Raw genomic sequence first — 112306 nt, forward strand, 5'->3', positions numbered from 1 at the left:
ACTTCCGGATCGGCAGCAGCACCAAGAGCTTCGTCGCCACCGTGGTCCTGCTGCTGGTCGCGGAGGGCCGCCTCGGCCTGGACGACCCGGTGGCCGGCCGGCTGCCGGAGTTCGGCCTCGACCCGCGGATCACCGTCCGGATGCTGCTCCAGCACACCAGCGGGGTCTTCAACCACACCGGCGAGCTGCTGCCGGACGGGACGGTCGTGCCGGGCGTGCCGTGGCGGGGCGCGGAGTGGGTGGCCAACCGGTTCCGGACGTACCCGCCCGAGGACCTGGTGCGGCTCTCGCTGTCCCGCCCCGCCCGGTTCGCGCCGGGCACCGGCTGGAGCTACTCGAACACCAACTACGTGCTGGCCCGGCTGGTCGCCGAACGCGCCGCCGGCCGCCCGTTCGCCGCGGAACTGCGGCGGCTGGTGCTGGCCCCGCTGGGGCTGACCGGCACCTTCGCACCGGGCACCGACCCGGAGCTGCCCGCACCGCACAACCACGGCTACTACCGGTACGAGGACGGCGGCCGGGAGCACACCCTCGACATCACCCGGCAGAACCCGTCCTGGGTCGGCGCCGGCGGCGACCTGGTCTCCACCACCCGTGACCTGCACCTGTACTTCTCCGCCCTGCTGGGCGGCCGGCTGCTGCCGCCGGAACTGCTGGCCGCGATGCGCACCCCGGAGCCGACCGCCGGGTACGGCCTGGGGCTGTTCGTCCAGGAGACCGCGGGCGGGACGGTCCTCCACCACCACGGCGCGACGATGGGCTCGGCGGCCCTGATGTTCGGCTCCGCCGACGGCACCCGGACGGTGACCGCCGGACTCACCTGGGTGGACGACCCGGACCTGACCATCGCCCCCGCCTTCCAGCGGGCCCAGCAGCACTTCACGGACGCGGTCTCCTGCGGCAGGCTGGGCGGATGAGCGACGGGGTGACGATCGGGCAGGCGGCGGCCTTCGCGGGTGTCACGGTGAAGACGGTGCGGCACTACCACCGGCTCGGCCTGGTCGCCGAACCGCCCCGCGACGCCTCCGGCTACCGGCGGTACGGCTCCGAGGAACTGCTGCGGCTGGTGCAGGTGCGGACACTGGCCGCCGCGGGGGTGCCGCTGGCCGAGGCCGGCGGACTGCTGGACGCCGACACCGAGGACTTCGGCGCCGCGCTGGCCGACGTCGAACGGCGGCTCACCGAACGGATCGAGGAGCTGACGGACCGGCGCGCGACCCTGCACCGGCTCGCCGACGGCGACCGGGCCATGCTCCCCGACCGGGCCTGCGCCGTCCTGCGGCGGATCCGCGACCTGGGCTTCGACCCCGCCTACGTGGCCGCGCAGCGCGAGGCCCTGGTCCTGGCCCGGGCCCTGCTGCCCCGGGGCTTCGACGACTTCCTCGCCCAGCTCGCCGACCGCTTCGACGACCCCGAGTACGTCGAACTGGCCCGGCGCGGCCGGGAGGCGGAGACCTGGGAGCCGGACGACCCGCGGCTGGCGGAACTCGCCGACGCCATGGCCGCCCACCACCTGGCCCGCGCCGCCCGCACCGGCAGCCGGGACGGCCTGCGGGCCTGGACCGGATCCGCCGCCCAGTACGACCTGGTCAACCGCCACCGCACCACCCAGGCCCCCGCCGCGGCCCGCCTGACCGAACTCACCGAAGCCCGCCTGCACGCCGCCGGCGTCCGCGCCCCCCGGCGCTGAGACAGCCACCCCGCACCCACGGGCATGCCCGCCCCGCACCGGCAACCGCCCCTGCCCGCACGCGCCCTGACCCCGCCGACCGCCCTCACCGGCCGTTCCCACCCAGGGCACGGCCCCGACGCCGACAAACCCTCCGCCCCGGTCCCTCCCCGTCCTCATCAGCCGCTCCCACCCCAGCCGTCGCCCCGGCGGTGCCGACGCACCCCCCGACCTCACCCCTCCCCCGCACGCCAACCGCCCCTGCCCGCACGCGCCCTCACCCCGCCGACCGCCCCGCCCTCCCCCGCTCCCACCAGCCGCTCCCACCCCAGCCGTCGCCCCGGCGGTGCCGACGCACCCCCCGACCTCGCCCCTCCCCCGCACGCCAACCGCCCCTGCCCGCACGCGCCCTCACCCCGCCGACCGCCCCGCCCTCCCCCGCTCCCACCAGCCGTTCCCACCCCAGGCGTGGCCCCGGCGGTGCCGACGTACCGTGGGAGGTGGAGAGGTTCCCGCCATGCACTTCACCGACCGGACCGACGCGGGCCGTCGCCTCGCCGCGGCCCTGCTGTCCGAGGCACCCGAACTGCGCGGCGCCGTCGTGGTCGCGCTGCCGCGCGGCGGCGCACCGGTGGCCGCCGAGGTGGCGGCCGCGCTGGGCGCGGAGCTGGACGTGTGCGTGGTGCGCAAGGTGGGGGTGCCGGGGCAGCCCGAGGTGGCGATGGGGGCGGTGGGCGAGGACGGCGCCCGGGTGGTGAACCAGCAGGTGGTGGACGCGGTGGGCGTCCCGCCGGAGGCGTTCGCGGCGGCCGAGGCCCGGGAGCGGTCCGAGCTGGCCCGGCGCGCGGCGCTCTACCGGGGCGGTCGGGCGCCGGTGCCGCTGGCCGGTCGGACGGTGCTGGTGGTGGACGACGGGGTGGCGACCGGCGCGTCCGCACGGGCGGCCTGCCGGATCGTCCGGGCCCGCGGCGCCGCCCGGGTGGTGCTGGCGGTGCCGGTCGCCCCGCCCGGCTGGGCCCGGCAGCTGGGCGACGCGGCGGACGGCTACCTGGCGGTGGACACCCCGGACGGGTTCGCCGCGGTCGGCGCGTCCTACCGGGACTTCCGGCAGACCACGGACGCCGAGGTGCTGGCCGCGCTCGACCGGGCCGGGCCGCCGGAGGCCGCCGGGGCCGCCGGGCGGGAACTCCGGCTCGGCACCGGCCCGGCCGACCTCACCGTGCCCGAACACCCGCGGGGCGTCGTGCTGTTCGCGCACGGCAGCGGCTCGGGGCGGGGCAGCCCGCGCAGCCGCGCGGTCGCCGCGCACCTGCACCGGGAGCGGCTGGCGACCGTGCTGTTCGACCTGCTGGCGCCCGGCGAGGCGGACGAGCGCTGGAAGGTGTTCGACCCGGGCCTGCTGGGCGGGCGGCTGGCCGGGGCGACCCGGGAGGCGCTGCGCCACCCGGCGCTGGCGGGCCTGCCGTACGGCTGGTTCGGGGCGAGCACCGGCGCGGCGGCGGCGCTGTGGGCGGCGGCCGAGCCGGACAGCGCCCCGGCGGCGATCGTGGCCCGCGGCGGCCGGCCGGACCTGGCGGCGGCCCGGCTGCCGCTGGTGACGGTGCCGACGCTGCTGATCGTCGGCGGCGCGGACCAGGAGGTGCTGGAGTGGAACCGGCAGGCCCGGGCCGAGCTGGGCGGCGAGAGCGCCCTGCAGGTCGTCCCGGGCGCCGGCCACCTGTTCGAGGAGCCCGGCGCGCTGGAGGCGGTCGCCGAGCTGGCGGCGGGCTGGTTCGTCCGGCACTTCCCGCCCGGCCGGGGAGGCGATCGGGTGGAGCACTGAGCAATCCGTACAGCCCAGACCCGGTCCGGCTGCTCATCTTGTACACATTGGAGCAGCCGGAATCGGACCTGTTGCCCACCCCACCGAGCAGGAGCAAGCTCTGCGCAACCGACCTCGACGTGGAGGAATGCCCCATGACCGCCGACGCCGCTGTTGAACTGACCCCCGAGGAGCTGCAGGCGGTCTGACGGCCGAGCAGCTGCGCACCCTGGTGGGCCTGGTGGAGTACGACGCCTCGACCGACCCGTTCCCGGTGACCGCGCAGGACGCGGTCGTCTTCGTGGTCGGCAACGCGACCCAGACGGCGCAGTTCTACCAGGCCGTGTTCGGCATGGAGCTGGTCGCCTACTCGGGCCCGGAGACCGGCCGCCGCGACCGCAAGTCGTTCGTGCTGCGCTCGGGCTCCTGCCGCTTCGTGATCGAGGGCGGCGTGACGCCGGACAGCCCGCTGCTGGACCACCACCGCCGGCACGGCGACGGCGTGGTCGACCTGGCGATGGAGGTCCCGGACGTGGACAAGTGCATCGCGCACGCCCGCGCCCAGGGCGCCACCGTCCTGGAGGAGCCCAACGACGTCTCGGACGAGCACGGCACCGTGCGCCGCGCGGCCATCGCCGCGTACGGCGAGACCCGGCACACCCTGGTCGACCGCTCCCGCTACACCGGCCCGTACCTGCCCGGCTACGTCGCCCGCGAGTCGACGGTGGTCCGCCCCGAGGGCGCGCCGAAGCGGCTGTTCCAGGCGCTGGACCACGCGGTGGGCAACGTCGAGCTCGGCAGGATGGACGAGTGGGTGTCGTTCTACAACCGGGTGATGGGCTTCGTGAACATGGCGGAGTTCGTCGGCGACGACATCGCCACCGACTACTCGGCGCTGATGTCGAAGGTCGTGGCGAGCGGCAACCACCGGGTGAAGTTCCCGCTGAACGAGCCGGCGGTCGCGAAGAAGAAGTCGCAGATCGACGAGTACCTGGAGTTCTACACCGGCCCGGGCTGCCAGCACATGGCGCTGGCCACCAACGACATCCTCACCACCGTGGACGTGCTGCGCTCGCGCGGCGTCGAGTTCCTCTCCACCCCGGACTCGTACTACGAGGACCCGGAGCTGCGCGAGCGGATCGGCCACGTCCGGGCCCCGATCGAGGAGCTGCAGTCGCGCGGCATCCTGGTGGACCGCGACGAGGACGGCTACCTGCTGCAGATCTTCACCAAGCCGATCGGCGACCGGCCGACCGTCTTCTACGAGTTCATCGAGCGGCACGGTTCGCTGGGCTTCGGCAAGGGCAACTTCAAGGCGCTCTTCGAGGCCATCGAGCGCGAGCAGGACCGGCGCGGCAACCTCTGACGGAGAGTCACGGACGACAGGGAGAGACAGGGCGATGGCGTACTACCGGCAGCTGGGATCGGTGCCGCCCAAGCGGCACACCCAGCACCGCACCCCGAGGGGGGCCTGTACTACGAGGAGCTGATGGGCGAGGAGGGCTTCTCCTCGGACTCCTCGCTGCTGTACCACCGGTACATCCCCTCGGCGGTGACGGCCGCCGCGGTGTGGGAGCTGCCGGACCAGTCGACCACCGCCAACCTCCCGCTGCTCCCCCGCCACCTCAAGCTGCACGAGCTGTTCCCCGGCGAGGAGTGGAAGTCGGCGGACGCCGTCACCGGCCGCCGGCTCGTCCTCGGCAACGCGGACGTCCGGATCTCCTACGTCGCGGCGGGTGCGCCCAGCGCGCTGTACCGCAACGGGCTCGGCGACGAGTGCGTGTACGTGGAGTCCGGAACGGCCGTGCTGGAGACGGTGTTCGGCACGATCACCGCCGGCCGGGGCGACTACGTGCTGATCCCGCGGGCCACCACCCACCGCTGGGTGCCGACCGGGGACGAGCCGCTGCGCGCCTACTGCATCGAGGCGAACAGCCACATCACCCCGGCCCGGCGCTACCTGTCGAAGTTCGGCCAGCTGCTGGAGCACGCCCCGTTCTGCGAGCGGGACCTGCGCGGCCCCGAGGGCCCGCTGCTGGTCGAGGGCGGCGAGGTGGACGTGCTGGTCAAGCACCGCGGCCCGGGCGGCGTGGTCGGCACCCGCTACACGGTGCCGAACCACCCGTTCGACGTGGTGGGCTGGGACGGCTGCCTGTACCCGTACGCGTTCAACATCGCGGACTACGAGCCGATCACCGGGCGGGTGCACCAGCCGCCGCCGGCACACCAGGTGTTCGAGGGCAACAACTTCGTGATCTGCAACTTCGTGCCGCGCAAGGTGGACTACCACCCGCTGTCGATCCCCGTGCCGTACTACCACGCGAACGTGGACAGCGACGAGGTGATGTTCTACTGCGGCGGCGACTACGAGGCCCGCAAGGGCTCCGGCATCGGACAGGGGTCGATCTCGCTGCACCCCGGCGGCCACACCCACGGGCCGCAGCCGGGCGCCTACGAGCGCTCGATCGGCGTGGAGTTCTTCGACGAGCTGGCGGTGATGGTGGACACCTTCCGCCCGCTGGAGCTCGGCGAGGCCGCCACCGCCAGCGAGGACCCGAACTACGCGTGGACCTGGGCGAGGCGATGAACGTACCCGAGCTGTACCGGGGGCTGTTCGACGACGCGGCGGTCTTCCCGCCCGGCGACCTGCCGCTGGCCGAGGCCGTCCCCGCGCACCGGGCGCACCGCGCCGCCCGGTACGCGGCGGCGGTCGGCCCGCTGCTCGCCCCCGTCGACCTGCTGGCCGAACTTCGGGAGCTGGAGCCGGAGTTCGAGGTCGGCCTGGTGGTCGGCCCGGGTCGGCTGGCCGAGGCGCTGAAGGCCGCGGACGGCCTGCGGGTCGCCACCGTCGAGTACGCGCCGGGCCCGGACGTCCGGGCCGCGGTCGCCGAACTGGACGCGCTGCTGCCCGAGGGCGTCGGGGCGGCCGTCGAACTGCCCCGCTCGGAGCGGCTGGAGGACGGCCTGGACGCCCTGGCAGGCACCCGCTACCGCGCCAAGTACCGTACCGGCGGCCTCGGTTACGCCGCCTTCCCGTCGGTGACCGAGCTGGCCGGCTTCCTGCGGGGCTGCGCCGAGCGCGCCCTGCCGTACAAGTGCACGGCGGGGCTGCACCACGCGGTGCGGCACACCGACCTGGGCACCGGCTACGAGCACCACGGCTTCCTCAACCTGCTGCTGGCGGCCGGGAGTCCGAGCCGGGAGCAGGCCGTCGAGCTGCTCGCCGAACGGGACGGGGCCCGACTGGCCACCGCCGTCGAGTCGCTGACGGAGCGTCAGATCCTCGACATCCGCGCCTCTTTCACCTCGTTCGGCACCTGTAGCATCACCGAGCCGCTGGAAGACCTCGCCCGACTCGGCCTCCTGGAGACCCCTTGAGCACCACCGCCACCTGGCTCGACCTGCCCGCCGACTCCCCGTACGGCGTCCACAACCTCCCCTACGGCGTGTTCACCGCCGCCGACCGGCCCGGCCGGCGGCGGATCGGCGTCCGGATCGGGGACCTGGTGCTGGACGCCGGGGCGGCCGCCCGGGCGGTCGGCGCGCCGTCCGCGCTGCTGGACGCGGAGAGCCTCAACCCGCTGATGGCGTCCGGCCGTTCGACCTGGCGGGCGGTGCGCGCGGCGCTCACCTCCTGGCTCACCGACGAGGCGCACCGGGACGCCGTCGGGCCCTGCCTGCTGCCGCTGGCGGACGTCCGGCTGCACCTGCCGTTCGAGGTCGCCGACTACGTCGACTTCTACGCCTCCGAGCACCACGCCACCAACCTCGGGAAGATCTTCCGCCCGGGCCAGGAACCGCTGACCCCGAACTGGAAGCACCTGCCGATCGGCTACCACGGCCGGGCCGGCACCGTGGTGGTCTCCGGCACCCCGGTGGCCCGCCCGCACGGCCAGCGCAAGGCCCCCGCCGAGGCCGCGCCGAGCTTCGGCCCCTCCCTGCGCCTGGACATCGAGGCCGAGGTCGCCTTCGTGGTCGGCACGCCCAGCGGCCTGGGCCACCCGGTCGCGCTGGACGGCTTCGCCGAGCACGTGTTCGGCGTCTGCCTGCTCAACGACTGGTCCGCGCGCGACCTCCAGGCCTGGGAGTACGTGCCGCTCGGCCCGTTCCTCGGCAAGTCCTTCGCCACCTCGGTCGCCCCCTGGGTGGTGCCGCTGGAGGCGCTGGAGCACGCCCGCGTGGAGCCCCCGGCCCGCGACGTAGAACCGCTGCCCTACCTGGACGACCGCAAGGCCGAGCCCTGGGGCCTGGACCTGGCGATGGAGGTCTCGCTGAACGGCCACCCGGTCTCCCGGCCGCCGTTCGCCGGCATGTACTGGACCGCCGCCCAGCAGCTCGCCCACCTCACCGTCAACGGCGCCAACCTGCGCACCGGCGACCTGTACGGCTCCGGCACGGTCTCCGGCCCCGAGCCGGAGCAGCGCGGCTCCCTGATCGAACTGTCCTGGAACGGCACCCGGCCGCTCGAACTGCCCGACGGCACCAGCCGCACCTTCCTGGAGGACGGCGACGAGGTGTCCATCACCGCCACCGCCCCCGGGCCGGGGGGCCTGCGGGTCGGGTTCGGCGAGGTCACCGGGAGGATCACCGGCTGACCCGCCGACGGGGCGATCGGCTGACCTGACAGCAGGCCGATCGTCCGGCGTGCTGCGGAAGCGTCAACGGCGCGTCCGCAGCACGCCGCCGAACGGGTGAGGTTCCGGGGCTGCAAACCCCTCCGCCACTAGAAGTTGACCCGACGAAAACCCCGCGGCCGCCCCCGAGCCGGGCCTCCCACGCCCGGCGCCGAAGGAGCGGACCGCGACCGTTCGCGGACAACTCTCTTCCCCGGAGGAACCCCCGATGATGAAGCTGCGCACCCTGGTCTGCGGAGCCGCGCTCGCCGCCGCCAACCTGCTGCTGCCCGTCCCCCAGGCCCAGGCCGCCCCGCCGGCCCCGCACCCCGTGATGCTGTGCGGCTTCGCCCCGCGCCCCGCCGCCCCCGCCGCCCCCGTGCTGCTCGCCACCCCGCTGCACCCCTGCTGACCGGCCCCGTCCCCAACGCCGCCGCACCCGGGCCCGCCGACCTGCCCGGCGGGCCCGGTACGGTGCACCGGAGGATCTTCGTACTTTCCGGACGGACGGGAGCGGTGGCGATGGGAGCGGCGGCGATGGGAACCCCACAGGGCGGGCCGGACGTGCTGATCGGGCGGGCCGGCCCGCTCGGCCGGATCACCCTCAACCGGCCGCGCGCCCTCAACTCCCTCACCCGCCCGATGCTGGAGACCGTCCGCGCCGCCCTGGACGCCTGGGCCGCCGACGACACCGTGACGGCCGTCCTGCTCGACGGCGCGGGCGAACGCGGCCTGTGCGCGGGCGCCGACATCCGGGCCATCCACGACGACGCCAAGCGCGGCGGCGCCGGCGGCCGGGCCTTCTTCCGGGTCGAGTACCCGCTCAACGAACTCGTCTCCCGCTACCCCAAGCCGTACGTCGCCCTGATGGACGGCATCACCATGGGCGGCGGCGTCGGCCTCGCCGGACACGCCGGCATCCGGGTCGTCACCGAACGCTCGGCCGTCGCCATGCCCGAGACCCGGATCGGCCTGGTCCCCGACGTCGGCGGCAGCCGGCTGCTCGCCCTCGCCCCCGGCGAACTCGGCACCCACGTCGCCCTCACCGCCGCCACCATGACCGCCGGCGACGCCCTGCACTGCGGCTTCGCCGACCACTACCTGCCCTCCGACGCCCTGCCCGCCCTCACCGACCGCCTCGCCGCCGGCGACACCCCCGCCAAGGCCGTCGCCGAACTCGCCGCCCCCGCCCCGCCCTCCGCGCTCGCCGAGCAGCACGAGTGGATCGACCACTGCTACGCCGCCGACAGCGTCGAGGAGATCCTGGAACGCCTGCACGCCACCGGCCTGCCCGCCGCCGCGGACGCCGCCGTCCAACTGCACGCCAAGTCCCCCACCATGCTCAAGGTGACCCTGGCCGCGCTGCGCCGGGCCCGCACCCTGCCCTCACTGGCCGCCACCCTCGACCAGGAGTACCGGATCTCCTGCGCCGCCCTGGCCCACCACGACCTGGTCGAGGGCATCCGCGCCCAGGTCGTCGACAAGGACCGCGACCCGCACTGGTCCCCCGCCACCCTGGCCGAGGTCACCCCCGCCGACGTGGCCCGCTTCTTCGCCGCCCCCGAGAGCGGCGACCTGCACCTGGCCGGATGACACCGGGGTGACCATCGTCTCGCCTGTCGAGACTGGCATCCGGCGCGGCGTTCGGAGATCGTATCCAGCGGCAGAGGTTCCGCTCAGCGTGGAGAGGAAGAAACGGCGATGACCGAGTACGAGACGATCCTGGTCGACCGCAAGGGCCGGGTCGGCATCATCACCCTCAACCGGCCCAAGGCGCTCAACGCGCTCAGCACCGAACTCATGAACGAGGTGGTGGCTGCCGCCAAGTCCTTCGACCGCGACCCGGAGATCGGCGCCCTGGTGATCACCGGCTCCGCCAAGGCGTTCGCCGCCGGCGCCGACATCAAGGAGATGCAGGACAACCGCTTCCCCGAGGTCTACCTCGACGACTGGCTCGGCCCCTGGGACGAACTCGGCCGCCTGCGCAAGCCGGTCATCGCCGCGGTCGCGGGCTACGCGCTCGGCGGCGGCTGCGAGTTGGCGATGCTCTGCGACATCCTGATCGCCGCCGACACCGCGAAGTTCGGCCAGCCCGAGATCACCCTCGGCGTCATCCCCGGCATCGGCGGCTCCCAGCGCCTGACCCGCGCCGTCGGCAAGGCCAAGGCCATGGACCTGTGCCTGACCGGCCGCACCATGGGCGCCGAAGAGGCCGAACGAGCCGGCCTGGTCTCCCGGATCGTCCCCGCCGACCAACTCCTCCCCGAGGCCCTCGCCACCGCCGAGAAGGTCGCCGCGATGTCCCTCCCCGCCGCCGTCATGATGAAGGAATCCGTCAACCGCGCCTTCGAAACCACCCTCGCCGAGGGCGTCCGCTTCGAACGCCGCCTCTTCCACGCCGCCTTCGCCACCGCCGACCAGAAGGAGGGCATGACCGCCTTCGCCGAGAAGCGCCCGGCCTCCTTCACCAACAAGTAACCCCGCAGGGGAAAGCCCCACAGGGGCACAACCCCGCAGGGCACAACCCCGCAGTGATGAGGATCTCGGAAAACGGCCGGGGCTGCTCGCGGTTCCCCACTCAGTGCAGCGTTGAACTGAGTGGGGAGTTTCAGCGGGCACCGCGGTTGCCGGGGGTATCCGGGGGCCGTTGGGCGCGTACGGTGCAGGGCGCCGGCCGTTGCCCGCGATGGCGGGCGGTGCGCGGTCGAGGCGGCCGGGCTCGGATCGCCGCGGTTTTACGGCAGTTGGTCCAGGAGCCAGGTGGAGAGTTCCTCGGTGACCAGGGTGTGCGTCTCGCTCTGGGAGGCGAACTTGACGGCGTGGAAAGGCGCTTCCTCCAGCTCGTCATCGCCGATCGGGGTGTAGAGGTCGTCGTGGGTGGCCGGCTCCCGCACGGAGACGGCGCTGACGGCCGGGACGAAGCAGTGCTCGCGGATCGGGTTGACGACGCCGAAGCCCGCGACCTCGTTCAGCGCGTCGGCGAGGATGCCGAAACCGGGCAGGGTGCCGCCGGGTGCGCCGTCGATGTCGGGCAGGCCGCTGGTGCGGACCTCGCGGCTGGAAGTGGTGAGGACCCGGAGCTTGGCGACCAGTTGGTCCTCGCCCTCGGACTGGGTGCGCAGTTCGGTGCCGGCGACGGCCAGTCCCTTGCCCGTGACGGCTTCGTTCCCGGGCGCGATGCCGTTGCCCTCGCCGGTGGCGGGAGCGTTGGCGAGGGCCACCAGCCGCAGCTGCCTCGACTGGGGCCAGCTGCCGACTTCCTCCAGCGCGCGCAGGAACGCCAGGCGCCGCTCACTGGTGGCGGGCTTGTCGTCCCAGTTCGCGATGTGCTGGCACAGCAGCTCCTGGGCGGCCGGGCTGTTGATCTGGTCCGAGAAGCCCGGGTGGAGCTTCTTGATGTAGTGCGCGAACGCCTGGAGGGCGATGGGGATCCAGGCGCCGGTGTGCGGGCTGTCCCAGGAGAAGTACAGCTGCGCCTGGTGCTCGACGCCGTCCGTCTCCAACTTGGCGAGGGCGTAGCGGGTGACCAGGCCGCCCATGCTGAAACCGCCGACGACCAGCGGGTGCTCGCCGCTGCGGCGGTCGATCGCCGTGGTGACGGCTTTCATCACCGCCTCGGCGTTCTGCAGGATCGAGGCGCTGCGCTCGTGGTAGCCGATGAGGACGACGTCGCGGCCCCGGCGGCGGAGCTCGCTCAGCAGCGGGAACGGGCCGTACTCAAGCAGTTCCCAGGTGAGGCCGAGGTCGGTGGGGCCGGTGCTGAAGCCGTCCGCGATCAGGACCGGACGGGTGAGCTGGCCGTTGCCCTCGCCGTGGTAGACCCAGGCGGTGCCGTAGGGAAGTTCCCAGACGTCGTTCGGCGGGGGCGGGATGCGGTCGGTCTTGCGCGGCCCGGGGGCCAGGATGATCGGGGGCGCGGACTGGAAGGCTTCGGCGGCCTGCTCTTCGGTGGTGCTCATGGCATTCCTTTCCTGCGGTGGGGCGGGGCCCCTCCTTGCGGATCGCATGCCGGGTCCCGGCTTCGGGGAGTCACGTCCGCCCGGCACGCCAGCGACAGCGCTTTGTCACTCTGCGCACCAAATCGTATGCGGATAGTTACGGCTTTCGGCGTACAGACTCGCCCCGTGGACAGCCACGGAACAGCGCCCCACAGGGTGGGGAACCACGTGAGCAGGTCCGAGGAACACCCGAGCACGGGGTGAGAAGTTTCAGCGAGCCGCATCAGCAGGGGCACAACCCCGCAGGGGAAAGCCCCGCAGGGGCACAACCCCGCAGGGGTGTCGGTGGGGGCTCCTGCGGGGTTCTGGTGGTGGGGGGTCAGCTGTTCCAGGTGGTGAGGGCGGTGGTGATCGCCTTCAGGGTCGGCTTGTGGGTGAGCGTTCCGGCCAGGCGTTCCAGTTCGGTGCGGGCGTCCGCTCCGCCGAGGGTGGTGAGGGCGCGGATGGCGGCCGCGGCGGTCCGGGGGGAGCGCGGGCCGAGGCCGCGGCAGTGGATCAGGGCGGTCCCGGCCAGGGTGGCGAGGGCCCGGGCGGTGTCGGGGTGCGGTGGGGTGAGGGTGAGGAGGGCGGCGAGCCCTTGCAGGACGCGCCAGTTGAACGGGTCGGGGTCGTGCAGGGCCGGGCCGGAGCGGTGGAAGGACGCGGCCGCGTCGCGTCGCGGCTCACCAGTCAGGGCGAACCACTCCGCGGCGGCCGTGCGCAGCCGTTCCGGCCCGACGGCGTCCACCAGCGGCTGTCCGGCCCGCAGCCATTTCGCGGTGGGCCTGGCCCCGGTGGCGGTGGCGGCGTGGGCCAGCAGTTCCCGCCGGCGGGCCCGGGCTCCGGGCCCGCCGGCGGCCAGGTCGGCGAGCGCCCGGTCCGCCCACGGTTCGCCCGGGTTGACCGGCGGTTCGGTGAACTGACGTGCCAGCGAAGGGAGTTCGGCCGGGTCGGAGGCCAGGACGGCCGAGCGCCGGACGGCCGCCACCACCGCGTCGGGCAGGTGCCGCCCGGCGGCCAGTTCGGTCTCCACCAGGGCGGTCAGTCGCCAGCCCTCCCAGAGGGCCAGCCGTCCGGCCGCCTCGGCCAGGAGCGGTTCCCGCCAGGGTGCCAGCTGCTGGGCCGAGAGCCCTTGGGCCAGCAGCACGTTGAGCGCGGCCAGGCCCCGGCACTCCGGCGGGGCGTGCACGGCCGTCTCCTCCAGCGCCTCGCTCAGCCGGACCAGCAGTCGTACCCGGCGTTCGGCCGGCCAGGACCGGAGTTCCCGGACCAGCCCGCCGCCGTCCAACGTCCAGTCGCCGCGGTGTTCGGCGTTGCGCCGGTGGAGGCTGCGGGCGACGGCCTCCAGGTCCCGGGAGTCGGCGAGCCGGTCGGCGGCGGCCGACCGGTCGGCGGGCTGGTGCTGCGGCATGGGGGTGCGGCCCTCCACTGGGTGGTCCTCCGGGTGGTTATCGGGGCGATCACGGGCACCCTACGCGGCGCCGCCGACGGCCCCGGCCGGACCGGGACCGCCCCGCGCCTCCCCGCCCCCGGTCAGTTCGGGAGGCCGAACCGGACCGGCCGGCCGGCCGAGTCGACGTCCAGTGCGGGCGCGCCCGGGCCGGTGCCGTAGGTGAAGCGGTGGCTGCCGTCCTGCCCGCCGCCGGGGGTGACGGCGGGTTCGGTGCCGGGGGCGAGGTCGGGCAGCCAGCGGGCGGCGAAGGCGTCGGCGGCCGGGCGGACGGCCCGCGCGGCCGCGGCGGCCTGTTCGGCCGGGACGGCGGGCGGTTCGGCGCCCGGGCTGGCGCCCGGGTCGGCGGAGACGGTCTCGAAGTCGCGGAGCCGTCCGGAGGGCCAGTCCACCGTGAGGAAGCCTCGGTCGACGGTGACCGACAACTGGTCGACCCCGGGGGACAGGAAGCGCTGGGTGCGGATCACCCGGGCGTCCGGCCCGAACAGCAGCGCGGCGTCCTGCCGGGCCAGCCGCTGCTGTTCCGCGTCGGCCTCGACCGCGCCGGTGGCGACCGTCGGCGACAGCACCGCGGACTGCAGCAGCAGGACGGGGACGCCCACCGCGGCCGCCAGCAGGCCGGTCAGCCGCCACTCCCGCCGGTCCGGGGCGATCCGGCGCCGCCGCGCCAGCAGCACCGCGCAGCCGAGCAGGACGCCGAGCAGGCCGCCGGCCGCGTTGCAGGCGAAGTCGCCGCTGTCGCAGGCCCGGCCGATCGAGGGCAGCATGCCCTGGGCGGTCTCGGTGGCGGCGCCCAGCGCGAGCACACCGCCGGCGGCGGCCAGCGGCCGGCCGAGGGCGGGCACCGCGAACAGGCCGATCGGCAGGTACAGCAGGAAGTTGAGGCGTCCCTGCTCGGTGCGCAGGGCGAGCCACGGGTCGCCGCTCCAGGCGCACACCCGGGCGGCGCCGCCGCCGGTGGCGGTCGGGTAGAGCGTGACGGCGAGTTCCCCGGCCAGCGCGACCGCGAGCAGCAGGACGGCCCAGCGCGGCAGGCCGCGGCGCCGGGCCGCCAGGTGGCCGGCGGTGCCGAGCAGCAGGGCGAGGACCAGGAAGGCCGGGATCATCCCGGTGTTGCCGTGCAGGGCGGCGCGGATCATCGGTGCTCCGTCGGGGTGGGCGCGGCGCGCGCGGCCGGATCGGCGCGGATCCCCCCGCCCGCCCCTGACGGCACGTCACCGATCGGTGGGGAGTGGGGAGTTGCGGCGCGGACGTCCCCCCGTCGGCGCCGTCACGGCCCCCGCTCCGTCGTCGGACGATCCGTCACTGTACACACCGCGCCCGGGCCGCACCGCCGCTTCGGGCGGTCACTGGATCACCGGATCACCGGATCGCCGGATCACCGGATCACCGGATCGCCGGATCACTGGATCACCCGGGCGAGTCCGGACCGGGTGGCGGCGACCACCACCCGGTCGCCGGGGGCGAGCCGCCGGGAGCGGTCGGCGAAGTTCCACTGGTAGTCGTGGGGTCGCCGGTGCAGCCGGACGGCGAGCACCCGGACGCCGCCGGGGCCCTCCAGGTCGCCGGTGTTGCGGCCGTCCAGCGCGGAGCCCTCCTCGACGGCGAGTTCGGCGATCAGCAGGACGTGGCGGAAGACCGAGAGGGTGCCGAGCACTTCGCGCCCCATCAGGGCGGCGGCGAAGGCGGGCGCGGCCAGGTAGGAGACCGAGCGGGAGGCGACGTTGCCCAGTGTGGCGTACACGTGGTGGGCGAAGTCGTCGTCGAACAGCCGCACCACGATCCGGACTTCGGGGCGGACGGCGCGGGCCTCCAGGGCGGCTTCCAGGTTGGCGGCGTCGTCGGAGGTGACGGCGACCACGGCCCGGGCGTGCTTGACCCGGGCCTGCTTGAGCTGGGCCTCCAGCGGGCCCTCGCCGATCAGCACCGGGATGCCCAGGGCGCGGGCGGCCGCGATGCCGCGGGCCTGCGGGTCGCGCTCCAGGCAGACCACGGGCAGGCCGGTGGCGTGCACCAGGGCGGCGACCCGGGTGCCGACGTTGCCGAGGCCGACCACGATGACGTGGTCCCGGGTGCGGGCACCGGGCGGGCGGGGCAGCCCGCGGCGACCGCTGGCCAGCGCCTCGACCACGATGGCGGTGGCGACGGGGACGAAGGTGATGCCGCAGAAGGTGATCAGCACCTGGGCGGCCCGGGCCCAGGAGTCGCCGAGCACCTGCTGGCCGGGGACGTCGGGCTGCACCGCGCCGGCGGCGTCGAGCAGCGTGAAGTACACCGTCCAGCCGATCCCGCCGGAGTGCGTGGTGTGGGTGGCCAGTACCGCGCCGCCGATCACGATCGCCGCGAACGCGGTGATCAGGATCATCCGCAGCCGGGTGTTGGTGAAGTACTTGAGGCTGTCGAGCAGCCACCACTTGAGCCGCTTGCGCAGCGGCTGGCGCAGCGGCGGTTCGGTGTCCAGGCTCTGCAGCGCGGCCAGGCCGCCGGGGCCGTGGTCGAGCGCCGGGTCGGGCCGGGCGACCGGGCCCAACGCTTCGCCGCCGCCCAGGAGTTCGGCGATCCGGATGAAGTCGGCGGCCCGGCCGCCGGTCTCCGGCAGCAGCCGGAGCCGGCCGAGGTCCTGGCGGTCGATCCGGTCGGCGACCAGGCAGATCTGGCTGGGGCGGATGTCGGCGTCGTAGGCGACGTACAGCTGCCGCCCGCCGACGTCGACGGTGTGCGGGCGGCTCAGGGCGCCGTTGGCGAAGGCGGGCGCGGCGGTGGCGGAGCCGGAGAGCGCGGCGCAGTTGGGGAGCAGTTTCTCCAGGTGCTCGCCGAGGCGCTGGTTGAAGATCCGCAGCACGATCCGGACGCCGGGGTTGCGGTTCTCGGCGGCGAGCGCGGCGTGGATGTTCTCCTGGTCGGTGCCGTCCATCAGCGCGATGCCGCGGGCCTGCTCGATCCGGGCCGCGCCGAGCGCCTCCCCGGTCACCGCGGAGTACTCCAGCACGGCCGTCACGCCGGGTATCTGGGCGATCGCCGGCCCGTGCTCCCGGGACCGGTCGGGCACCACGGCGACGACCGGCACCTCGTACTGCTCGGTGAGCTCCAGGATCAGCCGGTGCGCGAGCGAGTTGCCGCCGCACACGATGTAGTGCCCGCCCGGCCCGGCCTCTTCCGTCTCCGGCCCGGCCCCTTCCGTGCCCGGCCCGGCCGTTCCCGCTTCCGGCTCGACCGCTTCCGGCTCCGTTCCCACCTCCGGCCCGGTTTCTTCCGTCCCCGTCCCCGTCCCCGCCCCGTCCTCCGGGCTCCCCCGCCCCTGGTCCGTCATAGCGTCAGATGGTAGACGGCCCGTCAGGACGCGTGGGTGAACGGACGGTATCGGATCCGGGTGCGGGCGGGGCGGTCCGTTCGTCCGTCCGGCGGAGCCTGCCGCGCCCCGGGGGTGGTGGGGCGCGGAGGCTGGTGGGTGTCCCGTCCGTTCCGTCCCGTCCCCTCGGAGGAGCCATGAGTGCCCCGTACCGGATCGACTCCCGCAACGACCTGCCCGGGCCGTTCCAGCAACTGGCCCGGCTGGCCTGGCAGGCGGTGCTGGCGGGCGGGCTGATCTCGCTGGCGCTGGGGATCGTGGTGCTGGTGTGGCCGAAGCAGACGCTGTGGGTGATCGGCGTGCTGTTCGGCCTGTACCTGCTGGTGATCGGCGTGGTGCAGCTGGTCGGCGCGTTCGGCACGCACGCCTCGACGGCGCTGCGGGTGCTGGCGTTCGTCAGCGGGGCGATCTGCGTGCTGCTGGGTCTGCTGTGCTTCCGTTCGGCGGCCCAGTCGGTGCTGCTGCTGGCGCTGTGGATCGGGATCGGCTGGCTGTTCCGCGGCATCACGCACCTGGCGGCGGTGGCCTCGGACCCGATGATGCCGGCCCGCGGCTGGCAGGGTTTCGTCGGCGGTCTGAGCGTGCTGGCGGGCGTCGTGCTGATGGTCTGGCCCGCGCACTCGATCACCGCGCTGGCGATCCTGGCGGCCTGCGGCCTGCTGGTGATCGGCGTCACCGAGGTCGTCGCGGCGCTGCGGATCCGCAGCGGCGCCAAGCTGTACCCGCGCGACCTCTGACGCCCCGTCCGCCCGTCCGTCGAAGGGGCCCCGGGCCGGTGGTGTGACGCACGTCTCGCCGCCGGCCCGGGGCTTCGATGTCACGGATCCGGCCGCCGGTCGCTCTCAGTCCCGGAAAGTGTCCACCGGTTCTGGAGAGAGATCACTGGCATGGAGATCCTGCGGTACGTCCTCCTCGTCTTCCACCTGTTCGGCTTCGCCGCGATCCTGGGCGGGATCTTCTACCAGCTGCGCGGGAAGGACCCGGTGGTCGGCGGCTACGTGCTGACCAGCGCGGTGGTGCAGCTGGTGACCGGCGCCGGGCTGATCGCGGTCCGGCACGCCCTGGACCTGCCGGTGTCGGACCCGAAGATGGCCGTCAAGCTGGCGCTGGACGTGCTGATCGCGGCGGTGGCCGTGGCCGGCGTCCGCAACCGGAGGGCGTGGCCGTTCTTCACGGTGGCCTCGCTCACCGCGGCCGAGGTGGTCGTCGCCGTCGCCTGGACGTGACGACCGCCCCGGCCCGGCGGCTCACCTCCCGGCCGGGGCGGGCCGCTCGGGGGCGAGCGAGTTGCCGGCCGGGATGCGGCCGCAGTCGGACGGGGCGGCCTTCCCGGCGAACCGGTCGTTCAGGTAGAGCACCGCGGTGGGCGCCCACGGGACGGCCGCGCCGAGGTGGCTGAGCAGGTCGTACTGCTGGTACTTGATGCTGCCGTTGCCGGTGGCGCAGTACTGCCGGGCCAGCGCCCGGACGTCGCCGGCCACCATCACGCCGTCGCCGGTGCCGATGCCGGAGATGTTGCTGAAGGTGCCCTCGAGGACGCCGCCGTTGCCCTGGGCGAGGTAGCCGGGGACGGTGGGGGTGGCGGCCGAGCCGAGGTTGACCTTGTTGACGGCGTCCAGGTACTCGGGGATCGAGTTCGGGTCGGCGTAGGCGGGCTTGGCGAGCTTCTGCCAGGTCAGGCCGGGGTACTGGCCGAGCGCGTTGACGATCGAGGCGTCCTGCATCTTGGCGAACACCTGCTTGCCGTAGTCGCTCAGGTAGGGCTGCAGGTCGAAGCCGTAGGCGCGGGCCACGCCGGTGATCGCCATCGGGATGACGCCGGGCCACACCACGCCCCCGGCCACGTACTTGAGGTTGTGCGCGGGGTCGACCAGCAGGCCGCCCTCGGCGAAGCCGACCAGGCGGCGGTTGACGTCGGGGGCGTAGCCGGGGGCGAGGGCGGCGGCCCAGTTGGTGGCGATCGCGCCGCCGGAGTAGCCGAGCAGGCCGAACCGGGTGTCGGCGTCCATCCCGGTGGCGGTGGAGGCGGAGGCGGCCCGGATCGAGTCCAGCGTGGTGGTGCCGTACTCGGGTCCGGCGGCGAAGTCCGCGGTCTGCCCCTCGGTGTCGGGGATGACCACGTCGTAGCCCTGGAGCACGAACGGGACGACGAACAGCGCCTCGGCGTTGGCGATCGCGCCGCCCAGGCTGACGTCGCCGGCCACCGCCCGGGAGGGGGCGTGCTCGGGGTTCAGCGAGTCGTAGAAGGACTGGTAGGAGACCGCCCTGCTGCCGTCGCTGCCCAGCCCGCGCACCACGGTGGTGACGCCCGCGCTGGGGCGGCCCTGCGCGTCGGTGGTGCGGAACAGCAGTTGGACGGCCTGCACGGGGGTGGGCAGGCCGAGCAGGTGGTAGGAGAGGGTGCGAGTCTTGAGCACGGTGCCGGGTGCGATCGAGGACAGCGGGGTGCTGCCGTCGTAGCGGTAGAACGGGTCGGCCGCGGTGGTGGCGGCCGTCGCGGTGGTGGCGGCGACGGGGGCTGCGGTGGCGAGGGCGGCGGCGGCGAGGGCGGTGGCGATCAGCCGGGCGGCTCGGTTCATGGCGGTTCCCGTTTCTGCGTGGGGGCGGTGGCGCGACCTGGACGACGGTGGGGGATCGCGGGAGTTACCTACGGGTAGGTAACCTCCGGGGAACCATGATGACCGCGCCGCCCGGCCCCGTCGCCGGGCCGTCGCCCAGAGATTCGCGAGGTGGATTGTGACCGCGTCCAACGCCGGGCCCTCCGGCGAACTCGCCGTCGGCGGGCCCCGGTTCGGCGGCCGCCCGGTCCACCTGCGGCTGCTCGCGCTGGCGCCCGTGCTGGCCGCCGAGGTGATGGTCCGGCTGCTGGACCGGCTCCCGGCCTACCACGCGCTGCCGCCCGAGCAGTTGCGCGGCGAGATCACCCGTCAGGTCGAGCGCGGCATCCGGGCGTTCGTCGAGGTGATGCGCACCGGCGTGCTGCCCGGCGAGGCCGAACTCGCCCGGATCCGCGAGTCCTCGGCCCGCCGCGCCGACGAGGGCGTGCCGCTGGAGTCCGTGGTCGGCGCCTACCACCTGGGCGCCCAGCTCTGCGCGGCCCGCCTGCTGGCCGAGGCCGACCCCGCCGACCTGCCCGACGTCGCCACCGCCCAGGACCGGCTGCTCGGCTACCTGCGGGTGGTCAGCTGCGCGGTCGCCGCCGGGTACGTGCAGGAGCGGCAGACCGCGCTCGGCGACGAGCAGGTCTCCCGGCAGGCCCTGCTCTCCCGCCTGCTGGAGGGCGGCGACCCGCGGGCCGCCGCCGACCGGGCCGGCATCCGGCTGCCCGCCCGCTACCTGGTGCTCTCGCTGGCGATCGGCCCGCACCCCGACGAGTCCCGCCCCGGCGTCAACCGCTCGGTCGTCGCCCGCCGCAAACTCAGGCGCCTGCGCACCGAGTTGGAGCGCCACACGGACGGGGTGCCGCTGGCCTCGCTGGCCGCCGACGGCGGGCCGGTGCTGCTTCCCGACGACTCCCCCGACCCGGCCCCCGACCGCACCGCGCTGGCCGCCCTGCTCGACCGCCTCGCCCGCGCCTGCGGCGCCGACCTCACCGCCGGGGCCGCCACCGCCGCCCCCGAGGAGGTCGCCGGGGCCGCCCGGCTGGCCGCCGACGTCCGCCAGGTCGCCGAGGCCACCGGCCGCGGCCCCGGCCCGCACCTGCTCGACGACGTCCTGGTCGAGTACCAGCTCAGCCGCCCCGGCCCGGCCCGCGAAGCCCTCGCCGCCCTGCTCGCCCCGCTCGCCGGCCGCCCCGAACTCCTCACCACCCTGCGGGCGTTCCTCGCCTGCGGCCTCGACCGCCGCCGCACCGCCACCCGCCTCCAGATCCACCCCAACACCGTCGACTACCGCCTGCGCCGCACCGCCGACCTCACCGGCCTCGACGCCGTCCGCGGCGCCGACCTGCTCACCCTGCGCGCCGCGATCGCCGCCCACGACACCGCGACGGCCCTGCCCTGACGCCCGCTCAGGACAGTTTCACCGTCACGTCGAACAGCAGGTAGCCGGCGTCCTGCCCGACGACCCCGTCCTGCTGCTCCCCGATCGGCGCCCCCGTCCCGTCCGCGAGCCCGGCCCCGCCGCCGTTCATCGGCACCCCGGCGTCGGGCGTGTGCACCGTCACCAGCCGGGCCGAGCCCGGCACGTAGCGCAGCAGGACCTTGCGGGCGGCGAAGAAGTCGCAGGAGTCCCAGACCTCCTGGGCGTTGTCCGCCGTCAGGTGGCCGGTCAGCCCCGGGTTGTACAGCGGCTCGGCGGGCAGTTCGACGTGCGCCCGGGCGTTCTGCAGCTCCGCCGCCGGATTCCGGTGGGCGTTCTCGGTCGGCGAGGCCATCGAGTCGAGGTTCGCGGCGACGGCGTTGTCGTAGAACAGGTACACCTGGTAGGTGTGACCGTCGACGGCCACCATCTGCTCGCCGAACTTCGCGTCCGACTGCTTGTCCCGGCACTGGACGAAGTTGCGCTCGTCGCCCTGGACCGGGTCGTCGGTGATGGAGTTGAACACCGGGTAGGCGGCCGGGGACGACATCAGGAAGGTGGGCCGGTCCGGGCCCCAGCCCCCGCCGTTGTCGATCCGCTCGCCCGCCGGGGTGGACACCGCGGGCGCCGGGCCGGGCGTGACCACGGCCGCCGGAGCCCGGTGCCCCTTGTCCTGCGCGACGGCGTGCAGGTAGACCCCGACGCCACCGAGCAGGGCCGCCGTCAGTACCGCCGCGATCCACCGCGCCCGGTACCGCCGGGGCGGCGGCGGCTGGGGAGCGAACTGGATGACGGTGGCCTCGCCGGCCTGGACGACCGGCCCGTGGAAGGCGCCGCCCTCGATCCTGTTGCTGTTCTCCATCGCCCCCCGCCCGTCCGGTCCGCTCCCGGCGGACAGTCAGAACGTACACCTGGCACGGCAGTTGGGACATGTGTTCACGCCGTCGCCGTCACCCCCGCGACCGCCAGCAGCAGGACCGCCGAGACCGCCGAGAGGCGGCGGGCCGCGGCCGGGGTGGCGCCGAAGCGGTGGCCGAGGCGGGCCGCGCCCAGGGCCACCGCCGAGTAGACGGCCGCGCAGCACAGCACGTTGACCGCGCCGAGGGCCGCGACCTGGCCGCCGACCGGGAGGGGGCCGTCCGGGGTGACGAACTGCGGGACCAGCGACAGGTAGAGCAGCAGGCCCTTCGGGTTGAGCAGCGCGGTCAGCAGGGACTGCCGCAGCACCGTCCGCACGGGCTGCGGCCGGGCCGCGGCCAGCGCCCGGCCGCCGTCGCCTCGGCGCAGGGCCAGCAGCATGCCCGCGGCGAGCAGCACCAGGTAGCCGGCGCCCGCCAGCCGCAGGACGGGCAGCAGGGCGGGGACGGCCCGCAGCGCGGCGGCCAGTCCGGCGGCGGAGAGCAGGGTGTGCACGGCGTAGCCCGCGCAGACGCCGGTGACGGCGGTGAGCGCGGCGCGCCGCCCCTGGCCGAGGCCGCGGGCGGCGATGTACAGCCAGTCGGGGCCGGGCGTGCAGACCAGCAGCACGTCGACGCCGAGGAAGAGCAGCAGGGCGTGCGGGTCCATGGGCACCTTCGGGACGGCCCCGGGGAGGGGCGGAAATCTCAACCCCTGGACGCTAGCCGTCCACCGTTGGCAGCCGATGTCCCGTTTTCGCTGGTCAACGCCCCGCTCTGGCAGAATGTTGCGCCATGGACCGCCTTGACCGCAGAATCCTCCACGAGCTCCAGCAGGACGGCCGGATCAGCAACGCCGACCTGGCCGACCGGGTCGGCCTGACGCCGTCCCCGTGCCTGCGCCGGGTCCGGCACCTGGAGCAGCAGGGCGTGATCCGCGGCTACCGCGCCCGGCTCGACCCGACCGCCGTCGGCCGCGGCTTCCAGCCCTTCGTCACGGTGGTGATGCGCCACGAGGACCGGGCCACCGTCGCCGAGTTCGAGCGCCGGGTCGCCGAACTGCCGGAGGTGGTCGAGGCGCACCGCCTGTTCGGCGACCCGGACTACCTGCTGCGGGTCGCGGTGGCCGACCTCGCCGCGTACGAGCGCTTCGTCACCGACGTGCTCTCCGGCCTGCCGGGCATCGCGCAGGTGCACTCGCACCTGACGATGAAGCAGGTGAAGGCCGACACCGGCATCCCCGTCGGCTGAGTCCCGGCGCCCGTTCAGGCCGCGGCCGCGGGCTTCCCGGGGACGTGCTCGATCCGGCGCAGCGAGTGGAAGTGCACCACCGTCGGCGGGTGCTCCAGTTCGTTCAGCTCGCCCTCCGACCAGACCGGCCGGAACCGCCACATCGGGCCCGCGTACGCCCGCAGGGCCTCCTCGTCCCGCCAGCGGGTGATCATCTGCACCCGGTGGTCCCCGTCCGCGCAGGCCCGGAGCAGTTCGCCGCCGAGGAAGCCGTCCCACCGGCCGAGGCCGGGCAGCACGGTCGAGGCGAGCCTGGCGCAGAAGTCCTCGGCCCGGTCCGGGGCGACCTGCGCCTCCCAGATTCGGATGATCATCTCGGCCTCCTCGGCTGCACACCGGACCCTGCTGCCCATTATCGGACGGCCCCTCTCCTTTTCCTCCCGCTTCCTCCGCTTTTCTCCGTTCGGACCGCCGCCGATTGCCGCCCGCCCCTCCCGGGCCAAGACTCGGCGGTGAACCCGTTCGACGAGAGGAGCCCCGACATGGCGGTCTGCGTGGTGTGCCAGAACGACTACTGGCTGTCCTTCGAGATCAAGACGATCACCGGCGACACCTACGTCTTCGACAGCTTCGAGTGCGCGATGGAGAAGCTCGCCCCGCGCTGCGAGCAGTGCACCGTCCGCATCGTCGGCCACGGCGTCGAGGTCGCCGGCCGCTTCTTCTGCTGCGCCCACTGCGCCCGCGCCAACAGCGTCCTGGGCGCGGAGGTCCGCGACGCGGTGGGCAGCCACCCGTCCTGACCCCGGCACCGACGGACGAGGGGCGGCCACCGCGGTGTGTGGTGGCCGCCCCTCGTCCGTCGCCGCCGGGGCGTCAGAAGGTGAACCCCAGCCCGGCCCCGGAGGGAGCGGTGGTGGCGCGGATCTCCGGGAGGCGGGTGAGCAGTTCGCGCAGCAGGATCCGCAGGTGCCGGCGGGCCAGGTGGGCGCCGAGGCAGAAGTGCGGGCCGCCGCCGCCGAAGCCGAGGTGGGGGTTGGGCGAGCGGGTGATGTCGAAGGTGTCGGGGGCGGCGAAGACCGCTTCGTCGCGGTTGGCGGAGCCGTGGCAGAGCAGCACCCGGTCGCCCGCGGCGAGGCGGATGCCGGACAGCCGGTGGTCGACGGCGACGGTGCGGTGGGAGCGGGCGAACGGGGCGGCGCAGCGGGCGATCTCCTCCACCGCGCCGCCCAGGTGCGCGTCCGGGTCGGCGAGCAGCAGGGCGCGCTGGGCGGGGTTGGCGGTGAGCAGGTGCAGGCCGCGGGTGAGCGCGTCGCGGGTGGTCCGGGCGCCGTGGGTCAGCAGCAGGGAGCAGAAGGCGGCCAGTTCGCGGGTGCCGGGGCCGCGGCCGTCCGGGGCGGGGGCGGCCAGTGCGGAGAGCAGGTCGCCGGTCGGCCGGCGGCGGCGTTCGCGGACGGTGGCGGAGACCGCCAGCCGGAGGGCCAGCCGGGCCCGCGGGCCGTCGCCCCCGGTGGGCGCCGCGGTCCGGTGCAGGCGTTCGGGCGGCAGGCCGAGCAGGGCGCAGAGCGCCCGGTGCGGGAACTCGGCGGCGACGGCGGCCACGAAGTCGGTCGGGCGCTCCCGTTCCACCCGGTCGACCAGTTCGGCGGCGAGGGCCCAAAGGTCCCGCTCGGCGTCGGCGGCGGGCCGGGGCGGGAACGCCCGGCCGACCGTCCGGCGCAGTTCGGCGTGCCGCGGGTCGTCCAGGTCGAGCAGCGAGTCGCCAAACAGCGCCCGCGTCACCCAGCGGGACGGCCCCTGCCCCGCCAGGTACACCTCCGGCGCCCGGCTGGCCGCCGCCACGTCGGCGTGCCGGACCAGCGCCCAGCAGCGCCGCCCCGTCGCCCGGTCGGTGAACCCGACCGGGCCGGGGCGCTCGCGCAGGCGGGCGAACGCCACCGCCCGCGCCTCCTCGGGGAGCCGCCAGAACGCGGGGTCGCCGAGATCGATGCCGCGCGGGGCGGCGTCCACGGATACGGCCATGGGGACGTTATCGCGCAGGCCGTGACGCTACGTCAAATCGCCGTCACCGTAGGCGACCGGTCCGGACGCCGGACGTCACACCTGCGGGTCAGTGGCGTACGGGTTCCGGCCGTCGGGCTGCTGGTCGTAGGGGTTCTGGCCGTACGGGTTCTGGCCGTACGGGTTCTGGCCGTAGGGGTGCTGCCCGCCCGACGGCTGCCCATACGGCGGCTGCCCGTACGGCGGCCGGTCGTCGTGGGCCGGCTCCGGGTCGTCGTCCGCGGGCTCCGGGTCCGGCGCGTCCTCGGGCTCGTACGGGGCGAGTTCGCGGGCCAGCAGGGTCGCGCCGGCCACCGCGCCGGGCATCGCCAGCACCGTCACGACCGGGACCAGGAACAGCAGGGCCAGGCCGGCGCCGAAGCCGAGCGTCATCGGCAGCCGGGAGCGCAGCAGCCGCAGCCGCTGCTTCTGGGTCAGGCCGCGCTTCTGCAGCGGCGTGCCGGTCAGTTCGGCGGCCAGGTAGAAGCCGGAGACGCAGAGCGCCACCACCGGGACGACGGTCTGCCCGAGCACCGGGACGAACCCGCACAGGAACAGCACGATCCCGAACGCGGCCGCCCGCAGCAGCACCGCGAGGCTGTCCCGGGCGGCGGTCCACAGCTGCCGCCAGAGCGGGACGTCCGGTTCCGGCGGGCCGCCGCCCTCGGTCTCCTCGACCTTCGCCGACAGCGACTCGTAGAACGGTTCGCCGATCAGCAGCGTCACCGCCGTGAAGGTCAGCATCGCCAGCAGTCCGCCCGCGCCGACCGCCACCACGGCGAGGACCGTGCGCACGACGTCGCGCCACGGTTCGCTCCAGCCGTCCGCGAACGGCGTCGCCCAGGCGGCCAGGTCGCCCGCGTAGACGATCAGCACCGCCAGCACGGCCACGTAGCCGACCAGGGCGATCAGCGCCGGGATCATCCCGAAGCCCCACCAGCGGCCGTGCCGCGCCACCCACCGCTGCCCGTTGAACAGGAACCGCAGTCCCGCCCCGAAATCTCGCATTCCCGAACCTTAAAGGAACCGTCAAACCGGCCGGGCGCCCACCCGTCGCCACCCCGCCGGCCGTTCCGGCCCGTGCGGCCCCGGCCCGGGCCGCACGGGCGGTCTCAGGGGGTGCCGCCGCCCGCCGGGGCGGGGACCCGGTCGGTGGTGGCGGCGGGCCGGGCGGCGCCGCGCAGGATCCCGGCGGACGCGGCGGCGGTCGCGCACAGCAGGGTGAGCAGCAGGAAGGCGTGGTTCAGGGCGGTCAGGTGGGTGAGCCAGCCGATGACGGCGGGGCCGGCCAGCATGCCGAGGTAGCCGAGCCCGGCGACCCGGGAGACGTTGGCGCCCGCGGCGGCGGGGTCGGCGTGCCCGGCGGCGCTGAACAGCTGCGGGACGCACCCGGACAGGCCGAGGCCGAACAGCGCCCAACCGAGGAACGCCGCCCACACCCAGGGCGTCAGCGCGGCGACGGTGATGCCGAGCGCGGCCGTCGCCGCCCCGTACCGCAGCACCGCGGTCGCCCCGTGGCGGGCCGCGAACCGGTCGGCGAGCAGGCGGCCGACGGTCATCGCGGCCGCGTAGGTGCCGTAGGCGAACGCGGCGGTGCTCGCGGGCGCGCCGAGCACGTCCTTGAGGTGCAGGGCGCTCCAGTCGTTGGCGGCGCCCTCGCTGAGCATCACCATCAGCGCCAGCACGGCGAGCACCCGGATCCGGCGGCGGGCGTCGCGGTCGGTGGTGGCGCGGCTGTCGGCAGGGACGGCGCTGTCGGCAGGGGTGGCGCTGTCGGCAGGGGCGGCGGGGGCTCCGGTCGGCTTCCCGTCCACGGCCTCGCCGTCGGCGGGCGCCGCGGTGCCGGGCAGCAGGCTGCGGGCGGTCAGCAGGGCGACGGCGAGGCCGGCCGCGCCGAGCAGGGCGAGGGTGGCGGCCGGGCCCAGGCCGGTGGCGGCGGCCGCGGCGGCGGCGCCGGCGGCGATCACCCCGCCGACCGAGAAGGTGGCGTGGAAGCCGGACATCACGGGGCGCCCGTACGCCTGCTCCACGTGCACGGCGTGGGCGTTCATGCTGACGTCCAGGCAGCCGTTGGCAAAGCCGAAGACCAGCAGCGCACCGGCCAGCGTCCACGGGTTCGGGGCCAGGCCGGGCAGCACCAGTGACGCGGCGCACAGCGCGCCGGAGGCCGGGACGACGGTGCGCGCGCCGAGGCGGTCGGTCAGGCTCCCGGCCGCCCGCATGCCCGCGAAGGCGCCCAGGCCCAGCAGCACCAGCAGGCCGCCGAGCGCGGCGTGGCCGATGCCGACCCGGGACTCGATCGCGGGGATGTGCACCACCCAGGCGCCCATCAGGGTGCCGCACAGGACGAAGTAGACGTAGGTCGCCACGCGGGCGGCTCGGAGCCGTTGTTCCATGCCGACGACCATAACGAACATTCCATCTGTTCGAAAGTGGGCTCAACGAACAGATTGCCTGTGCGTTGCGGGGTGCGGTTCAATCTCGGTATGAACAACTCGGAGCGGCACGCCCTGATCGCCCAGACCGTCCGGGACGCGGGCAGCGCCACCGTCCCGGAGCTCGCCGCCCTCACCGGCGCCTCCGAGATGACCGTCCGCCGCGACCTGGACGCCCTCTCCGCCCAGGGCGTGCTGGAACGCTTCCGCGGCGGCGCCCGCACCCTGCTGCTGCGCGGCGAGGAACCCCCGTTCGCGCTGCGCGCCCGCGAGGCCGTCGACGCCAAACGCCGGATCGCCGCCGCGATCTCCGCGCTGATCGCCGACGGCGAGACCGTCGTCCTCGACAGCGGCACCACCTGCCTGGAACTCGCCCGCCTGCTGCGCGAGCGCCCCGTCACCGTGATGCCGCTCTCGCTGCCCGCCATCCACGTCCTCGGCGACACCCCCGGCCCGGCCACCCTGATCGTCCCCGGCGGACAGCCCCGCGCCACCGAGGGCGCCCTCACCGGCCCGCTCACCCTCGCCTCGCTCTCCGCCCTGCGCTTCGACACCGCCGTCGTCGGCTGCTGCGCGCTCAGCGCCGCCGACGGCCTGACCGCCTACGACCTCGACGACGCCACCGTCAAGAAGGCCGCCACCGCCGCCGCCCGCCGCACCGTCGCCGCCGCCGACGGCGGCAAACTCGGCCGCACCGCCTTCGCCCGCGCCGTCCCCACCGACCGCATCCACACCCTCGTCACCGACCCCACCGCCCCCGCCGCCGAGATCACCGCCCTCGAAGCCGCCGGCGTCACCGTCACCCTCGCCTGACCCGGCGCCCCGCCCGACGTGCCGCCCGGCGTGCCGCGACCCCCCGGCGCGGGTACCCGGAGAGGGTGGACGGCACGGACCCGCGACAGGACGACGGAGGTGGCCGGTGAACGGTCGGGTGACAGCGGAACAGGCCCGGGCATGGCTGGACGTCGCGGTGGCCGAGGCGGAAACCGGACTCGCGGAGGGCGGCATCCCGATCGGGGCCGCCCTGTTCCGGCGCGACGGACGGCTCCTCGGACGCGGGCACAACCGCCGCGTGCAGGACGGCGACCCCTCCCTGCACGCCGAGACCGCCGCGTTCCGCGCCGCCGGCCGGCTGCGCGGCTACCGCGACACGGTGATGGTCACCACCCTCTCCCCCTGCTGGTACTGCTCGGGCCTGGTCCGCCAGTTCGGCATCGGCCACGTGGTGATCGGCGAATCCACCACCTTCACCGGCGGCCACGACTGGCTCGCCGCCCACGGCACCGGCATCACCCTGCTCGACGACCCGCACTGCGTCCGCCTGATGGCCGACTTCACCGCCGCCCGCCCCGACCTCTGGTCCGAGGACATCGGCGAATGACCCCACCCCCACCGGAACGGCACCGCCCGCCGCCGCGCCCCGGGCGCAACGACGGGCGGAAGCCCCACTCCTGACGGACCGTCAGCCGCGCACGGAAGCCACCGCGGCCCCCAGCGCCTCCTTGATCCGCGGCCCGAGCCGGGCGAACCCCAGCTCCTTCATCGCCGCCCGCAGCAACTCGTCGTCACTGCGCTTCTCCCCGTCCGAGTCCAGCCAGCCCACCAACGCGACCAGCTCCTCCGCGGAGTACCCGGTGATCGGCTTCCCCGGCACCAACTCGGGCTTCGCCCACCCCGCCGCCACCGAAACCGGCGCCGGCTCCGCCAGCACCACCTCCGGCACGACCACGGGCTCGACGGCAACCGGCTCCGGCTCCGGCTCCGGCTCCGGCTCGATGGCAACCGGCTCGGGCTCGGGCTCGGGCTCAACGACCTCGACGGCCTCCGGCTCGGGCTCAGTCACCGGCTCGACAACAGCCTCGGGCTCGGGCTCCTCGGCAACGGCCTCAACCTCGGGCGCAGCCTCGGCCTCAACGGCCTCCGGCTCCTCGACGGCGACCTCGGCCTCGGGCTCAGCGGCTTCAGCGGCCTCCGGCTCCGGCTCGGCCACCGGCTCCTCAGCGACCTCGGCAACCTCCGGCTCAACGGCCTCCGGCTCCTCGGCGACAACCTCAGCCTCAGGCTCCGGCTCGGTCACCAGCTCCTCGGCAACAGCCTCGGGCTCGGCCTCGACCTCAACGGCCTCCGGCTCGACAGCTACGGTCTCCTCGGCCACCGGCTCCTCGACGGCGACCTCAACCGCAGCCTCCTCAACCACCGGCTCGGCCTCGACCTCAACGGCCTCCGGCTCCTCGACGGCAGCCTCGACCTCGGGCGCAGTCTCCTCCGCCTCGGGCTCGACAGCTACGGTCTCCTCGGCTACCGGCTCCTCGACGGCGACCTCAACCGCAGCCTCCTCAACCACCGGCTCGGCCTCGACCTCGGTCTCGGTCTCCACCGCAACAGCCTCGGCAGCGACCTCGTCCTCCGCCGCCGGTCGCGGCCCCCCCGCCAGCGCGGTCTTCGCGGCGACGTGCCGGTCGTACGCCGCCAGCGCAGCGTCCTTGTCGGCTTGGCGCTCGTGCAGCTCCCCCAGCAGTTCCGTCAGTCCCTGCTCGGCGAGTTCGAGGCGGAGCTGGCGGAGGGCGGAGAGGCGGTAGAGGGTGCCCTCGTCGGCGGCGAGGCGGTCGACGAGGTCGGCGAGTTCGGTGAGCGGCAGGGAGTCGAGGGCGCGCTCGGGGAGGAGGCGGGCCAGCGAGCGGACGGCGTCGGCCAGTGATTCGACGACGCCGGCCGTCTCGGTGAGCAGGGCTCCGTCGACGGGCACCGAGGGGCGGGAGGACGCGCCGGAGAGGGCGGTCCAGTCGCGGTGGGCGGCCGCGGCGGCGACCAGCGCGGTGTGCAGGTCGGTGCGGCCGGGGCGGGTGCCGGCGGTGGCGAGGGCCCGGGCCTGGGCGCGGAGCTGGCGGCGGCGGTTCCAGCCGAGCTTGGCGCCGGCGTCCTTGCGGTAGGCGGAGTTGCCGGTGGCGGCGGCGAGTTCGGCGAGGTCCTGTTCGTAGACCTCGGTGCGCAGCGCCGCGGAGGTGGCGTGGACGCGCTGGAGGAGGTCGAGCAGGGTGGTGAGGCCGCCGAGGGTGTCGGGGATGTCGAGGCCGGCCTTGGCGGCGATGGCGTTGGCGGCCTGGCCGACGGCGCGGGTGTCGCGGCTGCGGAGTTCGGCGAGGACGGTGGAGGCGGCGCGGGCGTCCTCGGGACCGGTGAGGGTCTCGGCGGCCTCCAGCCAGGGGTTGGCGTCGGCGGTGAGGGCGAATCCGCCCTGGTCGGCGAAGCGGCCGAGTTCCTCACGGGTGCTCTGGCGGGTCTCGCCGTCCGTCGCGGACGCGGTCTCGGACGCCGCGTCGTCGGCGTCGTTCAGGGTGCGCACTGTCATGTGAAGTCCGGTTCGTGGCGTTTGGCTGGCAGAAGGACTGGCGGGGCGGGTGGGGTGGGTGCGGCGGCAGTGGCGTCGCGGGAGGCCAGAATACGGGTGCGCGTTCGAGCCGCGCACGCACCGGCCCTCCGTGAAATGCCGGGCCGCGGCGGACCGGTGGCGGTGGGCGCGGGGCCCGTCCGCGTGGTCCGTACGGTAGGGAGCGGCACCGACAGTACGCCCCGGCGGGGTGGGGGGCGGGAGTTGGGTGGGGTCATCGGTCCTCTCCGGGGTGCCGGGTGGGGTGCCGGGTGGAGTCTCGGCCTGCGGGCCGGGCGGTGGGGTCGGGGGGTGCGTGGCGGCGCAGGGCGGCGAGTCCGACGGGGGGCTGGTGGTCGCGGACGTGGTCGCGGTGCCACCAGGCGCCGGTGGCGCGCAGTTCGGGGCCGTCGGTGAAGCGGTAGCGGTACAGGCGGGCCCGGACCAGGGCGGGCGGGGCGTCGGGGAAGGGGTTGCGGCGCAGCAGCCGCAGGGTGTCGGGGTCGTTGACGAGCAGGCGGGCGAGCAGCGGGAGGAACCAGGGGCGGGCGTAGGAGGGGGAGATCGCGGCGAACCACATCAGCCAGTCGAGGCGCAGGTGGTAGGGCGCGAACTGCCGTGGCAGGCGGCGCAGTTCGCCGGGCTTGCCGGGGAATTCGTACTCCTGCCAGCCGTCGGTGCCGTGAACGTCGCGGGTGCCTTCGAGGACGATCTCGTACCGGGTCCGGTTGACGGAGCCGAACGCGCCGTAGCTGTTGACCAGGTGGAGGCGGTCCCAGGAGCGGTTCATCTGCTGGCGCGGGGAGACCAGGTTGCGGGCGGGCTGCCAGGAGCGGGCCAGGACCAGCAGGGCGTAGGCGGCCACCAGCACCTGGTACCAGACGGGTTGGCCGGGGTAGCCGGGGTCGGGGCCGATCGGCAGGACGCGGCGCAGCGTGCCGGTGTCGAGGACGGCCAGGGCGAGGGCGACGGTGAGCCAGTTCAGCCAGGCGAAGTTGCCGGAGGCGATCAGCCACAGCTGGGTGGCGATCATCAGCAGGGCGGCGTCGGAGGCGATCGGCTGCGGGAGGAACAGGGCGAAGGGGACGGCGAGTTGGACGACGTGGTTGGCGGCGGCCTCGGCCTTGTGCAGCGGGCGGGGCAGGTGGTGGAAGAACCAGCTGAGCGGGCCGGGCATGGGCTGGGTCTCGTGGTGGTGGTAGAGGCAGGTGAGCTTGCGCCAGCAGGCGTCGCCGCGCCACTTGATCAGTCCGGCGCCGAACTCGACCCGGAACAGCAGCCAGCGCAGCAGCCACAGCACGAGCAGCGGCGGGGCGACCCGATCGTTGCCGAGGAACACGGCGAGGGCGCCGGCCTCCAGCAGCAGGGACTCCCACCCGAAGGCGTACCAGGTCTGCCCGGTGTTGACGATCGACAGGTAGAGCGCCCAGAGCAGCGCCCACAGGGCCATCGCGGCGCCGAGCGGCAGCAGGTCGGCCGCCCCGGCGAGCAGGGCGGCGGACAGCAGCAGGCCGGTCCGGGCGACGGCGGCGTACAGGCGGTCGCTGTAGTGCCAGTGGAACAGGCTGGGGGCGCGGCGGAACGGGACGCGGGCCAGGAAGCGCGGGATCGGGAGCATGCCGCGGCTGCCGAGCAGGGCGGGGAACTGGCGGGCGGCGGCGAGGAATCCGCAGCAGTAGACGAGGGCGAGCAGGCGCAGGAACAGCTCGCGGGCGAGCCGGTACTCGGGTGCGGCGAGCCATGCCATGCGGCCGCTCCTTCGGTCGGCTGCGCTCGGGGCCGCCCCCATGCCTACCATCCGGCGCGGCCGGGGCGGCCCGGCCGGGGGCACGGTGGTGCGCCGGTTCATCCGGTCGGCCCTGCCCGGCGTGCGGCGGGGGGCGTTCGCGCGTAGTGACCCGTCCCCGGTCCGGAAACCCCCTGTCGGCCGCGGACGGAGTGTGGTGTCATTCCGCCGAACGCACCCCGTCAGGACCAAGACCAGGAGACGCCCATGTCCGCACCCTCTCCGCAGTCCCCGGCCGACGCCGGCCCCGACTGTCCGCCCCCGTCCTCCCGCTCCGGGACCGCGCCCGCGGCCGGGAAGGCGTCCACGGCCGGGAAGGCGCCCGCGGCCGGGCTCGGGGCGGCGGTGTGGGCGGCGCTCGGCATCGTGTACGTGGTGTGGGGGTCGACCTACCTGGCGATCCGGGTGGTGGTGGAGACCATGCCGCCGCTGCTGTCGGGCGCGCTGCGCTTCGGGGCGGCGGCGCTGCTGCTCGGTGCGGGCCTGGCGGCCCGTCAGGGGTGGCGGGCGCTGCGGGTGACGTGGCGTCAGTTCGCCTCCGCCTTCCTGGTGGGCGTGCTGCTGCTGGTCGGCGGCAACGGCCTGGTGGTGCTGGCCGAGCGGACCGTCCCGTCGGGGCTGGCGGCGCTGATGGTGGCGAGCGTGCCGCTCTGGGTGGTGCTGCTGCGCCGGGCGTTCGGGGCCCGGACCGGCCGGACCACGCTGGCGGGGGTGCTGGTCGGGCTGGTGGGCCTGGTGGTGCTGACCGCGCCGGGGCTGACGGGTGCGGTCGGGCTGTCCGGCCTGCTGCTGGTGGTGGGCGCGGCGGTGGTGTGGGCGCTGGGCTCGGTGCTGGCGGGGCGGCTGCCGATGCCGGCCGATCCGTTCGTGGCGAGCGTGTACGAAATGCTGGCGGGTGCGCTGGGCGCGCTGGCGCTGTCGTTCGTCCGGGGCGAGCCGGGCGGGTTCGATCCGGGGGCGGTGTCCGCGGGGTCGTGGGCGGGGCTGGTGTACCTGGTGCTGTTCGGCTCCATTGTCGCGTTCACGTCTTACGCGTGGCTGTTGCAGCGCGCGCCGCTTCCACTGGTGGCGACCTACGCGTACGTCAATCCGGTGGTGGCGGTTTTCCTCGGCTGGCTCTTCCTCTCCGAGGCGCTGACCTGGCCGATCATGGTCGGCGGGGCGATCGTGGTCGGCGGGGTGTTCCTGGTCGCGCGGAACGAGCGATGAGAGCTCCGTGAACGAACCTCCCGGGTTGAATTCAAGAAGGTAACGAGTTGGTCGAATCGTCCCGACCAATGATTTACTTCTTGACGACACATGACGGGTGGGCTTGACTCCCCTTCACCTCGCCGTAGGGACACGGCGCTGTCAGGGAGGCACCACCCACCATGAACTCGATGACGCGTCGACTCGTCATCGGCACGGCCGCCGTGTCGATGACGCTGTCGCTCGCCGCCTGCGGGGACGACAAGTCCTCGTCCTCGGGCAACCAGTCCATCGGACTGCTGCTGCCCGAGCGCTCCTCGTCCACCCGCTACGAGGCGTTCGACAAGCCGTTGATCCAGACCTCGGTCGAGGGGCTGTGCACCAAGTGCACCCTCGACTACGCCAACGCCGACGGCGACGAGAAGGTCCAGAAGCAGCAGTTCGACGCGCTGCTCTCGCGCGGGGTCAAGGTGATCCTGCTCGACCCGGTGAACGCCGCCGTCACCGCGCCCTGGGTCGAGGAGGCCAAGAAGAAGGGCACCAAGGTCATCGCGTACGACCGGCTGGCCGCCGGCGACGTCATCGCCTACATCTCCTTCGACAACCAGCGCACCGGCGAACTCCAGGGCCAGGCCCTGCTGGACGCGATGGGCCGGGCCGGCAAGAAGCCCGCCGACTCCGAGATCCTGATGATCAACGGCGCGGAGACCGACCCCAACGCCGGCGCCTTCAAGACCGGCGCGCACCTGGCCCTGGACGGCAAGGTCAAGCGGATCGCCTACGAGCAGTCCGGCGAGTGGAAGCCCGACGTCGCCGCGTCGAAGATCGACGAGGCGGTCTCCAAGCTCGGCAAGAACGGCTTCCAGGCCGTCTACTCGGCCAACGACGGCATGGCCGGCGCCATCATCGACGCGCTGCACAAGGCCGGCCGCACCGACGTGCCGGTCGGCGGGCAGGACGCCTCGCTGGACGCGATCCGCCGGATCCTCACCGGCGAGCAGGCGTACACCATCTACAAGCCGTACCAGCCGGAGACCGAGGCCGCCGCCAACATGGCGGTCTACCTGGTCAAGGGCATCGACATCACCTCGGTGGCGGCCGCCGTCACCCAGTCCGGCGACAAGCAGATCCCCTCGATGCTGCTCACCCCGGTCGTGGTCACCAAGGACAAGATCGCCGAGACGGTCATCGACGGCGGCCTCTACAAGGCCGAGGAGATCTGCACCCCGCAGTTCGCCAAGGCCTGCAAGGACGCCGGCATCCCCGGCTCCTACTGACCGGAGCGGGCGGCGCGACGCCTTGTGCGGGGGTGCCGCCCCGCCCGCTCCCCCTCCGGCCGCTCCGGCCCTTCCGGCCCCGGCCGTTCGACCCCGGGCTGCTCCGCTCCCGGCTGCTCGGCGGTGACGGCCCGCCAGACCGGGACGGCCAGCGCCACCATGCCGGCGCCGAACAGCAGGAAGGTGCCGGGCGTGCCCAGCAGCCGCTGGAGCAGCAGGCCGACGGCCGCGCCGGCCGGCATCGCGCTCATGATCGCCGCCCGGTAGGCGCCGCCCACCGCGCCGCGGATCCGCGGCGGGGTCAGCCGCTGGCGGATCGTCACGGTGAGCACGCCCCACATGCCGCCCAGGCCGCTGCCGACCGTCATCGCCGCGAACAGCGCCGGGCCGTGCAGGAACACCGGCGCGGTGAACACCAGCCCCCAGCCGAGCCGGGTCGCGCACAGCACCGGCGCGCTGCCGAAGCGGCGTTCGGCCCGGTGCGCGGTGAGCGAGCCGAACGCGGTGCCGACGCCCACCGAGCTGAGCAGCACGCCGTAGCCCGCGTCGCCGAGGTGCAGCGGGCCGCTGGTCGCGTACACCACGAACAGCGCCAGGAACGAGGTGTTCGCCAGCGTGGTGAGCACCCCGGCCAGCGTGATCACCCGGACCACCCGGTTGCGCAGCAGGAACGCCGGGCCGTCCCACACCCCCGACCGCCCGGCCCCTCCCCGTTCCGCCGTTCCCCATTCTGCGCCTCCCCGTTCTGCCCGTTCCGGGCCCGGGACGCGGCCGGTCCCGGGCGGCAGGGCGGTGAGCCGCAGCATCGAGCCCAGGTAGCCGGCGCCCGCGACCAGGAAGGTGACGGGGGCGGCCAGTGCGGTCAGCCAGCCGGCCAGCGCGGGGGCGACGAACTGGCCGGTGACCCGGACGGTGGTGGCGAGCTGCCCGTTGGCCCGGGCCAGCTCCGCGGCGGGGACGACGGTCGGCAGGACGGTCTCGCTGCTGGTGTTGAACACCGTCTCGGCGGTGCCGACCAGGAACGCCAGGGCCAGCAGCAGCGGCAGCGACAGCGCCCCGGCCCAGGCGGCGGCCCCGATCCCGAGGATCAGCAGCGCCCGCGCCCCGTCCGCGGCCACCATCAGGCCCTTGCGCCCGGCCCGGTCGGCGAGCAGCCCGGCCGGGATGCCGAACAGCAGCCACGGCACCGTGCTGACCGCCATCACCAGCGACGAGGCGTTCACCGACCCCGTCAGGTGCGCCACCACCAGCAGCAGGCCGGTGCGCAGCACGCCGTCGCCGGTGTTGGCCAGCACGGACGCGCCGAGCAGCACCCGCAGCGGCCGGTTCCTCCGATCTCCCACGGCGGAAAGCTAGTACCCGAACCGCCGTGGCGGTGCGTCCCGCCGGCGACTGGGAGGGAGATCACAGGACGGTGACCCGGTACCCGCGGCGGCACGGGCTGTGATGCACTGGGCGCCTGCCGAACGATGGGGAGCGTGGCGACATGGACTTGCAGACCGACTACTTCCGGGCCGAGGACGAGGCCGCCGTGCGCAAGGTGATGGCGAGCGGGACGCGCCCGGCCGCCGAGGCGTTCGAATCGGTGCGGGCCCGGGGCATCGACCCGACCGTGGTCCTGCCGCGCCTGGTGGCCGCGCTGCGCGAGGAGAGCGACTCGGCGCAGGCCCAGGCGCAGGCGCAGTCCCCGGTCCAGACCCCCGACCTGGCCCCGGCCCCGACGCCGGCCCCGGCTCCGGTCAAGGACGGCCCGGACCGCTCGGTGTGGCCGACCGGCCTGGAGCCCTGGCACGAGGAGGGCCCGGGCGCCGCCGTCGACTTCGAGGACCCGTGGATGACCGGCCCCTGGGTGGTCGAGCTCACCGACGAGACCCGCGACGCCCTGGCCGGCATCCAGCGCAAGCGCCTGCCCCGGCTCACCAGCCAGTGGGCCCGCACCGAGGAGGTGAAGAACGTCGAACGGATCGAACTCATGAAGCTGATCCACCAGTTGGGCGTCCTGGCCCGCCGCGCGAAGCAGGACGGCCAGCACCTCTACTGCGCCCTGACCGCCTGAACCGCCCGGCCTCCCGACCGCCCGGCCTCCCGACCGCCCGGTGCGCTACGCCTTCTTCCGCGCCCCCGACCCGGCCGCCGTCCTGGCGGCCTTCGTGGCCGGACCGGCCCGGCACGATCCGGCCGCCGCCTTCGACGCCCGGTACCCGTCGGGGGCGGAGGCCGGCGACGTCCTCGATCTGCTCGACGAACTGCTGCTCCCGCTCCCTGACACCGGCCTGGTCGAGCGCACCGTCTGGCCGCCCACCACCCGGTCACCCACCTGCTTCGCCGTCCCCGGCGACCCGTGGACCACCGGCCCCTGGGCCCACCAGCTCTCCCCCGCCGCCCGCGACCTGCTCGCCCGCTCCCCCGCCGGGGCCCTGCGGGCGCTGCGCCCCTACGGCCAGGCCCCGCCCGCCGCCGCGCTCGCCGTCCTCGCCGTCCTGGCCGCCCTGGCCCGCCGCGCGGCCGCCGCCGGGGAGCAGCTCTACTACTGGCTGGGCGCCCCGCCGCCGTCCCCGCCGGACTGACCCCGGCCCTTTCCCGTCCCCTTCCCGGCCCGCTGGGTCGCCGCGATGCAGGCGACCACCGCCAGCGCGGTGGGGACGGCGGTGGCGGGCAGCGTCTCGGCGAGCAGCAGGACCGCCCAGCAGAGCGTCAACAGGGGCTGGGCGAGCTGGAGTTGGCTGGCGCGGGGCACGCCGATCGCGGCCATGCCCCGGTACCAGACGACGAAGCCGCCGAACTGCGAGACCGCCGCCAGGTAGGCGAGGCCGGTGAGGCCGTGCCAGTTCCCGTGCACGGGTTCGGCGGTCAGCGCGAGCGCGCCGGTGAGGGCGTTGACGGGCAGCGCGGCGACCACGCCCCAGCCGATGACCTGCCAGCCGGGCAGGTCCCGGGCGAGGCGGCCGCCCTCCGCGTAGCCGAACGCGCAGACCAGCAGCGCCCCGAACAGGTAGAGGTCGGCGGTGGTCAGGCCCGCGCCGCCGCTCTGCTGGACGGTGAAGGCGAGGACGACGGCGGCCCCGGCGAGCGCGGCGAGCCAGAACGCGCGCGGCGGACGGGCCCCGGCCCGCAGCCCGCCGGCCCGCAGCGCGCCGACGGCGGCGGTGGCCAGCGGCAGCAGGCCGATGACGACCGCGGAGTGCGCGGTGGAGGAGAGCCGCAGCGCGAGCGTGGAGAGCAGCGGGAAGCCGACCGCGCAGCCCACCGCGACGGCCGCCAGTCCCGGCCAGGCCGAGCGGGGCGGGACGCGGGCGCCGGCGGCCAGCAGGCAGACCCCGGCGAGCAGCCCGGCGAGGGTGCCGCGCAGGCCGGTGACCGTCCACGGCCCGAAGCCCTCCAGGGCCCAGGCGGTGGCGGGGAAGCTGAACGAGAAGGCGAACACCCCGAGGGCGGCCTGGGCGGTGCCGCCGACCGCTATCGGGCGGAGTACGGTAGCGCTATCGTGTGCTGACATACAGGACGGTAGCAGTTGCCGCCCGTCCGCCGGAAGCATCCCCGAGAGGGAGGGCCGATGACCGTCCAGGAGCTCACCGACGCACTGCGCAGCACGGTGTTGCGCTACTCACCGGGTGAGCGGATCCCCAGTAGCAGGGAGCTGGTGGAGCGCTACCGGGTCAGTCCGGTGTCGGTGTCCCGGGCGATCCGGGAGCTGGTCGCGGAGGGCGTGGTGGTGTCCCGGCCGGGGGCGGGGGTGTTCCGGGCCGAGCCGCGGCCGGGGCCCGCCGCGCGGGGGGACTTCTCCTGGCAGGAGGTGGCGCTCAGCGCGGAGGCGGGGGCCCCGCCCGCCCGGGTGGTGGACGCCTCGGGGGTGCTGGCGGCGCTCGCGCTGGCCCCGCCGGAGGTGGTCGACCTGAACAGCGGCTACCCGCACGCCTCGCTGCTGCCGGAGCGGGCGCTGGCCGGCGCACTGGCCCGGGCCGCCCGGCGGCCCGGCGCGTGGGGGCGGCCGCCGCTGGAGGGGCTGCCGGAGCTGCGCGGCTGGTTCGCCCGCGAGGTGGGCGGCGGGGTGACGGCGGCGGAGGTGCTGATCACCGCGGGCGGGCAGAGCGCGCTGACCTGCGCGCTGCGTTCGCTGGCCCCGCCGGGCGCGCCGGTGCTGGTCGAATCCCCCACCTACCCGGGCCTGTTGGCGATCGCCCGGGCGGCGGGCCTGCGCCCGGTGCCGGTGCCGGTGGACGCGGACGGGGTGATCCCGGAGCGGCTGGCCGAGGCGTTCGCGGTGTCGGGGGCGCGGCTGTTCGTCTGCCAGCCGCTGTTCCAGAACCCGACCGGCACCGTTCTGCCCGCGGGGCGGCGGCGGGCGGTGCTGGCGGCCGCGAAGCGGGCGGGGGCGTTCGTGGTGGAGGACGACTTCGCCCGGCTGCTGGCCCACCCCGGCGCGGGCGAGCTGCCCGCGCCGCTGGTCGCCGACGACCCGGACGGCACCGTGGTGCACGTCCGTTCGCTGACCAAGGCGGCCTCGCCAAGCTTGCGGGTGGGCGCGCTGGTGGCCCGCGGCCCGGCGCTGGCCCGGCTGCGCTCGGTCCAGGCGGTGGATTCGTTCTTCGTCCCCCGGCCGCTCCAGGAGGCCGCCCTCGAACTGGTCACCTCCGCCGACTGGCCGCGCCACCTGCGCGCGCTGGCCCGCGAGTTGGCCGACCGGCAGCAGCTCTTCGCCGCCGCCCTGGCCCGGCGCGCCCCGGCCCTGCTGCCGCCGCTGCTCCCCCGCGGCGGGTTCCACCTGTGGCTGCCGCTGCCCGCCCAGCTCGACCCGGCGGCGCTCACCGCCGCCGCGCTGCGCCACGGCGTCGCCCTCTCCCCGGGCCGGAACTACTTCACCGCCGAGCCCGCGCCCCGCACCCGGGTCAGTCTCGCGGCCGCCGAGACCCGGGCCCAACTCGCCACCGCCGTCGACCGGTTGGCCGCCGCCCTGGAATCGCTCGACCGGCCGGCCTCCTGACGGATGGTCAGTGCGCGAGCTCCAGCAGCGCGATGCCGGCCAGCACGGTGGCGCTGGCGGCCAGCCGCAGGGTGCCGAGGCGTTCGCGCAGCACCAGGGTCCCGATCAGGGCGGCGATGACGATGGAGGTCTCGCGCAGCGCGGCGATGGCGGGCAGGTCGCCGACGGTCTGCGCCCAGACCACCAGCCCGTACGCGGTGAGCGACATCAGCCCGCCGCCGAGCCCGACCACGGGGTTCGCGCGCAGGGCGGGCAGCAGGGTGCGGCGGCGGACGGCGGCCACCGCGGCGAGGACGGCCAGGCCCTGCAGGACGAACATCCAGGCGATGTACCCGGCGGCCGAGTCCGCGGCCCGGACCCCGCCCGCGTCCACCACGGTGTAGCCCGCGATCAGCACGCCGTTGCCCAACGCGGCGCCGATCGCCGGGAGTTGCTCCCGCCCGGGGAGGCCGCCGACCAGCGCCAGGCCGGTCAGGCCGAGTGAGATCACCGCGACGGCGGCGAGCTGTCCGGCGGGCAGCGGGCGGTGCAGGACGGTGGCGGAGAGCAGGGCGACCACGGCCGGGGAGGTGCCGCGGGCGATCGGGTACAGCTGCCCGAAGTCGCCGAGGCCGTAGGCGCGGGCCAGCAGCAGCTGGTAGCCGGTCTGGAGCGCGGCGGAGGCCAGCAGGTAGGGCAGCGCGTCCGCACCGGGCGGCGGGACGAACAGCGCGAGCAGCACGCCGAAGGCCACGAACACCAGGTTCATCTGCGCGATCCCGGCGATCCGGTCGCGCACCCCGTGCACCAGCGCGTTCCACACGGCGTGCAGCAGTGCGGCGGCCAGCACCACGAACGGGACGGCGCCCTGGGTCACCGGTCCCCCCTCCACAGCAGTCGAACACCGAAAGATGTACAGCCAACTTAGCGCCCGCCGCCGCCCCGTCCACCCCCGCCCCCGAACGTTCGGCCACCCGTCGACCGGCGTTCGGCCGACCACCGCTCCACCGTCGCCCTCCATAAATGCTCGAAGCTGCGCGAAAACCGGTATGATCGCGCAGATTCAGTCACACCTCGCGCTGTTCGTCCCGACCGGCGAACCGCGACGACCACCCTGGGGGCGTCCGCCGTGATCCTCACCGTCACACCCAATCCGGCGCTGGACGTCACCTACACCGTCCCCGGGTTCCGCCCGCACGCCAGCCACCGGGTCACCGAAGCGGTCGCCCAGGCGGGCGGCAAGGGCGTCAACGTGGCCCGGGTGCTCACCGCGCTGGGCCGCCCCGCCCGCTGCGTCCTGCCGCTCGGCGGCCCCACCGGAGACGCCGTCCGCGCCGACCTGGCCGCCGCCGGACTCGACCACGCCGAGGTGCCGGTCGGCGGCGACACCCGACGCACCATCACCGTCGCGGACGGCACCGACGCCACCGTCCTCAACGAACCCGGCCCCGCCCTGACCCCCGCCGAATGGGACGCCCTGCTCGACGAGACCGCCCGCCACCTCCCGCAGGCCGCCGTCCTGGTCCTCTCCGGCAGCCTCCCGCCCGGCGCCCCCGCCGACGGCTACGGCCAACTCGTCGCCCTGGGACGCCGGTTCGGCCTCCCCGTGGTCCTCGACGCGGACGGCCCGGCCCTGCTCGCCGCCCTCCCCGCCCGCCCCACCGTGATCAAACCGAACGCCGCCGAACTCACCGCCGCCACCGGCCTCCCCGACCCCCGCGGCGCCGCCCGGGTCCTGCTCCGCCGCGGCGCCGAATCCGTCCTCGCCTCCCTCGGCCCCGCCGGCCTGCTCGCCGTCGACCCCCACGGCACCTGGCGCTGCGCCCCACCCGCCCCCGTCCCCGGCAACCCCACCGGCGCAGGCGACGCCACCGTCGCCGCCCTCGCCGCCGGCCTCTCCGGCAACGCCGGCTGGCCCGCCATCCTCCCCGACGCCGTCGCCCTCTCCGCCGCCACGGTCCACCACCCCCGCGCCGGCCACTTCCACACCCCCACCTACCACCACCTCCGCGCCACCCTCACCGCCACCCGCCTCCCCCACTGACCCCGCCCGGCCCGCACCCCCGACACCGGCTCCAGGAGGACGGGCGTACGGCACGGGCTCCGATCTGGGCGCTGCGCTACTTGGACCTGGCCACACCGCCGCACTGTCAGCGGCCCCGATTGACCGTCACGCACCGCCCGTTCTGGCATGGCTGTGGCACGCTGCAACCTGACGTCAGGCCAGCAGGTTCACCAGGGCAAGGCGCCTCACCCCCTGGGCACCACCCCGGAGCTGCCTGCAGTCCGCCGCTGGTCCGGATTTCGATTTATGCCAACAAGCTCCCAATTACAACCAACCCGGAATCTTGCACACGTCCACCCGCGCCCACCACGCCTCGCCCTTCGGCGAAACTACGTCACGCAAGATTGGGTCCAGCCCAAACGGAGCCTTATCAAGGATCTGATTCGCGCCCTTAAATCCTCCAGCGACTTCCGAAAGGCGAGCCATGGACGGTATGGCCCTCATCATAAATTGCTGCAACTTGGTCACTGCATCGGGAGAAGCCTTCCTGCCTCCATGAACCAGGCTTGATCGCGCACCGTAAAGATCCTTCATCCGAACCATGACACGATGCGACGCAGGACCATTGCTCACAAGAAATGCGGCACGTTGGCTGAGGCGAAAATTTAGCTCGGCCTTTAGGTCTTGGCCAATCAGCGACTCGAATGCCACGGCCAACGTTAGCAACGACTTTGAAAGCGACACCTGCCGCTCCGCGACCGACTCCCGGAAGAATTCGAGAGATATAGCGATCCGATCGTCCAGCCCTGACGGCCAGGCAGCCACTATCTCACCCCATGCCTCCAAGCGTTCCTCATCGAGGAAAACGCCTCGGCCCGACCCAGAGATTTCGGCAACCGGACAGACCCTCCTCCAAGCTCCGCCTGTGAATCTATCCAGGAGAGCGAGCACACTTGGAGCAGAGCGCTGAGCACAGCACAGCAGGTTGAATCGGTGCCGGACTATAGCACTCAACTCATCCGCATCATCACTTTCAATGTCGAACATCTCGATTCGCCAACGGGGCGGCCTCTGCACATGAAGTCTGGAAGAGATTCGCCTCGACTCCGTCTCTCCCAGTGCAGCCAGTACCATCCCGCCTGGAATTACCGTTCGTTTGGGGAATTCCTCAAAGTATCCATTTGGATTCAATACGCTCGCGTCCAAAAGGATGCAAGTAAGGCGTAGCCGCCCTTCCCAGTACGCAGCACCAGGCTTAGTCGTCATACCAGCAGATGCTACCGACGCACCCGACGCCCTGGCACGGGTTTATCCGTGATCCGCTGACCCAGCGTGGGTAGCGGATCGGTTAAACCGATGCCCTGCCCGGTTCGGGTTCGAGCATGATTGATCCACCATGAGCGCGCCTGGGCCCCCGACAGGTCCCTGGCCAGACCGTAAGCGGGCTGGTCCCCTCCTCGATCGGGCAACTTCGCCGCACCCAGGTTCTCCAGGGGCCGCCAAGGCTCACGTCCGTGACGCTTGCGCTTGGCCTTGGCGACCCCTGGAGGTTCCGGGTATGCCCTGGGGGCCCGGTCGAGGAGGGGCCGTCCCGCGCCCCACACCGTTCACCACGACGAAGGTGCACCTTCGATCCCGCCGGCTTCCCCCTCCGAGGAGAGCCGCGCCCGTCGGGCGGCCGTGCTGTGAGCCGGTCCGGTTCCCGGGCGGCGGGCACCTGCTGCCGTCGGGCTTCCGCGGGCCGCCGACCTGGGCGTTCCGGTAGCCTGGCCAGTCCGACAAGTCGCCCCGAGTCGGACGTGTCTGGAGGTGCGCGCCGTGGCTGCCGTCCCGTCCCCGTCGCAGGTGGTGGCCGCCGTGGACCTCGGCGGGACGAAGACCGCCGGTGCGATCGTCACCGGTGGCGGCGAGTTGCTGGCCCGGACCGAGCGGCCGACGGCGGCGGGCGGGGACGCCGAGGCGGTGTTCGCGGGTGTCGCGGGTGTCCTGGACGAGCTGGCCCGGCATCCGGCCTGGCCGGTCGTCACGGCGGTCGGGGTGGGCAGCGCGGGGCCCGTCGACACCGTGGCGGGCACGGTCTCCCCGGTCAACATCCCGTCCTGGCGCGGTTTTCCGCTGGCCCGGCGGATCGCGGAGCGCACCGCGCTGCCGGTGCGCCTGCTGGGCGACGGGGTCGCGCTGGCCGAGGCCGAGCACTGGCTGGGCGCCGCCGCCGGTTACCGTGACGCGCTCTGCATGGTGGTCTCCACCGGTGTCGGCGGCGGCCTGGTCCTGGGCGGCCGGGTCCATCCCGGCCCGAGCGGGAACGCCGGGCACATCGGCCACCTGAGCGTCCAGTGGGACGGCGAGCCCTGTCCGTGCGGCGGGCACGGCTGCCTGGAGGGGCTGGCCAGCGGCCCCGCGATCGTCCGCCGCGCCCTCGCCGCCGGCTGGCGTCCCGTCGACGGCACTCCCCGCACCGCCCGCGCGGTCGCCGACGCGGCCCGCGGCGGCGACCCCGCCGCCCGCACCGCCTTCGACCTCGCCGCCCGGGCCCTGGCCGCCGCGATCGCCGGTACCGCCGCCCTGGTCGAGCTCCAGGCCGTGGTGATCGGCGGTGGCGTCGCCCAGTCCGGCCCGCTGCTGCTGGACCCGCTCGCCCGCCACCTCCCCGACTACGCCGGCCTGCCCTTCACCCACGGCATCGCCGTCCACCCCGCCCGTTTCGGCCCGGACGCCGGCCTGGTCGGCGCGGCGGCGGCGGCCCTGCGCGAACGACCGGGACGCGAACGACCGCGACGGGAGTGACCGGGACGCGGGTGACCGGGACGCGGGCGGCCGGTCCGGTGGAGGTGGAGGAGTTCCCCCGGGCGGCCGGTCTCCCTACGCTGGAGGCATGGAGCCCGTCGATCCGCTCGCGTTGTGGGAGATCGCCACTCCGTCGCGCTCCTGGCGGCTGCCCGGGGTGGCGATGGCCGGGTTCCGGGCGCGCGGGGCGGCGGATCTGGGGGTGGTGCCGTTCCCGGCGGTGACGTTGGCGATCGATCTGGGGGCGCAGCCGCTGGTGGTCGCGGACGGCGGGCGGCGGGTGGCCGGGAGCGCGGTGGTGGGGCTGGCGCCGGAGGGGTTGCGGGGCTGCGGGCGGGACGTGGTGTGCCTGCAGGTGCGCCTGTCGCCGGTGGTCGCGCACGCGGCGCTGGAGGGTCTGGCGGCGGAGGGCGGTCCGCTGCTGGCCCTGGACGAGCTGTGGGGGCGGGACGCGGCCCGCTGGGAGGAGCGGCTGCGGGCGGCGCCGTCCTGGGAGTCCCGGTTCGGCCTGGTGGCCGGGGCGTTGGCCGCCCGGCTCGCGCGGGGCCGCCGGGCGGATCCGGAAGTCGCTTACGTTTGGGCCGAGTTGACGCGTTCGCACGGTGCCGTGCGGGTGGACGGGCTGGCCGCGGAGGTGGGGTGGAGCCGCAAGCGGCTGTGGTCGCGGTTCCGGGCGCAGGTGGGGCTGTCCCCCAAGCAGGCGGCCCGGCTGGTGCGGTTCGACCACGCGGCGCACCGGTTGGCGGCGGGGCAGCGCCCGGCGGCCGTCGCGGCGGAGGCCGGCTACGCGGACCAGTCGCACCTGCACCGGGAGGTCGCCGACTTCGCCCGGGTGACGCCGTCGGCGGTGGCCCGCGAGCCGTGGCTGTCGGTGGACGGGGTGGCCTGGTCCGCCCCCGGCTACCTGCGCTGAGCAACCGGAAACACCCCCGGAGCGACCCCGGGAACCGCCCGGGAACATTCGTCCAAGACCGGTCCGGGGCCGGGCGGCGAGACTGCGGGCATGACCGAGAACCTGTTCACGTCCCTGTCCCGGTACGGCGTCGACGCGCCCGGTTTCATCGCCTCGACCTCCGCCCTCGGCGCGGCCTGCACGCTGGCGGCCGCCACCGCCCGCCCGTTCCGCGGCCGGGCGGCGGTGGCGGGGCTGGGGGCCGGGCTGCTGCTGCAGGCGGGGGTTTACCTGCACACCACGCTGCACGGCAAGTTCCGGGTTTGGGAGCGGGAGTTGGACGCACTGGGGCTGCGCGGCGACGAGCGGGCGCTGGACCTGGGCTGCGGCCGGGGCATGGTGCTGGTCGGGACGGCGCGGCGGCTGCCGCGCGGGCGGGCGGTGGGGGTGGACCTGTGGGCGTCGAAGGACCAGAGCGGCAACACCCCGGACGCGACGCTGGCCAACGCCGTCGCGGCCGGCGTCCGGGACCGGGTCGAGGTGCACACCGCCGACATCACCGGACTGCCGTTCCCCGACGCGGACTTCGACCTGGTCACCTCCGCCCTGGTGCTCCACAACATCCCCACCATGGCCGCCCGGCTGCGCGCCGTGGACGAGGCGCTGCGGGTGCTGCGCCCGGGCGGCCGGCTGCTGGTCGCGGACATCTCCCCGATGGTCCGCCGCTACGCCGCGCACCTGGGCGCGGGCACCGTCCGCGACCTCGGCCCGGCGTACTGGTACGGCGGCCCGTGGCTGCCGGTGTCGATGCTCGGACTCCGCAAGGACGCCCCGGACCAGGACGCCTAGTGCCGCGTCAGGCAGCCTTTGCCGTGCAGGAGCGGCTCCCCAGCCCCGAGGGGGGCTGGGGGAGTCGCGACGGGCGAAGGTCGCCTGACGCGGCACTAGAAGCTGAGCGATTCGACCACCAGCAGCGCGCCCACCGCGAGGTTGGCCCAGCGGTAGGTGACGAGCACGGCGACGAACTCGCGGATGGTCGCGCTGGGCCAGAAGTACGCGGCGGTGGGCGAGCCGACGACGTGGCCGTTGACGCCCTCGCGGCGGGCGAAGACGGCGGCGCGGAAGGCGTGGAAGTTGTTGGTGACGACGACGCAGCGGTAGTCGGGGTCGTCGGCGGCCATGATCGCGTGGCTGAAGCGGAGGTTCTCCTCGGTGGTGCGGGAGCGGTCCTCGCGGATGATCCGGTCGGCGGGGAAGCCGTGTTCGACCAGGTGGTCGGCCATCGCGTGGGACTCGGGGAGCTGCTCGTCGGAGCCCTTGCCGCCGGAGACGATCATCAGCGGGGAGCGGCCGCGGGCGACCTGCCGCTCGTACAGGCGGCGGCCGCGCTCCAGGCGGCTGGCGAGCAGCGGCGGGACGCGGCTGCCGTCGAGCAGGCCGGTGCCGAGGACGACCACGTAGTCGACGTCCTCGCGCGGGGTGAGCCGGCCGTACAGGTAGGCGTAGCCGACGAAGCAGGCGAACAGGAAGGAGAGGTAGCAGGCGAGCAGGAAGACGGTGCGGGCGATCACCACCAGCACCTCGGAGTCGGCCCGGGTCGCGGCCAGCAGCAGGGCGAAGACCACCAGGATGCCGAGGCCGCACAGCAGGGCGAGCAGGTTGCCGAGGCTGCGGCCCTCCTTGCGGACCGTCTTGAGGCCGTTGGCGATGAGCAGCCCCGCGAGGACCAGGCTGCCCAGCGCGGGCGTCAGCACCACCACGATCAGGACGGCCTCGGCCGCGGCCGAGTCGGCCCGGTGGAGGGTGGCGAGCAGCGCGAGGGCGAGCAGGGTGACGGCGAGGCCGAGGCAGACGGCGTTGCCGAAGCGGCGCCGGTCGCGCAGCACCCCGACGCAGGTCAACAGCAGGAAGAAGAGCGCGAGGGCGTACAGGAGCATGGCGACAGCCTAGGCAGGAACGGGCCCCGCCCACCGGTGACCGGGCGGGCGGGGCGGGTGTGCCGGCGTTGCGTCAGCGGCGGCCGGCGAGGGTGCTGCCGAGCACCGGGAGCCCTTCGGCCAGGTCCTCGGCGATCATCCGCTTGGCGATGGCGTCGGCGGCGGCGCGCAGTTCGGCGCTGCGCGGGCGGCCGCGGTCCTCCTCCAGGCGTCGGTTGAGCCAGTCGGCCCAGGCCCGGGTGATGGTCGCGGCTTCCTGCTCGCCGGCCGGGGTGTGCTGGTAGAAGCCGTTGTGGGCGTCCAGGAAGCCTTCGACGACCATCCGGTCGAAGACCGGCTGGAGGACCTCCGGGGGGATCCGGCGGCGGGCGGCGATCAGGTTGAGGTTGGCGTGGCCGACGGTGCGGGTGAACAGTTCGACCTGCATGACGGCCCAGGCGCCGGCCACGTCGAGGCGGGTGCCGGAGGAGTTGACGACCTGTCGGGCGGTGTCGAGTCCGGCGCTGCCGAGGAGTTTGGCGACGGCGAGTTCGAGGACCCGGGAGGAGTCGCCGGAGGACGGCTGGGCGAAGCCCTCGCCCATGTCGGAGGAGCTGGCCCGGGCGGAGTCGCGGAGCTTGACCTGCTTGAGGAAGAGCGCGACCACGAAGCCGACCAGGGCGACCGGGACGGTCCACAGGAAGACGGTGTGCAGCGAGTCGGCGTACGCCTGGATGACCGGTGCGGCCTGGTCGGCGGGCAGGTCGTGGACGCCGTGCGGGCTCTGCGCGGCGGCGGCGAGCCGCTGCGGGTCGGCGCCGGTGGCCTGGGCGGCCCGGGTGACGCCCGCGGCGAGGTTGGTCTTCAGCGAGTTGGCGTAGATGGTGCCGAACACGGCGGTGCCGAACGAGGAGCCGAGGGTGCGGAAGAAGGTGACGCCGGAGGTGGCGGTGCCCAGGTCGGCGTAGTCGACGGTGTTCTGCACGGCGATGGTGAGCACCTGCATGCACAGGCCGATGCCGGTGCCGAGCACGAACATGTAGAGGCTGGCGAGCCAGGCGCTGGTGCCGACGTCCAGCAGCGAGAGCAGGTACAGGCCGACGCCCATCACCACCGAGCCGACGATCGGGAAGAGCCGGTACTGGCCGGTCTTGGAGACCACGTTGCCGGAGAAGATCGAGGCGATCAGCAGGCCGAGCACCATCGGCAGGGTGCGCACGCCGGAGACGGTGGCCGAGTCGCCGTCGACGTACTGCAGGAAGGTCGGCAGGAAGGTCAGCGCGCCGAGCATGGCGAAGCCGACGATGAAGCTGAGGATCGAGCAGACCGTGAACACCTGGTTGCGGAACAGCCGCATCGGCAGGGTGGGTTCGGCGGCCCGGGTCTCCACCCAGGAGAACAGGGCGAGCGCGACCACGCCGGCCGCGAACAGGCCGATGATCGTGGCCGAGCCCCAGGCGTACTCGTTGCCGCCCCAACTGGTGGCCAGGATCAGGGCGCTGGCGCCGACGGCGACCAGCACGATGCCCAGGTAGTCGATGACCGGGCGGGCGGCGGACTTGACCACCGGGATGTTCCGGGCGGCGGCGATCACCACCACGATCGCGATCGGCACGTTCACGTAGAACGCCCAGCGCCAGGACAGGTGGTCGGTGAACAGGCCGCCGAGCAGCGGGCCGATCACCGTGGCGACGCCGAACACCGCGCCGATCGCGCCCTGGTACTTGCCGCGCTCGCGCAGCGGGATGACGTCGGCGATCAGCGCCATCGAGGTGACCATCAGGCCGCCGGCGCCGACGCCCTGGACGGCGCGCCAGATGATCAGCAGCAGCATGTTGGTGGACAGGCCGCACAGGAACGAGCCGATGATGAAGACGACCGTGGAGACCTGGAAGACGATCTTGCGGCCGAACAGGTCGCCCATCTTGCCGACCAGCGCCGTGGTGACGGTCTCCGCCAGCAGGTAGGAGGTCACCACCCAGGACATGTGGGAGGCGCCGCCGAGGTCCGCCACGATGGTGGGCAGCGCGGTGCCGACGATGGTCTGGTCGAGGGCGGCCAGCAGCATGCCCAGCACGATGGTGCCGAACACGACGTTCCGCTGCCGCCGGTCGAGGACGGGCGGGGCTGCCTGGCTGACTTCGCTGGAGGTGGTCACCCTGGCATCGTCACACTTCGCCCCGCTTTGTCCGGCTCGACACCCCGTCGCGCCCGAGCATGATCAGCCGATGGTGCGACAAGAAGACCGGCCTGTCGCGTTAGAGGGGCATGGAGAGCCCGACGAAGACCGGCACCGACGGCAACCCCCCGGACTTCCGGGACTTCGCCGCCGCCCGCGCCCGCCACCTGGTCCGCACCGCGTACCTGCTGACCGGCGGCGACGCCCACCTCGCGGAGGACCTCGCCCAGGAGGCGCTCGGCAAGCTGTACGGGAGCTGGCGCCGGGTCTCCCGGATGGAGAACCCCGCCGGGTACGCCCGCACCGTCCTGGTCAACACCTTCCTCAGCCACCGGCGCCGGCGCAGCAGCGGCGAGCACGTCACCGACACCTTCGCCGAGACCCCCGCGCCCGGGCCCGACCCGACGCTGCGGATCGCCCTGCTCGACGCGCTCGCCGAACTCCCGCAGCAGGACCGGGCCGTGCTCATCCTGCGCTACTGGGAGGACCTCGGCGTCGAGGAGACCGCCACCGCGCTGCGGATGACCTCCAGCGCCGTCCGCTCCCGCGCCTCCCGCGCGCTGAGCCGGCTGCGCGCCCGCCTCGGCGACCAGCTCGACGACCTCGCCCGTCCCTGACCCCGCCCTCACCGCACGCCACGGAGCCCCGCCATGCCTTCGCCCTCCGAAGAGGACTTCGCCCGCGCCCTGCGGGCCGGCGCCGAACTGGCGCCCGCCGTGCCCGTCGACGAGTTCGCGCTGCGCGCCGAGCACCGCGGCCGCCGCCGCGTCCTGCGCCGCCGCGCCGGCATCGCCTCGGCCGTCGCCCTGGTGGTCGCCGCCGGATTCGTCCCCGCCCTGCTGCCCGAGCACCGCGGCACCGCCCCGGTCTCGCCGCCGCCCCGGGTCGACGGCGCGTTCATGCTCGACACCCTGACCGGCCTGCTGCCCCCGGACGGCACCGTCAGCGACGGACAGGGCACCGGCACCGACCAGCGCGGCCCCGGCCAGCCCCCGCAGGCGTACCTCGACTACACCGACAGCCGCGGCAACAAGGTCCAACTCGCCCTCACCGTCGACGTGGTGGCCGCCCCGGTCACCCGCGACGCCCAGCGCCTGCTCTGCTACGAACCGGTCGTCCCCGGCGACGCCACCTGCGACCCCGCCACCCGCCCGGACGGCTCCGCCCTGCTGACCACCTCCTACGGCAGCCCCGGCTCCGACGAGTTCGACCTCAACGTGGTGCACACCCTGCCCAACGGCCGCCAGGTCCAGGTCCAGGAACGCGCCGCGGACCGGTCGGCCCGTCAACTCCCGCTGGACGCCGATGCGTTGACCGCAGTCGCGGCCGCCCCGCAGTGGCAGCGGGTGTTCGACAGCCTGGGCACCGCCCCCACCCGCCCCCCGGCCCGCCCCGCCCCCGCCGGCGACCGGATGCTCGCCGCCCTGACCCCGCTGCTCGACGGCGTCCACCTGGACACCGGCCGGACCGCCACCGACCTGCCCGGCCGGATCCGGGTCGACGTCTCGGCCGACGGCCGCACCAGCACCCTGCTGCTCACCGTCACCCCCGGCTGGCGCCGCAGCTACCCCGCCGACCCCGCCACCTCCTTCTCCACCCTGCACACCATCGGCTCCTTCGACCGGCGCCCCGACGGCACCATGGTGAACACCACCCCGCTCGGCAGCACCCAGTCCCCGTCCAGCGGCGGCTACCTCGCCGACGCCCTGCTCCCCGACGGCACCCGGGTGGGCATCCGGCTCTGGAACGCCACCACCGGCCGGGCCGGCGCCCAGCCCGGCGCCCCCGTCCTCACCCTCGACCAGCTGTCCGCCCTGGTCACCGCCCACGTCTGGAGCACGATCTGACCCCGGCCGCCCGGCGGTCAGGAATTGCGCTTCATGTCGCCGGAGAAACCCTGCTGGACGTAGTGCAGGGAGCCGTCCTTGTTCGGGGTGAGGACGGCGTCCCCGGCGATCGGGCTGCACCCCGCGCTGACGGTCTCGGGCAGGTTCCGGGCCACCAGCCGGGACCCGGTCGCGGCGACCAGCGCCGCCTCGTTGGTGCACACCACCTGGTGGGTGCCGAGGCCGCCGTCGGTCTCCACGTAGGCGACCGGGTCACCGACCGCGCCCTGGTGCAGGGTGAACCGGATGACGACCTGCGAACCGTTCGAGGACCGGGCCGTCCCCTCGAAGGTGCCCAGGAACGCGTCCGCGACGGCGTCCGCGTCGTCGGCCGTGTCGTCGGCCGTGTCGTCGGCCGTGTCGGAAGGCGACGGCGACGGCGAGGGCGACGGCGGGGCCTCGGTGTCCCCGTCGGTGCTTCCGGTGCTTCCGGTGGCGGTGGGGCCGGGGGTGGGGGACGTGCCGTCCGAGGCCCGCCCGTGCCCGCCCGGGCCGCCCGTCGCCGCCCACACGCCCAGGCCCGCCAGCGCCGCGGCGACGACACCGGTGACCACCAGCGGCGCCACCCGGCGCCGGGCCGGCGGCTGCACGGCCGGGTACGGGTACGAGCCCGGACCCGGCAGGGTGGGCCCGTACGATGGCGGGGGCGGGCCGAACGACGCGGGCCCCGGGTACGGGACGGTGGGCGCCGTCGCCGGAGGCGCCTGCGTCGGGGCGGCGAGGACGGTGGGCGGCGGGCCCGGGTCGGGGTGCGACTCCAGGTCCAGCAGCGCGACGGCCATCCGCGCCACCTCCTCGGACACCGCGCCGGGCAGCCAGCCCCGCTCGCCGAGCCGGGTCAGCCCCGCGGCGCTGCGCGCCAGCCGCTCCCGGAGCGCGGCCGGGGTCGGCCGGCGCTCCGGCTCCTTGTCCAGGCAGTCCCGCACCAGGGCGAGCAACTCGCCGTCCAAGCCGTCCAGTTGCGGCTCCTCGTGGACGATCCGGTAGAGCAGCCCGGCCGCGCTGTCCTGCTCCCCGAACGGGGCGCGCCCGGTGGCCGCGACGACCAGCACCGCGCCGAGCCCGAACACGTCGCAGGCCGGTCCGGCGGGAAGGCCCCTGGCCTGCTCGGGCGACATGAAGCCCGGCGAGCCGACCACGTAGCCGGACCTGGTCAGCGCGGAGGTCGCGTCCAGCGCCCGGGCGATGCCGAAGTCGATCAGCCGCGGCCCGTCCAGCGCCAGCAGCACGTTCGACGGCTTGACGTCCCGGTGGACCAGCCCCAGCCCGTGCACGGCCTCCAACGCGTCGGCCAGGCCCGCGCCCAGCGCCCGCACCGTGTCCGGCGGCAGCGCGCCGAACCGCCGCACCGCCTCCGCCAGCGAGGGCCCCGCGACGTAGCCGGTGGCCACCCACGGCTGCGGCCCCTCCGTGTCGGCGTCCAGCACCGGCGCGGTCCACCGCCCGCCGACCCGCCGCGCCGCGGCCACCTCCTGCCGGAACCGCTGCCGGAACTCCCGGTCCGCGGCGAACTCCTGACGGACCGTCTTCACCGCCACCGTCCGCCCGCCCGCCGTCCGGCCGAGGAACACCTCCCCCATCCCGCCGGCCCCCAGCCGCCCGAGCAGCCGGTACGGCCCCACGGCATGCGGATCGCCATCGCCGAGAGTCTCCAACGTTCCGCGCTCCTAGGCCACGTGCCGAACCATCAGGAAAGCCCCGGCACCACACACGGGATCTTCACGACGCACCCTAGGGCCTCCGCCACCCCCACAGACACACCTCCCCCACTTCCGGACCGGATCGGAACCTCCCGGTTACTCCCCCACAACACACCCCGCCCCCGCAACACGTCCACCCTCACCGGAGGCACCCTCGCCCGACCTGCGGCAACTCCCCCTCCCACCCTCCGCCGGAGGCACTCTCACCCCACCTGCCCCCCCGCACCAGCTTCTCCCCCACCCCCCGCCGGAGGCACCCTCGCCCGACCTGCGGCAACTCCCCCACCCCCCGCCGGAGGCACTCTCACCCCACCTGCGGCACCTCCCCTCCCACCCCCCGCACCGCCGTGCGGAAGGCGATCGGGGTGGTGCCGGTGCGCTGGTGGAAGAACTTGGCGAAGTTGGCGGCGTCGGCGAAGCCGAGGTGGTCGGCGATCCGGGCGGCGGAGCTCTCGCTGTGGGCGAGCAGGCGTTTGGCCTCGAGGACGACCCGGCGGTCGACGAACTCCTTGGCGCCGACGCCCGCGGCGGCGAGCGTCGCGCGGGAGAGGGTGCGCGGGGAGTAGCCGAGGAGCCTGGCGTAGTCCTCGACCCGGCGGGTGCGGGTGAAGTGGTGTTCGACGGCCTGCCGGAAGCGCCGGTAGGTCTCGCCGGGTTCGGTCGCGGTGCTGCCGCACGGCACGGCCGGGTTGGCGAGGCGCAGCAGGAGTGCGGCGAGCAGGTGGCGCAGCAGGGCGTGGTGGATGTCGGCGGGCAGGTCCGCGCCGGAGGCGTACTCGCGGTGGAGGTGGTGGACGGCGTGCCGGAGGGCTTCGCGGTCGGTGCCGTCGGTGTGCAGGACGGCGGCGGCGAAGGGGTCGTCGAGCCGGGCGGCGGCGACCGTGGCCGGGTCGGGGAAGCCGGGTTCGAAGAGGACCAGGGTGCCGTCCGCGTCGCCGAGTTCGCCCCACTGCTGGACCTGGCCGGGCCGGACCCACAGCCAGCTGCCGGGTTCGACGGTGTGCGCGGTGAAGTCGACGGTGTGGCGCAGGCTGCCGCGTTCGAGGGTGAGCAGGTGGTGGAAGGCGGGGCGCTGGGGGCGGTGGAAGTCGCCGTCGGTGGCGGCGGCCCGGCGGGCGCGCAGTTCGGCGAGGGTCAGGACTTCGACGCCGGCCGGTGCGCCGGGTGGCGCGGTGAACGGGACCTCGGGGATCGCCGTCCCGGACGCCTGGGGTTGGTTCGCTCGCATGGTCACCACATCCGTTGCCAGGCTACCTCCGGTTGATCTTCTTCCGGGAGCCCGGACGGTACGGTCGGGGCAGCGGAGGAGGGAGTCCGGGTGTCGGGGATGGAGCGTCGGCCGACCTTGCATGACGTGGCGCGCGAGGCGCAGGTGAGTGCGAAGACGGTGTCACGGGTGCTGAACGGGGAGGGGCCGGTCGCGGCGGCGACCCGGGAGCGGGTGCTGGCGGTGGTGGCGCGGCTGGGGTTCCGACCGAACCTGATGGCGCGCAGCATCCGGACCGGTGGGCCGGACTCGACGGTGGGGCTGGTGCTGCCGGAGTTGGGCAACCCGTTCTTCGGGGCGCTGGCGGGCGGGGTGGAGGAGGCGGTGCGCGGGCGCGGGCTGACGGTGCTGCTGGGGTGTTCGGGCGGGGACCGGGCGCGCGAGGCGGAGGTGGTGGGGGCGTTCCTGGCGCGGCGGACGAGTGCGCTGCTGGTGGTGCCGGCGGGTGGCGGGGAGACGCTGGCGGCGGCGGCCGGGGCGGGGGTGCCGCTGGTGTACCTGGACCGGCCGGGGCCGGGTGCGGACTGCGTGGTGTCGTCGAACCGGGCGGGGGCGCGGGCGGGGGTGGCGCACCTGGTGGCGGCGGGGCACCGGCGGATCGGGTTCCTGGGCGACCTGCCGGCGTCGATGTACACCCGGCGGGAGCGGCTGGCGGGCTGGCGGGAGGCGCTGGCGGCGGCGGGGCTGCCGGCGCCGGACGCCCTGGTGGCGGGGGCGCGGACGGCCGCGGCGGCGGAGCGGGCGGCGCTGGCCCTGCTGGCCCTGCCGGAGCCGCCGACGGCGCTGTTCGCGTCGAACGTGAACGCGGCGACGGGTGCGCTGCTGGCGCTGGGACGCTCGGGGCGGCGGGACGTGGCGCTGCTGTCGTTCGACGACCTGCCGCTGGCGGAGGTGCTGGAGCCGCCGCTGTCGGCGGTCGCGCAGGACCCGGCGCTGCTGGGCGCGACGGCGGCCCGGCTGGCGCTGGCCCGGCTGGACGGGGACGCGACGCCGCCGCGCACGGAGACCGTGGCGACCCGGCTGGTGCTGCGTCCGGCCCGCCCTTGACTACCAGCCGGTAACCGTTGGAACGTGGCCTCCCCCACCCGAAGGAGCGCGGATGTCCCCCCAGTTCGGCGACTACCAGAACGAGGTCTACTTCGAGGCGCTGTTCGGCGTCGCCCCGAAGTTCCCGATGACGTACGAGGGCCTGGCCGAGCGGGCGCGGCACGCGCTGGCGCCGGAGCTGTGGTCGTACGTGGCGGGCGGGGCGGGCGACGAGCACACCCAGCGGGCGAACGTCGCGGCGTTCGAGCGGTGGGGGCTGGTGCCGCGGATGCTGGTCGGCGCGAAGGAGCGGGACCTGCGGGTGGAGCTGTTCGGGCTGGAGCTGGCCTCGCCGCTGTTCCTGGCCCCGGTGGGGGTGGTGGGGCTGTGCGCGCCGGACGGGCACGGGGACCTGGCGACGGCCCGGGCGGCGGCCCGGACGGGGGTGCCGATGGTGGCGTCCACGCTGTCGGTGGACCCGATGGAGGCGGTGGCGGCGGAGCTGGGCGGCACGCCGGGGTTCTTCCAGCTGTACACGCCGACCGACCGGGCGCTGGCCGAGTCGCTGGTGCACCGGGCGGAGGCGGCCGGGTTCAGGGCGATCGTGGTCACCCTGGACACCTGGGTGACCGGCTGGCGGCCGCGCGACCTGGGCAGCGGGAGCTTCCCGCAGCTGCGCGGGCACTGCCTGGCGAACTACACCTCGGACCCGGTGTTCCGGGCCCGGCTGCAGGACCCGGACGGGGATCCGCGGGGCGCGGTGATGGACTGGGTGCAGATCTTCGGCAATCCGCTGACCTGGGACGACCTGCCGTGGCTGCGCTCGCTGACCAGCCTGCCGATCGTGCTGAAGGGCCTGTGCCACCCGGAGGACGTGCGCCGGGCCAAGGACGCGGGCGTCGACGGGGTGTACTGCTCGAACCCCGGCGGGCGGCAGGCGAACGGCGGGCTGCCGGCGCTGGAGTCGCTGGCCGAGGTGGTCGAGGCGGCGGACGGCCTGCCGGTGCTGTTCGACTCGGGCGTGCGCAGCGGCGCGGACGCGGTGAAGGCGCTGGCGCTGGGTGCGACGGCGGTGGGCGTGGGCCGGCCGTACGTGTACGGGCTGGCGCTGGGCGGCGAGGCGGGGGCGGTGCACGTGCTGCGCTCGCTGCTGGCGGAGGCGGACCTGCTGATGGCGGTGGACGGGTACCCGTCGCTGGCGAGCCTGCGCGCGCCGGGCGCGCTGCGGCGCTGCTGAGCACCCCTTCCTGCCGCGCACCCGACCTTATTGCGACTTACTTGCAATAACAGAACGCATGCAGGAGAGTGGAGCCGCGGGGTCGTCCGACGATCGTCTTCCCAACCGGCGTCCGCCGGGACACGGCGCCGGCCCCGCGCCAGCTGCCCGCCCGGGAGCGCTCAGCGCTCGACCGGGAGCCGCACCAGCATGGTCTTGCCGCCGCCGTCCGGGTCGGCGACGGTCTCCGTCGCGCCGCCGGCCAGCGCGGCCAGCTCGTGCACCAGGCCCAGGCCCCAGCCGCCGCTGCCGTCCTGGTGCGGCACCTCGGGGCGCCGCGGACAGTGCGGATGCCGGTCGTGCACCCCGACCGTCAGTCCGCCCGCGCAGAAGTCGAGTTGGAGCGTGACCCGGGGTGAGCGCGGCGCGGCGTGGCGGACGGCGTTGGTGACCAGTTCGCTGACCACCAGCAGCACCGTGTCGGTCAGCGGGTGGTCCGCGTCCAGTCCGCGGGCGGTCAGTTCGGTGCGCACGGCGCGGCGCGCCTCGGGCACGGACGCGGGCACGGTGGCCAGGCTCAGGCAGTAGCGCACGGTCTGGGGTGGGTCCGCGACAGCCATGGTCGGTCCCTTCACAACGGGGGCGACCGGGTGGGAGCGGAAGGGCGCCGTCGTCCGGCCGCGTCGGGGCTCGGCAGCCCTGCCCCGTCCGAACGAACCGGACAGATTACCGATACTCAGTACGGTAAGGCCGAACGGGCCCAACTGCGGCGGCGGATGCTGGACAGTGGCCACAACTCGCCAACGCGCCCATATCCTGTGGATCATGTCCGACGACCTGCTGGAACCCCTCGGCCTCGGCACCCTGGAGAGCGCACTGTACCTGCGGGTGCTGGCCACCCCGCGCGCCACCTCCGCCCGCCTCGCGGAGTCGCTGGACGCCCCGCCCAGCGCGCTGCGCACCGCCCTGCACCGGCTGGTGGCCAGCGGCCTGGTGACCAGGCTGGCCGGCAGCCCGACCCGGTACACCGCCGCCCCGCCCGAGGTCGCGGTGGACGCGCTGGCCACCCGGCGCCAGCACGACCTGGACCGACTGCGGGTGAAGGTACGGGAGTTGGCACTCGCCTACGCCGACCTCGGGCCGTCCGTCTCCAGCGAGCTGGTCGAACTGGTGGAGGGCCGGGACGCCCTGCGCCACCGCGCCGAGCAGCTCCAACTCGGCGCCCAGCAGGAGATCCTGGCGATCGACTGCCCGCCGTACTTCGACTCCCCGACGGACAACCCGATCGAGTTCCAGCTGCTCGCCCGGGGCGTGGAGTGCCGGGTGCTGTACGACGCGCCGGGCCTGGAGAGCTCCGACAAGCGGGAGTTCGTGCTGCGCTGCGTGGACGCCGGGGAGCAGGCCCGCAGCCTGCCCTCGGTGCGGATGAAGATGCTGGTCGCGGACCGGCGGTGCGCGATGATCCCGCTGAGCTTCGAGGCCACCGAGTCGACCGCCGCGCTGTGGATCCGCCCCTCCCCGCTGCTGACCGCCCTGGTCACCTGCTTCGACCTGCTGTGGGAGCGCGCCACCCCGCTCGCCGCCGACCGGCCCGCCAGCGAACTCGACGACAAGGACCGGGAGTTGCTCGCCATGATGGCCGCCGGGGCGAAGGACGCCGCGATCGCCCGCAGCCTCGGCATCACCCAGCGCACCATGACCCGCCGGATCGCCCAGCTGATGGCCGAGCTGAACGCGCAGACCCGCTTCCAGGCCGGGCTGCAGGCCGCCAGACGCGGCTGGCTGTAACGCGAATTGACGCAGCGTCAGATCGGCGAGCCGACTCCGGGGATGCGTTCGAAGACCAGGTTGGTGCGGGTCTGCGCGACCGCCGGGTGGGTGGTCAGGTGGTCCACCACGAAGCAGCGCAGCTGCTCCGGCCCGGCCACCGCCACGTGCAGCAGGTAGTCGTCGCTGCCCGCCATGTGGAACACCGCCAGCACCCCCGGCAGCCCGGGCGCGGCGGCCCGGAAACTGCCGTTCTGCTCCCGGGTGTGCGCCCGCAGCCGCACCGAGATCATCGCCTGCAGCGGCAGCCCGACCGCCGGCAGGTCGAGCTCCGCGTGGTACCCGGCGATCACCCCGCGCTCGCGCAGCGCCCGCACCCGCGCCAGGCAGGTGGACGGCGCCACCCCGACCTGCTCGGCCAGCGCGTTGTTGGGCGTCCGGGCGTCGGCCAGCAGCACCCGGACGATCGCCCGGTCGACGGCGTCCAGCTCCGCCGCGCGGGCCCGTGGAATGTTCGGCACTCCCCCAGCCTGCCGGGCCGCGCCGAACATCCGCAAGGGTGCCGCCGCCGCAGCCGAATCATCTGCCGTCACTCTGGCCATTCGACGCCCACCCGTTCACCATCGAGCGCCATGAGCCGACTCGACACCCGAGCCGTGCACGCCGGCCGCGACGACCTCGCCGGACTCGGTACGCACGTCCCCCCGCTCGACCTGTCCACCACCTACCCCGTGCCGGACCTCACCACCGGTGGCGACGCCTACCAGGCGCTGGCCACCGGCGGACGCCCGCCCGCCGAGGGCGGCCTGGTCTACCAGCGGCTGTGGAACCCCACCGTCGCCCGCTTCGAACAGGCGCTGGCCGAACTCGAGGGCTGCGCCGAGGCGGTGGCCTTCTCCTCCGGCATGGCCGCGCTCTCCGCCTGCCTGCTCGCCGCCGCCGCCGAGGGCCGCCGGCACGTGGTGGCGCTGCGCCCGCTGTACGGCGGCTCCGACCACCTGCTCGACTCCGGCCTGCTCGGCACCGAGGTCACCTGGGTCACCCCCGACACCCTGGCCGCCGCCCTGCGCCCCGACACCGGACTCGTCCTGGTCGAGACCCCCGGCAACCCCACCCTGGACCTGCTCGACCTGACCGCGATCGCCGAACGCTGCGGCGACGTACCGCTGCTGGTCGACAACACCTTCGCCACCCCGGTGCTCCAGCAGCCCGCCCGGCACGGCGCCACCCTCGTCCTGCACTCCGCCACCAAGTCGATCGGCGGCCACGGCGACGTGCTGGCCGGGGCCGTCGCCTGCACCGCCGACTGGGCGGCCCGGCTGCGCCGGGTCCGGGCCGTCACCGGCGCGATCCTGCACCCGCTGGCCGGCTACCTGCTGCACCGCGGCCTGCAGACCCTCCCGCTGCGGGTGCGCGCCGCCTCCGCCACCGCCGCCCGGCTCGCCGACTGGCTGGCCGAACAGCCCGAGGTCGCCGCCGTGCACTACCCCGGCCGCTCCGGCTCGCCCCTGCTCGGACGCCAACTCCTGGGCGGCGGAAGCACCCTGGCCTTCGAGGCGGCCGGCGGCTTCGCGCACGCCGCGGCGATCGCCGAACGCTGCGAACTGATCACCCACGCGGTCTCGCTCGGCGGCGTCGACACCCTGATCCAGCACCCCGCCTCGCTCACCCACCGCCCGGTCGCCGCCGCCCACAAGCCCGCCGAGGCCGTCCTGCGGCTGTCCGTCGGCCTGGAGGACCCGGACGACCTGATCGCCGACCTCGCCAAGGCCCTCCCCCGCTGACCCCGCCGGCCCGGAAGGCCGCCACCGGCCGGGCGCCGGGGCGGCCTTCCGAGCCGTCGTTCTCCAGCTGCGCGTCCGCCCACTCGTCGGTGTGCGGGTTCTCGACCTGGGCCTTGACCCGGCCGGGGACCAGGTTGCCGGTCGAGGTGAGGAAGACGACCGGGAGCGCCACGGCGTCGTCGCCGCTGCTGGTGACCATCCCGGTGAAGGTGACCTGCCCGTCGCCCGCGAAGCCGGTGCCGGGTCATCTCCACAGAGGTCAAGGGGCCGTGAAGGCCCGGGCGCGAACTGTCGCGGCCCGAATTCCGGGAGGCGCGCCGGAGCAGCGAGCACCGCCGCGTCGCCGCGGCGGTTCCACCGCGTTCCCCGAATTGCCGTCAGATTCCCTTCGCCCGGCGCTCCTCGGCACAGGTCCGCAGGTGGGCCAGCACCAGCGGGTCCACCTTCCCCTCGACCAGGCGGCCCTCCAGGTTCTCCACGCCCGCCCAGCGGTCCAGCGAGCCGTAGCCGAGCACCGCCAGCAACTGCCGCACCTCCTCGGCCAGCTCCCCCTCCAACGGGAGCAGCTCGGCCGGGTCGGGCGTCCCGTGCAGCACCTCGTGGACGGCCAGCAGGCGGCGCAGCTCGGCCACCGGGTCCGGGTGGTCGTCCACCCGCAGGTCGTACGCCAGGTCGCCCCAGCCGCCGACGCCCCGCCCCGGGTCCACCACGTACAGCGCGGCACTCTGCCGGCCCCGGGCGTCCCCGCCCGCCGCGTCGCCGGCCGAGAGCGCGGCCACCAGCCGGTCGGCGAGCGGCAGCCCGGAGGAGGACAGCCAGGCGTCCGCCATGTCCCGCACCACCTCGGGCCCGGTCAGGATGTTCCCCTGCACCGCGTACCCGTCCCCGGCCAGCCCCCCGGCCCAGGGCAGGCACTCCTCCCCCGTGTACGTCTCCGCCCGCCCGTCCGGCCCGACCACCCCCACCTGCCGGTGCGCCCGCCGCCCGTCGGCAGCCAGCAGCGCCGCCACCGCCTCCCCGGGCGAGGCCCCGCTGCGCAACATCGCCATCCCCTGCGGCCGGAACGCCAGATTGGCCCACGCCTGCGTGGCGAGCGCGCCGACACCGACCTCGGCCGCGGGCACCAGCGCACCGACCGAAAGGAACTTGCTCGCCACAGCCACACCGAGAGCGGTGCCCTGCCGGGCCACGATGGAGAACGTCACGACCCGCGACGATAGCCCTCAGCGGGCGGTTCGTCCACGCCCCGAACGCCCCTGGCAAACCCCGGCAAGAGGCGGACCGCGAGACGCGAAAGCAGGGGCGCGAGGAACTGCGCGGCCAACCGAGCACGCACAGCCGGATCGCCTCGCGGAACAGTGTGTTGCACTGTCCCGCGACCGCACCGACGTGCGACTCCCTCCGCGCGCAGTTCCCCGCGCCCCTGTTTTCGCGTCTCGCGTTCCGCTCAGAGCTCGAACTTCGCCCGCTTCTCCTCCGGCACCAGCGCCACGTACTCCGGGTGCTTGGCGATCCACCCGCGGATGAACGGGCAGTACGGCAGGACGGCGGCGCCCCGCTCGCGGACGGCGTCCAGCGCGGCGCGGGCCAGCTTGCCTCCCAGCCCCTGGCCCTCGAACGCGGGGTCGATGACGGTGTGCACGAAGGCGACCGTCCGCCCCTCGTCGCGGAGCTGGTACTCGGCGAAGCCGGCGAGTCCGGCGTCGGTGCTGATCTCGAAGCGGGACTCTTCGGCGTGGTCGCGGACCTGGGGTTCCATGGTGGTGACTCCTGGGTGTCAGTGGGCGCGGAGCGCCGCGAGCTGCTGGGCGAAGGGGACGACCTGCTCGGCCGCCCGGGCCCGAGGGGTGGCGGGCCGGCCGGCGAGGCTCTCGGTGAGTTCGCCGGCCGCGCGGGCGATCCGTCCGGCGAGCGAGCCGTCGGTGCCGTTGGCGCCCCAGTCCTCGGAGGCGGCGAAGACGGCGGTGGGGACGACGACGGCGCGCAGGTAGGCGAACAGCGGCCGCATGGCGTGTTCGAGGGCGAGGCTGTGCCGGGCGGTGCCGCCGGTGGCGGCGATCAGCACGGGCTTGCCGGTGAGCGCGTCCTTGTCGAGCACGTCCACGAAGGACTTGAACAGCCCGCTGTAGGACGCGGAGAAGATCGGTGTGACGGCTATCAGCCCGTCCGCCTCCTCCACCGCCCGCACGGCGTCGCGCAGGGCGGGCGGCGGGAAGCCGGTGACCAGGTTGTCGGCGATGTCCCGGGCGAGTCCGCGCAGTTCGACGACCCGGACGTCCACGTCCCGGCCCGCCTCGCGCAGGTCGCGGGCGGTGGCTTCGGCGAGGCGGTCGGCGAGCAGCCGGGTGGAGGACGGGACGCTGAGCCCGGCCGTCACCACGACGAGCTTGAGGGCGCTCACTTGGACGCCACCTCCGTCTCCCGGAGGGCCGCCCGGGCCGCGTGGGTGGGCCCGTCGGGGACGTCCGCCGGGCGGTTCTTGGCGAACTCGGCGCGCAGCACGGGGACGACCTCCTCGCCGAGCAGGTCGAGCTGTTCCAGGACGGTCTTGAGCGGGAGCCCGGCGTGGTCCATCAGGAACAGCTGGCGCTGGTAGTCGCCGAAGGTGTCGCGGAAGGCGAGGGTCTTCTCGATGACCTCCTGCGGGCTGCCGACGGTGAGCGGGGTCTGCTCGGTGAACTCCTCCATTGAGGGGCCGTGGCCGTAGACGGGGGCGTTGTCGAAGTACGGGCGGAACTCGCGGACGGCGTCCTGGGAGTTCCTGCGCATGAAGACCTGCCCGCCGAGGCCGACGATCGCCTGCTCGGGGGTGCCGTGGCCGTAGTGGGCGTAGCGCTCCCGGTAGAGGTCGACCAGCTGCTGGAAGTGCTCCTTGGGCCAGAAGATGTTGTTGGCGAAGAAGCCGTCGCCGTAGTAGGCGGCCTGTTCGGCGATCTCGGGGCTGCGGATGGAGCCGTGCCAGACGAACGGCGGCGTTCCGTCGAGCGGGCGCGGGGTGGAGGTGAAGGACTGCAGGGGGGTGCGGAAGCGGCCCTGCCAGTCGACGTTCTCCTCGCGCCAGAGCTGGTGCAGCAGCGCGTAGTTCTCGACGGCGAGCGGGATGCCCTGGCGGATGTCCTTGCCGAACCAGGGGTAGACGGGGCCGGTGTTGCCGCGGCCCATCATCACGTCGACCCGGCCCTCGGCGAGGTGCTGGAGCATCGCGAAGTCCTCGGCGATCTTCACCGGGTCGTTGGTGGTGATCAGCGTGGTGGAGGTCGAGAGGATCAGCTTCTCGGTCCGGGCCGCGACGTAGCCGAGCATGGTGGTGGGCGAGGACGGGACGAACGGCGGGTTGTGGTGCTCGCCGGTGGCGAACACGTCCAGCCCGACCTCCTCGGCCTTGAGCGCGATGGCCACCATGGCCTTGATCCGCTCGTGCTCGGTCGGGGTCCGCCCGGTGGTGGGGTCGGTGGTCACGTCGCCGACGCTGAAGATGCCGAACTGCACCGTTCTCAACTCCTTCGAGGTTGATTCAACATTCAACCACCTGCGACAACGGCACGCCACTCCGCCCTATTCCCCGCCCTCCGGCCCGCCCCCGGCCCCGCTCCCGGCCTCTTCGAGCGCCTCGTCCAGCCAGGCCAGCCAGAACGACTCCAGCTGGATGCCGCCGCGCAGCACCAGGTGCTGCAACCGGTTCTCCCCGGCCGCCGCCTCCGGCGGGAAGTCCCGCCGCTCGATCTCCAGGTACTCCGCCAGTTGCGCCCGGTGCAGCGCCCGGTGCCGGGCCAGCTCCTCCTCCAGCCCGTCCAGGCCCAGCACGGCGGCGGCCCGCAGCCGCAGCAGCAGCGGGTCCCGGACCGGCTTGGGGTCCTGCGCGAGGCCGGTCCAGCGGGCCAGTTCGGCCCGCCCGTCCGGCAGCACCTCGTACTCCTTGCGCTGCCCGCGCCCCGTCGCCGGCCCGGACGCCCGGACCAGGCCCTCGCGCTCCAGCCGCCCCAGCTCGCGGTAGATCTGCTGGTGGGTGGCCGACCAGAAGAACCCGATCGACCGGTCGAACCGCCGGGTCAACTCCAGCCCCGAGGACGGCTTCTCCAGCAGGGCGGTGAGGATCGCGTGCGGCAGTGACATGCGGCGATCGTACGGGCCGCCCCGTCCGGGCCCCCGCCGACCGGCCCGTCCCGGCCGGGGCGGCCTCCGGGCCCCGCGATCCGCCGGAGCTTCAATTCCCGTGCTTTGACGGGGCTTTGACGATCTATCACCCGGACAGAAAGCGCTTACCGGGTCTTGCGCAGCTCCGCCGGATGTCCGCATACTCCCGAATAGCGCCTGTCAGGATCAGATCAAAACCGGCCCATCAGGCCGGCCCGGTCCGTGCCTGCCCGCGCCTCACGGCCCCTACCCCAGGGCCTCTCCCACTCCCCCAGGAGGAGATCTGTGAGGACCACGCGCACCACTTCCCGTCCGCGCCGCACCGGCGGCCGCCTGCTCGCCGTGGCCGCCGCCCTCGCGGCCGCGACCGCCCTCGCGGTGCCCGCCGCCGGGGCCGCCACCGCGGCGCCCGACGCCGCCACCCTGGCCCGGGTCAGCGACTCGGTCCAGCTCAGCGGCGTCAACGGCATCGCCTGGCACACCGACCCGGCCGACGGGCGGGTCGTCGTGACGGCCGACAGCACGGTCACCCCGGCCGCGCTCGCCCGGCTCACCAAGGCCGCCGGGGCGGACGCCGCCCGGCTCAAGGTCGAGCGCACCTCCGGCGCCTTCACCCCGCTGCTGTCGGCGGGCGCCGCGATCTACGGTGGCGGCTACCGCTGCTCGCTGGGCTTCAACGTGGTCAAGGGCAGCACGTACTACTTCCTGACCGCCGGCCACTGCGGCAACATCGCGAGCACCTGGTACACCAACTCCGGCCAGAGCACGGTGGCCGGCACCACCGCCGGCTCCAGCTTCCCCGGCAACGACTACGCCCTGGTCCGCTACACCAACACCTCGCTCAGCCACCCCGGCGGCTACACGGCCGCCAACGCCTACGTCGGCGAGGCGGTCAAGCGCACCGGCTCCACCACCGGCACCCACAGCGGCAAGGTCACCGCCCTGAACGCCACCGTCCGCTACTCCGACGGCGGCACCGTCAGCGGCCTGATCCAGACCACCGTCTGCGCCGAGGGCGGCGACTCCGGCGGCCCGCTCTACGACGGCAGCAAGGCCCTCGGCCTGACCTCCGGCGGCAGCGGCAACTGCACCACCGGCGGCACCACCTTCTTCCAGCCCGTCACCGAGGCCCTCTCCGCCTACGGGGTCTCGATCTACTGACCCGCCCCGCCCCCACAGGTGCCCACCGGAGCTCCCCGACCACGGCTCCGGTGGGCACCGGCGCGCTGTCGGCGGGTCAGCGGATCGAGACCCCGCGGGCTTCGCCGCGATGTACCTGCGGGCGGCCCAGCACTGCCTGCGCCGGGGCTGCCCGCTCAGCTACTGCTGACGCCCGCTCAGAGCGCCGCGGCCAGCCGGGTGCCCTGGTCGATGGCGCGCTTGGCGTCGAGTTCGGCGGCCACGTCGGCGCCGCCGATCAGGTGCGGTTCGACGCCGCGTTCGCGCAGGGCGTCGAGCAGGTCGCGGCGCGGCTCCTGCCCGGCGCACAGCACCACGGTGTCGACGGGCAGGACCTGCTCCTGGCCGTCGACGGTGACGTGCAGGCCGGCGTCGTCGATCCGGCGGTACTCGACGCCGGGGACCATCAGCACGCCGCGGTGGCGCAGTTCGGTGCGGTGGATCCAGCCGGTGGTCTTGCCGAGCCCGGCGCCGACCTTGCCGGCCTTGCGCTGGAGCAGGAAGACCTGGCGCGGGCCGGCGGGCCGCTCGGGGGCGGCCAGGCCGCCGGGGGAGGTGTGCTCGCGGTCGACGCCCCACTGGGCGAGGAAGTCGGGGCCGTCCGCGCCCGGGTCGGTGAGGTACTCGGCGACGTCGAAGCCGATGCCGCCCGCGCCGATCACCGCGACCTTCCCGCCGACCTTCGCCCCGTCGCGCAGCACGTCCAGGTAGCCGAGCACGCTGGGGTGGTCGACGCCGTCGATCTGCGGGGTGCGCGGGGTGACGCCGGTGGCCAGCACGACCTCGTCCCAGCCGGTCAGCTCGTCCGCGCCGACGACCGCGCCCAGGCGCAACTCGACGCCGGTGCGGGCGAGTTCGTGCCGGTAGTAGCGCAGCGTCTCGTCGAACTCCTGCTTGCCGGGGACCTGCCGGGCGACGTTCAGCTGCCCGCCGACCTCGGTCGCGGCGTCGAACAGGGTGACGTGGTGGCCGCGGTCGGCGGCGGAGACGGCGAAGGCGAGGCCGGCCGGTCCGGCGCCGACCACGGCGATCCGCTTGGCCCGGCGGGTGGGGGCGAGGACGAGCTCGGTCTCGTGGCAGGCCCGCGGGTTGACCAGGCAGGAGGTGATCTTCGCGTTGAAGGTGTGGTCGAGGCAGGCCTGGTTGCAGCCGATGCAGGTGTTGATCGCCTCGGGGGTGCCGGCCGCGGCCTTGTTGACGAAGGCGGGGTCGGCGAGCATCGGCCGGGCCAGCGAGACCAGGTCGGCGTGCCCGGTGGCGAGCAGTTCCTCCGCCAGGTCGGGGGTGTTGATCCGGTTGGTGGTGACCAGCGGGACGCCGACCTTGCCCATCAGCTTCCTGGTCACCCAGGCGAAGGCGCCGCGCGGCACCGAGGTGGCGATGGTGGGGATCCGGGCCTCGTGCCAGCCGATGCCGGTGTTGATGATGGTCGCCCCGGCCGCCTCGACCTCCCGCGCGAGCCGGACCACCTCGTCGAAGGTGGACCCGCCGGGGACCAGGTCGAGCATGGACAGCCGGTAGATCAGGATGAAGTCCGGCCCGACCCGCTCGCGCACCCGCCGGACGATCTCGACCGGGAAACGCATCCGGTTCTCGTAGGAGCCGCCCCACTCGTCGGTGCGGTGGTTGGTCTGCGCGGCGGTGAACTCGTTGATCAGGTAGCCCTCGGAGCCCATCACCTCCACGCCGTCGTACCCGGCGGAGCGGGCGAGTTCGGCGCAGCGCGCGAAGTCCTCGATGGTCCGCTCGATCTGCTCGGCGGTCAGCTCGTGCGGGACGTACGGGCTGATCGGGGCCTGCAGGGCGGACGGGGCGACCAGGTCCTCGTGGTAGGCGTACCGGCCGAAGTGCAGGATCTGCAGGGCGATCTTCCCGCCCGCGGCGTGCACGGCGTCGGTGACGGCGCGGTGCTCGGCGGCCTCGTCCTCGGTGGTGAGCTTGGCGCCGCCGCCCCAGGGCCGGCCGGCCTCGTTGGGGGCGATGCCGCCGGTGACGATCAGGCCGACGCCGCCGCGGGCGCGCTCCGCGTAGAAGGCCGCCATCCGCTCGAAGCCGTGCTCCGCCTCCTCCAGGCCGACGTGCATGGAGCCCATCACCACCCGGTTCGGCAGGGTGGTGAAGCCCAGGTCGAGCGGGGCCAGCAGGTGGGGGTACGCAGCAGTCATCGACGCCTCCGGTCAGGATTTGTTACCCAACGGTAGGGCGCGGCGGACCAGCTGTGCAACTAGTTGCAAAAACGTGAGCGGGACTACAGTCGTGCCATGAGTACGGACGAGGCGAGCGTGCGGATCGACAGCTGGATCTGGGCGATCCGGCTGATCAAGACCCGCTCGGCAGCGGGCGCGGCCTGCCGGGCCGGGCACGTCAAGGTGAACGGGGCCACCGCGAAGCCCGCGCAGCACGTCAAGCCGGGCGACGACGTCCGGGTCCGGGTCGAGGGCCGGGAGCGGATCGTCCAGGTGGTCCGCCCGATCGCCAAGCGGGTCGGCGCCCCCGTCGCCGAGACCTGCTACGTCGACCACAGCCCCCCGCCGCCGCCCCGCACCGAGCGCCCGGCCGCCGTCGCCCAGCGCGACCGCGGCGCCGGGCGCCCGACCAAGCGCGAGCGGCGCGACCTCGACAAGCTCAAGGACGGCTACCGCCCCTACTTCTGACCGCCCGCACTTCTGACCGCCCGCACTTCTGACCGCCCCCGGCCCGCCGCCCCCGGTTGCCGCCTACGCCTCGGCGGCCTTCTCCTTGGCGATCCGCACCTGCTCGGCGAACTGCTCGGCGGAGATCCGCTCCACCGAGGCCCCGTACTTCGCGGCCAGTTCGTCGGCGGGCCCGGCCTGGTGCTCGACCAGGTCGACCACCAGCAGCGCCCGGCCGTTGCCGACCCGCGAGGAGAGCACGATCAGGCCCGCGCCGCCGTCGGTGATCTCGGCCTGCTCGGCCGCGTTGCCGATCGCCGCGCCCGCCGCGAAGCCCAGCAGCACGCCGATCGGCCCGCCGAGCAGCCCGACCAGGCCGCCGACCAGGCCGGAGCCGACGGTGGGGACGCCCGCGCCGCGGATGTGGCTCTCCGGGATGTCGACGATGCCCTGCTCGTCGCGCTCCAGCACCGCGACCTGCCGGAGTCCGGGCAGGTGCATCGCGTCCTCGTAGGCCAGGCGGCACTGCGCCCGGTCGTCGAAGCCGAGCAGCAGCACGTTGTGGTGGTGGTCGCTCATCGCGGTTCCCTTCGCCCTCGCCGACGGTCGTCCCGCCCCGGCGCCGCACCGGACGCGGCACGCGCCCATCCTGCCCGCGCCGCCCGGACCCATGCCCGCGCCGCGCCGCGGGGCCCGGGCGGAGGCGGCCGGCCGCACCGCCGGGCCGGGGCGCCGGGCGCGCGATAATGGACCCCATGGCCCGCCGACGCACCCCCGCCCCCGCCGCCCCCGCCGACTGCCCGTGCGGCCTGCCCGCCCGGTACGCCGACTGCTGCGGCCGCCTGCACCGCGGCGAGGCCGCCGCGGGCAGCGCCGAGCAGCTGATGCGCTCCCGGTTCAGCGCCTTCGCGGTGCGCGACGAGCCGTACCTGCTGCGCTCCTGGCACCCGGACACCCGGCCCGCCGAGGTGGACTTCGACCCGGCGCTGCGCTGGGAGCGGCTGGAGATCCTCGGCGCGGGCGAGGGCGGCCCGTTCCACACCGAGGGCACCGTCGAGTTCCGCGCCCACTACCGGGAGGGCGGCCGGGCCGGCTCCCTGCACGAGCACAGCCGGTTCGTCCGCCACCAGGGCGAGTGGGTCTACCTGGACGGCGACGTCAAGTCCTGACGCCCCGTCAACTCGCCTCCACCGGGCGGCGGTCGGGCTTCGACGGGCGGCCGGCCGTCAGGGGGCGACGTCCACCAGGACCTTGCCCACCGCGCGGCCCTCGACCGCCCGGTGCGCGTCGGCGGTGCGGTCGAGGGGGAAGCGGACCAGCGGGAGGCCGTGCTCCTCGCCGACCGGCAGGGCGCCGTCGCGCACCGCGGCGGCGACGTCCTCGACGGCCGCGGCCCGCGCCCGGGGTCCGGCCGTGTAGAGCACCAGGAACTGGAGGCGCGCGTTCAGCACCATGGTCCGCGGCACGTCCAGTTCGACCGGCCGGCCGCCGTCGTTGGCGTAGGTGGAGATCGTGCCGCGGGTCCGCAGGACGGCCAGGTCGAGGGCGAGGTTCGCGCCCAGGGCCACCTCCGCGACGAGGTCGACGCCCTGCGGGGCGATCCGGCGGATCTCGGCGGCCGGGTCGCCCCGGCGGTAGTCGACCACGTGGTGGGCCCCGGCGGCGGTGGCCAGCCCGGCCTTCGCCGGGCTGCTGACCGTGCCGACCACGGTGGCACCGGCCCATCGGGCGAGCTGGATCACCGCGTGCCCGACCGCTCCGGCCCCGCCCGCGGCGAGCACCACCTTCCCCTCCAGCGCCCCGGGCCGCAGCCGGTCCGGCCCGTCCTCGGCGACGGTGAGCGCGCGGTGCGCGGTCAGCGCGGGGACGCCGAGCGCGGCGCCGAGGTCGAACCCGGCCCCGTCGGGCAGCGGCACGGCCTGTTCGGCGGGCACGACGGTGAACTCGGCGGCGGTCCCGGTGGGGCGCCCGGCGGCGGCCATGAACAGCCAGACCCGCTGGCCGACCCGGCCGCGGTCGACGCCCTCGCCGACGGCGTCGACCGTGCCGGCCCCGTCGAGGTGCGGGGTGACCTCGGCGAAGCGCTTGGGGTGGCCGATGCCGGAACGCGCCTGCCAGTCGGTCGGGTTGACCCCGGAGACGGCGACGCGCACCCGGACCTCGCCCGGGCCGGGCTCGGGCCGGTCGCGGTCGACGAGCCGGAGGACGTCGGGGGCACCGGTGTCGCGGTAGACGATGGCTTTCATGATCCGTCCTGGGGAGCTGGTCCAGCGGGGCAGGGGGCGGCCGGGTCGGTTCCGGTCAGCCGATGGGCACGTCGGTGGAGCGGGACGCGATGCCGTCGAGGGCGGCGAGGGCCGCGGCGTCGAGGGTGATCGCGCCGACCGCGAGGTTGGCCTCCAGGTGGGCGGCGTCGGCGGTACCGGGGATCAGCAGGACGTTCGGGGCGCGGTGCAGCAGCCAGGCGAGGCCGACCTGGGACGGCGTGACGCCCAGGGACTCGGCCACGGCGTGCACCGCCGGCTCGTCGGTCGCCTTGGGCAGGCCGGGGAAGGACCCGCCGAGGGGGAAGAACGGCACCCAGGCGATGTTCTCGGCCGTGCACAACCGCAGCAGGTCCTCGTCCTGCCGGGAGACGAGGCTGTAGGCGTTCTGCACGCAGACGACGCCGGCGGGCAGGGCGCGGCGCAGGCCGTCGAGGGTCACGCTGCTCAGGCCGATCGCGCCGATCTTGCCCTCGTCGCGCAGCGCGGTCATCACCGCGAGCTGGTCGTCGAGGTCGACGACCTGGTCCCCGTCGGGGCGCAGTCCGGGGCCGGTGTCCAGCCGGCGCAGGTTGACGACCTCCAGCCGGTCGGTGCCGAGGCTGCGCAGGTTGTCCTCGACGCTGGCGCGCAGTTGCTCGGGGCGCTGCGCCAGGCGCAGCGGCAGGCGCCCGCCCGGGTCGGGGTCGGCCCCCACCTTCGTGACGACCAGGACGCCGTCCTCGGGGCGCAGCGCCTCGCGGATCACCTCGTTGGCGAACCCGAAGCCGTAGAACTCGGCGGTGTCCACGTGGTCGACGCCCAGCTCGACCGCCCGGCGCAGCAGCGCGACGGCCTCGTCGCGGCGGCCGTGCAGGCGCTCCAACTGCAGGGCGCCGTAGCCGATCCGGGAAACGGTGCGGGTGGCGAACCGGGCGGTCCCGATGGTCATGACGCCGTCTCCTCGTCCGTGGTGCGCAGGGCGGTGTACAGCAGTTCGGCCTGGTAGAGCGCCATGACCCGGTGGGCGATCGGCGCGGCGAGCTCGCGGGCCCGGTCCGGCTCGTGGTGCTCGACCTTGACGAGCCAGGCCGTGACGCAGTCGTGCAGCATCGTGCGCATCCGGTCGGTCGCGTCGACGATGATGTCGCGGACGGCCGGGTCGGTGGTCGCCTCGCTCCAGGTCTGCACGCCGACCCGGGCCTCGGCGGGGTCGATCGCGGCGGTCAGGCGGGAGAGCAGCTCGTCGGGGCCGGGCGGGACGTCGGCCGCGGCGTACTCGCCGATGGTTCCGGCCCGTCTGGAGAGCATCTCGCGGGCGGCGGCCCGGACCAGTTCGGCCTTGTTGCGGTAGTGCGCGTAGATCGAGCCGACCGACAGCCCGGACTCGGCGGTGATGTCGGCGATCGAGGTCCGTTCCAGGCCGTTGCGGCTGAAGCAGCGCACGGCGGCCTCGGCGATCTGGGTACGCCGGAGTTCCTTGCGCGCGTCGGTGAGCCGGGGCACCGCGCCTCCCACAAAAAGAATGACGGTTCTGCTTGCACCGCAGACACTAGCAGAACCGCTGTTCTTTTTGCGCTCGCTAGGAGAACTGAGGTTCTCTTTGTGCCGGAGGAGCCCCGCCCGCCAGCCGGTGTTTGAGGGCGAGCAGCGCCCCGCCCGGGCCGCGCGGCCGCAGCCAGCCGGTGTCGGTCCGGTCGACCGCCCCGAACCGGTACTTGTACGGTTCGGCACCGCGCAGGAAGTCGAAGGTGCGCACGCCCTCGGCCGCGCAGTCGCGGAGCGCCGCGTCGACCAGCGCGGTGCCCAGCGAGTCGGCGGCGAACCGCGGGTCCCAGCCGGTCTGGTAGTAGGCGAACCGGTCGGCCCAGCGGAAGCCGTACAGCACGCCGACCACCTCGCCGCGGCAGCGGGCGAGCTGGAAGGCCGGGCCGCGGCCGGGCGCGGCGCCCTGCACCAGCAGGCGGTGCAGCGGCAGCCGGTCGGCCCCGAAGCTGCTGGCCCCGCCCGCGGCGGCCGCCCGGCGCAGCCGGTGCAGTCGCAGCAGTTCGTCCAACAGCCCGGCCGCCAGGGCGGGTTCGGTGCTGCCGGGCGGCAGCCAGTGGAAGTCGACCCCGGCGGCGGCGAGCCGCCGGCGGGCCCGCCGGTTGGCGGCCCGGAAGTCCCGCGAGCCGAGCCGGTCGGGCCCGTCGGCCAGGTCCGCGCGCGGGCAGGCGGACCGGGCGACGGGGCGGGCGCCGACCGGCGGCAGGTCCGCGTGCGCGGCGTCCAGGTTCGGCAGCCAGAGCGTCTCGCGCCGGGCCCGGCCGGCCAGCCAGGCGGCCACCTCGGCCCGCCGGTGCGGGCGGACGGCGGGCCCGCAGTGGTCGGCGGCCCCGGGCCCGGACCCGAGCAGGGTGAGCACCGGCAGCTCGACCGGCACCCGCCGGTGCACCCGCAGCCGGGCCGCCCCGAGCGGCAGCACCGCCTCGGCCCGCCCGTCCGGGCCCCGCCACACCGCGATCTCCCCGGCCTGCCCGACCCCCAGCGTCCGCCACCAGGCGAGCACCCAGTCCGGCCCGGCGAACCACGATCCGTCCGGGTCCTGGGCCACCAACTCCCGCCAGTCGTGCACGAGTTCGCCGTCCAGCTCGGGTGTGCGATGGATCTCCGGCACTTCCCCGCCCCCTCTCGTCCCGGTGCCGTTCAGCTGCCGCCGCGCAGCCGGTGCACGGCCGGGTGCAGTCCGGACAGGATGGTGTCGAAGCGGTCCCGGCCGGTGTGCGAGTTGACCCGCAGGCGGCTGATCCGCAGCCGGTGGGCCGGGGCCAGGTCGGCGTGCCGGTGGTCGAAGAGGAACCCGGTGCGGTAGCCGAGGGTGCGCAGCACCCGGTCGGCGCGCGGGTCGTAGTTGCCGTTCGGGTAGGCGAAGGAGGTCGGCGGGCGGCCGGTCAGTCCGGTCAAGCTGTCGTGAGCGCCGACGAGTTGGGCGTCGAGGTCGGCGTCGGTGCAGCGGTCCAGGCAGGGGTGCGAGGCGGTGTGGCTGCCGATCGCCAGCCCGGCGTCGGCCAGGGTCCGCAGTTCGGTGCCGCTCAACTGCCGCTGCCGGGGCGCCGGCCGGGCCGCGGTGGCACGCAACTCGGCGAGGGCGCGCCGCCGTTCGGGGTCGGTCAGCGACTTGAGGCGGCGGACGGCGGCGGTCGGGCCGAGCCCGCGCAGCGGTTCGGCGCGGGCGCCGTGCGCGACCAGGTGGGCGGCCTCGGTCCACCAGTACGGGTGGTCGCTGTCGATCAGGTCGGTGATCACGTAGACGGCGGCGGGGATGCCGAGCCGGGCCAGGACGGGCAGCGCCTCGGTGAGCACGGTGCGGTCGCCGTCGTCGAAGGTCACCAGCACGCTGCGGGCGGGCAGCGGGCGGCGGTGCTCGGCGGCCCGGGCGACCTCCTCCAGCCCGACCGGGCGGGCGGTGCGGGCCAGGCGCTCCATCTGGGCCCGGAAGGCCGCCGGGTCGTCGATGCCGTGGTAGCCGAGGACGGCGAGGCGGCGGGCGGCGCGGGCCCGGAACACCGGCTGGAGCGGGGAGCGCCGCAGTAGGGCGTCGAGGTTCCGCCGCCGCGCGGTGGCACGGTCCGTGGTCGGCATGGCCGCTCCCCCTCCGGTGGCGCACGCGGGCACCGCGGGCGGTCGGCCCGGGGTGCCCGCTGGAGTTCCAGGTCATCAGAGTCCCATGAACGGGTAATGACTGTCCCAAATTCTCCGAAGCCCGCCGCCCGGCGGGCGCCACCTGTCCGGATCACACCGCTTAGCGGCCGATATCACGCATTGGCATAGTTCGGGGGGACCGCTGCCCGCCCGCCCATGGGAGTGCCCGCACGATGACCATGCCCGGCTTCGGCTCCTTCGGCTCCGACGACGCCTTCTCGGAGCTGCTCAACCGCTTCTTCGGCCTCAACCCGGCCGCCTCCCCGCCCGCCGTCCAGCGCGTCCCGATCGGACGGCTGCTCACCGAGTCCGCCCGCGACCTGATCGCCCGCGCCGAGCTGCGCGCCCAGGAGGACGGCAGCACCGACCTGGACACCCCGCACCTGCTGTGGGCCGCCACCCAGGTCGACCCGTCCCGCGGCCTGCTCGCCCAGGCCGGCGCCGACCCGGACAAGCTGGCCGCCGCGATCGAGCGCAGCCTGCCGGCCGGCGCGGCCGACCCGTCCGTCGACCCCGGCCTCACCCCGGCCGCCAAGCGCGTGCTGATCGGCGCGCACGCCCGCTCGCAGGCCGCCGGCGTCTCCTACATCGGCCCCGAGCACGTCCTGGCCGCCCTGCTGGACGACCCCGACTCGGCGGCCGGCCGCCTGCTCGGCGCGCAGGGCGCCGACGCCTCCCGCCTCCAGCGCGGCGCCGAGGCCGCCGCCCGGGGCGAGCGCGGCCCGGCCAAGGCCGAGAGCCGGACCCCGACCCTGGACGAGTACGGCCGCGACCTCACCGAGGACGCCAAGCTCGGCAGGCTGGACCCGGTGGTCGGCCGGGCCGAGGAGATCGAGCAGACCGTCGAGATCCTCTCCCGCCGCTCCAAGAACAACCCGGTGCTGATCGGCGAGCCCGGCGTCGGCAAGACCGCCATCGTCGAGGGCCTGGCCCAGCGGATCGTCTCCGGCGACGTCCCCGCCACCCTGAAGGACCGGCAGGTGGTCTCGCTCGACCTGTCCGGGCTGGTCGCGGGCTCCAAGTACCGCGGCGAGTTCGAGGAGCGGCTGAAGAACGTCATCGACGAGGTCCGCGAGGCCGCCGACTCCACCGTCCTGTTCATCGACGAACTGCACACCGTGGTCGGCGCGGGCGCCGGCGGCGAGGGCGCGATGGACGCCGGCAACATGCTCAAGCCCGCGCTGGCCCGCGGCGAGCTGCACGTCATCGGCGCCACCACCATCGACGAGTACCGCAAGCACATCGAGAAGGACCCGGCGCTGGAGCGCCGCTTCCAGCCGGTGCTGATCCCCGAGCCCTCGGTCGAGGAGACCGTGCAGATCCTGGAGGGCCTGCGCGACTCCTACGAGGCCCACCACCAGGTCCGCTTCACCGACGAGGCGCTGCGCGCCGCCGCCGACCTCTCCGACCGGTACGTCTCCGACCGCTTCCTGCCGGACAAGGCCATCGACCTGATCGACCAGGCCGGCGCCCGGGTCCGGCTGCGCGGCCTGGGCCGCTCCACCGAGGTGATCGGCCGCGAGGACGAACTCGCCAAGCTGCGCCGCGAGAAGGACGAGGCGGTGGCCGCCGAGGACTTCTCCCGCGCCTCCGAGCTGAAGACCCGGATCGCCGACCTGGAGGCGCAGACCGCCGAGATCGAGGAGCGCCGCGAGGGCGTGGTCTCGGTGACCGTCGACGACGTCGCCGACGTGCTCTCCCGGCAGACCGGCATCCCGGTCTCCCAGCTCACCGAGGACGAGAAGGCCCGGCTGCTCAAGCTGGAGGACGACCTGCACGACCGGGTGATCGGCCAGGACCGGGCGGTGGTCGCGGTCTCCGAGGCGGTCCGCCGCAGCCGGGCCGGCATGGCCGACCCGAACCGCCCGGTCGGCTCCTTCCTCTTCCTCGGCCCCACCGGCGTCGGCAAGACCGAACTCGCCAAGGCCCTGGCCGAGTTGATCTTCGGCGACGAGGACCGGCTGGTCCGCTTCGACATGAGCGAGTTCCAGGAGAAGCACACCGTCTCCCGCCTGGTCGGCGCCCCGCCCGGGTACGTCGGCTACGACGAGGCCGGGCAGCTCACCGAGGCGGTCCGCCGCCGCCCGTACAGCGTGCTGCTGTTCGACGAGGTCGAGAAGGCCCACCCGGACGTCTTCAACGCGCTGCTGCAGGTCCTCGACGACGGGCGGCTGACCGACGCGCAGGGCCGCACCGTCGACTTCCGCAACACCGTGGTGATCATGACCTCCAACATCGGCTCGCAGCTGATCCTGGCCCACAAGGGCGAGACCGAGGAGATCCGCGACCGGCTGATGGAGGAGCTGCGCGGGCGCTTCCTGCCCGAGTTCCTCAACCGGATCGACGACATCATCGTCTTCGACGCGCTGGACGCCGAGGACCTGCTGCGGATCGTCGACCTGATGCTGGCCAACTCCGAACGCCGGGTGAAGGCCCAGGGGATGGAGCTGGAGGTCACCGCCGCCGCCAAGGACTGGCTGGTCGACAAGGGCCACCAGCCCGAGTTCGGCGCCCGCCCGCTGCGCCGCACCATCCAGACCCAGCTCGACAACCGCCTCGCCACCATGCTGCTCGGCGGCGACCTCCGCCCGGGCGACACCATCGTCGCGGACGCGAAGGACGGCGAGCTGATCTGCTCGATCGGCCGCCCCGACCCCTCCTGAGCCCCCCGCCGGAGCCCCGTCCGCAGGCACCCCGCCGACGGGGCTCCGGCGCGTCCGCCGACAGTGCCTCCTGGCAGACTCCCGCCCATGAACATCACTGCCGCGCCCACGAGTTGGGACGCATGCGTCGCACTCTTCGACTCCCGCGCCCTGCCCGTCTCCAGCTACGAGAACCTCTACGACGAGTCGTACGACGTCCACTCCGGCGCGCTGACCCTCCCCGGCCCGCTCGACCTGGACGCACTGGACCTGGACGGCACCGGGCTGGTCGTCGACGGCGACCTGACGGTGACGGGCGCGGTCCTCAACGCGGACGACGGCTGCCCGGCCCTGGTCGTCCTCGGCGACCTGACGGCGGACGCCGTCCACCTGGAGGGCGACGCCAAGCTCCTGGTGCGCGGGAACGTCCGGGTCGGCGCGTTCGTCGGCCACATGACCGACAAGCTGGTGATGATCGGCGGCGACCTGGCCGCCGGGGTGACGGTCCTCTCCGCCGGCTTCTTCCCCGACCTGGTCGGCGGCGCCCTGACCGGCCCCGTCCTGGCACCGCCGTACGCGCTGGCCGAGCTCGACCACGAGGTGAGCGCCCCGCCCGCCGCCGAGGTCCTCGTCCCCGAGGTCCTGCTCGCCGACGGCGAGCAGGAGGAGGAGAGCTGCTTCGACGCCCCGGGCATCCACGGCGACCGCCTGTACGACCACCTGGCGGCGGGGCGCCCCGTGCTGCGCTAGTGCTCCGGCCGACGACGTCCACCGGGTCGCCGGGCCTGCCGGCCGGTCCGGGTCGCTGCGACAGTCCACCGTCGCCGACCCGCACCACCGGGATCGTCAGCAGGACGGGCTACCCGGTGAGCCGGACAGCCAGCAGCCCGAGGACGTGGAGGAACGCGACGAACCCGCCCGCGCAGACGACCGGCATCGAGACCGCGGCGACCAGGGGCGCGCCCATCACTGCCAGTTGCCTACGCTGGCCGTCCGGACTCGACATCGTCCCTCCCGGGATCGACCGGCGGGGACCGGAGCGTCGCCCCGCCAGACGATCTCGCAGTACGCCGGTGTGGCACAAGACCTCGCGGGGCGGTGCCCGACCCGGCGAGCCTTCCCGGTCGAAGCACCGGGCCCTGTCCGGCGGCCGGTCGAGGTGCGGGGCGGCGGGGGCGCTGCCAGCATGAACCGCGTCCCCTCCCCCACCGCCGGCCCGGAGTGTGCCCATGCCCCGTCCCCGAGTCCTCGTCATCGGCGCCGGCTTCGCCGGCGTGGAGTGCCTGCACCGGCTGGAGCGGATGCTCAAGCCGGAGGAGGCGGAGCTGGTGGTGGTCTCCCCGCACGACTACCAGCTCTACCTGCCGCTGCTGCCGCACGTGGCGGCGGGCGTCGTCACCCCGCAGTCGGTGGCGGTGTCACTGCGGCGGCGGCTGCGCCGCACCCGCTACGTGCCGGGGTTCGCCCTGGGGGTGGACACCCGGCGGCGGCAGGTGACCGTGCGCACCGTCGAGGGCGCCGAGTGGGAGATCGGCTACGACCACCTGGTGCTGGCCGCGGGCAGCACCACCCGGCTGTTCGACATCCCGGGCGTCACCGAGCACGCGCTCGGGATGAAGACCCTCGCCCAGGCCGCGTACCTGCGCGACCACGTGATCGGCCAACTGAACGCGGCCGCGGTCACCAACGACCCCGAGGAGCGGGCCGAGCGCCTGTGCTTCGTGGTGGTGGGCGGGGGCTACGCGGGCACCGAGACGGCCGCCTCCCTGGAACTGCTCACCCGGGAGGCGATCCGGCGCTTCCCGCACGTGGACCCGGCCCTGCTCAGCTGGCACCTGGTGGACATCGCGCCGCGGCTGCTGCCGGAGATCGGCGAGCGGCTCGGCGCGGCCGCGATGGCGGTCCTGCGCGGCCGCGGCCTCGAGTTCAGCCTGAACACCAGCGTGACCCGGGTGACCCCCCGGACGGTGGAGCTCACCGACGGCCGGACGCTGCGCACCCGGACCCTGGTGTGGACGGCCGGCGTGGCGGCCAGCCCGCTGGTGCACACCGTCGACACCGACCTGGTGCGGGGCCGGCTGGCGACCACCGCGGAGCTGACCGTGCCCGGCGCGGACGACGTGTTCGCGGTCGGGGACGCCGCCGCCGTCCCGGACCTCGCCAAGGCGGACGGCAGCATCACCCCGCCCACCGCGCAGCACTCGCAGCGCCAGGGCAAGGCAGTGGCCTTCAACGTGGCCGCGCGGCTGCGGGGCACCGCGATGCGGCCGTACTTCCACCGCGACCTGGGGCTGGTGGTGGACCTGGGCGGCGGCTACGCGGTCTCCCGGCCGCTGGGCGTGGAGCTGAGCGGCCTCCCGGGGCAGGCGGTGGCCCGCGGCTACCACCTGATGGCGCTGCCGACCGTCACGGCCCGCACCCGGGTGCTGGTCAACTGGGCGCTGAACGCCACCACCGGCAGCGACTTCGTCAGCACCGGCTTCCAGCACGGCCGCCCGGCCACCCTGCCCGACTTCGAGCACACCGACGTCTACCGCCCGGCCTGACCCCGCCCCCGCCCGAGGGCCCGCCCCGCACCCGCGGGGTGGGCCCTTCCGTGCGGCAGGTGGCTAGCGCGGCGCGGAGTGCCTGTTGCGGCCCATCCGCATGCCCGTCACCAGCAGGGCGCCGACGAACAGCACCGCGCCGATGACCAGCAGCCACAGCAGGCCCTTCACCAGCACGCCGACGAACCCGCACACCACGGCGATCAGCACGATGAGCAGCAGCCACGCCATGTCGGCCTCCCTGGGTCGGTTCCGCCTGCGGGGCCCGGCCGGAGGGCCGGGCCCCGCAGGGGGGTGTTACCGGTGGCGCCCCTGGCCGGGGGTGTCCTTGCCGGTGTTCTTCGGCGGCAACTTCGCCTTGCCCTCGGGCAGTTCGGCTTCGATGCGCTCCTTGCGCACCTCGCCGGTGACGGTCCGCTCCTCGACGTGCTCCTCGGTCACCAGCCGCACCCGCTCGACCGGGACGGCCTCGGTGCGCACGACCGGACGCTCCCCGTGCAGGGTCACGTCGTACTCGGCCTCCGAGATCGGCTCGCCGGACAGCGCCTCGTGCCGGTTCGCCTCGGTGATCGGCTCGCGCTCGACCCGGACCTCCTCGTGCCGCACCGGCACGGTCTTCTGCTCCTCCTCCGTGACGACGTACTTGCGCAGCCGGGCGTGCCCGGTCTCGTACCGTTCGACGCCGACGTGCATCCGCTCCTCCGAGCGGGTCATCGCGTCGTCGTCCCGCTCCGGCCGGCCGGTGCCCCGGACGGCGGGGCCGGGCGCGGCGGCCGCGGAGCCGGTGCGGGCGTCCTGCCGGCCGCCCGCCGTGGCGCCGGCGGCTCCGGCCGTACCCGCCAGGCCGGCGGTCCCGGCCATGCCGGCGGTCCCGACCGTGCCGCTGGTTCCGGCGGCCTTGGTGCCGGTGGTTCCGGCGGCCTTGGTGCCGGTGGTTCCGGCGGCCTTGGTGCCGGTGGTTCCGGCGGCCTTGGTGCCGGAGGGGCCGGTACCGGCGGAACCGCCCGTCATCGGCCTGGTCGTCGACGTTCCGGCCGCACCCGCGGTGCCCGCCGCCCCGGCGGCCCCGGCGGCACCCGCCGCTCCGGCCGCGCCCGCCGCGGTGCCCGTTCCGCTCTCCCGGTGGGCCCAGCCGCCCTCACCGGGCTGGTTGGCGGCCTTCCAGGCGTCGTCCCAGGCGATGCCGTAGTGGCGGTAGAGCCGGCGCTCCTCCTGCTCGGAGAGGTGTCCGCCGCTGTCCACGTCCACGTTCGGCGCGTCCTTGACCTTGTCCTTGTCGTAGGGCACCTGGAGGTGCCCGTCGATCACGTGGGCCTCCCGGACCGGGACGAACGACTCACTCGAACCGAACCATCCGGTCTTCACGCTGACCCACTCGGGCTTCCCGGTGGCGTCGTCGAGGAAGAGGTGGTCGGCCTTGCCGATCTTGTTGCCCTGGGCGTCGTGGACAGGGTGGTGCAGCATGGAACGGATCTGCTGTTCGGTGATCATTGCTCACGCCTCCTTCACATTCCGGCACTGAGGCGCGTGGCCAGCTCGGCCGGGCTGAAACGCCTTCCGGGGAGACATTCACCCACCGTGACGGAGATCGGCCGAACTCGACGGATCCGCTCACGCTGCGTCCCCGGATCGGCATATGCCACACCGGGGACGCCATGTGACGTGCACACAGGAGAACGGGCTACACCGCGCCGTCCCCGTCCCCGTCGCCGTCACCGTCGCCTTCACCCTCGGGGTCCGGGTCCAGGCCGACCTCCGCGCGGTCCTCCTCGGTGCGCTCCTCCAGTTCGCTCTCGTCGGGCCGCCGCGGCAGGCCGCCGCCGTGGCCGGTGTCCGGGTCGCCCTCGACCGCCTTGTTCGACTTGTGGTGGGTCACGGTTGCCTCCGGCAGTGGTGCGGATGTTCGCTGCCTCCATCACCCCCCGGGGCGGGGCGGGGCGCAAACGGGGGGCGGGTCAGGCGTCCTCGGACTGCACCTCGCCGGCGGCGATGGCGGCGGCGAGGCGGGCGTGGTCGGCGGTGTTGAGCTCCGCGTAGTGGTGGGCGAAGGCGGCGACCGCCCGGTCGAAGGTGTCGGCGCGGCCCAGGTAGGCGGCGATGGCGATCCGGTCGCCGGAGCGGGCGTGGGCCCGGGCCAGGGCGGCGCCGCACAGGGCCGCGTAGGCGCGCAGGCCGCGGGTGGTCATCTCGCCGACCTCGGCGGAGCCCTTCATGTCGCGCAGCTGGCGCCAGTAGAAGTGCCGGCCGGCGGGGCCGGTCATCCAGCCGAGGAAGATGTCGCTCGCGGCCTGGGTGAGCCGTTGCCCGGCGACCACCCGCTGCCCGTGGTGGGAGTACCGGCCGGGCCCGGCGTAGGGCTCCAGGACGGACGCCTGGGCCTCCTTGACCTGCAGCACCAGCGGGTCGTCGGCGTCCCGGCCCTGGAGCAGGACGACGAAGCAGCGGGTGCCGACGCTGCCGACGCCGACCACCTTGCGGGCGGTGTCGACGTACCGGTAGCGGTCGAGCAGCCGGCCGCGCTCCTCGGGGAGGGTGGCCCGGTAGTCGGCGAGCAGCGAGCGGACCTCGTCGGTGTCGAAGCCGACGTGCTCGATCAGCGGGGGCTGGTCCTTGAAGCGGTGGCGCCCGTTGGCGGTGGTCTCGGTGAGCTTGCCGGCGGCCTGCAGGCTGTCGCGGCGGCGGGCGGCGGCGAGGTCGGCCTCGATCCGCTGCCGGGGCTTGCCCCTGAGGCTGGTGAGCAGTTCGCCGGCGTCGATCCGCCGGTACCAGACCGGGAGTTCGCCGAGCCCGGCGAGCTGCCGGATCCGTTCGCGGTAGGCGCGGACGGCCTCCAGCACCACCCGGTGGGCGTCCTCGGGGCCCTCGCCGTTCTCCCGGGCGGCGACGGCGAGGCTGGCGGCGAGGCGCTGGACGTCCCACTCGAACGGGCCGGGCAGCGTCTCGTCGAAGTCGTTCAGGTCGAACAGCAGGGCGCGTTCGGGCGAGGCGAACAGCCCGAAGTTGACCAGGTGAGCGTCCCCGCAGAGCTGGACGGTCAGGCCGCTGTCGGGGGCGGTGGCGAGGTCGCCGGCCATCACGGCGGCCGCGCCGCGCAGGAAGGCGAACGGGGAGGCGGCCATCCGGCCGTTGCGGATCGGCACCAGGTCGGGGACGCGGCTCTCCGCCTGGGCGCGCAGCACCGCGAGCGGGTCGGGGCGGTCGGCGGCGGGCCGCCAGTGCCCGGCGGTGGAGCGCGGGGCGCGCTTGCGGGCGGCGCGGCCCGCCTCGGTGCGTTCCGCGACGGTCAGGTAGGGGGCGGGGGTGTCCATCGGGCGGGCTCCTCACGGCGTCGGGGCCGGAAGACGTACCGCCCCGGTGCGCCGCCGTACCAGCGGCGGGCACCGGGGCGGCGGTCGCTCACCCGAAGGGCCGCACTACATGTTGATCATGTGCCCGGCCAGGCCGTGGACGGCCTCCTTGACGGCCTCGCCCAGCGTCGGGTGGGCGTGCACGTTGCGGCCCACCTCGTGCACCGTGAGGTCCCACTGCTGGGCCAGCGTCAGTTCCGGCAGCAGCTCGGTGACCTCGGGGCCGATCAGGTGGGCGCCGAGCAGCTCGCCGTGGGTCTCGTCGCAGATCACCTTGACGAAGCCGACCGGGTGCCCGAGGCCGTGCGCCTTGCCGTTCGCGGTGAACGGGAACTTGGCGACCTTGACCGCGTACCCCTGCTCCCGGGCCTGCGCCTCGGTGTACCCGAAGCTGGCGACCTGCGGCTGGCAGTAGGTGGCGCGCGGGACCATCACGAAGTCGATCTCCATGGTCTCCGCCCCGGCGATGGTCTCGGCGGCGATCACGGCCATCGCCTCGGCGGCGTGCGCGAGCATCAGCTTCGCGGTGACGTCGCCGATCGCGAAGATGTGCCCGACGCTGGTGCGGCCCCGCCCGTCCACGGCGATCGCGCCGCGCTCGGTGAGCTGCACGCCGGTGGCCTCCAGGCCGTAGCCCTGCACCCGCGGCACGAAGCCGATCGCCTGGAGCACCTTGTCGGCCTCCAGCACCTCCTGCTTGCCGTCCCGGGTGACGGTGACCCTCACCGGCTTGTTCGGGTCGGAGTCGTCGATCGCGTCGACCCGGGTGGAGGTGAGCACCTGGATGCCCAGCTTGCGGTACTGCTTGGCGAGTTCGGCGGACACCTCGGCGTCCTCCAGCGGCACCATCCGGTCCAGGAACTCGACGATGGTGACCTTCACGCCGTAGTTGTGCAGCACGTACGCGAACTCGACGCCGATCGCGCCGGCGCCCGCGATGACGATCGACTCCGGCAGCTGCTCGGTGAGGATCTGCTCCTCGTAGGTGACGACCCGTTCGCTGAGCGAAGTGCCGGGCAGCAGCCGGGTGGTGGCGCCGGCCGCGACGACGCAGTGGTCGAAGGTGACCATCTCGAAGCCGCCCGAGGCGAGCTTGACCTGCAGCGTGTGGTCGTCGACGAAGGTGCCCCAGCCGTCGTACTCGGTGATGCCGTTCTTCTTCATCAGGTAGTGGACGCCCTTGACCCGGCCGTCGGCGACCTGCCGGGAGCGGCTGAACGCCTTGCCGTAGTCGAAGGACACCTTGCCGTCGACCTCGATGCCGTACAGCCCGGCCTCGTTCAGCACGGTGTGCGCGAGCTCGGCGTTGCGCAGCAGGGCCTTCGAGGGGATGCAGCCGACGTTGAGGCAGACGCCGCCCCAGTACTTGCCCTCGATCACGGCGGTGCGCAGGCCGAGCTGGGCGGAGCGGACGGCGGCGGTGTAGCCGCCGGGGCCGGCGCCCAGGACGACCACGTCGTAGTGCGTGCTCATGTTCCTCGTTCCTTCAGGAAGCGACGGACGGCCTCGCGGCCCGTGCCTCCCAGTACACCAGGCCGGGCGGCGGGAGAAGGTTCCGGCACCGGCAGGTCGGGCAGCGCGCCCCGGTGCAGCCAGGCGTCGAGCAGCGGGCCGAGCGGGCGGTCGGTGTAGCGGGCGGCGTGCGCGGCGAAGTCGGCGGTGGTGACGACGGCGTGCCGGTAGGCGGTGGCCCAGTCGCGCAGCAGCCGGAAGAACTCGGTGTCGCCGAGGGCGCAGCGCAGCGCGTGCACGGTCAGGCCGCCGCGCTCGTAGACCCGGTCGTCGAACATGTGCCGCTTGCCGGGGTCGCCGATCGCCAGGTCCTGCGGCAGGCCGCGCAGTTGCAGGTGGGCGTCGGCGGCCTTGCGTTGGGCGGTGGGGCCGCCGGTGCGCTCGGACCACAGCCACTCGGCGTACTTGGCCAGGCCCTCGTTGAGCCAGATGTGCCGCCAGTCGGCGACGGTGACGCTGTTGCCGAACCACTGGTGGGCGAGCTCGTGCGCGACCAGGCGCTCCCAGCCGCGCCGCCCGTCGACGTGGTTGCGGCCGAAGGTGGCCATGCCCTGCGCCTCGACGGGCACGTCCAGGTCCTCGTCGACCACGGCGACGGTGTACCCGTCGAACGGGTACGGGCCGAACAGCTCCTCGAACAGGCGCATCATCTGCGGCTGCCGGGCGAAGTCGTGCTCGAACCGGGCGGTCAGCGGCTGCGGCACCCAGCCGCTCTGCGGCACGGTGCCGGGGGCCCGCTCGGTCAGCGGGACCTGGCGCAGCGGGGCGATCGCCAGCCCGACCAGGTAGGGCGCGGTCGGGGCGGGCTGCTCGTACACCCAGGTGGTGGCGGAGGAGCGGGTGGTGCGGCTGAGCAGGCGGCCGCCGGTGACCACGGCGTAGGGGGTGGCGGTGGTGACGGTCAGCTGGTAGGCGGCCTTGTCGGCGGGGCGGTCGTTGCAGGGGTACCAGGACGGGGCGCCGGTGGGCTGGGAGGCGACCAGGGCGCCGTCGGTGATCTCCTCGAAGCCGAGGCCGCCCCAGGGGCTGCGCACCGGGCGCGGGTTGCCGGACCAGTGCACCTCGCAGGTGAACACCGCCCCGGCGGCGGGGGCCTTGGCGGGCTTGATCCGCAGCTTGCCGTCCCGGTGCGTCCAGTGCGCGGGCTTCCCGTCGACCAGCACCTTGCCGATCCGGAAGGCCGCCAGGTCGAGGGCGAACTCGCGCAGCGGCTCGGGCCCGGCGATGGCGGCGATCCGGGCGGAGGCGGCCAGCCGGTTGGGGCCGGGCCGGTAGTCGAGCGCGATCTCGTAGCGGTGGGCGCGGTAGCGCGGGTCCCCGTGCCGGGGGAAGTACGGGTCGGCGGCGGGGGCCTGCTCGGTGCTCAACGCGGGGGTTCCTCCTGTTACTGCTGCCAGGCTTCGATGGGGTTGCCGAGCCAGCGGGTGTCGGCGGGCACCGTCTCGGCGCGCATCACCAGGGAGGCCGGGCCGAGGGTGGAGCGCTCGCCGACGGTGCTGCCGGGCAGCACGATCCCGCCCGGGCCGAGGGTGGCGCCCGCGCGGAGCTCCACAGTATCCAGTCGCATGATCCGGTCGTGGAAGAGGTGGGTCTGCAGCACGCTGCCGCGGTTGACGCTGACGCCGTCGCCGAGGGTGACCAGGTCGGCCTCGGGCAGCCAGTAGCTCTCGCACCACACGCCGCGGCCGATCCTCGCGCCGAGCGCGCGCAGCCACAGGTTCATCAGCGGGGTGCCGGCGGTGCGGCCGACCAGCCAGGGCACGGCGAGGACCTCGGTGAAGGTGTCGGCGAGCTCGTTGCGCCACACGAAGCCGGACCACAGCGGGTGCTCGACGGCCCGGAACCGGCCGACCAGCAGCCACTTGGCGGCGGCCGAGACCAGGCAGGCCGCCAGGCCCGCGCCGAGCAGCACGAAGCCCGACAGCAGCGGCTGCCCGAGCGCGCACAGCGCGGCGGCGGTGAGCACGGCCAGCGCGGCGGAGGCGAGCACCGGGACGATCCGGGCCAGTTCGGTCAGGCCGCGGGCCCAGCGCAGCCGGGCGGGCGGCTCGTAGGTGAGGGCGAGGTCGGCGGTGTCGGCGGCCCGGGGCAGCTTGACCGGCGGCATGCCCAGGTAGGAGCTGCCGCGCTTGGCCTTCTTCGGCGTCGCGGAGAGCACGCCGACCAGGCCCCGGTCGGGGACGGCCCGGCCGGGCGCGGTCATCCCGGAGTTGCCGAGGAAGGCCCGCTCGCCGATCTCGGCCCGCCCGATCCGCACCCAGCCGCCGCCCAGCTCGTACGGGGCGATCAGGGTGTCGTCGGCGAGGAACGCGCCGTCGCCGACCTTGGTCAGGCTGGGCAGCGCCAGCACGGTGGAGACCTCGGCGCCCTTGCCGATCCGCATGCCGAGCAGCCGCAGCCACACCGGGGTGATCAGTCCGGCGTACAGCGGGAACAGCGTCTCGCGGGCCAGGTCCATCAGCTGGCTGACCGTCCACGCCTGCCAGCCGACCCGGCCGTGCAGCGGGTGGTAGCCGGTGCGCAGGCCGAGCGAGAGCAGCCGGACGCCCGCCAGGACGAGCGCGGCGTAGGCCAGCCCGTAGGCGAGGGTGGCGGGGACGAGGGCGGTCAGGGCGCCGCGCAGGGCCTGGGCGAGGCCGTCTCCGGGGTGGACGAACCGCCCGGCGATCAGCAGCGCGGGCAGGGCGGCGAGCAGCGGCAGCAGGGTGAGGGCGAAGCCGGTGGCGCCGTAGGCGGCGGCCCAGCGGGGGGTGCGCGGCGGGCGCTGCTTGGGCCAGCCGCGTTCGGCCTTGCCGGTCTTGACGGCGGGGGCGCCGGCCCAGCGCTGGCCGGTGGGGACGGAGCCGGTGACGCCGGAGCCGGGGGCGATCTCGGCGCGCTTGCCGATCTTGGCGCCGGGCAGCAGGGTCGAGCGGGTGCCGACCACGGCTCCGGCGCCGATCCGCAGCGCGCCGATCTCCAGCCGGTCGCCGTCCAGCCAGTAGCCGGACAGGTCGACCTCGTTCTCGACGGCGCAGCCCTTGCCCAGGCGCAGCAGGCCGGTGACGGGCGGCAGGGCGTGCAGGTCGACGTCGGGGGCGACCCGGCAGCCGAGCGCCCGGGCGTAGCGGATGAGCCAGGAGCCGGAGAGTTCGACCGCGCCGGTGGCTTCGGCGAGCCGTTCGGCGGTCCACAGCCGCAGGTGGACGGAGCCGCCGCGCGGGTACGTGCCGGGGCCGGTGCCGCGCAGCAGCAGCCGGGCGCCGCCCGCGGCGAGCGCCAGGCGGCCGGGCGCGGAGTACAGCAGGACGGCGCCGGCGGCCAGCAGCCACCAGGGGGCGGTGGGGGCCCAGGGGTGGTCGCCGAGCAGGTTCAGCAGGGTGCCGAGGACGCCGAGGGCGAGGCTCCAGCGCAGGCCGGTGAGGGTGGCCAGCGGCAGCATCAGCAGCAGTTGCAGGGTCTGGGCGCGGCGGGGCGTGGGGGCGACGGTGCGGGCCGGGCCCTCGGTCTGGGCGGACTTCTCCAGCAGCCGGGCGAGCTTGCGCAGGGTGGGCTGCTGGTAGATGTCGAGGACGGAGGCGGCCGGGTAGCGGGTGCGCAGCAGGGTGGTGAGCCGGGCGGCGGCCAGCGAGCCGCCGCCGATCGCGAAGAAGTCGTCGCCCGCGCCGCGGACCCGGGTGCCGAGGATCTGCGCCCACTGCTCGGCCAGCCAGGCCTCGGTGCCGTAGAGCTGCTCGGCGGGGCCGGAGGTCTCCAGGTCGGGCAGCGGCCAGGGCAGCGCGTCCCGGTCGACCTTGCCGGAGGTGCGGGTGGGCAGGTGGTCGACGGTGGCGAGCAGCGGGACGAGGGCGGCGGGCAGTTCGGCGCGCAGCCGGGCGACGGCGGCGTCCCGGTCGAAGCCGTCCTGGGCGACCAGGTAGCCGACCAGCAGCTGGTTGCCGCCGCGGGCGGTGCGCACGGCGGCGGCGGCGCCGGAGACGGCGGGCAGCGCCTGGAGGGCCGCGTCGACCTCGCCGAGCTCGATCCGCCGTCCGCCGAGCTTGATCTGCTCGTCGGCGCGGCCGAGGAAGACCAGGCCCTCGGGTTCGGCGCGGACCAGGTCGCCGGAGCGGTAGGCGCGCTCCCAGCCGAGGGATTCCAGCGGGGCGTACTTCTCGGCGTCCTTGGCCGGGTCGAGGTAGCGGGCCAGGCCGACGCCGCCGATCACCAGTTGGCCGCTGGCGCCCATCGGGACCACCTCGCCCGCCTCGTCGACGACGGCGAGCTCCCAGCCGTCCAGCGGCAGGCCGATCCGGATCGGGGCCCGCCCGGTCATCAGGGCGCCGCAGGCGACCACGGTGGCCTCGGTGGGGCCGTAGGTGTTCCACACCTCGCGGCCCTCGGTGACCAGGCGCTCGGCGAGTTCGGGCGGGCAGGCCTCGCCGCCGAAGATCAGCAGCCGGACCTCGTCCAGCGCCTCGGCGGGCCAGAGCGCGGCCAGCGTGGGGACGGTGGAGATCACGGTGATCTCCTGCTCGGCCAGCCACGGGCCGAGGTCGGCGCCGGAGCGGACCTGGGAGCGCGGGACGGGCACCAGGCAGGCGCCGTGCCGCCAGGCCAGCCACATCTCCTCGCAGGAGGCGTCGAAGGCCACCGACAGCCCGGCCATCACCCGGTCTCCGGGCCCGATCGGCTCGTCCTGGAGGAACATCGCGGCCTCGGCGTCGACGAACGCGGCGGCGCTGCGGTGGCTGACGGCGACGCCCTTGGGCCTGCCGGTGGAGCCGGAGGTGAAGATGATCCAGGCGTCCTGCTCGGGGCCGGGCGCCTGCGCCTCGTGGCCGGACGGCTTGACCCGGTCGAGGGCGTAGTCGGCGCCGATCACCGCGTTGACGTCGGCCTCGCCGAAGACCAGCTCGGCCCGCTCGTCGGGGTCCTCGAAGTCGACGGGCACGTAGGCGGCGCCCGCGGCGAGCACCGCCAGGATCGCCACGTACAGCTGGTTGCCGCCGGAGGGGACCCGGATGCCGACCCGGTCGCCGAGGCCGACGCCCGCCTCGGCGAGGCGGCGGCGGACCTTCTCGACCTCGGCGAGCAGCGCCGCGTAGCCGAGCGTCTCGCGTCCGTCGTCCAGCGCCGGCTCCTGCGGGTGGGCGGCTGCGGTGGCCGCGAGCACGTCGACCAGGGTGCGCGGTCCGGGTGCGGCCTGGGCGCGGAACAGCGCGGTGGCGGGGGCGGTGATCATGGCTGCAACGGTCCTCGTCCTGGGTTCCCCGGCAGTCAACCGAAGGCGTCGAAAGCGCGACAACCTGGGCAAGTTTACCGGTCAGGGCGGGTGGACGGCCGGAGGCGAGGGCGCCCGGGGCCGCCGGGCGGCCGGTGCGCGGGGGGCGGTGCGAGCCGACGGATCATCAGCTCGCACCGCTGCGGGGCAGGTTGCGGGGGTCGGCCGGGCGTCCCGGCTGACGGCGGGTCAGACTCCCGACACGCCGGTGTATTCCGGGAGTTCACCCACTGTTCACGCATCCGCCTTCTTCGCTTGGCCGCCCGGTCGGTCAGCGGCCCCGGGTGGGTTCGCCGCGGCGGACGGCGCCGGGGGCCCGGCGGGCCGGGCGGTCGGCGTGCCCGGCCGAAGTCAGCTGCCAGGGCACCGAGATGACCATCACGCCGGGGGTGAACAGCAGGCGGCTCTTGAGCCACAGCGCGGACTGGTTGTGCAGCAGGTTCTCCCACCAGTGGCCGACCACGTACTCGGGGATGAAGACCGCCACCGCGTCGCCGGGCCGAGCGGACGTCAGCTCCCGGACGTGCGCGACGACCGGCTTGGTGATCTCCCGGAACGGCGAGTCGAGCACCCGCAGCGGCACGTCCAGGCCGCTGCCGTCCCACCGGGCGCGCAGGTCGGCGGTGGCCTCGGGCTCGACGTCCGCGGTGACGGCCTCCAGCGTGTCGGGCCGGAACGCCTGTGCGTAGCCGATCGCCCGCAGGGTGGGCCGGTGCAGCTTGGAGACCAGCACCACGGCGTGCACCTGCCGGGGGCGGGGCGCCGGTTCCTCGTCCTCCGCCGCCAGTTCGGCGGCGACGGCGTCGTAGTGGCGGCGGATGCCGCGCATGGTCAGCCAGAGCAGCAGGGCGGCGACCACGGCCAGCCAGGCGCCCTGGGTGAACTTGGTGATCAGCACGATGACCAGTACCAGCGCGGTGGTGACGGCGCCCAGCCCGTTGATCACCCGGGAGCGCCGGGCGGCGGAGCGGGCGGCCGGGTCGGGCCCGGCGGCCAGGGCGCGGTTCCAGTGCCGGACCATGCCGATCTGGGAGAGCGTGAAGGAGGTGAACACGCCCAGGATGTACAGGTGGATCAGGCTGGTGACGTCCGCCTCGTAGAACCACAGCAGCGCCCCGGCCACCACGGCGAGCGCGACGATGCCGTTGGAGAACGCCAGCCGGTCGCCGCGGGTGTGCAGCTGCCGGGGCAGGTAGCGGTGCTGGGCGAGGATCGAGGAGAGCAGCGGGAAGCCGTTGAAGGCGGTGTTCGCGGCCAGGATCAGCACCAGCGCGGTGACCGCCTGGACGAAGTAGAACAGCACGCTGTCGGAGCCGCCGAAGACGCTCGCGGCGAGCTGGGCGATCACGGTCTGCTGGGTGTACGCGTGGCAGTCCCCGGCCAGGCCGGTCAACTGGCAGGCGTCCTCGACGTAGTGGACGTGCGAGGTGAGCGCGAGCAGCGTGACGCCGGCGAACATCACCACCGCGACGACGCCCATCACCGCCATGGTGGCGGCCGCGTTGCGGGACTTCGGGGCCCGGAACGCGGGCACCCCGTTGGAGATCGCCTCGACGCCGGTCAGCGCGGTGCAGCCGGAGGCGAAGGCGCGCAGGCCCAGCATCAGCAGGCCCAGGCCCTGCAGGGCGTCCTTGCCGTGCTCGGCGGCGACGCCCAGGTGCGCGGTCGGCGCCTGCGGGCCGTCGCCGAACGCGAGCCGGACCAGGCCGGTGACCACCATCAGCAGGATTCCGCCGATGAACAGGTAGGTCGGCGCGGCGAACGCCCGCCCCGACTCGCGCACGCCGCGCAGGTTGACCGCGGTCAGCAGCGCCACGAAGCCGAGCGCCAGCGCCACCCGGTGGTCGGCCAGCGAGCCGAACGCGGAGATGATGTTGTCCACCCCGGAGGCCACCGAGACCGCCACCGTCATCACGTAGTCGACCAGCAGCGAGGCGGCCACCACCAGCCCCGGGTTGGCCCCGAGGTTGCGCGAGACCACCTCGTACGAGCCGCCGCCGCTCGGGTAGGCGTGCACCACCTGCCGGTAGGACAGCACCACCACGGCCATCAGGGCGACCACGCCCAGGGCGATCCACGGCGTCAGGTACAGGAACGCGGTGCCGCCGACGGTGAGCACCAGCAGGATCTCGCCGGTCGCGTACGCCACCGAGGAGAGCGGGTCGGAGGCGAAGATCGGCAGCGCCAGCCGCTTGGGCAGCAGCGTCTCGCCGAGTTCCTCGCTGCGCATGGCGCGGCCGATCACGAGGCGCTTGAGCGCCTGGGGGAGGTTGAACACAGCACGGCAGCGTATGCGCCGCCGCTGATCGGCCGATCAGCCTGTCAGACTGTCGGATTTCTTGCGTTCTAGCAGGTCAGGGGCGGTTTCTTTGATCGAATCGAAGGCTCGGGCCCGAAACGGGCCTGCCGTTAAGGATTCGTCAATATCCGCGCGGCCCGGCGGGCAGCCGGGCCTCGATCGCCGCCAGCGCGGCCCGGAGCGCCGCCACGTCGGCCTTGTCCGCGACCTGGTCGCCCTCCTTGAGCTTCACCAGCAGCGTCCCGCCGGGCTCCAGCACGATCAGCGAGGTCTCCCCGATCGCGTCACCGCCCTGGTGCCGGACCGCCACGTCCAGGTCGGCCACCCGGATGCCCTGCCGGGCGATCGTCCGCCGGTCGTACACCCCGTCCCGGGCCAGCACCGTCGGCGTCCCGTCCAGCAGCCGGTTGAACCAGTTCCAGCGCGCCGCCTGCCGCACCAGCACCCAGTCGGTGGCCAGCAGCACCAGCGCCCCGTACAGGCCGCCGGTCACCGAGTCGTCGTTCCCGATCACCGCGTTCTGCACCACGTTGGACAGCAGCAGCATGACCACCAGGTCGAAGGTGTTCAGCTGGGCCAGCCCGCGCTTGCCGATCACCCGCAGCAGCACCAGCAGCGCCAGGTAGACCAGCACCGTACGGAGGGTCTTCTCGCCGTACGAGATGCCCGCGTCGAACATGTCCTGCCACATGGCGGCCACCGTAGGCGCCGGTGCGATCACCGCACCGGCGCCCACGCCAGCGGTCACCCGGGCGGCCCACCCGGGGCCGGGGCGGCTACGGGCGGCGGGTGGCCAGCAGCAGGCCGGAGGAGCAGTCCAGGCGGGTGGCGTGCAGTCGGGGGTCGGTGGTCAGCCGCTCGACCAGGGCGGCGACCGCCGGGGCGTGGCCGGCCGGCCAGGTCGGCTGCGGCAGCAGGTCGTCGACCAGGTACAGGCCGCCCGGGGCGAGCAGCTGCAGCGCCCGGTCGAGGTGGTGGAACTTGCCGGGCCAGGTGTCCGCGAAGACCAGGTCGAGGCTGCCGGGCGCCAGCGCGTCGATCAGCTCCGCCCCGTCCCCCACCACCAGCCGCAGCCGCGGGTCCGCCCCCAGGTGCTCGGCGGCGACGGCCGCGACCGCCGCGTCCTGCTCGACGCTCACCAGCGTCGCCGCCGCGTCCATCCCGCTCAGCAGCCAGCTCGTCCCCGCCCCGGCGCCGGTGCCCAGCTCCAGCACCCGGCCCCCGGGGCGGGCCGCCGCCAGCGTCCGCAGCAGCTGCCCCGTGGTCGCGTCGCAGGACATCGCGAAGCCGAGCGCCGCGCACCCCCGCTCGATCGCGGCCAGCACGGCGGGGTGGGAATCGGTGGTGAGCGTCATGGCGCGGCCTCCGGGAGTGGATGGGGTCCGTCGGTGAGCGCGACACGCTAGCGGCGGGGCCGGGGAGCGCACCGGGAATTCCGCTCCGCGGACGGGCGGTGCGGGCCCCGGACGGGCGGTGCGGGCCCCGGGCGGGCGGAGTCGGGCGGGGTGGGTGCTTGGCAGGCGCGGCGCGAGCGATAAATATGACTTAAGTGACCTTTTTCCCTTCTGGGTGGATGTGGGTGTTTGAAAGCCTTGCTCTCGTCCGACCTGCCGAAGGAGACCCCCGTGACCGGCACCCCCCGGCGCGCCGTCCGTCTGCTGCTCATGGCTGCCGCCTCGCTGTGCGTGCTGCTGCCGCTGCTGCGCGGCGCCACCACGGCCGGGGCGATCACCGAGTTCGGGGTCGGGCGGGACGTCGCGGTGGCCGCCCAGCTGGGGTCGGCGCTGGCGATGCTGACGGCGCTGCTGGTGTCCGGCCGGCTGGTGGACGCCTGGGGGTGGCCGCGGGTGCTGCGCTGGTCGCTGGGGGCGATGGCGGCCGGGGGCGCCGTCGCGGTCACCGCCGGACACCCCTGGACGTACCTGGCGGGGCGGGCCGTGGAGGACGCCGGCTCGGCCGGGGTGCTGATCGCCGCCCTGGCCTCCGTCCCCGTGCTGAACCTGCCCGGCCGGATCACCCGGGTGGTCGGCGGGGCGGTCGCCGGGGTCGCCGTGGTCTTCGTGCTCGGCGCGAACGTCGCCGTGCGGATCGACACCGCGGCCGGCTGGCGGCTCGGCGAGTCGGTGGTCCCGGCCGCCGCCGCGCTGCTGCTGCTCGCCGCACTGCGCCTGCTGCCGCGCGACCGGCTGCCCCGCGCCGGCCCCCGGCCGGCCCCCGTCTGCGGCCCCGGCGTCGCGGCGGCCGCCCTGCTGGCCGTCGCGGGCCTGGAACTGGGCCCGCTGCGCGACTGGTCGGACCCGCTGGTCGGCGGGCTGCTGGGCGCCGCCGCGGTGCTGCTCGCGGCCTGCCGGGCCCGGACCGTGCTGCCGGCCCGCCGCCGGCCCGCCCCCGCCCCGCCCGGGGTGCCGGCCCGGGCCGCGGCCGGGGCGATCACCGCGGGCGCGACGCTCGGCTTCACCCAGCTCGCGCTGACCGCCGCCGTCCCCGTGCTGCTGCTCCAGCGCGGCGTGACGGTGGCCCACGTGACGCTGTCGATGTCCGGCTACGGGCTGGGCATGCTGGCGGCCGGGTTGACCGCCCGGCGCTGGCGGCTCACCCCGCTGACCAGCTCCTCGCTCGGCCTGCCGCTGGCCGCCGTCGGCCTGGCCTCGCTGCACTTCCTGCCCGCCGGGGCCGGGCAGGCCGCCCTGGTCGCGGGCGCGGTCGCGGTGCTGGTCGGCTTCGGCCTGGTGGTCACGCAGATCCCCTACCTGGCCGGTTTCCTGGCCGCGCTCCCCCGGCAGCGGCGGGCGGCCGCCTCCGCGCTCTACCCGGTGGCGATCCTGTTCGGCGGGGTACTGGCGCAGACCGTCCCGGGCAGCTCGGCCCTGCTCACCGTTGGGGGCGACGCCCGCGCGCTGAGCACCGTGCTCTGGGTGGCCTGCGGGGCGGTCGCCCTGGTGGCGATGGTGCTGGGCCGCCCCGTGGTGTCGCTGACCGTCGCCGCGGCCGCCGGACTCCAGCACCTGCTGCTGGTCGCACTGGCCGGCGGGAGCGTCGCCGGCCGCCCCGGCGCCGCCACCGCCGCGCTCGCGGTCGGCGCGGCGATGGGGCTGGTCGCCTGGGGCCGCCGCCAGCAGTCGGAGCGGCTGGCCCGCGTCCGGGCCAACGAGATCGCCCTGCAACAGGCCGTGCTGCACCCGATCCCGGCCCGGCTCGGCGAACTGCGGCTGACCGGCCACTACCAGCCCGCGACGGCCGGCACCGGCGTCGGCGGCGACTTCTTCGAGGCGGTGCGCACCCCGCACGGCACCCGGCTGCTGATCGGCGACGTCCGCGGCAAGGGCCTGCAGGCCGTCCAGACCGTCACCGACCTGCTCGGCTGCTTCCGCTCCCAGGCGCACGAGACCGCCGACCTCGGCGAACTCGCGGCCCGGCTGGACCGCCAGCTGGCCCGGCTGGCGGCGGCCCGCGGCGACGAGGAACTGTTCGCCACCGCGCTGCTGCTCCAGCACCGGGACGGCATCGACCAGGTCGAGGTGGTCAACTGCGGGCACCTCGCCCCGCTCCGGATCGGCCCGGACGGCGTCCGCGCCACCCCCGTCCCCGCCCTGCTGCCGCTCGGCCTCGGCGCGCTCGGCCTCGGCCCCGCCCCCGCCCCCACCCCGCTGGCCCTGCCCGGCGGCTCGGCCCTGCTGCTGCACACGGACGGGCTCAGCGAGGCCCGCAACTCCTCCGGCGAGTTCTACCCCCTGGGCGAACGCCTCTCCGTCCTGCGCGCCACCGACCCCGGCCGCCTGATCGCCGGCCTCGCCTCCGACGTCCGCGACTGGACGCACCAGCTCTCGGACGACATCGCCCTGATCGCCCTGACCCGGGCCTAGCCGGTGGGGGCGGAACCGCGGAGAGGAGGGAGGGGCGGGAGCGGGGACGGGCGCGGGCTGGGGGCGGGGACAGGGATGGGGGAAAGAGGGGCGGGGAGCGGGGACCGGGCGGGTGCGGGAGGGGTGTGTCCCGGTGGCGGATTCGGGGTGGCGCCGGGAGGGTGGCTGGCGGGGGGCGCAGCGGATTTCCTGAACCGGAAAGAGCGAGAGATGCCCGAAGTCACCACCCCGTACGCGACCGGCACCCCGTGCTGGGTCGATCTGATGGCGAAGGACCAGCAGGCGGCGCTGGACTTCTACCGCGACCTGCTCGGCTGGCAGGGCAAGCCCGGCCCGGCCGAGTTCGGCGGCTACGCGGTCTGCGAGCTGGACGGCCGGGCCGTCGCCGGGATCGGCCCGGCGATGGCGCCCGAGGGGATGCCGGAGCCGCCGACCGTCTGGACCGGCTACCTGGCCAGCACCGACGCCCAGGCCACCCAGGAGGCGATCGTCTCCGCGGGCGGCACGCTGCTCGTCCCGGCCATGGACGTCGGCGACCTGGGCCGGATGCTGGTCGCGGCGGACCCGCAGGGTGCGGTGTTCGGCGTGTGGCAGCCCGGCGAGTTCTTCGGCGCGAAGGTCGTCAACGAGCCCGGCGCGCTGACCTGGAACGAGCTGCACACCAGTGACGTGCCGGCCGCCACCGCGTTCTACGGCGAGGCGTTCGGCATCGAGATCGAGCCGCTGGACGGCGCGGACTCGTACTGGGAGCTGCGGGTCGGCGGCCGGGCGGTCGGCGGGGTCACCCTGCTGGCCAACGACCCGCCCGGCACCCCGGCGCACTGGCTGACGTACTTCTCCGTCGACGACGTGGACTCCACCGTGGACGCGCTGGTCAAGCGGGGCGGCACGGTGCTCGCGCCGCCGTTCGACATGATGGCGGGCCGGATGACGGTGGTCGCCGACCCGCAGGGCGCGCCGTTCGCCATGATCAGGCCGCAGCCGCTGGCGTGACGCCACGGGTGCCCGCGCACCGCCCGTCCCGGTTCGGTCCGGGGCGGGCGGTGCGGTGCTGTCGGGGCGGGGGTCAGGGGAGGATGGGGCCGCAGGTGACCAGGAGGGGGAGGACCGGGGCGGCGGCCGAGGCGAGGGTGGCGGCGGCGCGGAGGGCGGGGTGGGGGGCGGGGGCGGGGGCGAGGAGGCGGCGGACGCGGAGGAGGGCGGCGGGGCCTCCGGCGGCGAAGGCGGTGCGGGGGACCTGGCCGTCGGCGACCCGGTACATGGCGGCGGCGAGGACGGCGCGCGGGTGGCGGCGGACGGCGCGGTCGTCGGCGGCCATCTCCAGTAGCAACGGCGTCTCGCGGGCGGCGAGGCGGGCCAGGGGCAGGAACGGGAAGGCGGCGGCGAGGGCGTCCGCGGCGGTGCGGGCCAGGTGGTGGCGGCCGGTGACGTGGGCGCGTTCGTGGGCCAGGACGGCGGCCAGTTGCCGGTCGGTGAGGAGTTCGAGGGCGCCGCGGGTGAGCACGATCCGGGAGCGCCGGCCGGGCAGGCAGTACGCGGCGGGGGTGTCGTGGTCCAGGACGTGCGCGCCGAGGTCGCGGTCGCGGGCGGCGACCAGGTCGAGGACGGCGCGGTGCCGGCGGCGGTGCCGGGCGGTGCGGGCCAGGGCGGCGGTGAACCGTCCGAGCGGCCAGAGCGCGACGGCTGCGGGCAGCAGCAGGCGCCAGTTGCCGCCGGCCGCCAGGCCGCCGGGGTGGTCGACGCCGCAGACGTGCATCAGCCCGGCCAGTCCGAGGTGCAGGTGGACGCCCGGCACGGCGAGGTGGTGGACGGCCAGCACCAGGGCGGTGACGAAGGACAGGGCGAGCGCCTGCCAGAGCGCGACGGCCAGCCGGGGCGCGCGGTGCGTCCAGCCGGCCCGGGCCAGCGGCAGCGGGGCGAGCACGCCGACCAGCAGGGCGTAGCCGAGCAGGGCGAGGGCGGCCGTCACCGGGGGTCCGCCCCGGGTCGGCGGGGGTCGCGGTCGGTGGTGTCGACGGAGTCGATGGCGGTGCGCAGGGCGGCGAGTTCCTCGGGGGTGAGCTGCTCGACCAGGTGGGCCAGGGCGCCGGTGGGGTTGGGGCTCTCGCCGAGCACGTCGCGCATCAGGGCGGCGCTGTACGCCTCGCGGCTGCAGGCGGGGCGGTAGCTCCAGGCCCGGCCGGACTTCTCGCGGCGCAGCAGGCCCTTGCGGTGCAGGATGTCGGCGACCGTCATCACGGTGGTGTAGGCGAGCGGCCGGGTGCGGTTGAGGTCGTCGACGATCTCCCGGACGGTGGCCGGGCGGTCCCAGGTCCACAGGCGGTCCATGATCTCCGCCTCCAGGTCGCCGAGTCTGCGCACCGCCCGTTCCGCCTTCCTTGTCGTCCCGGCGCTCATCGTAGTGGGCGGGGGCGGGTTGCCCGACTTTCTACTGAACTACTAAGTTGTCTCGTAGTGATGGCCCGGACGTCGCCCGGACGACGGGTGCCCGACCTTGGGGAGAGAGCGCAGCCGATGGGAACGCACCGACGGCCCCGACCGGCCGGACGCACCAGGACCGCCGTGCTCGGCGCGGCCGCCGGCGCCGCCGTCCTGCTGCCCGCCACCGGCGCCAACGCCGAACCGGCGCCCGGCATCGACCAGGTGAAGGCCCAGGTCGACGGCCTGTACGAACAGGCCGAGGCCGCCACCGAGCAGTACAACAAGGTCGACGAACGCGCCGAGCAGCTCCAGGACGAGGCCGGCAGGCTCCAGGACCGGCTGGCCGGACAGCAGGCCCGGATCATCGCCCACCAGGAGGCCCTGGGGGCGCTGGCCGCCGAGCAGTACCGCAGCGGCGGCATCGACCCGAGCGTGCGGCTGATGCTCAGCTCCTCCCCCGACGAGTACCTCCGGCAGGCCGGACTCCAGGACCTGGCGGGCAGCCGGCAGGCCGACGCCCTGCGCGACGCGCTGCGGCTGCAGCAGTCGATCGACCAGGCCCGCTCGGAGACCGCCGCGAAGCTCGCCGAACTGGAGCAGGCCCGCACCATCCTGGGCAGCAAGAAGGCCGAGGTGCAGGACAAACTCGCCGAGGCCGGCCGCGTCCTGGCCGGGCTGAAGGCCGCCGACCGGGCCCGCGTCCTCGGCGACGACACCCCGGCCGCGTCCCGGAGTTCGGCCCGCGGCGGGACCTACGACGGACCCGCCACCGGGCAGACCAAGGCCGTCCTCGACTACGCCTACGCCCAGCTCGGCAAGCCCTACCGGTGGGGCGGCGCCGGGCCCGACTCCTTCGACTGCTCCGGCCTGACGCAGATGGCCTACCGGGCCGGCGGCGTCAGCCTCCCCCGCGTCACCCAGGACCAGTGGAACGCGGGCAAGCACGTCGCCCGCGCCGACCTCCGGCCCGGCGACCTGGTCTTCTACTACAGCGACCTGCACCACGTCGGCATCTACGTCGGCAACGGCAAGCTGCTGCACGCCCCGCGCACCGGCAAGAACATCCAGATCGTCGACCTGGACGTGATGCCCTACGTCGGAGCGGTCCGGCCCTGACGCCGGGCGGGGGGCTGCCCGCGGGGGCGGTGCGGCGGTACAACGGGGGCATGGGAAAGCAGTGGGTCACCGTGCTGTACGTGCTCGCGATGGCGGCCGTCGTGGTCGGTGTGGACGTCCTGTTCTTCCGCGACCGCTTCTGGGAGCGGCTGGCGGTGAACGTCGGGATCGTGCTGATGTTCCTGGCGTTCTACCTGCGCTTCCTGAAGCACTCGTGAGGCCGGCCGGGCGGCGGGTGGGCCGCCGCCCGGCCGGGGCGCGGGTCAGCGGACGGTGACGCAGGGGCGGCCCAGCGAGCGGCCGTTGAGGTAGCCCTGGCCGCAGACGACGGAGCCGGAGCTGACCGTGTGGCCGATCAGGTCGAAGCGCCAGACGCCGCTCCGGCCCGAGTGGTCGGGGACGCCGTTCAGGCCGGGGCCCTCGATGCTGAAGCGGTCGATGGCGAAGTGGCCGTCGGTGGAGACGGTGGCGTCGTGCAGGATGCCGCCGTCGTGCGAGACCGCCAGGAAGATCTGGCCGTCGTGGCCGCCGTCGATCACCGCGCCCGCCGGGTCGGCGGCCGCCAGGGCCAGGGTGCAGGCGGCGGCCAGGGCCAGGACGGCGCGCAGGGGACGGCGCGGGGCCGGGATGGTCGGCGGTCGGAGCTGCTGGAACATGCAGGGGTCCTCGTTCTCGGTCGGCGACCCTCCCAGGGACAGGTCGGGTCGTGTGCGATCCAGTGGGGCCAGGATGGCGGGCGGGCCGCCCCGTTCCCCGGCGGCGCAACCGGGAGCCACCCGAACGGGTGAGGGTTGGCGAGAGGTGCCCGGCGGGAGGGTGGGCAAGAGGTGCCCCGGCGGGTGGGGCGAGGGCGGGGCGAAGGGCGTTCCGGCGGGCGGGGGCGGGCGCGGGGCGGCGCGGCTGGCCGGGACGGTGGCGGGCCGAGGCGGCGCGGCGCGGCGCGGCGGGCGGGGGTGCCCCGGCGGTGGGGGGCGGTGAGGGCTGTGCCAGGATCTGCGCAGTTCATCGGGGTGGTGTCGCCCCGGACCGGATCGGAGGGAACAGCCGTGGCCGACCTCGTCGCACCCCAGCCCCTGCTGCTGCGGGACGGGCGCCCCGCCGCCGCCGGGTGGTCGCTCGATCCGGGGATGCGGCACCTGAACCACGGCTCGTTCGGGGCGGTGCCGCTGGTCGCGCAGCGCGAGCAGCAGCGGCTGCGCGAGGAGATGGACGCCTCGCCGGTGGTGTGGTTCCCCGGGCTGCCCCGGCGGGTGGCCGCCGCGCGGGCCGCGATCGCCGCATTCCTGCGGGTGCCGGCCGAGTTCACCGCGCTGGTGCCGAACGCCAGCGCCGGGGCGAGCGCCGTCTACGGCAGCCTGCCGCACCGGGACGGCGGGGAGGTGCTGGTCACCGACCACGGCTACGGGGCGGTCACCATGGGCGCGGCCCGGCTGGCCCGGCGCTGGGGCGGGGCGGTGCGCACCGTGCACGTGCCGCTGGCGGCGGGGCCGGCCGAGGCCGCGGCGGCGGTGACCGGGGCGGTGACGGAGCGGACGGCGCTGATCGTGCTGGACCGGATCACCTCGGCGACCGCCCGCTACCTGCCGGTCGACCTGGTCGGGGCGTTCGCCCGCGAGCGCGGCATCCCGCTGCTGGTCGACGCCGCGCACGTGCCCGGCCTGGACGAGGACCCGCTGGCCGGGGCGGACTGCGACGCCTGGGTCGGCAACCTGCACAAGTTCGGCTGCGCGCCGCGCGGCACCGCCGCGCTCGTCGCCCGCGGCGAACTCCGGCACGCCCTCCACCCGTTGATCGACTCATGGGGCGCGGAGGAGCCGTTCCCGGAGCGCTTCGACACCCAGGGCACGCTGGACGTCACCGGCTACCTGGCCGCGCCCACCGCGCTCGACTTCGTTGCCGGGCAGTGGGGTTGGGCCGAGGCCCGCCGCTACATGAGCGAACTCGCCGACTACGCCGAGCAGTTGATCGGCGACGCGATCGCCGCCGCGACCGGGGAGCCGGCCGCGGCGGACGTCGGCATGCCGGTGAACGCCCTGCGGCTGGTCAGGCTCCCGGCCGGGCTGGGCCGCACCCGCCTGGAGGCCGACGGCCTGCGCGACCGGCTGGCCGCCGAGTTCGGCGTCGAGGCGGCGTTCACCAGCTTCGGCGGGACGGGGTACTTCCGGCTGTCCACGCACGCGTACAACACGGCGGAGGACTACGAGTACTTCGCGGAGCGGTGCGTGCCGGTGCTGTGCGGGTGGGCCCGGGAGCGGTGACCGGGCCCACCCGGGTCATTCGGCGGGGAGTCGGTAGTCGAACCGGATGCGGTGGGTGCCGTCCTCGTCGACCGTGATGGCGCCGGTCCCGGTGATGCCCGTCAGGCCGGCGGTGCCGCTGCCGGGGACGACGACGAAGTACTCGCCGTCGCGGCCGGTGCCCAGGGTGGTGGCGGAGTGCGCGAAGTTGAAGGTGCCCTCGGCGCCGTGCAGGGTGCCGGCGAAGGACTCCATGGCGAGGTAGGTGCCCACGCCGGCGGCCTGGTCGTAGGCGGCGGTGAACAGGGTGTCGGCCCGGCCCTCCACCTCGCCGTGGAACTCCTTGCGCATGGTGGCGACGCCGACCCCCGCGGCGGTCCGGATCCCGCTCTCCGGGACGGGCGCGGGGGTGAACTCGTGGACGGTGAAGGTTCCCGATGCTCGCATGGGCGCGATGGTAGGCGGCCGCACCGACAACCCGGCGCGGGCCGGGAGGTGACGCGGGGTCAGGGCGTGCGGTCGAGGACCCAGGCCGGGTAGCCGCCGGTGGGGGCGGCGGCCGGGGCGGCGCGCCGACGGCGGCGGGCCAGCAGGGCGAGCAGCAGGGAGACCGGGAGGAAGGGCAGGCCGGCCAGGAAGAGGGCGCCGACCGTCACCAGCGCGGCGGAGCCCCGGCTGTCGCGGCCGGACACGGTGCCGAGCGGGACGCTGTCCCACTGCCGGGAGTCGACGGAGTTGGCGCGGTGGTCGCCCAGCACGAACATCCGGCCCGCCGGGACGGTGACGTCGAAGCAGCGGAAGCCGTTCGGGGTGCCGCCCCGGAGGTAGGGCTCGTCGAGCGGGGCACCGTTCAACTGGACCGGCTGGTCGCCGCACTGGGAGACGTGGTCGCCGCCGAGGGCGATCACCCGCTTGAAGTGCGTCCGGTTCGGGTCGCCGGAATCGGTGGCGTACGAGAACACCACGGCGTCGCCGCGCCGGACGTCCTGCGGGGCGACCGCGAAGGTGGTGATCCGCTGGCCGGGGCGGTAGGTCGGGGACATGTCGCCGGCGCCCAGGGTGTACACGTGCGGCTTGAGGTACAGCGCGAGGCCGACCCCGGCGGCCGGGAGCAGCAGCCCCAGGACCAGGGTCACCAGCGCGGCCTTGCCGAGCCCGCTCCACCGTTGCATGCCGTCCTGCCTCCGTCGCCCGTCCGCCCGTCCACCCGTCCACCCGTCCACCCGTCCGCGCCCCGCGGCCGCGGCGTTCGCGCGGGGTGGAGCGGAGCAGACCGGGAGTGTAGCGGGCGGCTCGAACGTCTGTCGGTCCCGGTCGGGCCGGACTGCTGCCGCTACCGGTCGAGGTCGTCCGGTTCGAGGTCGTCCGGCTGCGGGGCGGGCGGCTTGGGGTCGGCCACCCAGCCGGCGGCCAGGACCAGGCGGGAGGTGCGGTGGACGGCGAGGAAGGCGAACGGGCGGTCGAAGGTGGCGGTGATCCGGCGGACCGCGTACGGGGGCCGGGTCGCGGCGGCACCGACGGCGAGGCCGAACGCGGTGACGGCGGCGGCCCGGAAACCGCGCGGGCCGAAGACGGCGGTGGCGGACTGCCGGGCGGCGGTGACGGCGAGCGGGTCGGGGCTGATGCCGGGGAAGTGGCCGGTGCCGGTGTCGGTGGCGGTGCGCAGGCCGAACAGGTCGGGGCGGTGGAGCAGGTCGTGGTCGTCCGCCAGGTCGAACTCGACCGTCCGGGCCAGGAGTAGGGGCTCGCGGGTGTAGCTGCGCACCCAGCCGGCCTCCAGGCCGGGGCCGGGCGCGCCGTCGGGGAGGGCGGTGCCGGGGCGCAGCCGGGCGGGGTGTTCGGCGGTGCGGACGGCGGCGGCGAGCACCGCCCCGGGGGCGGCGTCCTCGGGGCCCAGGCAGAGGTGGACGTCGACGCCCTGCAGGCCGAGCACCTTGAGCACGGTGAGCGGACCGGCCGCGGTGTCGGCGACGCCGACCCGGTCGAGCAGGCCGGTGACGCGGTACAGGCCGGCGACGGTGCGGCCCCGCCAGGCGCCGGCCTCGGGCCGCTCGTCGTAGGACTGGAAGCGGCGGATCCAGTCGGTGCGGACGGTGAGCGCACCGGCCAGCACGAGTTCGGTGTCCGGGGTGGTCCCGACGGGCATCCGGGGGATCTGCCCGGCCGTCCGGTCGGCGGCCCAGGCGTCGAGCGCGGCCCGGTCCGCGTCCGGGTCGCCGGTGATCCGGCCGAGGCTGTACGGGGGCAGGGCGGCGGTCCAGGCCGGTTCGAGCGGGAGCCGGTCCCTGGTCCAGACGCCGAGGGCCGAGCTGACGCCGGGCGTGCGGTCGAGGGCGGCGAGCAGTTCGCGTCCGGCGCCGGCGGCCTCTCCGGTCGGGACGCCGAGGGCGTCGGCGAGTTCGCGGGCGGCGGGGCCGGCCGATCCGGCGGCGAGCAGGGCGAGCGGGGCCCAGGCGCCGGGGCCGCTGAAGGCGGCGTTCCGCCCGGCGGCCGGGGCCTGCCGCGCCCAGCGGGCGGTCAGGTCGTTGACGGCTCGGACGGTGCGGTACATCGGCACGGCGCGGTTCTCCCCCGGGGTCGGTCCCGGGCCGGATCGTAGGGGTTCGGCGCGGGCGGGGGCGAGTGGTTAACGAGCGGTCAGGCGGTGCCGGGGGCGTCGGCGGAGGTCTCGGCGGGGGTGGCTTCGGGGGCGTCGGCGGTCTCGGCGTCGAGCCAGGCGAGGTAGTCGGGGGCTCCGGTGGTGACCGGGACGGCGATCGCCTCGGGGGTGTCGTAGCCGTGCAGTTCGCCGATCCGGGCGACGAGGCGGTCGGCGAGGGCGGCCCGGGTCTTGAGGTCGACGCGCCACTCGGGGGCGTCCTGGACCTCGCCGCCCCACCAGTACACCGAGCGGATGGGGTGGACCTGCGCACAGGCGGCGAGGCGTTCGCGGACCAGGGCGGTGGCGAGGGCGCGGGCGGCGGCCTCGTCCTCGTGGGTGGTCGTCACCACCACGTGCTGGTGCGGGTGTTCGGTCGGACGGTCGTGCGGACCGCCGTCCGGACGGTCGTGCGGACGGTCGTGCGGGTGCTGCGGCTCGGTCATGGGCCGAGCGTACGGGGGGCGGGAGCGGCGGGAGCGGCGGGAGGGAAGACGGGGCGGGGGGCGGGGTTCCGGCGGGATCCGGTGGATCGGGAGGGAAGACGGGGCGGGGACGGGATCCGGTGGGGCGCCATGACGGCCCGGGCACCCCGCGCTCGGGCCGTCATGACGCTCGGCAGGCGCGGCCCCGGTCTCCCGGTTTTCCCCTCCCGGGGAGTGGGGCCGTGCCGCCGCTTCGGGTGGCTGACGCCGCTGACCGCCCGCGTGGGGGTGGGGTCGGTCAGCGACGGGACCGGGGGCCGGTCAGCGGCGCTGCCAGAGGGCCGGGACGTTCGGCGGCTCCCAGCCGGCGTACGCGATGTGGCCCTGGATGCAGACGTAGCTGACGCCGTTGTAGGTGACGACGTCACCGGCCTTGTAGCTGGCGCCGACCGTCCAGGTGGTGGAGCCGCCGCCCGTGTTGCTCGGGCTGGGGCTCGGCGAGCCCGGGTTGGAGCTGCTGGGGCTGGGGCTGGGCGAGCCGGTGCCGTTGACGTTGAGCACGAAGTCGAAGCTGGCTTCGCTGCCGTTGCCGACCTGGCGGACCGTCATCAGCAGGGCCGGGTCGTAGATGGTGTCGGTGGCGTTGCGCGGCTCGTTCGGGAAGTACAGCTGGGTGGTGAGGATCGGCTGGTTGGGCGCCTGCACCTTGACGTGGATGTGCCGGGTGCGGCCCGGGTAGAGGCCCGGGATGATCGTGGTCAGCGAGTACGCGCCGTTGGCGGCGCTGAACTGGTGGCCGCGGAAGGTGTAGCCGGAGTTGTCGTAGTTGCCGTTGGTGTCGGCCTGCCAGAAGTCCAGCAGGGCACCGGAGATCGGTACGCAGTTCCGGCCGAAGACGTAGCCGCTGACGGTCAGCGGGGTGCCCTGGGTGCCCGGGGTGACCAGGTTGGTGCGCAGCGGGGAGCCCGGCTTGAAGTACGGGCCCTCGATCTGCTCGCCGGTGACGTGCCCGTCGCTGCACTGGGGGGTGAGCGGGGCCGGGACGTCGGCGGCGACCGCGTCGCGGGCCAGCGCGACTCCGCTGCCGATCAGGACCGGCGCGGCGCCGGCCAGGGCGGCGGCCTTGAGCAGGCCCTTGCGGCTGATCTTGCGATCGGCCAGGTCGCCCAGGCCGTCCAGCGGGTTGTGGGGGGTGGACATGGCTCTCCGTTCGACTGCTTCGTGGGTCGCCGCACGCCCGGATTCCGTTGGATGGGACATGACACCTGGAGAGGTCGGGTCTCCCGACACGGCGGCGCGGTGGGGTGCCTCAGACGCTAGGCCCTGCCCGCCCGGGCCGTCGATGGACGGGGGCGGCGGGACGTGGTGCATTCCTCAGGCTCCGCCACGCGGTGTTCGACGGAGCGTCAGCAGGGCTTCGCGCGCAGCTCGCCGGGCGTGTACCCGCGGGGCCGTGCCGGGGCCGCGGTGAGGGGTGCCGGGGCCGCGATGGGGGTGCCGGGGCTGCGGCGGGCGGTGGGCGGCGGGCGGCGGGCGGCGGGGTCAGCTCGCCTTCTCGCGGAACTCGCCCGGGGTGCGGCCCACTTCGCGGCGGAAGAAGCGGCAGAAGTAGGCCGGGTCGGAGAAGCCGGCCGCCGCCGATACCTGACGGATCGTCATGTCCGTGGTGGTGAGGAGGCGTTTGGCCTCCAGGGTCTGCTGCTCGCGGACCAGCCGGGCCGGGGTGCGGCCGGTGGCCTCCTTCACCACCTCGTGCAAGTAGCCTGCGGAGACGCCGAGTTCGCGGGCCAGCGCGAGGACCGAGCGGTCGGTGCGGTCGGCGTCGGTGATCATCCGGACGAACCGGTCGGCCAGCGGGTGGCCCGCCGTCCGGGGGGCGGCCGGGGCGCCGCGGCCGCGCGCCACCCGCAGCGCGCGCACCAGCAGGACGTGCAGCAGCGCCTGCAGCACGCCCAGCGCACCGTCCAGGCCGCCCTCGTGCTCGGCCACCAACTCCCGCAGCATTCCGGTGAGTTCGCGGTGCTCGCGGCGGTCCGGTCGGAGTGCCGGGCCGGTGGCCAGCGAGCGCAGCAGGGCCAGGTCCTCCGGGTGCCGGTGCAGGAAGTCCTCGTTGAACAGCAGCACCCAGCCGTCCAGCCGGCCCGCCCCGCGCCAGCGGTGCACCTGGCCGGGCAGCACCGCGTACAGCGTGGGCGGCTGGATCCGGTGCTCGGCCAGGTCGATGACGTGGGTGCCGCTGCCCGCCGTGACGTAGGCCAGCTCGTAGAACGAGTGCCGGTGCGGGAAGTCCGCCCGGGAGAGCGGCCCGATGCCGTCGAAGCTGCCCGCCGCGAATGGCAGCAGCCCCGGGTCGGGCACGTCCAGATCGTGCAGTTCCAGGCCGGTGGCCGGTCGGAGACTCATCGCGCCAGTGTGCGCAAACGGCCCCGGCTCCGTCCAGTGGTCCAGACCAAGTGGCACGTACCGGCAAGCGGCGGGGCGGGGGCGGGTGGTGGTGGGTGGCGGGAGAGCGGTGGGTGAGGGCGGGGAGGTGGGTGGAGGACGGGGGGTGGTGGGTGGTGGTGGCCGGTGCGGGACGGTAGGGGAAAGTCGACCATCGGGTCTCCACCTGGGCGTCATGACCGGGTTCGGCTGCCGTACTGGAATGGGGGTGTGATCGACCAATGCCTCCGGTCCGGCTACCGGGTTCCGGAACGACGCCTGTGGTGGTGTGCGGGTTGGGTGGGCTGCGCCGGGTGGGCGGGGCTGTTCCCGCTGGTTTCGGGGCTCGGGCCGCACCGGGGCTGGGGGGCCGTAGCCGCGGTCGGGTACCTGCTGGCCGCGGGCGTGGCGCTGCTGCCGCGCGGGGTCGCTCGTGCGGGTGGGGTCGGGCTGTCCGCGTTGACGGCGTTCGGCGGGGCCGTGCTGGTACCGGGGGTGCTGCTGGTCGGGCGGGGCAGCGGGCAGAGTGAGGTGACGGTGCTGGCCCGGGCCGGGGACCTGCTGCTGGCGCACGGTTCGCCGTACCTGGCCGCGCCGGCGGGCCCCGCCGAGGTGACGCCCTACCTGCCCGGGATGGCCCTGTTCGGGCTGCCGCACGCGCTGTTCCGGGGCGGTGGCGGGCCGGTGGCCGATCCGCGGGTCTGGTGCGCGGTCGCGTTCCTGGCCGCCGGGTGGGCCGCGTGGCGGGCGCTGCCCGTGCGGGTCGGGGCGCGGCCGGTGGTGCGGTCGGCGGTGCGGGAGCGGGAGCGGGAGCGGGTGCTGGTCGGGGCGGGGTGGGGGGCCGGGCCGCTGCCGGGGACCGGGGCGGGGGCTGACGTGCCGTCGGGGACGGCGGACGCGGGGGCCGGGGTGGTGGCGCTGGTGGCGTCGCCGCCGGTGGCGCTGGCGTTGGCGGCCAGCGGGGTCGACCTGCCGCTGACCGGGCTGCTCTGCCTGGCCCTGGCGTTCGGCGCGGCCGGGCGGCCGACCGGGGCGGGGCTGGCGCTGGCCGCCGCGGGCGCGCTCAAGTGGACGGCCTGGCCCGCCGTCGCCGTGGTGGTGGCGCTGCTCGCGGCGACCGCCGGGCGGCGGGCGGCGCTGCGCTGCGCCGGGCTCGCGGCGGCCGGGACGGCGCTGCTGGTGCTGCCGTGGCTGCTTCGCGCGCCGGGGCCGATGCTGCGCCAGGTCTTCGCGTTCCCGCTCGGCCGGGGCCCGTGGCCCACCCCGGCGGCCAGCCCGCTGCCGGGCCGACTGCTCGCGGACCTCGGCCCGGCCGGGTGGGGTGCGGCCGTCGGGCTGCTGCTGCTCGGCGGGGCGGTGGTGGGGCTCTCCCTGCTGCTCCGGCCGCCCCGCTGCGCGGTAGCGGCCGCCGACCGGCTGGCGGCCGGGCTGGCGCTGGCCTTCCTGCTCGCCCCCGCCGGGCGCTTCGGCTACCTGGCGCTGCCGCTGTTCCTGTCCGCCTTCGTCCGCCTCGCGGCCCGGCGGCACCCGCCCGCCTGAGCCCCGCCCCCCGGTCCGCCCCTCCGGCCGGACCCTCTCGTCCGAGCCCTGGTCCGCGGTCCGGCCGCTCCCCCGTCGGGTGCGCGGCCGCGCTGCCGCCTGCCCGCAACACCCCTGCCCTGAAGGGAATTTACTGCTTTGTCGACTCTTGAAGAGGACGCCTCCGTGGGCACCACCCTGATCGTCACCAACGACTTCCCGCCCCGGCAGGGCGGCATCGAGACCTTCGTGCACGCGATGGCCGTCCGGCTGGCCGGGCAGGGGGTGGTGGTGCTGACCTCGGCCGAGCCGGGGGCGGCGGCGTTCGACGCGGGGCTGCCGTTCCCGGTGGTGCGGGAGCCGGTGCGGATGCTGCTGCCGACGGCGCGGACGACCCGGCGGGCGGTGGAGCTGGCGGCCGAGCACGGGTGCGACCGGGTCTGGTTCGGGGCGGCGGCGCCGCTCGCGGCGATGGCCCCGGCGCTGGCCCCGGCGCTGCGGCGGGCCGGGAACGGAGCTGGGAACGGAGCTGGGAACGGAGCTGGGAACGGAGTTGGGGCGGGGCGGCTGGTGGCGACCACGCACGGGCACGAGGTGTGGTGGGCCCGGGCCCCGTTGGCGCGCCGGGTGCTGCGCCGGGTCGGTGCGTCCTGCGACACCGTCACGTACCTCGGCGAGTACACCCGGCGCCGGATCGCACCCGCGCTGGGGCCGGGGGCGGTACTGGAGCGGCTGGTGCCGGGGGTGGACCCGGCGGTGTTCCGGCCCTCGGCGGCGGACCGGCGGGCGGTGCGCGAACGGTACGGGCTGGGGCGGCGGCCGGTGGTGCTGTGCGTGGCCCGGCTGGTACCGCGCAAGGGGCAGGACGTGCTGATCCGGGCGCTGCCGCTGATCCGCCGTCACATACCGGACGCCGTGCTGCTGCTGGTGGGCGACGGACCGGACGGGGCGCGGCTGCGGCGGCTGGCCCGGCGCTGCCCGCCGGACGCGGTGGTGTTCGCGGGCGGGCACGGGCACCCGGACACCGCCCGGTTCTACGCGGCGGCGGACGTCTTCGCCATGCCGTGCCGGACCCGGCGGGCGGGGCTGGAGGCGGAGGGCCTGGGCATCGTCTTCCTGGAGGCGTCGGCGAGCGGGCTGCCGGTGGTCGCCGGGCGTTCGGGCGGCGCGCCGGACGCGGTGCTGCCGGGCCGGACCGGGACGGTGGTCGACGGGCGGCAGGCCGGAGAGGTCGCCGAGGCGGTGCTGGAGTTCCTCCAGGACCCTTCCCGGGCCCGGGAGTTCGGGCGGGCCGGGCGGGAGTGGGTGACCCGGGAGTGGTCCTGGGACGCCTCGGCCCGGCGGCTGGCGGGGATGCTGGCGGGGCGGGACGGCTAGGCCGTTTCTTTCAGACCATCCGATTGCTGGTTGGTGTGTCATTGGCTGACGCGCGGTGGGCGCGGATGGAGCCGTTGCTGCCGGATCGGACGCCGAGGTAGGGCGAGTGGTGGCGGGATTACCGGAGGCCGCGCGCTACGGTGAAGTCCGTCGCAGGGGACCCGGTCCGGTGAAGTCGTGAAAATCGCTGGATGCGATGTCGATCCGCCCTCTACCTTCGCACGGTGAGCCACTATGCGATGTCAGCCGAGGATGCACTCGCGCTTCTGGCGCGGCTCCGCGCCCACGGCGTAGATGCGTGTGTGGGTGGTGGGTGGAGCGTGGATGCACTGCTCGGGGAGCAGACGAGAGATCATTCCGACCTCGATCTATGGGTGCCGGCCGTACATCTTGACCGGCTGTTCGTTGCGTTCGGGGAGGCCGGCGTCGACCGAATCTTCCCGTGGCCTGGTGACAGGCCGTGGAACTTCGTTCTGCACGACGGCGTGGGCTTGCGGGTCGACTTGCACCTCTACGAGTCTCTTGCGGATGGATCGCTGCACTACGGATCCGTGGTGGACGGCGACGCCTTTCCGGCTGAGGCACTCGCCGGACACGGTTTCATCGCCGGGACCGCGGTGCGTTGCGAGTCGGCCGAGTGGGCGGTGCGCTGCCATACGGGATACCCGGCTCGTGATGTCGATCGCCATGATGTCCCCCTGCTGTGCCGGAAGTTCGGGATCCCGCTGCCTGAGAGTTTCGAGCCCTGAGTCCCCCAAACCATTTCATTGGGATCACCTGGCTGACCAAATGAAGACGGCGGCGAGGTAGGAGGTGGCGGTTTTGTCGTAGCGGGTGGCCGGGCCGCGCCATTGCTTGAGCTTGTCGACCGCGACGACCCAGTCGAGGTCTCCTTCGGCATCCGCCTGAGCGAGCAGGGCGGTGAAGGCCTTTTCCCATGTGCCGTCGACCGCCCGCATCCGCAGCCGGTTGTGGGCGCCCTTCCACGGCCCGAAGCGCTCGGGTAGATCCATCCACGGCGTGCCGGTGCGGTACTTGTGTCCCGCGCCCGCTGCGCGTCAGTCAACGACACACCAACCAACGATCAGATGATCTGAAAGAAACGGCCTAGGGGGCGTATCGGGTTGTGATCAATCTGTGGGTTTCGCCCTCGTGGTAGCGCCCGATCCGATAGACCGTACTGTGTGACGCGAGTTCAACTTACTGACGGCGAGTGGGAGTTCATTGAGCCGTATCTGCCGGTCGGCGAGTACGGCCCGTACCCCGAGCGGCTGCGCCGGCAGTTCGAGGGCGTGATCTGGCGGTTCCGGACGGGCAGCCAGTGGAGGGAGATGCCGGGCGAGTTCGGGGCCTGGTCAACAGTCCACAACCGCTTCCGGCAGTGGAGGGACGCCGGGGTCTTCGAGGCTCTGCTGGAAGGCTCGATCGCGGAGGCCGCGAAGCGGGGCGAGGTGGACCTGTCGCTGGTCAGCGTGGATTCCACCACCGTCCGAGCCCACCACGACGCCGCCGGGATGCACCTCGACCCCGACACGCTCGCCGACCTGGAGAAGGCCGCCGAGGAGGCGGAGAAGGCCCGGCAAAAGGGGGCCACCCGAAGGAACAAGACGGGCAGGACACCACAGACGACCCGGAACGGAACGAGCGACGACGCGTCCGACACAGACACAGACTCCGACTGAAGGCGGCCCTGCTCGGACGCTCCAGAGGCGGGCAGACCAGCAAGGTTCACATCGCCGGCGAACGCAAGTGCCGCCCGCTTGCCATCATCCTGACCGAGGGACAGGCCGCCGACAGCCCGCAGTTCATCCCCGTGCTGGCGAGGGTCCGGGTCCGCGGCCCCATCGGCCGCCCCCGCACCCGGCCCGACGCGGTCGCCGCAGACAAGGCCTACTCCTCCCGCGACAACCGCAACCACCTGCGCAAACGCGGCATCAAAGCGGTCATCCCGGAGAAGCGGGACCAGGCCGCCAACCGAAAGAAGAAGGGCAGCAGGGGCGGCCGGCCCGTCGGCCACGACACCGAGCTCTACAAGGAGCGGAACACTGTCGAGCGCCTGATCAACAGGCTGAAGGCCTGGCGAGGCATCGCCACCAGGTTCGACAAGACATCCGAGAGCTACCTCGCCGGCCTCCACCTCCGCGCCTCGATGATCTGGATCAAGGACCTCACCAAGCCCACCCCTTGATCACGACCGAATACGCTCCCTAGTACTGCAACGGTGCTTAGGGTGACGAGGTTTCAGCTCTTGGGCTGTGGCCTCGTCTCTTGTAGTGGCTGGTCCGGGCCTGGTGTTGGCGTCGGCGGCGCCAGCGGGACCAGTGCAGGACGTGGTCGATGCTGCGGCGGGCA

Annotated in this window: 99 protein-coding genes and 3 pseudogenes (1 of these 102 only partly in view); 47 read left to right on the forward strand and 55 right to left on the reverse strand. The window is 74.8% G+C overall.

Going from position 1 to position 112306, the window contains the following annotated elements; genetic code table 11:
* From EDD39_RS29545 to EDD39_RS29590, 10 genes and pseudogenes are all read left to right on the forward strand, one after another.
* A protein-coding gene (locus EDD39_RS29545; protein WP_244257351.1) for a serine hydrolase domain-containing protein crosses the window boundary here: on the forward strand, nucleotides 1-917 show its 3' portion. The gene continues 160 nt to the left of window position 1, outside the view; only the last 917 of its 1077 coding nucleotides appear in the window; the start codon falls outside the window, past its left edge; the stop codon is at nucleotides 915-917.
* Nucleotides 914-1690, forward strand: a complete 777-nt coding sequence (locus EDD39_RS29550; RefSeq protein WP_123561904.1) for a MerR family transcriptional regulator — start codon at nucleotides 914-916, stop codon at nucleotides 1688-1690. The genes EDD39_RS29545 and EDD39_RS29550 overlap by 4 nt, the downstream gene beginning before the upstream one ends.
* Nucleotides 1691-2186: 496 nt before the next feature.
* Nucleotides 2187-3491 (forward strand): phosphoribosyltransferase family protein, encoded by a 1305-nt coding sequence (locus tag EDD39_RS29555; protein WP_123561906.1) that lies wholly within the window; start codon nucleotides 2187-2189, stop codon nucleotides 3489-3491.
* 211 nt (nucleotides 3492-3702) lie between these two features.
* On the forward strand, nucleotides 3703-4836 hold the full coding sequence (gene hppD, locus EDD39_RS29560) for a 4-hydroxyphenylpyruvate dioxygenase (protein ID WP_244257352.1): 1134 nt from the start codon (nucleotides 3703-3705) through the stop codon (nucleotides 4834-4836).
* Nucleotides 4837-4870: 34 nt separating this feature from the next.
* Nucleotides 4871-6057: pseudogene (locus EDD39_RS29565) on the forward strand (cupin domain-containing protein).
* The gene (locus EDD39_RS29570) at nucleotides 6036-6848 is read left to right on the forward strand and encodes a hypothetical protein (protein WP_232795119.1); all 813 of its coding nucleotides are present in this window, start codon (nucleotides 6036-6038) and stop codon (nucleotides 6846-6848) included. The pseudogene EDD39_RS29565 and the gene EDD39_RS29570 overlap by 22 nt, the downstream one beginning before the upstream one ends.
* Complete coding sequence (gene fahA / locus EDD39_RS29575) at nucleotides 6845-8065, forward strand: fumarylacetoacetase (RefSeq protein WP_123561911.1); 1221 nt, start codon at nucleotides 6845-6847, stop codon at nucleotides 8063-8065. The genes EDD39_RS29570 and fahA overlap by 4 nt, the downstream gene beginning before the upstream one ends.
* 247 nt (nucleotides 8066-8312) lie before the next feature.
* Nucleotides 8313-8495, forward strand: a complete 183-nt coding sequence (locus tag EDD39_RS29580) for a hypothetical protein (protein ID WP_123561913.1) — start codon at nucleotides 8313-8315, stop codon at nucleotides 8493-8495.
* A 125-nt stretch (nucleotides 8496-8620) separates the two neighbouring features.
* Nucleotides 8621-9676, forward strand: coding sequence for an enoyl-CoA hydratase/isomerase family protein (locus EDD39_RS29585; RefSeq protein ID WP_123561915.1), 1056 nt, complete (start codon nucleotides 8621-8623; stop codon nucleotides 9674-9676).
* A gap of 108 nt (nucleotides 9677-9784) precedes the next feature.
* Complete coding sequence (locus EDD39_RS29590) at nucleotides 9785-10561, forward strand: enoyl-CoA hydratase (protein WP_030462501.1); 777 nt, start codon at nucleotides 9785-9787, stop codon at nucleotides 10559-10561.
* 257 nt (nucleotides 10562-10818) lie between these two features.
* Here the strand turns inward: EDD39_RS29590 and EDD39_RS29595 are convergent, their stop codons facing one another.
* From EDD39_RS29595 to EDD39_RS29610, 4 genes are all read right to left on the reverse strand, one after another.
* Nucleotides 10819-12042: an esterase/lipase family protein gene (locus tag EDD39_RS29595; RefSeq protein WP_244257353.1), complete on the reverse strand. Its 1224-nt coding sequence runs from the start codon at nucleotides 12040-12042 to the stop codon at nucleotides 10819-10821.
* A gap of 358 nt (nucleotides 12043-12400) precedes the next feature.
* Nucleotides 12401-13471 (reverse strand): hypothetical protein, encoded by a 1071-nt coding sequence (locus EDD39_RS42300; protein WP_148089557.1) that lies wholly within the window; start codon nucleotides 13469-13471, stop codon nucleotides 12401-12403.
* Nucleotides 13472-13593: 122 nt separating this feature from the next.
* Nucleotides 13594-14649 (reverse strand): hypothetical protein, encoded by a 1056-nt coding sequence (locus EDD39_RS29605; RefSeq protein ID WP_123561918.1) that lies wholly within the window; start codon nucleotides 14647-14649, stop codon nucleotides 13594-13596.
* Nucleotides 14650-14912: 263 nt separating this feature from the next.
* Nucleotides 14913-16745: an NAD-binding protein gene (locus EDD39_RS29610; protein ID WP_162870243.1), complete on the reverse strand. Its 1833-nt coding sequence runs from the start codon at nucleotides 16743-16745 to the stop codon at nucleotides 14913-14915.
* Nucleotides 16746-16996: 251 nt separating this feature from the next.
* Here EDD39_RS29610 and EDD39_RS29615 point away from each other — a divergent pair, with 251 nt between their 5' ends.
* Both EDD39_RS29615 and EDD39_RS29620 read left to right on the forward strand, forming a co-directional pair.
* Nucleotides 16997-17596: an HdeD family acid-resistance protein gene (locus tag EDD39_RS29615; RefSeq protein ID WP_208765682.1), complete on the forward strand. Its 600-nt coding sequence runs from the start codon at nucleotides 16997-16999 to the stop codon at nucleotides 17594-17596.
* A 150-nt stretch (nucleotides 17597-17746) separates the two neighbouring features.
* Nucleotides 17747-18085 carry a hypothetical protein gene (locus tag EDD39_RS29620; RefSeq protein WP_123561924.1) on the forward strand — a complete coding sequence of 113 codons (339 nt, stop codon included), beginning with the start codon at nucleotides 17747-17749 and terminating at the stop codon, nucleotides 18083-18085.
* Between the two features lie 21 nt (nucleotides 18086-18106).
* Here EDD39_RS29620 and EDD39_RS29625 read toward each other — a convergent pair whose 3' ends face one another.
* A complete protein-coding gene (locus tag EDD39_RS29625; protein ID WP_123561926.1) occupies nucleotides 18107-19438 on the reverse strand; it encodes a lipase family protein in 1332 nt (443 codons plus the stop codon).
* A 157-nt stretch (nucleotides 19439-19595) separates the two neighbouring features.
* On the opposite strand from EDD39_RS29625, the gene EDD39_RS29630 reads away from it, so the two are divergent.
* Nucleotides 19596-20861 carry a PucR family transcriptional regulator gene (locus tag EDD39_RS29630; protein WP_123561928.1) on the forward strand — a complete coding sequence of 422 codons (1266 nt, stop codon included), beginning with the start codon at nucleotides 19596-19598 and terminating at the stop codon, nucleotides 20859-20861.
* A gap of 7 nt (nucleotides 20862-20868) precedes the next feature.
* Here the strand turns inward: EDD39_RS29630 and EDD39_RS29635 are convergent, their stop codons facing one another.
* Nucleotides 20869-21741 (reverse strand): hypothetical protein, encoded by an 873-nt coding sequence (locus EDD39_RS29635; protein WP_123561930.1) that lies wholly within the window; start codon nucleotides 21739-21741, stop codon nucleotides 20869-20871.
* 74 nt (nucleotides 21742-21815) lie between these two features.
* The gene (locus EDD39_RS29640) at nucleotides 21816-22445 is read right to left on the reverse strand and encodes a LysE family translocator (RefSeq protein WP_123561932.1); all 630 of its coding nucleotides are present in this window, start codon (nucleotides 22443-22445) and stop codon (nucleotides 21816-21818) included.
* 125 nt (nucleotides 22446-22570) lie between these two features.
* On the opposite strand from EDD39_RS29640, the gene EDD39_RS29645 reads away from it, so the two are divergent.
* Nucleotides 22571-23026 carry an Lrp/AsnC family transcriptional regulator gene (locus EDD39_RS29645; protein WP_123561934.1) on the forward strand — a complete coding sequence of 152 codons (456 nt, stop codon included), beginning with the start codon at nucleotides 22571-22573 and terminating at the stop codon, nucleotides 23024-23026.
* A gap of 14 nt (nucleotides 23027-23040) precedes the next feature.
* On the opposite strand, the gene EDD39_RS29650 is transcribed toward EDD39_RS29645, so the two are convergent.
* A complete protein-coding gene (locus EDD39_RS29650) occupies nucleotides 23041-23379 on the reverse strand; it encodes an antibiotic biosynthesis monooxygenase family protein (RefSeq protein ID WP_162870244.1) in 339 nt (112 codons plus the stop codon).
* 168 nt (nucleotides 23380-23547) lie between these two features.
* On the opposite strand from EDD39_RS29650, the gene EDD39_RS29655 reads away from it, so the two are divergent.
* Nucleotides 23548-23805: a hypothetical protein gene (locus EDD39_RS29655; protein ID WP_030462512.1), complete on the forward strand. Its 258-nt coding sequence runs from the start codon at nucleotides 23548-23550 to the stop codon at nucleotides 23803-23805.
* Nucleotides 23806-23878: 73 nt separating this feature from the next.
* Here the strand turns inward: EDD39_RS29655 and EDD39_RS29660 are convergent, their stop codons facing one another.
* From EDD39_RS29660 to EDD39_RS29670, 3 genes are all read right to left on the reverse strand, one after another.
* Entirely contained in the window at nucleotides 23879-25024 is a 1146-nt protein-coding gene (locus EDD39_RS29660; protein WP_123561938.1) for a cytochrome P450, read from the reverse strand.
* A gap of 75 nt (nucleotides 25025-25099) precedes the next feature.
* Nucleotides 25100-26050 carry an EI24 domain-containing protein gene (locus tag EDD39_RS29665; protein WP_123561940.1) on the reverse strand — a complete coding sequence of 317 codons (951 nt, stop codon included), beginning with the start codon at nucleotides 26048-26050 and terminating at the stop codon, nucleotides 25100-25102.
* Between the two features lie 104 nt (nucleotides 26051-26154).
* Nucleotides 26155-27438: an MFS transporter gene (locus EDD39_RS29670; protein WP_244257354.1), complete on the reverse strand. Its 1284-nt coding sequence runs from the start codon at nucleotides 27436-27438 to the stop codon at nucleotides 26155-26157.
* 90 nt (nucleotides 27439-27528) lie between these two features.
* On the opposite strand from EDD39_RS29670, the gene EDD39_RS29675 reads away from it, so the two are divergent.
* Nucleotides 27529-28290, forward strand: coding sequence for a DeoR/GlpR family DNA-binding transcription regulator (locus EDD39_RS29675; protein WP_123561943.1), 762 nt, complete (start codon nucleotides 27529-27531; stop codon nucleotides 28288-28290).
* A 118-nt stretch (nucleotides 28291-28408) separates the two neighbouring features.
* Complete coding sequence (locus EDD39_RS29680; protein ID WP_162870245.1) at nucleotides 28409-28858, forward strand: nucleoside deaminase; 450 nt, start codon at nucleotides 28409-28411, stop codon at nucleotides 28856-28858.
* Nucleotides 28859-28939: 81 nt separating this feature from the next.
* Here the strand turns inward: EDD39_RS29680 and EDD39_RS29685 are convergent, their stop codons facing one another.
* Together EDD39_RS29685 and EDD39_RS29690 are read right to left on the reverse strand one after the other, a co-directional pair.
* A complete protein-coding gene (locus tag EDD39_RS29685) occupies nucleotides 28940-30826 on the reverse strand; it encodes a hypothetical protein (RefSeq protein WP_148089558.1) in 1887 nt (628 codons plus the stop codon).
* A 253-nt stretch (nucleotides 30827-31079) separates the two neighbouring features.
* The gene (locus EDD39_RS29690; protein WP_244257355.1) at nucleotides 31080-32591 is read right to left on the reverse strand and encodes a lipase maturation factor family protein; all 1512 of its coding nucleotides are present in this window, start codon (nucleotides 32589-32591) and stop codon (nucleotides 31080-31082) included.
* Nucleotides 32592-32837: 246 nt separating this feature from the next.
* Here EDD39_RS29690 and EDD39_RS29695 point away from each other — a divergent pair, with 246 nt between their 5' ends.
* Both EDD39_RS29695 and EDD39_RS29700 read left to right on the forward strand, forming a co-directional pair.
* Nucleotides 32838-33839, forward strand: coding sequence for an EamA family transporter (locus tag EDD39_RS29695; protein WP_123561950.1), 1002 nt, complete (start codon nucleotides 32838-32840; stop codon nucleotides 33837-33839).
* Between the two features lie 161 nt (nucleotides 33840-34000).
* Nucleotides 34001-35095: a sugar ABC transporter substrate-binding protein gene (locus EDD39_RS29700; protein WP_123561952.1), complete on the forward strand. Its 1095-nt coding sequence runs from the start codon at nucleotides 34001-34003 to the stop codon at nucleotides 35093-35095.
* On the opposite strand, the gene EDD39_RS29705 is transcribed toward EDD39_RS29700, so the two are convergent.
* Nucleotides 35089-36438 carry an MFS transporter gene (locus tag EDD39_RS29705; RefSeq protein ID WP_123561954.1) on the reverse strand — a complete coding sequence of 450 codons (1350 nt, stop codon included), beginning with the start codon at nucleotides 36436-36438 and terminating at the stop codon, nucleotides 35089-35091. The two genes, EDD39_RS29700 and EDD39_RS29705, sit on opposite strands and share 7 nt — an antisense overlap.
* A 143-nt stretch (nucleotides 36439-36581) precedes the next feature.
* Between EDD39_RS29705 and EDD39_RS29710 the strand changes: the two genes are divergently transcribed.
* Nucleotides 36582-37151: a hypothetical protein gene (locus EDD39_RS29710; protein ID WP_123561956.1), complete on the forward strand. Its 570-nt coding sequence runs from the start codon at nucleotides 36582-36584 to the stop codon at nucleotides 37149-37151.
* Nucleotides 37152-37191: 40 nt separating this feature from the next.
* Nucleotides 37192-37662 carry a hypothetical protein gene (locus EDD39_RS29715; protein WP_123561958.1) on the forward strand — a complete coding sequence of 157 codons (471 nt, stop codon included), beginning with the start codon at nucleotides 37192-37194 and terminating at the stop codon, nucleotides 37660-37662.
* Here the strand turns inward: EDD39_RS29715 and EDD39_RS29720 are convergent.
* On the reverse strand, nucleotides 37623-38591 hold the full coding sequence (locus EDD39_RS29720) for a DMT family transporter (RefSeq protein WP_123561960.1): 969 nt from the start codon (nucleotides 38589-38591) through the stop codon (nucleotides 37623-37625). The two genes, EDD39_RS29715 and EDD39_RS29720, sit on opposite strands and share 40 nt — an antisense overlap.
* 57 nt (nucleotides 38592-38648) lie before the next feature.
* On the opposite strand from EDD39_RS29720, the gene EDD39_RS29725 reads away from it, so the two are divergent.
* Entirely contained in the window at nucleotides 38649-40076 is a 1428-nt protein-coding gene (locus EDD39_RS29725) for an aminotransferase-like domain-containing protein (protein WP_123561962.1), read from the forward strand.
* Between the two features lie 7 nt (nucleotides 40077-40083).
* On the opposite strand, the gene EDD39_RS29730 is transcribed toward EDD39_RS29725, so the two are convergent.
* Entirely contained in the window at nucleotides 40084-40932 is an 849-nt protein-coding gene (locus tag EDD39_RS29730; protein ID WP_244257356.1) for a DMT family transporter, read from the reverse strand.
* A 252-nt stretch (nucleotides 40933-41184) separates the two neighbouring features.
* On the opposite strand from EDD39_RS29730, the gene EDD39_RS29735 reads away from it, so the two are divergent.
* The 4 genes from EDD39_RS29735 (at nucleotide 41185) to EDD39_RS29750 (ending at nucleotide 46588) form a co-directional block, all read left to right on the forward strand.
* Complete coding sequence (locus EDD39_RS29735) at nucleotides 41185-42099, forward strand: 1-phosphofructokinase family hexose kinase (RefSeq protein WP_123561966.1); 915 nt, start codon at nucleotides 41185-41187, stop codon at nucleotides 42097-42099.
* Between the two features lie 1779 nt (nucleotides 42100-43878).
* Nucleotides 43879-44847, forward strand: coding sequence for an ROK family protein (locus EDD39_RS29740; protein ID WP_123561968.1), 969 nt, complete (start codon nucleotides 43879-43881; stop codon nucleotides 44845-44847).
* Nucleotides 44848-44935: 88 nt separating this feature from the next.
* On the forward strand, nucleotides 44936-45760 hold the full coding sequence (locus tag EDD39_RS29745) for a helix-turn-helix domain-containing protein (RefSeq protein WP_123561970.1): 825 nt from the start codon (nucleotides 44936-44938) through the stop codon (nucleotides 45758-45760).
* 90 nt (nucleotides 45761-45850) lie between these two features.
* Nucleotides 45851-46588 carry a class I SAM-dependent methyltransferase gene (locus EDD39_RS29750; protein ID WP_123561972.1) on the forward strand — a complete coding sequence of 246 codons (738 nt, stop codon included), beginning with the start codon at nucleotides 45851-45853 and terminating at the stop codon, nucleotides 46586-46588.
* Nucleotides 46589-46683: 95 nt separating this feature from the next.
* Here the strand turns inward: EDD39_RS29750 and EDD39_RS29755 are convergent, their stop codons facing one another.
* The gene (locus EDD39_RS29755; protein WP_123561974.1) at nucleotides 46684-47676 is read right to left on the reverse strand and encodes a YdcF family protein; all 993 of its coding nucleotides are present in this window, start codon (nucleotides 47674-47676) and stop codon (nucleotides 46684-46686) included.
* 73 nt (nucleotides 47677-47749) lie between these two features.
* Nucleotides 47750-49813 (reverse strand): MDR family MFS transporter, encoded by a 2064-nt coding sequence (locus EDD39_RS29760; RefSeq protein ID WP_123561975.1) that lies wholly within the window; start codon nucleotides 49811-49813, stop codon nucleotides 47750-47752.
* A 110-nt stretch (nucleotides 49814-49923) separates the two neighbouring features.
* Here EDD39_RS29760 and EDD39_RS29765 point away from each other — a divergent pair, with 110 nt between their 5' ends.
* Complete coding sequence (locus EDD39_RS29765) at nucleotides 49924-50451, forward strand: SigE family RNA polymerase sigma factor (protein ID WP_123561977.1); 528 nt, start codon at nucleotides 49924-49926, stop codon at nucleotides 50449-50451.
* Nucleotides 50452-50484: 33 nt separating this feature from the next.
* Nucleotides 50485-51681, forward strand: coding sequence for a hypothetical protein (locus tag EDD39_RS29770; RefSeq protein WP_123561979.1), 1197 nt, complete (start codon nucleotides 50485-50487; stop codon nucleotides 51679-51681).
* A 17-nt stretch (nucleotides 51682-51698) separates the two neighbouring features.
* Here the strand turns inward: EDD39_RS29770 and EDD39_RS29775 are convergent, their stop codons facing one another.
* Together EDD39_RS29775 and EDD39_RS29780 are read right to left on the reverse strand one after the other, a co-directional pair.
* Nucleotides 51699-53342 carry a serine/threonine-protein kinase gene (locus EDD39_RS29775; protein WP_244257358.1) on the reverse strand — a complete coding sequence of 548 codons (1644 nt, stop codon included), beginning with the start codon at nucleotides 53340-53342 and terminating at the stop codon, nucleotides 51699-51701.
* A 382-nt stretch (nucleotides 53343-53724) separates the two neighbouring features.
* Nucleotides 53725-54648: a helix-turn-helix domain-containing protein gene (locus EDD39_RS29780; RefSeq protein ID WP_123561983.1), complete on the reverse strand. Its 924-nt coding sequence runs from the start codon at nucleotides 54646-54648 to the stop codon at nucleotides 53725-53727.
* A gap of 99 nt (nucleotides 54649-54747) precedes the next feature.
* Here EDD39_RS29780 and EDD39_RS29785 point away from each other — a divergent pair, with 99 nt between their 5' ends.
* Nucleotides 54748-55734, forward strand: a complete 987-nt coding sequence (locus EDD39_RS29785) for a LacI family DNA-binding transcriptional regulator (protein ID WP_123561984.1) — start codon at nucleotides 54748-54750, stop codon at nucleotides 55732-55734.
* Between the two features lie 52 nt (nucleotides 55735-55786).
* Nucleotides 55787-56950 carry an alpha-hydroxy-acid oxidizing protein gene (locus EDD39_RS29790; protein WP_123561986.1) on the forward strand — a complete coding sequence of 388 codons (1164 nt, stop codon included), beginning with the start codon at nucleotides 55787-55789 and terminating at the stop codon, nucleotides 56948-56950.
* Between the two features lie 161 nt (nucleotides 56951-57111).
* Here EDD39_RS29790 and EDD39_RS29795 read toward each other — a convergent pair whose 3' ends face one another.
* A complete protein-coding gene (locus EDD39_RS29795; RefSeq protein ID WP_162870247.1) occupies nucleotides 57112-57549 on the reverse strand; it encodes an ATP-binding protein in 438 nt (145 codons plus the stop codon).
* Nucleotides 57550-57754: 205 nt separating this feature from the next.
* On the opposite strand from EDD39_RS29795, the gene EDD39_RS29800 reads away from it, so the two are divergent.
* Nucleotides 57755-58717, forward strand: coding sequence for a TrmB family transcriptional regulator (locus EDD39_RS29800; protein WP_123561991.1), 963 nt, complete (start codon nucleotides 57755-57757; stop codon nucleotides 58715-58717).
* Between the two features lie 17 nt (nucleotides 58718-58734).
* Here EDD39_RS29800 and EDD39_RS29805 read toward each other — a convergent pair whose 3' ends face one another.
* Nucleotides 58735-59217 (reverse strand): Lrp/AsnC family transcriptional regulator, encoded by a 483-nt coding sequence (locus EDD39_RS29805; protein ID WP_244257359.1) that lies wholly within the window; start codon nucleotides 59215-59217, stop codon nucleotides 58735-58737.
* A gap of 111 nt (nucleotides 59218-59328) precedes the next feature.
* On the opposite strand from EDD39_RS29805, the gene EDD39_RS29810 reads away from it, so the two are divergent.
* Nucleotides 59329-60480 (forward strand): trans-sulfuration enzyme family protein, encoded by a 1152-nt coding sequence (locus EDD39_RS29810; protein WP_123561995.1) that lies wholly within the window; start codon nucleotides 59329-59331, stop codon nucleotides 60478-60480.
* 377 nt (nucleotides 60481-60857) lie between these two features.
* Here EDD39_RS29810 and EDD39_RS29815 read toward each other — a convergent pair whose 3' ends face one another.
* From EDD39_RS29815 to EDD39_RS29835, 5 genes are all read right to left on the reverse strand, one after another.
* Nucleotides 60858-61685, reverse strand: a complete 828-nt coding sequence (locus tag EDD39_RS29815; protein ID WP_123561997.1) for a DUF1028 domain-containing protein — start codon at nucleotides 61683-61685, stop codon at nucleotides 60858-60860.
* Nucleotides 61686-61927: 242 nt separating this feature from the next.
* A complete protein-coding gene (locus EDD39_RS29820; protein ID WP_123561999.1) occupies nucleotides 61928-62239 on the reverse strand; it encodes a GNAT family N-acetyltransferase in 312 nt (103 codons plus the stop codon).
* 18 nt (nucleotides 62240-62257) lie between these two features.
* On the reverse strand, nucleotides 62258-62881 hold the full coding sequence (locus EDD39_RS29825) for an FMN reductase (protein ID WP_123562001.1): 624 nt from the start codon (nucleotides 62879-62881) through the stop codon (nucleotides 62258-62260).
* The gene (locus tag EDD39_RS29830) at nucleotides 62878-63969 is read right to left on the reverse strand and encodes an LLM class flavin-dependent oxidoreductase (RefSeq protein ID WP_123562003.1); all 1092 of its coding nucleotides are present in this window, start codon (nucleotides 63967-63969) and stop codon (nucleotides 62878-62880) included. Before EDD39_RS29830 ends, EDD39_RS29825 begins: the two co-directional genes overlap by 4 nt.
* A gap of 66 nt (nucleotides 63970-64035) precedes the next feature.
* Entirely contained in the window at nucleotides 64036-64593 is a 558-nt protein-coding gene (locus EDD39_RS29835) for a PadR family transcriptional regulator (protein WP_123562004.1), read from the reverse strand.
* 306 nt (nucleotides 64594-64899) lie between these two features.
* Here EDD39_RS29835 and EDD39_RS29840 point away from each other — a divergent pair, with 306 nt between their 5' ends.
* Nucleotides 64900-65775, forward strand: coding sequence for a S1 family peptidase (locus EDD39_RS29840; RefSeq protein ID WP_123562006.1), 876 nt, complete (start codon nucleotides 64900-64902; stop codon nucleotides 65773-65775).
* Nucleotides 65776-65951: 176 nt separating this feature from the next.
* Here the strand turns inward: EDD39_RS29840 and EDD39_RS29845 are convergent, their stop codons facing one another.
* Nucleotides 65952-67958 (reverse strand): oxidoreductase, encoded by a 2007-nt coding sequence (locus EDD39_RS29845; protein ID WP_123562008.1) that lies wholly within the window; start codon nucleotides 67956-67958, stop codon nucleotides 65952-65954.
* A 96-nt stretch (nucleotides 67959-68054) separates the two neighbouring features.
* On the opposite strand from EDD39_RS29845, the gene EDD39_RS29850 reads away from it, so the two are divergent.
* Nucleotides 68055-68447: an RNA-binding S4 domain-containing protein gene (locus EDD39_RS29850; protein ID WP_030461376.1), complete on the forward strand. Its 393-nt coding sequence runs from the start codon at nucleotides 68055-68057 to the stop codon at nucleotides 68445-68447.
* Between the two features lie 63 nt (nucleotides 68448-68510).
* Here the strand turns inward: EDD39_RS29850 and EDD39_RS29855 are convergent, their stop codons facing one another.
* Complete coding sequence (locus tag EDD39_RS29855; RefSeq protein WP_123562010.1) at nucleotides 68511-69005, reverse strand: hypothetical protein; 495 nt, start codon at nucleotides 69003-69005, stop codon at nucleotides 68511-68513.
* A 176-nt stretch (nucleotides 69006-69181) separates the two neighbouring features.
* Between EDD39_RS29855 and EDD39_RS29860 the strand changes: the two genes are divergently transcribed.
* Nucleotides 69182-69595: a YchJ family protein gene (locus tag EDD39_RS29860; protein ID WP_123562011.1), complete on the forward strand. Its 414-nt coding sequence runs from the start codon at nucleotides 69182-69184 to the stop codon at nucleotides 69593-69595.
* A 57-nt stretch (nucleotides 69596-69652) separates the two neighbouring features.
* Here EDD39_RS29860 and EDD39_RS29865 read toward each other — a convergent pair whose 3' ends face one another.
* The 5 genes from EDD39_RS29865 to EDD39_RS29885 all read right to left on the reverse strand — a co-directional run bounded on the left by EDD39_RS29865 (nucleotide 69653) and on the right by EDD39_RS29885 (nucleotide 74290).
* Complete coding sequence (locus EDD39_RS29865) at nucleotides 69653-70672, reverse strand: NADPH:quinone reductase (protein WP_123562013.1); 1020 nt, start codon at nucleotides 70670-70672, stop codon at nucleotides 69653-69655.
* Between the two features lie 55 nt (nucleotides 70673-70727).
* The gene (locus EDD39_RS29870) at nucleotides 70728-71621 is read right to left on the reverse strand and encodes an aldo/keto reductase (RefSeq protein ID WP_123562015.1); all 894 of its coding nucleotides are present in this window, start codon (nucleotides 71619-71621) and stop codon (nucleotides 70728-70730) included.
* Nucleotides 71618-72175 (reverse strand): TetR/AcrR family transcriptional regulator, encoded by a 558-nt coding sequence (locus EDD39_RS29875; protein ID WP_123820497.1) that lies wholly within the window; start codon nucleotides 72173-72175, stop codon nucleotides 71618-71620. The genes EDD39_RS29870 and EDD39_RS29875 overlap by 4 nt, the downstream gene beginning before the upstream one ends.
* 76 nt (nucleotides 72176-72251) lie before the next feature.
* Nucleotides 72252-73325 (reverse strand): GNAT family N-acetyltransferase, encoded by a 1074-nt coding sequence (locus tag EDD39_RS29880; RefSeq protein WP_123562019.1) that lies wholly within the window; start codon nucleotides 73323-73325, stop codon nucleotides 72252-72254.
* A gap of 29 nt (nucleotides 73326-73354) precedes the next feature.
* Nucleotides 73355-74290 (reverse strand): polysaccharide deacetylase family protein, encoded by a 936-nt coding sequence (locus tag EDD39_RS29885; protein WP_123562021.1) that lies wholly within the window; start codon nucleotides 74288-74290, stop codon nucleotides 73355-73357.
* 233 nt (nucleotides 74291-74523) lie between these two features.
* Between EDD39_RS29885 and EDD39_RS29890 the strand changes: the two genes are divergently transcribed.
* Together EDD39_RS29890 and EDD39_RS29895 are read left to right on the forward strand one after the other, a co-directional pair.
* A complete protein-coding gene (locus tag EDD39_RS29890; RefSeq protein ID WP_123562023.1) occupies nucleotides 74524-77013 on the forward strand; it encodes an ATP-dependent Clp protease ATP-binding subunit in 2490 nt (829 codons plus the stop codon).
* A gap of 87 nt (nucleotides 77014-77100) precedes the next feature.
* Entirely contained in the window at nucleotides 77101-77742 is a 642-nt protein-coding gene (locus EDD39_RS29895; RefSeq protein WP_123562025.1) for a hypothetical protein, read from the forward strand.
* A 109-nt stretch (nucleotides 77743-77851) separates the two neighbouring features.
* On the opposite strand, the gene EDD39_RS39910 is transcribed toward EDD39_RS29895, so the two are convergent.
* A complete protein-coding gene (locus EDD39_RS39910) occupies nucleotides 77852-77998 on the reverse strand; it encodes a hypothetical protein (protein ID WP_162870248.1) in 147 nt (48 codons plus the stop codon).
* Between the two features lie 223 nt (nucleotides 77999-78221).
* Here EDD39_RS39910 and EDD39_RS29900 point away from each other — a divergent pair, with 223 nt between their 5' ends.
* The gene (locus tag EDD39_RS29900; RefSeq protein WP_123562027.1) at nucleotides 78222-79538 is read left to right on the forward strand and encodes an NAD(P)/FAD-dependent oxidoreductase; all 1317 of its coding nucleotides are present in this window, start codon (nucleotides 78222-78224) and stop codon (nucleotides 79536-79538) included.
* 63 nt (nucleotides 79539-79601) lie between these two features.
* On the opposite strand, the gene EDD39_RS39915 is transcribed toward EDD39_RS29900, so the two are convergent.
* From EDD39_RS39915 to EDD39_RS29945, 10 genes are all read right to left on the reverse strand, one after another.
* Nucleotides 79602-79769 carry a hypothetical protein gene (locus EDD39_RS39915; protein WP_162870249.1) on the reverse strand — a complete coding sequence of 56 codons (168 nt, stop codon included), beginning with the start codon at nucleotides 79767-79769 and terminating at the stop codon, nucleotides 79602-79604.
* A 66-nt stretch (nucleotides 79770-79835) separates the two neighbouring features.
* Nucleotides 79836-81029, reverse strand: coding sequence for a DUF2382 domain-containing protein (locus EDD39_RS29905; protein ID WP_123562028.1), 1194 nt, complete (start codon nucleotides 81027-81029; stop codon nucleotides 79836-79838).
* A 190-nt stretch (nucleotides 81030-81219) separates the two neighbouring features.
* Nucleotides 81220-81414, reverse strand: coding sequence for a hypothetical protein (locus EDD39_RS29910; protein WP_035955946.1), 195 nt, complete (start codon nucleotides 81412-81414; stop codon nucleotides 81220-81222).
* Between the two features lie 79 nt (nucleotides 81415-81493).
* Nucleotides 81494-82846, reverse strand: coding sequence for a DUF2252 domain-containing protein (locus tag EDD39_RS29915; RefSeq protein WP_123562031.1), 1353 nt, complete (start codon nucleotides 82844-82846; stop codon nucleotides 81494-81496).
* A 105-nt stretch (nucleotides 82847-82951) separates the two neighbouring features.
* Nucleotides 82952-84358: a dihydrolipoyl dehydrogenase gene (gene lpdA, locus EDD39_RS29920; RefSeq protein WP_123562033.1), complete on the reverse strand. Its 1407-nt coding sequence runs from the start codon at nucleotides 84356-84358 to the stop codon at nucleotides 82952-82954.
* Nucleotides 84355-85764 carry a M1 family metallopeptidase gene (locus EDD39_RS29925; protein WP_123562035.1) on the reverse strand — a complete coding sequence of 470 codons (1410 nt, stop codon included), beginning with the start codon at nucleotides 85762-85764 and terminating at the stop codon, nucleotides 84355-84357. The genes lpdA and EDD39_RS29925 overlap by 4 nt, the downstream gene beginning before the upstream one ends.
* A gap of 17 nt (nucleotides 85765-85781) precedes the next feature.
* Entirely contained in the window at nucleotides 85782-89600 is a 3819-nt protein-coding gene (locus EDD39_RS29930) for a Pls/PosA family non-ribosomal peptide synthetase (RefSeq protein WP_123562037.1), read from the reverse strand.
* 310 nt (nucleotides 89601-89910) lie between these two features.
* Complete coding sequence (locus tag EDD39_RS29935; RefSeq protein WP_123563435.1) at nucleotides 89911-91869, reverse strand: APC family permease; 1959 nt, start codon at nucleotides 91867-91869, stop codon at nucleotides 89911-89913.
* Between the two features lie 190 nt (nucleotides 91870-92059).
* Nucleotides 92060-92629 carry a DUF421 domain-containing protein gene (locus EDD39_RS29940; RefSeq protein ID WP_123562039.1) on the reverse strand — a complete coding sequence of 190 codons (570 nt, stop codon included), beginning with the start codon at nucleotides 92627-92629 and terminating at the stop codon, nucleotides 92060-92062.
* Between the two features lie 85 nt (nucleotides 92630-92714).
* Complete coding sequence (locus tag EDD39_RS29945) at nucleotides 92715-93293, reverse strand: O-methyltransferase (protein ID WP_123562041.1); 579 nt, start codon at nucleotides 93291-93293, stop codon at nucleotides 92715-92717.
* A 270-nt stretch (nucleotides 93294-93563) separates the two neighbouring features.
* On the opposite strand from EDD39_RS29945, the gene EDD39_RS29950 reads away from it, so the two are divergent.
* Complete coding sequence (locus EDD39_RS29950; protein ID WP_123562042.1) at nucleotides 93564-95801, forward strand: PP2C family protein-serine/threonine phosphatase; 2238 nt, start codon at nucleotides 93564-93566, stop codon at nucleotides 95799-95801.
* A gap of 210 nt (nucleotides 95802-96011) precedes the next feature.
* The gene (locus tag EDD39_RS29960; RefSeq protein ID WP_123562044.1) at nucleotides 96012-96794 is read left to right on the forward strand and encodes a VOC family protein; all 783 of its coding nucleotides are present in this window, start codon (nucleotides 96012-96014) and stop codon (nucleotides 96792-96794) included.
* Nucleotides 96795-96867: 73 nt separating this feature from the next.
* On the opposite strand, the gene EDD39_RS29965 is transcribed toward EDD39_RS29960, so the two are convergent.
* Both EDD39_RS29965 and EDD39_RS29970 read right to left on the reverse strand, forming a co-directional pair.
* Entirely contained in the window at nucleotides 96868-97770 is a 903-nt protein-coding gene (locus EDD39_RS29965; RefSeq protein WP_123562046.1) for a M56 family metallopeptidase, read from the reverse strand.
* Nucleotides 97767-98162, reverse strand: coding sequence for a BlaI/MecI/CopY family transcriptional regulator (locus tag EDD39_RS29970; protein WP_123562048.1), 396 nt, complete (start codon nucleotides 98160-98162; stop codon nucleotides 97767-97769). Before EDD39_RS29970 ends, EDD39_RS29965 begins: the two co-directional genes overlap by 4 nt.
* 153 nt (nucleotides 98163-98315) lie before the next feature.
* Between EDD39_RS29970 and EDD39_RS29975 the strand changes: the two genes are divergently transcribed.
* Nucleotides 98316-99338, forward strand: coding sequence for a C40 family peptidase (locus EDD39_RS29975; RefSeq protein WP_123562049.1), 1023 nt, complete (start codon nucleotides 98316-98318; stop codon nucleotides 99336-99338).
* A 50-nt stretch (nucleotides 99339-99388) separates the two neighbouring features.
* On the forward strand, nucleotides 99389-99556 hold the full coding sequence (locus tag EDD39_RS39920) for a hypothetical protein (RefSeq protein ID WP_162870250.1): 168 nt from the start codon (nucleotides 99389-99391) through the stop codon (nucleotides 99554-99556).
* 45 nt (nucleotides 99557-99601) lie between these two features.
* Here the strand turns inward: EDD39_RS39920 and EDD39_RS29980 are convergent, their stop codons facing one another.
* A complete protein-coding gene (locus EDD39_RS29980; protein WP_123562052.1) occupies nucleotides 99602-99994 on the reverse strand; it encodes a hypothetical protein in 393 nt (130 codons plus the stop codon).
* A 390-nt stretch (nucleotides 99995-100384) separates the two neighbouring features.
* Here EDD39_RS29980 and EDD39_RS29985 point away from each other — a divergent pair, with 390 nt between their 5' ends.
* Nucleotides 100385-101596, forward strand: coding sequence for an aminotransferase class V-fold PLP-dependent enzyme (locus EDD39_RS29985; RefSeq protein WP_123562053.1), 1212 nt, complete (start codon nucleotides 100385-100387; stop codon nucleotides 101594-101596).
* Nucleotides 101597-101611: 15 nt separating this feature from the next.
* Here EDD39_RS29985 and EDD39_RS29990 read toward each other — a convergent pair whose 3' ends face one another.
* From EDD39_RS29990 to EDD39_RS30015, 6 genes are all read right to left on the reverse strand, one after another.
* Nucleotides 101612-102022: a DUF3224 domain-containing protein gene (locus EDD39_RS29990; RefSeq protein WP_123562055.1), complete on the reverse strand. Its 411-nt coding sequence runs from the start codon at nucleotides 102020-102022 to the stop codon at nucleotides 101612-101614.
* Between the two features lie 59 nt (nucleotides 102023-102081).
* Complete coding sequence (gene lepB / locus EDD39_RS29995; RefSeq protein ID WP_123562057.1) at nucleotides 102082-102747, reverse strand: signal peptidase I; 666 nt, start codon at nucleotides 102745-102747, stop codon at nucleotides 102082-102084.
* Between the two features lie 161 nt (nucleotides 102748-102908).
* The gene (locus EDD39_RS30000) at nucleotides 102909-104126 is read right to left on the reverse strand and encodes a serpin family protein (protein WP_162870299.1); all 1218 of its coding nucleotides are present in this window, start codon (nucleotides 104124-104126) and stop codon (nucleotides 102909-102911) included.
* 86 nt (nucleotides 104127-104212) lie between these two features.
* The gene (cutA, locus tag EDD39_RS30005; RefSeq protein ID WP_123562061.1) at nucleotides 104213-104659 is read right to left on the reverse strand and encodes a divalent-cation tolerance protein CutA; all 447 of its coding nucleotides are present in this window, start codon (nucleotides 104657-104659) and stop codon (nucleotides 104213-104215) included.
* Nucleotides 104660-104959: 300 nt separating this feature from the next.
* Nucleotides 104960-105838, reverse strand: a complete 879-nt coding sequence (locus tag EDD39_RS30010; protein WP_123562063.1) for a dioxygenase family protein — start codon at nucleotides 105836-105838, stop codon at nucleotides 104960-104962.
* 342 nt (nucleotides 105839-106180) lie between these two features.
* A complete protein-coding gene (locus EDD39_RS30015) occupies nucleotides 106181-107041 on the reverse strand; it encodes a helix-turn-helix domain-containing protein (protein WP_123562065.1) in 861 nt (286 codons plus the stop codon).
* A 318-nt stretch (nucleotides 107042-107359) separates the two neighbouring features.
* On the opposite strand from EDD39_RS30015, the gene EDD39_RS30020 reads away from it, so the two are divergent.
* From EDD39_RS30020 to EDD39_RS30030, 3 genes are all read left to right on the forward strand, one after another.
* Nucleotides 107360-108598, forward strand: coding sequence for a hypothetical protein (locus EDD39_RS30020; protein WP_123562067.1), 1239 nt, complete (start codon nucleotides 107360-107362; stop codon nucleotides 108596-108598).
* A 165-nt stretch (nucleotides 108599-108763) separates the two neighbouring features.
* Nucleotides 108764-109954: a glycosyltransferase family 4 protein gene (locus EDD39_RS30025; protein ID WP_123562069.1), complete on the forward strand. Its 1191-nt coding sequence runs from the start codon at nucleotides 108764-108766 to the stop codon at nucleotides 109952-109954.
* Between the two features lie 224 nt (nucleotides 109955-110178).
* Nucleotides 110179-110703 (forward strand): nucleotidyltransferase domain-containing protein, encoded by a 525-nt coding sequence (locus EDD39_RS30030; protein ID WP_244257360.1) that lies wholly within the window; start codon nucleotides 110179-110181, stop codon nucleotides 110701-110703.
* A 24-nt stretch (nucleotides 110704-110727) separates the two neighbouring features.
* On the opposite strand, the pseudogene EDD39_RS30035 reads toward EDD39_RS30030, so the two are convergent.
* Nucleotides 110728-110979: pseudogene (locus tag EDD39_RS30035) on the reverse strand (hypothetical protein); the annotation flags it as partial.
* A 159-nt stretch (nucleotides 110980-111138) separates the two neighbouring features.
* Here EDD39_RS30035 and EDD39_RS30040 point away from each other — a divergent pair.
* Nucleotides 111139-112142 (forward strand): annotated as a pseudogene (locus tag EDD39_RS30040) (IS5 family transposase).
* The last annotated feature ends 164 nt before the right edge of the window (nucleotides 112143-112306 follow it).

The organism is Kitasatospora cineracea, from assembly GCF_003751605.1.
Lineage (GTDB): Bacteria > Actinomycetota > Actinomycetes > Streptomycetales > Streptomycetaceae > Kitasatospora > Kitasatospora cineracea.

What these genes read in the sequence shown, in the direction of transcription:
- cutA (WP_123562061.1), bottom strand. Translation starts at nt 104,659, where the DNA reads ATGACCGAGCCGCAGCACCCGCACGACCGTCCGCACGACCGTCCGGAC.
- EDD39_RS29635 (WP_123561930.1), bottom strand. Translation starts at nt 21,741, where the DNA reads ATGGAGAACAGCAACAGGATCGAGGGCGGCGCCTTCCACGGGCCGGTC.
- EDD39_RS29615 (WP_208765682.1), top strand. Translation starts at nt 16,997, where the DNA reads ATGAGTGCCCCGTACCGGATCGACTCCCGCAACGACCTGCCCGGGCCG.
- EDD39_RS29930 (WP_123562037.1), bottom strand. Translation starts at nt 89,600, where the DNA reads ATGATCACCGCCCCCGCCACCGCGCTGTTCCGCGCCCAGGCCGCACCC.
- EDD39_RS29585 (WP_123561915.1), top strand. Translation starts at nt 8,621, where the DNA reads ATGGGAACCCCACAGGGCGGGCCGGACGTGCTGATCGGGCGGGCCGGC.
- EDD39_RS39920 (WP_162870250.1), top strand. Translation starts at nt 99,389, where the DNA reads ATGGGAAAGCAGTGGGTCACCGTGCTGTACGTGCTCGCGATGGCGGCC.
- EDD39_RS29695 (WP_123561950.1), top strand. Translation starts at nt 32,838, where the DNA reads ATGTCCGCACCCTCTCCGCAGTCCCCGGCCGACGCCGGCCCCGACTGT.
- EDD39_RS30015 (WP_123562065.1), bottom strand. Translation starts at nt 107,041, where the DNA reads ATGAGTCTCCGACCGGCCACCGGCCTGGAACTGCACGATCTGGACGTG.
- EDD39_RS29800 (WP_123561991.1), top strand. Translation starts at nt 57,755, where the DNA reads ATGTCCGACGACCTGCTGGAACCCCTCGGCCTCGGCACCCTGGAGAGC.
- EDD39_RS29790 (WP_123561986.1), top strand. Translation starts at nt 55,787, where the DNA reads ATGTCCCCCCAGTTCGGCGACTACCAGAACGAGGTCTACTTCGAGGCG.
- EDD39_RS29650 (WP_162870244.1), bottom strand. Translation starts at nt 23,379, where the DNA reads ATGATCATCCGAATCTGGGAGGCGCAGGTCGCCCCGGACCGGGCCGAG.
- EDD39_RS29850 (WP_030461376.1), top strand. Translation starts at nt 68,055, where the DNA reads ATGAGTACGGACGAGGCGAGCGTGCGGATCGACAGCTGGATCTGGGCG.
- EDD39_RS29685 (WP_148089558.1), bottom strand. Translation starts at nt 30,826, where the DNA reads ATGACAGTGCGCACCCTGAACGACGCCGACGACGCGGCGTCCGAGACC.
- EDD39_RS29820 (WP_123561999.1), bottom strand. Translation starts at nt 62,239, where the DNA reads ATGGAACCCCAGGTCCGCGACCACGCCGAAGAGTCCCGCTTCGAGATC.
- EDD39_RS29845 (WP_123562008.1), bottom strand. Translation starts at nt 67,958, where the DNA reads ATGACTGCTGCGTACCCCCACCTGCTGGCCCCGCTCGACCTGGGCTTC.
- EDD39_RS29605 (WP_123561918.1), bottom strand. Translation starts at nt 14,649, where the DNA reads ATGATCCGCGCCGCCCTGCACGGCAACACCGGGATGATCCCGGCCTTC.
- EDD39_RS29870 (WP_123562015.1), bottom strand. Translation starts at nt 71,621, where the DNA reads ATGACCATCGGGACCGCCCGGTTCGCCACCCGCACCGTTTCCCGGATC.
- EDD39_RS29665 (WP_123561940.1), bottom strand. Translation starts at nt 26,050, where the DNA reads ATGCGAGATTTCGGGGCGGGACTGCGGTTCCTGTTCAACGGGCAGCGG.
- EDD39_RS29810 (WP_123561995.1), top strand. Translation starts at nt 59,329, where the DNA reads ATGAGCCGACTCGACACCCGAGCCGTGCACGCCGGCCGCGACGACCTC.
- EDD39_RS29675 (WP_123561943.1), top strand. Translation starts at nt 27,529, where the DNA reads ATGAACAACTCGGAGCGGCACGCCCTGATCGCCCAGACCGTCCGGGAC.
- EDD39_RS29835 (WP_123562004.1), bottom strand. Translation starts at nt 64,593, where the DNA reads ATGTCACTGCCGCACGCGATCCTCACCGCCCTGCTGGAGAAGCCGTCC.
- EDD39_RS29745 (WP_123561970.1), top strand. Translation starts at nt 44,936, where the DNA reads ATGGAGCCCGTCGATCCGCTCGCGTTGTGGGAGATCGCCACTCCGTCG.
- EDD39_RS29915 (WP_123562031.1), bottom strand. Translation starts at nt 82,846, where the DNA reads ATGGACACCCCCGCCCCCTACCTGACCGTCGCGGAACGCACCGAGGCG.
- EDD39_RS29860 (WP_123562011.1), top strand. Translation starts at nt 69,182, where the DNA reads ATGGCCCGCCGACGCACCCCCGCCCCCGCCGCCCCCGCCGACTGCCCG.
- EDD39_RS29625 (WP_123561926.1), bottom strand. Translation starts at nt 19,438, where the DNA reads ATGAACCGAGCCGCCCGGCTGATCGCCACCGCCCTCGCCGCCGCCGCC.
- EDD39_RS29865 (WP_123562013.1), bottom strand. Translation starts at nt 70,672, where the DNA reads ATGAAAGCCATCGTCTACCGCGACACCGGTGCCCCCGACGTCCTCCGG.
- EDD39_RS29590 (WP_030462501.1), top strand. Translation starts at nt 9,785, where the DNA reads ATGACCGAGTACGAGACGATCCTGGTCGACCGCAAGGGCCGGGTCGGC.
- EDD39_RS29670 (WP_244257354.1), bottom strand. Translation starts at nt 27,438, where the DNA reads ATGGAACAACGGCTCCGAGCCGCCCGCGTGGCGACCTACGTCTACTTC.
- EDD39_RS29750 (WP_123561972.1), top strand. Translation starts at nt 45,851, where the DNA reads ATGACCGAGAACCTGTTCACGTCCCTGTCCCGGTACGGCGTCGACGCG.
- EDD39_RS29785 (WP_123561984.1), top strand. Translation starts at nt 54,748, where the DNA reads ATGGAGCGTCGGCCGACCTTGCATGACGTGGCGCGCGAGGCGCAGGTG.
- lpdA (WP_123562033.1), bottom strand. Translation starts at nt 84,358, where the DNA reads ATGAGCACGCACTACGACGTGGTCGTCCTGGGCGCCGGCCCCGGCGGC.
- EDD39_RS29895 (WP_123562025.1), top strand. Translation starts at nt 77,101, where the DNA reads ATGAACATCACTGCCGCGCCCACGAGTTGGGACGCATGCGTCGCACTC.
- EDD39_RS29660 (WP_123561938.1), bottom strand. Translation starts at nt 25,024, where the DNA reads ATGGCCGTATCCGTGGACGCCGCCCCGCGCGGCATCGATCTCGGCGAC.
- EDD39_RS29640 (WP_123561932.1), bottom strand. Translation starts at nt 22,445, where the DNA reads ATGGACCCGCACGCCCTGCTGCTCTTCCTCGGCGTCGACGTGCTGCTG.
- EDD39_RS29620 (WP_123561924.1), top strand. Translation starts at nt 17,747, where the DNA reads ATGGAGATCCTGCGGTACGTCCTCCTCGTCTTCCACCTGTTCGGCTTC.
- EDD39_RS29770 (WP_123561979.1), top strand. Translation starts at nt 50,485, where the DNA reads ATGCCTTCGCCCTCCGAAGAGGACTTCGCCCGCGCCCTGCGGGCCGGC.
- lepB (WP_123562057.1), bottom strand. Translation starts at nt 102,747, where the DNA reads ATGCAACGGTGGAGCGGGCTCGGCAAGGCCGCGCTGGTGACCCTGGTC.
- EDD39_RS29725 (WP_123561962.1), top strand. Translation starts at nt 38,649, where the DNA reads ATGACCGTCCAGGAGCTCACCGACGCACTGCGCAGCACGGTGTTGCGC.
- EDD39_RS29555 (WP_123561906.1), top strand. Translation starts at nt 2,187, where the DNA reads ATGCACTTCACCGACCGGACCGACGCGGGCCGTCGCCTCGCCGCGGCC.
- EDD39_RS29855 (WP_123562010.1), bottom strand. Translation starts at nt 69,005, where the DNA reads ATGAGCGACCACCACCACAACGTGCTGCTGCTCGGCTTCGACGACCGG.
- EDD39_RS29795 (WP_162870247.1), bottom strand. Translation starts at nt 57,549, where the DNA reads ATGGCTGTCGCGGACCCACCCCAGACCGTGCGCTACTGCCTGAGCCTG.
- EDD39_RS29710 (WP_123561956.1), top strand. Translation starts at nt 36,582, where the DNA reads ATGGACTTGCAGACCGACTACTTCCGGGCCGAGGACGAGGCCGCCGTG.
- EDD39_RS29935 (WP_123563435.1), bottom strand. Translation starts at nt 91,869, where the DNA reads ATGCGCAGCGAGGAACTCGGCGAGACGCTGCTGCCCAAGCGGCTGGCG.
- EDD39_RS29885 (WP_123562021.1), bottom strand. Translation starts at nt 74,290, where the DNA reads ATGCCGACCACGGACCGTGCCACCGCGCGGCGGCGGAACCTCGACGCC.
- EDD39_RS29975 (WP_123562049.1), top strand. Translation starts at nt 98,316, where the DNA reads ATGGGAACGCACCGACGGCCCCGACCGGCCGGACGCACCAGGACCGCC.
- EDD39_RS29720 (WP_123561960.1), bottom strand. Translation starts at nt 38,591, where the DNA reads ATGTCAGCACACGATAGCGCTACCGTACTCCGCCCGATAGCGGTCGGC.
- EDD39_RS29945 (WP_123562041.1), bottom strand. Translation starts at nt 93,293, where the DNA reads ATGACGCTCACCACCGATTCCCACCCCGCCGTGCTGGCCGCGATCGAG.
- EDD39_RS29580 (WP_123561913.1), top strand. Translation starts at nt 8,313, where the DNA reads ATGATGAAGCTGCGCACCCTGGTCTGCGGAGCCGCGCTCGCCGCCGCC.
- EDD39_RS29765 (WP_123561977.1), top strand. Translation starts at nt 49,924, where the DNA reads ATGGAGAGCCCGACGAAGACCGGCACCGACGGCAACCCCCCGGACTTC.
- EDD39_RS29755 (WP_123561974.1), bottom strand. Translation starts at nt 47,676, where the DNA reads ATGCTCCTGTACGCCCTCGCGCTCTTCTTCCTGCTGTTGACCTGCGTC.
- EDD39_RS29990 (WP_123562055.1), bottom strand. Translation starts at nt 102,022, where the DNA reads ATGCGAGCATCGGGAACCTTCACCGTCCACGAGTTCACCCCCGCGCCC.
- EDD39_RS29595 (WP_244257353.1), bottom strand. Translation starts at nt 12,042, where the DNA reads ATGAGCACCACCGAAGAGCAGGCCGCCGAAGCCTTCCAGTCCGCGCCC.
- EDD39_RS30010 (WP_123562063.1), bottom strand. Translation starts at nt 105,838, where the DNA reads ATGTCCACCCCCCACAACCCGCTGGACGGCCTGGGCGACCTGGCCGAT.
- EDD39_RS29645 (WP_123561934.1), top strand. Translation starts at nt 22,571, where the DNA reads ATGGACCGCCTTGACCGCAGAATCCTCCACGAGCTCCAGCAGGACGGC.
- EDD39_RS29700 (WP_123561952.1), top strand. Translation starts at nt 34,001, where the DNA reads ATGAACTCGATGACGCGTCGACTCGTCATCGGCACGGCCGCCGTGTCG.
- EDD39_RS30000 (WP_162870299.1), bottom strand. Translation starts at nt 104,126, where the DNA reads ATGTACCGCACCGTCCGAGCCGTCAACGACCTGACCGCCCGCTGGGCG.
- EDD39_RS39915 (WP_162870249.1), bottom strand. Translation starts at nt 79,769, where the DNA reads ATGGCGTGGCTGCTGCTCATCGTGCTGATCGCCGTGGTGTGCGGGTTC.
- EDD39_RS29550 (WP_123561904.1), top strand. Translation starts at nt 914, where the DNA reads ATGAGCGACGGGGTGACGATCGGGCAGGCGGCGGCCTTCGCGGGTGTC.
- EDD39_RS29960 (WP_123562044.1), top strand. Translation starts at nt 96,012, where the DNA reads ATGCCCGAAGTCACCACCCCGTACGCGACCGGCACCCCGTGCTGGGTC.
- EDD39_RS29940 (WP_123562039.1), bottom strand. Translation starts at nt 92,629, where the DNA reads ATGTGGCAGGACATGTTCGACGCGGGCATCTCGTACGGCGAGAAGACC.
- EDD39_RS39910 (WP_162870248.1), bottom strand. Translation starts at nt 77,998, where the DNA reads ATGTCGAGTCCGGACGGCCAGCGTAGGCAACTGGCAGTGATGGGCGCG.
- EDD39_RS29900 (WP_123562027.1), top strand. Translation starts at nt 78,222, where the DNA reads ATGCCCCGTCCCCGAGTCCTCGTCATCGGCGCCGGCTTCGCCGGCGTG.
- EDD39_RS29655 (WP_030462512.1), top strand. Translation starts at nt 23,548, where the DNA reads ATGGCGGTCTGCGTGGTGTGCCAGAACGACTACTGGCTGTCCTTCGAG.
- EDD39_RS29980 (WP_123562052.1), bottom strand. Translation starts at nt 99,994, where the DNA reads ATGTTCCAGCAGCTCCGACCGCCGACCATCCCGGCCCCGCGCCGTCCC.
- EDD39_RS42300 (WP_148089557.1), bottom strand. Translation starts at nt 13,471, where the DNA reads ATGCCGCAGCACCAGCCCGCCGACCGGTCGGCCGCCGCCGACCGGCTC.
- EDD39_RS29780 (WP_123561983.1), bottom strand. Translation starts at nt 54,648, where the DNA reads ATGCGAGCGAACCAACCCCAGGCGTCCGGGACGGCGATCCCCGAGGTC.
- EDD39_RS29890 (WP_123562023.1), top strand. Translation starts at nt 74,524, where the DNA reads ATGACCATGCCCGGCTTCGGCTCCTTCGGCTCCGACGACGCCTTCTCG.
- EDD39_RS29905 (WP_123562028.1), bottom strand. Translation starts at nt 81,029, where the DNA reads ATGATCACCGAACAGCAGATCCGTTCCATGCTGCACCACCCTGTCCAC.
- EDD39_RS29690 (WP_244257355.1), bottom strand. Translation starts at nt 32,591, where the DNA reads ATGGCATGGCTCGCCGCACCCGAGTACCGGCTCGCCCGCGAGCTGTTC.